The 81,934-nt window shown below is 67.9% G+C and carries 80 protein-coding genes, 1 rRNA gene and 2 pseudogenes (1 of these 83 cut by a window edge); 28 read left to right on the top strand and 55 right to left on the bottom strand.

The genetic code is table 11. The annotated features are described in order from the left end of the window. Nucleotides 1-358, bottom strand: a 16S ribosomal RNA gene (locus tag AW272_RS33370); the annotation flags it as partial. A gap of 369 nt (nt 359-727) precedes the next feature. Here AW272_RS33370 and AW272_RS33365 point away from each other — a divergent pair. Continuing rightward, nucleotides 728-1,777 carry an AI-2E family transporter gene (locus AW272_RS33365; RefSeq protein WP_066373593.1) on the top strand — a complete coding sequence of 350 codons (1,050 nt, stop codon included), beginning with the start codon at nt 728-730 and terminating at the stop codon, nt 1,775-1,777. 246 nt (nt 1,778-2,023) lie between these two features. On the opposite strand, the gene AW272_RS33355 is transcribed toward AW272_RS33365, so the two are convergent. The 5 genes from AW272_RS33355 to AW272_RS33335 form a co-directional block, all read right to left on the bottom strand. Beyond that, a complete protein-coding gene (locus tag AW272_RS33355; protein ID WP_066373590.1) occupies nt 2,024-3,463 on the bottom strand; it encodes a putative hexosyltransferase in 1,440 nt (479 codons plus the stop codon). A gap of 591 nt (nt 3,464-4,054) precedes the next feature. Then, nucleotides 4,055-5,602: a cellulose binding domain-containing protein gene (locus AW272_RS33350; RefSeq protein WP_066373589.1), complete on the bottom strand. Its 1,548-nt coding sequence runs from the start codon at nt 5,600-5,602 to the stop codon at nt 4,055-4,057. A gap of 11 nt (nt 5,603-5,613) precedes the next feature. After that, on the bottom strand, nt 5,614-7,380 hold the full coding sequence (locus tag AW272_RS33345) for a chitinase (protein ID WP_066373588.1): 1,767 nt from the start codon (nt 7,378-7,380) through the stop codon (nt 5,614-5,616). Continuing rightward, a complete protein-coding gene (locus AW272_RS33340; RefSeq protein ID WP_066373587.1) occupies nt 7,380-9,002 on the bottom strand; it encodes a chitinase in 1,623 nt (540 codons plus the stop codon). The genes AW272_RS33345 and AW272_RS33340 overlap by 1 nt, the downstream gene beginning before the upstream one ends. Nucleotides 9,003-9,221: 219 nt before the next feature. Next, a complete protein-coding gene (locus tag AW272_RS33335; protein ID WP_066373586.1) occupies nt 9,222-9,695 on the bottom strand; it encodes a GbsR/MarR family transcriptional regulator in 474 nt (157 codons plus the stop codon). A gap of 83 nt (nt 9,696-9,778) precedes the next feature. Between AW272_RS33335 and AW272_RS33330 the strand changes: the two genes are divergently transcribed. Beyond that, nucleotides 9,779-10,660, top strand: a complete 882-nt coding sequence (locus AW272_RS33330; protein ID WP_066373584.1) for an ABC transporter ATP-binding protein — start codon at nt 9,779-9,781, stop codon at nt 10,658-10,660. Continuing rightward, entirely contained in the window at nt 10,657-12,216 is a 1,560-nt protein-coding gene (locus tag AW272_RS33325; RefSeq protein ID WP_066373583.1) for an ABC transporter permease, read from the top strand. The genes AW272_RS33330 and AW272_RS33325 overlap by 4 nt, the downstream gene beginning before the upstream one ends. A 98-nt stretch (nt 12,217-12,314) precedes the next feature. Here AW272_RS33325 and AW272_RS33320 read toward each other — a convergent pair whose 3' ends face one another. Both AW272_RS33320 and AW272_RS45770 read right to left on the bottom strand, forming a co-directional pair. Continuing rightward, nucleotides 12,315-13,403 carry a YeiH family protein gene (locus tag AW272_RS33320; protein ID WP_066373581.1) on the bottom strand — a complete coding sequence of 363 codons (1,089 nt, stop codon included), beginning with the start codon at nt 13,401-13,403 and terminating at the stop codon, nt 12,315-12,317. After that, a complete protein-coding gene (locus AW272_RS45770) occupies nt 13,400-13,528 on the bottom strand; it encodes a hypothetical protein (protein ID WP_275527335.1) in 129 nt (42 codons plus the stop codon). Before AW272_RS45770 ends, AW272_RS33320 begins: the two co-directional genes overlap by 4 nt. 59 nt (nt 13,529-13,587) lie before the next feature. Here AW272_RS45770 and leuE point away from each other — a divergent pair, with 59 nt between their 5' ends. The 3 genes from leuE (at nt 13,588) to AW272_RS33305 (ending at nt 15,875) form a co-directional block, all read left to right on the top strand. Next, entirely contained in the window at nt 13,588-14,226 is a 639-nt protein-coding gene (leuE, locus tag AW272_RS33315) for a leucine efflux protein LeuE (protein ID WP_066373579.1), read from the top strand. Nucleotides 14,227-14,745: 519 nt separating this feature from the next. Further along, nucleotides 14,746-15,375, top strand: a complete 630-nt coding sequence (locus tag AW272_RS33310; protein ID WP_066373577.1) for a VC0807 family protein — start codon at nt 14,746-14,748, stop codon at nt 15,373-15,375. Between the two features lie 29 nt (nt 15,376-15,404). Then, entirely contained in the window at nt 15,405-15,875 is a 471-nt protein-coding gene (locus AW272_RS33305; RefSeq protein ID WP_083958968.1) for a TspO/MBR family protein, read from the top strand. On the opposite strand, the gene AW272_RS33300 is transcribed toward AW272_RS33305, so the two are convergent. After that, entirely contained in the window at nt 15,872-16,819 is a 948-nt protein-coding gene (locus AW272_RS33300) for an ROK family transcriptional regulator (protein WP_218011150.1), read from the bottom strand. The genes AW272_RS33305 and AW272_RS33300 overlap by 4 nt on opposite strands. A gap of 54 nt (nt 16,820-16,873) precedes the next feature. Here AW272_RS33300 and AW272_RS33295 point away from each other — a divergent pair, with 54 nt between their 5' ends. From AW272_RS33295 to AW272_RS33270, 6 genes are all read left to right on the top strand, one after another. Beyond that, nucleotides 16,874-18,010, top strand: a complete 1,137-nt coding sequence (locus AW272_RS33295; RefSeq protein ID WP_066373575.1) for an MFS transporter — start codon at nt 16,874-16,876, stop codon at nt 18,008-18,010. 11 nt (nt 18,011-18,021) lie between these two features. Further along, on the top strand, nt 18,022-18,765 hold the full coding sequence (locus AW272_RS33290) for an SDR family oxidoreductase (protein WP_066373574.1): 744 nt from the start codon (nt 18,022-18,024) through the stop codon (nt 18,763-18,765). Between the two features lie 202 nt (nt 18,766-18,967). Further along, nucleotides 18,968-19,783: a DMT family transporter gene (locus tag AW272_RS33285; RefSeq protein ID WP_245657856.1), complete on the top strand. Its 816-nt coding sequence runs from the start codon at nt 18,968-18,970 to the stop codon at nt 19,781-19,783. Between the two features lie 11 nt (nt 19,784-19,794). Further along, a complete protein-coding gene (locus tag AW272_RS33280; protein ID WP_066373572.1) occupies nt 19,795-21,018 on the top strand; it encodes a glycosyltransferase in 1,224 nt (407 codons plus the stop codon). Between the two features lie 12 nt (nt 21,019-21,030). Next, entirely contained in the window at nt 21,031-21,666 is a 636-nt protein-coding gene (locus AW272_RS33275) for a DUF998 domain-containing protein (protein ID WP_066373570.1), read from the top strand. Nucleotides 21,667-21,749: 83 nt separating this feature from the next. Then, nucleotides 21,750-22,388 (top strand): hypothetical protein, encoded by a 639-nt coding sequence (locus AW272_RS33270; protein ID WP_157518979.1) that lies wholly within the window; start codon nt 21,750-21,752, stop codon nt 22,386-22,388. Between the two features lie 42 nt (nt 22,389-22,430). On the opposite strand, the gene AW272_RS42700 is transcribed toward AW272_RS33270, so the two are convergent. Together AW272_RS42700 and AW272_RS42695 are read right to left on the bottom strand one after the other, a co-directional pair. Beyond that, nucleotides 22,431-24,518: a hypothetical protein gene (locus AW272_RS42700; RefSeq protein WP_157518977.1), complete on the bottom strand. Its 2,088-nt coding sequence runs from the start codon at nt 24,516-24,518 to the stop codon at nt 22,431-22,433. A gap of 1 nt (nt 24,519) precedes the next feature. Then, nucleotides 24,520-24,918, bottom strand: coding sequence for a hypothetical protein (locus AW272_RS42695; protein WP_157518975.1), 399 nt, complete (start codon nt 24,916-24,918; stop codon nt 24,520-24,522). A gap of 298 nt (nt 24,919-25,216) precedes the next feature. Here AW272_RS42695 and AW272_RS33260 point away from each other — a divergent pair, with 298 nt between their 5' ends. Together AW272_RS33260 and AW272_RS33255 are read left to right on the top strand one after the other, a co-directional pair. Next, nucleotides 25,217-25,363: a hypothetical protein gene (locus AW272_RS33260; RefSeq protein WP_157518973.1), complete on the top strand. Its 147-nt coding sequence runs from the start codon at nt 25,217-25,219 to the stop codon at nt 25,361-25,363. A gap of 52 nt (nt 25,364-25,415) precedes the next feature. Next, on the top strand, nt 25,416-26,252 hold the full coding sequence (locus AW272_RS33255; protein ID WP_066373562.1) for a phosphotriesterase family protein: 837 nt from the start codon (nt 25,416-25,418) through the stop codon (nt 26,250-26,252). Here the strand turns inward: AW272_RS33255 and AW272_RS33250 are convergent. From AW272_RS33250 to AW272_RS33220, 7 genes are all read right to left on the bottom strand, one after another. Beyond that, nucleotides 26,209-27,105 carry an alpha/beta hydrolase gene (locus AW272_RS33250; protein ID WP_066373561.1) on the bottom strand — a complete coding sequence of 299 codons (897 nt, stop codon included), beginning with the start codon at nt 27,103-27,105 and terminating at the stop codon, nt 26,209-26,211. The genes AW272_RS33255 and AW272_RS33250 overlap by 44 nt on opposite strands. A 24-nt stretch (nt 27,106-27,129) precedes the next feature. After that, nucleotides 27,130-28,527: an NAD(P)/FAD-dependent oxidoreductase gene (locus AW272_RS33245; RefSeq protein ID WP_066373650.1), complete on the bottom strand. Its 1,398-nt coding sequence runs from the start codon at nt 28,525-28,527 to the stop codon at nt 27,130-27,132. Between the two features lie 290 nt (nt 28,528-28,817). After that, the gene (locus AW272_RS33240) at nt 28,818-29,606 is read right to left on the bottom strand and encodes an ABC transporter permease (RefSeq protein WP_066373560.1); all 789 of its coding nucleotides are present in this window, start codon (nt 29,604-29,606) and stop codon (nt 28,818-28,820) included. Then, entirely contained in the window at nt 29,603-30,454 is an 852-nt protein-coding gene (locus tag AW272_RS33235) for an ABC transporter permease (RefSeq protein WP_066373558.1), read from the bottom strand. The genes AW272_RS33240 and AW272_RS33235 overlap by 4 nt, the downstream gene beginning before the upstream one ends. A 4-nt stretch (nt 30,455-30,458) precedes the next feature. Next, entirely contained in the window at nt 30,459-31,670 is a 1,212-nt protein-coding gene (locus AW272_RS33230) for an ABC transporter substrate-binding protein (protein WP_066373556.1), read from the bottom strand. Between the two features lie 72 nt (nt 31,671-31,742). Then, nucleotides 31,743-32,837, bottom strand: a complete 1,095-nt coding sequence (locus tag AW272_RS33225; protein ID WP_066373554.1) for an ABC transporter ATP-binding protein — start codon at nt 32,835-32,837, stop codon at nt 31,743-31,745. Between the two features lie 29 nt (nt 32,838-32,866). After that, the gene (locus tag AW272_RS33220; protein ID WP_066373553.1) at nt 32,867-34,294 is read right to left on the bottom strand and encodes a gamma-aminobutyraldehyde dehydrogenase; all 1,428 of its coding nucleotides are present in this window, start codon (nt 34,292-34,294) and stop codon (nt 32,867-32,869) included. Nucleotides 34,295-34,476: 182 nt separating this feature from the next. Here AW272_RS33220 and AW272_RS33215 point away from each other — a divergent pair, with 182 nt between their 5' ends. The 3 genes from AW272_RS33215 (at nt 34,477) to AW272_RS33205 (ending at nt 36,924) form a co-directional block, all read left to right on the top strand. Further along, nucleotides 34,477-34,959 carry an Lrp/AsnC family transcriptional regulator gene (locus tag AW272_RS33215; RefSeq protein WP_061296984.1) on the top strand — a complete coding sequence of 161 codons (483 nt, stop codon included), beginning with the start codon at nt 34,477-34,479 and terminating at the stop codon, nt 34,957-34,959. 103 nt (nt 34,960-35,062) lie between these two features. Then, entirely contained in the window at nt 35,063-35,494 is a 432-nt protein-coding gene (locus AW272_RS33210; RefSeq protein WP_157518971.1) for a hypothetical protein, read from the top strand. Between the two features lie 41 nt (nt 35,495-35,535). Further along, nucleotides 35,536-36,924: an Nramp family divalent metal transporter gene (locus tag AW272_RS33205; RefSeq protein ID WP_157518969.1), complete on the top strand. Its 1,389-nt coding sequence runs from the start codon at nt 35,536-35,538 to the stop codon at nt 36,922-36,924. Between the two features lie 33 nt (nt 36,925-36,957). Here AW272_RS33205 and AW272_RS33200 read toward each other — a convergent pair whose 3' ends face one another. After that, entirely contained in the window at nt 36,958-38,343 is a 1,386-nt protein-coding gene (locus AW272_RS33200) for a M1 family metallopeptidase (RefSeq protein WP_066373546.1), read from the bottom strand. 56 nt (nt 38,344-38,399) lie between these two features. Here AW272_RS33200 and AW272_RS33195 point away from each other — a divergent pair, with 56 nt between their 5' ends. Further along, nucleotides 38,400-39,101, top strand: coding sequence for an ABC transporter ATP-binding protein (locus AW272_RS33195; RefSeq protein WP_066373545.1), 702 nt, complete (start codon nt 38,400-38,402; stop codon nt 39,099-39,101). Next, nucleotides 39,098-39,763: a hypothetical protein gene (locus AW272_RS33190; RefSeq protein ID WP_066373544.1), complete on the top strand. Its 666-nt coding sequence runs from the start codon at nt 39,098-39,100 to the stop codon at nt 39,761-39,763. The genes AW272_RS33195 and AW272_RS33190 overlap by 4 nt, the downstream gene beginning before the upstream one ends. Nucleotides 39,764-39,807: 44 nt before the next feature. Here AW272_RS33190 and rlmN read toward each other — a convergent pair whose 3' ends face one another. Next, a complete protein-coding gene (rlmN, locus tag AW272_RS33185) occupies nt 39,808-40,920 on the bottom strand; it encodes a dual-specificity RNA methyltransferase RlmN (RefSeq protein WP_066373543.1) in 1,113 nt (370 codons plus the stop codon). Nucleotides 40,921-40,997: 77 nt separating this feature from the next. On the opposite strand from rlmN, the gene AW272_RS33180 reads away from it, so the two are divergent. Beyond that, nucleotides 40,998-42,035: a suppressor of fused domain protein gene (locus AW272_RS33180; protein ID WP_066373541.1), complete on the top strand. Its 1,038-nt coding sequence runs from the start codon at nt 40,998-41,000 to the stop codon at nt 42,033-42,035. Between the two features lie 121 nt (nt 42,036-42,156). Continuing rightward, nucleotides 42,157-43,248 (top strand): IS630 family transposase, encoded by a 1,092-nt coding sequence (locus AW272_RS33175; RefSeq protein ID WP_066373539.1) that lies wholly within the window; start codon nt 42,157-42,159, stop codon nt 43,246-43,248. A 34-nt stretch (nt 43,249-43,282) separates the two neighbouring features. Here the strand turns inward: AW272_RS33175 and AW272_RS33170 are convergent, their stop codons facing one another. The 6 genes from AW272_RS33170 to AW272_RS33145 form a co-directional block, all read right to left on the bottom strand. After that, a complete protein-coding gene (locus tag AW272_RS33170; RefSeq protein WP_245657855.1) occupies nt 43,283-44,116 on the bottom strand; it encodes a phosphatidate cytidylyltransferase in 834 nt (277 codons plus the stop codon). 64 nt (nt 44,117-44,180) lie between these two features. Further along, nucleotides 44,181-44,738: a ribosome recycling factor gene (gene frr, locus AW272_RS33165; RefSeq protein WP_083958965.1), complete on the bottom strand. Its 558-nt coding sequence runs from the start codon at nt 44,736-44,738 to the stop codon at nt 44,181-44,183. Nucleotides 44,739-44,748: 10 nt separating this feature from the next. Further along, nucleotides 44,749-45,516 carry a UMP kinase gene (pyrH, locus tag AW272_RS33160; RefSeq protein ID WP_066373535.1) on the bottom strand — a complete coding sequence of 256 codons (768 nt, stop codon included), beginning with the start codon at nt 45,514-45,516 and terminating at the stop codon, nt 44,749-44,751. Between the two features lie 81 nt (nt 45,517-45,597). Next, on the bottom strand, nt 45,598-46,434 hold the full coding sequence (tsf, locus tag AW272_RS33155) for a translation elongation factor Ts (protein WP_066373533.1): 837 nt from the start codon (nt 46,432-46,434) through the stop codon (nt 45,598-45,600). An 85-nt stretch (nt 46,435-46,519) separates the two neighbouring features. Further along, nucleotides 46,520-47,500, bottom strand: coding sequence for a 30S ribosomal protein S2 (gene rpsB / locus AW272_RS33150; protein WP_066373528.1), 981 nt, complete (start codon nt 47,498-47,500; stop codon nt 46,520-46,522). A 325-nt stretch (nt 47,501-47,825) separates the two neighbouring features. Next, entirely contained in the window at nt 47,826-48,419 is a 594-nt protein-coding gene (locus AW272_RS33145; protein ID WP_083958964.1) for a helix-turn-helix domain-containing protein, read from the bottom strand. Nucleotides 48,420-48,491: 72 nt separating this feature from the next. Between AW272_RS33145 and AW272_RS33140 the strand changes: the two genes are divergently transcribed. Next, on the top strand, nt 48,492-49,757 hold the full coding sequence (locus tag AW272_RS33140; protein ID WP_066373526.1) for an MFS transporter: 1,266 nt from the start codon (nt 48,492-48,494) through the stop codon (nt 49,755-49,757). Between the two features lie 58 nt (nt 49,758-49,815). On the opposite strand, the gene AW272_RS33135 is transcribed toward AW272_RS33140, so the two are convergent. Next, nucleotides 49,816-51,102 carry a CoA transferase gene (locus AW272_RS33135; protein WP_245657854.1) on the bottom strand — a complete coding sequence of 429 codons (1,287 nt, stop codon included), beginning with the start codon at nt 51,100-51,102 and terminating at the stop codon, nt 49,816-49,818. A gap of 128 nt (nt 51,103-51,230) precedes the next feature. Here AW272_RS33135 and AW272_RS33130 point away from each other — a divergent pair, with 128 nt between their 5' ends. Next, a complete protein-coding gene (locus AW272_RS33130) occupies nt 51,231-51,680 on the top strand; it encodes a M23 family metallopeptidase (protein WP_066373525.1) in 450 nt (149 codons plus the stop codon). A 283-nt stretch (nt 51,681-51,963) separates the two neighbouring features. Here AW272_RS33130 and AW272_RS45380 read toward each other — a convergent pair. From AW272_RS45380 to AW272_RS33040, 19 genes and pseudogenes are all read right to left on the bottom strand, one after another. Beyond that, nucleotides 51,964-52,461: pseudogene (locus AW272_RS45380) on the bottom strand (tyrosine-type recombinase/integrase); the annotation flags it as partial. Nucleotides 52,462-53,160: 699 nt separating this feature from the next. Next, a pseudogene (locus AW272_RS45375) lies at nt 53,161-53,373 on the bottom strand (site-specific integrase); the annotation flags it as partial. Nucleotides 53,374-53,379: 6 nt separating this feature from the next. Then, nucleotides 53,380-54,486: a DNA-processing protein DprA gene (gene dprA, locus AW272_RS33120; RefSeq protein WP_066373524.1), complete on the bottom strand. Its 1,107-nt coding sequence runs from the start codon at nt 54,484-54,486 to the stop codon at nt 53,380-53,382. Then, nucleotides 54,483-56,018, bottom strand: a complete 1,536-nt coding sequence (locus tag AW272_RS33115; RefSeq protein ID WP_066373523.1) for a YifB family Mg chelatase-like AAA ATPase — start codon at nt 56,016-56,018, stop codon at nt 54,483-54,485. Before AW272_RS33115 ends, dprA begins: the two co-directional genes overlap by 4 nt. A gap of 515 nt (nt 56,019-56,533) precedes the next feature. Continuing rightward, entirely contained in the window at nt 56,534-56,887 is a 354-nt protein-coding gene (locus AW272_RS33110) for a YraN family protein (protein ID WP_066373520.1), read from the bottom strand. A 107-nt stretch (nt 56,888-56,994) separates the two neighbouring features. Next, nucleotides 56,995-57,318, bottom strand: coding sequence for a DUF2469 domain-containing protein (locus AW272_RS33105; RefSeq protein WP_030455669.1), 324 nt, complete (start codon nt 57,316-57,318; stop codon nt 56,995-56,997). Further along, the gene (locus AW272_RS33100; RefSeq protein ID WP_066373518.1) at nt 57,315-58,022 is read right to left on the bottom strand and encodes a ribonuclease HII; all 708 of its coding nucleotides are present in this window, start codon (nt 58,020-58,022) and stop codon (nt 57,315-57,317) included. Before AW272_RS33100 ends, AW272_RS33105 begins: the two co-directional genes overlap by 4 nt. A gap of 22 nt (nt 58,023-58,044) precedes the next feature. Then, nucleotides 58,045-58,662, bottom strand: coding sequence for a signal peptidase I (lepB, locus tag AW272_RS33095; protein ID WP_066373516.1), 618 nt, complete (start codon nt 58,660-58,662; stop codon nt 58,045-58,047). A gap of 11 nt (nt 58,663-58,673) precedes the next feature. After that, nucleotides 58,674-59,483 carry a signal peptidase I gene (gene lepB / locus AW272_RS33090; protein WP_066373514.1) on the bottom strand — a complete coding sequence of 270 codons (810 nt, stop codon included), beginning with the start codon at nt 59,481-59,483 and terminating at the stop codon, nt 58,674-58,676. A 160-nt stretch (nt 59,484-59,643) separates the two neighbouring features. Next, nucleotides 59,644-60,006, bottom strand: a complete 363-nt coding sequence (rplS, locus tag AW272_RS33085) for a 50S ribosomal protein L19 (RefSeq protein WP_066373513.1) — start codon at nt 60,004-60,006, stop codon at nt 59,644-59,646. 119 nt (nt 60,007-60,125) lie between these two features. Beyond that, complete coding sequence (gene trmD / locus AW272_RS33080; RefSeq protein ID WP_066373511.1) at nt 60,126-60,896, bottom strand: tRNA (guanosine(37)-N1)-methyltransferase TrmD; 771 nt, start codon at nt 60,894-60,896, stop codon at nt 60,126-60,128. Between the two features lies 1 nt (nt 60,897). Next, complete coding sequence (gene rimM / locus AW272_RS33075; protein WP_066373509.1) at nt 60,898-61,410, bottom strand: ribosome maturation factor RimM; 513 nt, start codon at nt 61,408-61,410, stop codon at nt 60,898-60,900. A 138-nt stretch (nt 61,411-61,548) separates the two neighbouring features. Further along, on the bottom strand, nt 61,549-61,791 hold the full coding sequence (locus AW272_RS33070) for an RNA-binding protein (RefSeq protein ID WP_066373507.1): 243 nt from the start codon (nt 61,789-61,791) through the stop codon (nt 61,549-61,551). A gap of 1 nt (nt 61,792) precedes the next feature. Further along, entirely contained in the window at nt 61,793-62,296 is a 504-nt protein-coding gene (gene rpsP, locus AW272_RS33065) for a 30S ribosomal protein S16 (RefSeq protein ID WP_066373505.1), read from the bottom strand. Between the two features lie 157 nt (nt 62,297-62,453). Further along, nucleotides 62,454-63,995, bottom strand: a complete 1,542-nt coding sequence (ffh, locus tag AW272_RS33060; RefSeq protein WP_066373504.1) for a signal recognition particle protein — start codon at nt 63,993-63,995, stop codon at nt 62,454-62,456. Nucleotides 63,996-64,065: 70 nt separating this feature from the next. After that, nucleotides 64,066-64,620: a GTP-binding protein gene (locus AW272_RS33055; RefSeq protein ID WP_066373643.1), complete on the bottom strand. Its 555-nt coding sequence runs from the start codon at nt 64,618-64,620 to the stop codon at nt 64,066-64,068. Nucleotides 64,621-64,645: 25 nt separating this feature from the next. Then, the gene (locus AW272_RS33050; protein WP_066373503.1) at nt 64,646-65,038 is read right to left on the bottom strand and encodes a DUF742 domain-containing protein; all 393 of its coding nucleotides are present in this window, start codon (nt 65,036-65,038) and stop codon (nt 64,646-64,648) included. Nucleotides 65,039-65,040: 2 nt separating this feature from the next. Further along, a complete protein-coding gene (locus tag AW272_RS33045) occupies nt 65,041-65,475 on the bottom strand; it encodes a roadblock/LC7 domain-containing protein (protein ID WP_066373501.1) in 435 nt (144 codons plus the stop codon). Then, the gene (locus AW272_RS33040; RefSeq protein ID WP_245657860.1) at nt 65,472-68,213 is read right to left on the bottom strand and encodes a sensor histidine kinase; all 2,742 of its coding nucleotides are present in this window, start codon (nt 68,211-68,213) and stop codon (nt 65,472-65,474) included. Before AW272_RS33040 ends, AW272_RS33045 begins: the two co-directional genes overlap by 4 nt. Nucleotides 68,214-68,800: 587 nt before the next feature. Between AW272_RS33040 and AW272_RS33035 the strand changes: the two genes are divergently transcribed. Genes AW272_RS33035 through AW272_RS33015 form a run of 5 tightly spaced genes read left to right on the top strand, consistent with a single transcriptional unit; the run spans nt 68,801 to nt 73,173 of the window. Next, nucleotides 68,801-69,796: an ABC transporter substrate-binding protein gene (locus tag AW272_RS33035; RefSeq protein ID WP_066373496.1), complete on the top strand. Its 996-nt coding sequence runs from the start codon at nt 68,801-68,803 to the stop codon at nt 69,794-69,796. A gap of 13 nt (nt 69,797-69,809) precedes the next feature. Then, nucleotides 69,810-70,583 (top strand): ABC transporter permease, encoded by a 774-nt coding sequence (locus AW272_RS33030; protein ID WP_083958962.1) that lies wholly within the window; start codon nt 69,810-69,812, stop codon nt 70,581-70,583. Further along, the gene (locus tag AW272_RS33025) at nt 70,580-71,371 is read left to right on the top strand and encodes an ABC transporter permease (RefSeq protein WP_245657852.1); all 792 of its coding nucleotides are present in this window, start codon (nt 70,580-70,582) and stop codon (nt 71,369-71,371) included. Before AW272_RS33030 ends, AW272_RS33025 begins: the two co-directional genes overlap by 4 nt. Nucleotides 71,372-71,380: 9 nt before the next feature. Then, entirely contained in the window at nt 71,381-72,169 is a 789-nt protein-coding gene (locus AW272_RS33020; protein WP_066373493.1) for an ABC transporter ATP-binding protein, read from the top strand. After that, entirely contained in the window at nt 72,166-73,173 is a 1,008-nt protein-coding gene (locus AW272_RS33015; RefSeq protein ID WP_245657851.1) for a methyltransferase, read from the top strand. The genes AW272_RS33020 and AW272_RS33015 overlap by 4 nt, the downstream gene beginning before the upstream one ends. Nucleotides 73,174-73,195: 22 nt before the next feature. Here the strand turns inward: AW272_RS33015 and AW272_RS33010 are convergent, their stop codons facing one another. The 9 genes from AW272_RS33010 to AW272_RS32970 all read right to left on the bottom strand — a co-directional run. After that, nucleotides 73,196-73,756, bottom strand: a complete 561-nt coding sequence (locus AW272_RS33010; RefSeq protein ID WP_066373640.1) for a GTP-binding protein — start codon at nt 73,754-73,756, stop codon at nt 73,196-73,198. A gap of 7 nt (nt 73,757-73,763) precedes the next feature. Further along, nucleotides 73,764-74,135, bottom strand: a complete 372-nt coding sequence (locus AW272_RS33005; RefSeq protein WP_066373489.1) for a DUF742 domain-containing protein — start codon at nt 74,133-74,135, stop codon at nt 73,764-73,766. Nucleotides 74,136-74,154: 19 nt separating this feature from the next. Then, nucleotides 74,155-74,577 (bottom strand): roadblock/LC7 domain-containing protein, encoded by a 423-nt coding sequence (locus AW272_RS33000; RefSeq protein WP_066373484.1) that lies wholly within the window; start codon nt 74,575-74,577, stop codon nt 74,155-74,157. Further along, complete coding sequence (locus tag AW272_RS32995; RefSeq protein ID WP_157518967.1) at nt 74,574-77,891, bottom strand: nitrate- and nitrite sensing domain-containing protein; 3,318 nt, start codon at nt 77,889-77,891, stop codon at nt 74,574-74,576. Before AW272_RS32995 ends, AW272_RS33000 begins: the two co-directional genes overlap by 4 nt. Before the next feature lie 126 nt (nt 77,892-78,017). Beyond that, the gene (locus AW272_RS32990) at nt 78,018-79,298 is read right to left on the bottom strand and encodes a glycosyltransferase (RefSeq protein ID WP_066373481.1); all 1,281 of its coding nucleotides are present in this window, start codon (nt 79,296-79,298) and stop codon (nt 78,018-78,020) included. Between the two features lie 94 nt (nt 79,299-79,392). Beyond that, nucleotides 79,393-80,529: a polyamine ABC transporter substrate-binding protein gene (locus AW272_RS32985; RefSeq protein ID WP_066373479.1), complete on the bottom strand. Its 1,137-nt coding sequence runs from the start codon at nt 80,527-80,529 to the stop codon at nt 79,393-79,395. A 273-nt stretch (nt 80,530-80,802) separates the two neighbouring features. Next, nucleotides 80,803-81,360, bottom strand: a complete 558-nt coding sequence (locus AW272_RS32980) for a GTP-binding protein (RefSeq protein WP_066373639.1) — start codon at nt 81,358-81,360, stop codon at nt 80,803-80,805. A 7-nt stretch (nt 81,361-81,367) separates the two neighbouring features. Continuing rightward, on the bottom strand, nt 81,368-81,730 hold the full coding sequence (locus tag AW272_RS32975) for a DUF742 domain-containing protein (RefSeq protein WP_066373473.1): 363 nt from the start codon (nt 81,728-81,730) through the stop codon (nt 81,368-81,370). A gap of 6 nt (nt 81,731-81,736) precedes the next feature. Continuing rightward, a protein-coding gene (locus AW272_RS32970; protein WP_066373472.1) for a roadblock/LC7 domain-containing protein crosses the window boundary here: on the bottom strand, nt 81,737-81,934 show its final stretch. Its footprint extends 222 nt past the window's final position; the window shows 198 of its 420 coding nt (coding positions 223-420); the start codon falls outside the window, past its right edge; the stop codon is at nt 81,737-81,739.

Below are 81,934 nucleotides of genomic sequence, written 5' to 3'. Positions count from 1 at the left end.
TATTCCCCACTGCTGCCTCCCGTAGGAGTCTGGGCCGTGTCTCAGTCCCAGTGTGGCCGGTCGCCCTCTCAGGCCGGCTACCCGTCGTCGCCTTGGTAGGCCACTACCCCACCAACAAGCTGATAGGCCGCGAGTCCATCCCTGACCGAAAAACTTTCCACATCCATCTCATGCGAGAAGACGTCATATCCGGTATTAGACCCAGTTTCCCAGGCTTATCCCAGAGTCAGGGGCAGGTTACTCACGTGTTACTCACCCGTTCGCCGCTCGAGTACCCCGAAGGGCCTTTCCGCTCGACTTGCATGTGTTAAGCACGCCGCCAGCGTTCGTCCTGAGCCAGGATCAAACTCTCCAAAAGATGTCTTCAGAGAATTTTCCCGGCTGACATAATGTCAACCAAAGGAATCCGTCATAAATGACGGGGTTTGTGCATCATGCACTGGCTTTTAGCACACTGTTGAGTTCTCAAGAAACGGACCTGCATTTAGTTCTTTTAAGCTTTTGTTTTTCTGTCTGCCGTTCCGGGCTGACTTCTCTAATCTACCATCCGCTCACCAGTGCTTCGTACCGGTGTGTTTCTGGTGGAGAAGAAGAGGTTTGCCGAACCAGGCCGACGGATTAAAGATTAACAGCTCCCCGGAGTGCTTCCGAACGGTCGCCGGGTCACGGCTCGGTCAGTTGATCTCCAACAGTGGATCTCCGCCGGTCAGACGGGTAGATACGGCCCATGATCGAGCTGCCGCGCGCGCTGGTCGTCCTGCTGACCACGGCGGCGGCGGTCATCACACTGGCCGGGATACGCGCCGTCGGTGACACCGTCGGCCCATTGGTGCTGGCGCTCGTGCTCATCGTGGCCGTCGCGCCGGTGCGGGCGGCGCTGGAACGCCGGGGCGCCGCGGTCTGGATTCAGGTGGCGGTGCCGTTGCTGATCGTGCTGGTGGTTCTGCTCGGCATGGTGGCGGCCGTCGTGGTGGCGGCGGCCCAGCTCGGGCAACTGGCCGCGCAGTACTCGGACACCTTCCAGAAGCTGGCGGCGCAGGTGCGGTCGTTCGCGGCGGAGCTGGGGTTCGGTGCGGCCCAGATCGACAAGGCCGTGAAGTCGTTCGATCCGCAGTCGTTGCTGCCGCTGGCCCAAGGAGTGCTGTCGGGGCTGACCGGACTGCTGACGGCGTTCTTCCTGGTGCTGGTGTTCCTGTGGCTGATGAGCCTGGACGCGGGCAACTTCACCAAGATCGTGCGGTCGGCGCGGGCGCAGCGGCCGCATCTCGTCGCGGCCCTGGGCGAGTTCGCGGTACGGACCCGGCAATATCTGCTGGTGTCCACGGTGTTCGGGGCCATCGTCGCCGTGCTCGACGTCATCGCGCTCGTCGTGCTGAGCGTGCCCCTGCCGATCTTGTGGGGCATCCTCTCGCTGATCACCAACTACGTGCCCAACATCGGATTCGTGCTCGGGCTGGTGCCGCCGGCGCTGCTCGGGCTGCTGGACGGGGGGTTCTCGACGATGGTCCTGGTGATCCTCGCGTACATCGTGATCAACATGGTGGTGCAGTCGTTCGTGCAGCCGAAGTTCCTCGGCGACGCGGTCGGGCTGTCGACCACGATGACGTTGATCTCGCTGATCGTGTGGGCCTTCGTGATCGGGCCGCTGGGGGCGCTGCTGGCGATTCCGCTGTCGTTGCTCGTGCGGGCGCTGCTCATCGACAGTGATCCGTCGGCCCGTTTCGCCCGTGCGTTGGTTTCGGGGGAACCTCCTCCGCAGGGGCGTAAGGCGGCATAGGGTCACCGGATGCGTAGATGGGACATCGACGAGCGGCAGACCGGGATCACCGACGGCACGGCGATGGATCCCCAGGTGGAGAGCCTGCTGGCGGCCATGCGCCGGGACGGTTGGGTGACCGAGGAGCCGGAGGTCCACCTGCTGCCGCACCTGAAGAAGGCGTGTGGCCAGACCTGGCGGATCGTGCGCGACCGGCTCATCGACGACGGGGTCTACGAGGTGACGCTGGCCATCGACGACGACCTGTCAGGTGTCGCGCTGCACCGTGCCGCTGTCGGTCTTCTCGCGGCGATCGCCGAGCAGGTCTTCTTCGTGCGGCAGAGCGAGCCCCGCGTCTTCGACTGTGTCACCGGGATGCTCGACGGCGACCCGCCCGTGTTCAAGAGTCACGGGCACCTGGTTCGCCTCGTTGTCGAGTGACCCCGTGTCGAATGACCGGCGGGCCCACGGCATCGCGGCGATGAGCAGCGGGAACAGGATGACCGAGCTGATCGCCCACGGCGCGTGCAGCGCGCCCCAGTCGGCGCCGCGGAACTGGGTGAGCACCAGATAGCCGGTCGCGGCCCACAGCGAGCTGCCGATGACGACCGGCCACGCCCACCTCGTGGGGCGGGCGATCAGGAACGGCATGAACCAGAGCAGATACTGCGCGCCCAGGCGGGGCGTGACGACCATGAAGCCCAGCAGGATGGCGATCGACACGTCGATCGGGTCGGCCTTGCGCCACCACCACAGGCAGAACGCGGCCACGGCGTAGATCAGATATTGGCCGACGACGAGCTTCCACGGCGTCAGGTCCCAGTTGCCGCCGTTGATCACGGCGGTCCAGCCCCAGTCGCCGGTGATCGGCCGCACGGCACTGGGCGCCAGGCTGATCTCTTTCAGGACGTCGACGAGCTGGTCCCAGCGCACCCAGCCGCCCAGCGGCATGGTCAGCAGGACCAGAATCGGCGGGATGGCCACCGACAGCCCCGCCACGATCCGCGCGCGCACCCCGGGCAGGAACATCAACATGCCCGGCACCAGGATCACCGGCCAGCTCTTCGCGCAGAGCGCCAGCCCCATCAGCATGCCGGCGTAGACGGCGCGTTTCGTGACCCCTGCGGCGTCGCGGGTGAGCAGACTGCGCACCATCCGGTCGGGCCGGTCGAGCAGTGGCTCACTCCCCCGGAACTCGCCCGGCCCCCGCGCCACCACATAGGCGGCCACCGCGAAGACGAGCGAGACGGGCTCGACCTGCCCGTGCACCGACGCGACCAGGATCGCGAGGGGGTTGCACGCGTATTGGAAAGCGCGGAGCCGTTGCTGCCCCCCACCGGCCAGTTTGCCGACGAGAGGAATGAGCGCCAGGTCGGCGACGACGGTGACGAGCCGCCCCGCGACCTCCCACGGAATGCCCAGCCACATCAGCGACCCGTAGACATAGGGGATCGCCGGGAGGAAGTGCCATCCGCTGTTGACCGGGTTGCGCCCTTCGAGGATCGCCTCACCGGCCGGGCGGAAGCTGTTGACGAAGTCGATCGGCTGCCACGAGTCGGCGGCCGAGAACGCCATGATCAGCACCCGGACCGCGATGCCGACCCCGAGGATCGCCCAGATCGAGGGTCGCCACCCCCTCCGCTGGGCGAGGACGGCGAGCACGACACCGGTGACGAGAAGAATTCCCGTGGGGATTGCGTAATCCATGACGCGCCAACCTTAGCCACTCCGCCCGACACAGGAGGGCGTCAGACAAGGGCGGCAGCGAGGATTGGACAAGTCCCGGACATTGCGCAAGCAAGGAGGTCCGGCGCTGGACAAAGCGCACCGCTCCGTTCGTGGTCTTTTCTTCCGTTACGGCTCCGCCTGGCCGGCCCCGCCCGCCGTCTCCGGATCTCCCCGTAGCCGGCGCCGACCACCCGCTCCCGCCGCACTCCGCGACGACAGAGCGTTGATCACCACCCCGGGTTGGCGGGAGCAGGCGGGGCCGGGTGGCTGTTGCGGCCGTTGTGGTGCCGGGAATGCGCGGCCGGTTGGCGCCGGGTGCGGTGAGGTCAGGCGGCAGCGGCGGGCGGTGCCGGGGTAGGCGGAGCCGTAACGGAGAAATGGCTTGTGAAACCCCGTCGGCGTGAAGGGAACGGGGTGAATGCGGAAGAGGGCGGTGCGACCCCGGCGTCCCGGCGTGGGTGCGCACCGCCCTCGGCTTTCGGTGCTTCCAGGAGTCCTTGGCAAGGCTCCCCGGAAACTCCGGAGTGCCGCCGAGGAGCCTGTGTCAGCGCTCCTCGGCGGTCATGCGGATCAGAAGCCTCCGGTGATCCGGGTGAACTCCCAGTTCTGCTGGCTGATGCCGGAGCAGTTCGACACCACGCCGCCGCCGGGGCAGGGGCGGTCGCGGTTGACGGACCAGGTCGCGAAGCGCGTCAGGCCCCGCTGGAGGGCCCAGTCACGGATGGCGGTCCAGGCAGCGGGGCTGGTGAGTTCCTGCTGGTCGGACAGGCCGACCATGCCCGAGATGCCCATCTTCGCGTAGGCCTGCGCGTCGGTGTAGCCGTACGCCGACTTGAGGACGTTCTTCAGGCCCTCGGACGCGTTGATCGTGTCCTGCTGGATGTTCGAGCTGCCGAAGTCGAACGTCATGATCGTGAAGTTGTCGATCGGCACCGCCAGGGCGCGTGCCTGGTTGATCAGGCGGACACCCGCGGCGGTCGGGCCCGAGGTGGACGTCCCGAACGTCACGGCGATCTTGATGTTCGGGTTGTTCTGCTTGACGATCTTGAGGCCGTTCAGGATGCGGTCCTGGACGGTGTAGTTCTCGAACTCGTCGGTGTTCTCGATGTCGAAGTCGACCACGGCCGGTCCGGTGGCGTTGATCACCGTCTGGACCGCCTGCGCGTAGGCCTGCGGCGTCGAGCAGTTCGGGCCGAGCTTGTTGCCCGACCAGCCGCCGAACGAGATCTGCACCGAGCCGCCGGCGCCCTTGATGGCGTTGATGGCGTTGATGTCGGCCGCGTTGTTCAGCGGGCGGTTGCCGTCCCACGCCGGGTTGCAGCCGCCGCTGGACAGGATGAAGGCCATCGTGAACGACTTCACGCCGCTCGCCGCCATCACGGTCGCGGGGTTGGGCGGGTCGCCCCAGCCCATGTAGAGGTAGGGCGCGCCGGGCATCCGCGCGCCGCCGGTCGGGCAGCCCGTGGTGGAGCCGGTGACGGAACCGGAGGACGACGACTCACCCACGTTGTTGTAGGCCCTCACGGTGTAGGTCTTCGAGGTGCAGGCCGCCAGCCCGGAGATGGTCGCCGAGGTGCCGGTGACCTGCGCGCGCTGGGTGCTGCCCTCGTACACGCGATAGCCCACGACGGTGCCCGAGGACGCGCCCCACGAAAGCGAGATCGAGGAGCCGGTGGAGCCGGTGACCGACGGGTTTCCCGGGGTGCCCGGAGTGCCGGGCGGGTTGGTGGTGCCGCCGCCGCAGGGCTGGCCGTTCAGGGTGCAGTTGGCGGGGACGGCCGAGCCGGGCGAACCGATGAAGCCGAAGCTCGCGGTGGCGCCGGGCGCGAGCGAGCCGTTCCAGCCCACGTTGGTGAACGTGAACCGCTGGCCGCTGCGGGACAGCACCGCGTCCCAGGCGGAGCTGACGTTCCCGCCCGAGGGCAGATCGATGGCCACCGACCAGCCGTTGATCGTCGAGGTGGTGCCGTTGGTGATGACGTATTTGCCTTCGAAACCGGAACCCCACTCGGAGGTCTTGGTGAAGACGGCGGTGGCGGGGGCGGCCTGGGCGGGGGTGGCGACGACGAGGACCCCCGCGAGAGTCCCTAACGCCACCAGAAGTGCACGTAGCTTCATGGAAAGGTCCCTTATCCGAGCGCGTTGAGATACGAGCGGTGGCTGCGGGAGAACTCGAAGTTGTTGAACCTGTCCCAGTTGATGGACCAGGTCATCAGGCCTCGGAGGTTCGGGTAGACACCGCGCGGCCGGTACGAACCGCAGTTGGTGCCCTTGGCCAGGCAGTCGAAGGCCTTCTGAACCTCGGCGACGCTGGTGAAGCCGTTGCCCGCCTGGCCCGACGACGGCAGGCCGATGGCGACCTGGTCCTGGCGCAGGGCCGGGAAGACGTTGGCGGCGTTGCCCTGGATCGGGAACCCGGCGAGCAGCATGTCGGTCATCGCGACGTGGAAGTCGTGGCCGCCCATCGTGTGGTACTGGTTGTCCAGGCCCATGATCGGCCCGGAGTTGTAGTCCTGCACGTGGAGCAGGGTCAGGTCGTTCCGCATCGCGTGGATCACCGGCAGGTACGACGCGGCGCGCGGGTCGGCGCCGCCCCACTGGCCCGAGCCGTAGAACTGGTAGCCGAGCTGCACGAAGAACGTTTCCGGAGCCATGGTCAGGATGAAACGGCTCCCGTAACGGGCCTTCAGTGAGCGCAGCGCCGCGATCAGGTTGACGATCACGGGGGTGGTCGGGTTGCGGAAGTCGGTGTCACCGGCGTTCAGCGACAGGCTGTGGCCCTCGAAGTCGATGTCCAGACCGTCCAGGCCGTACTTGTCGATGATGGCGCCGACCGACTGCACGAACTTGTCGCGGGCGGCCGTGGTGCTGAGCTGGACCTGGCCGTTCTGGCCGCCGATCGAGATCAGCACCTTCTTGCCGGCCTGCTGCTTGGCCCGGATGGCCGCGATGAACTGGGCCTCGGTCTCCACGTTGGCGCACTCGGCGACCGGGCACTGGGTGAAGCGGATGTCGCCCGAGGTGACCGAGGTCGGTTCGCCGAACGACAGGTTGATGACGTCCCACTCGTTCGGCACGTCGGCCATCCGCATGTAACCGGAGCCGTTGGCGAACGAGGCGTGCAGGTAGCCGACCATGACGCGTTTCGGCAGGCCGGTGGGGGGCGGCGGCACGCTGCCGACGATCGCGGTGACGGTGTTCGAACGGCCGGACTCCCCGGCCGCGTTGACCGCGCCCACCTGGTAGGTGTGGGTCCCGGAGGCGGGCCGGTCGGTGTAGGTCGTCCCCGTCGGGGAGGCGATCAGGGACCCCCCGCGGTAGACGCGATATCCCGTGGCGCCCGAGACGGCGGGCCACGACAGGTTGACGTCGGTGGTCGTCTGGCTGAGCGAGAGAACCGGCGCCGCCGGGGGCTGCGGGCCTGGCGGGTTCCCGCCGGGGCCGTCGAGCACGACGTCGTCGGCGTAGTAGGTGCCCTGGCCGTACCAGCCGTTCAGATAGATCGTCACGGAGGTCTGGGACGCGGCGGTGGTGAAGGTGCGGGTGAGCTGGGCCCAGTTCGCCCCGGGCGCGGCCCAGGTCTCGGAGAACCCGATGGCGCCGAGGAAGACGTAGGGGCCGCGCACCCACGCCGAGAGCGTGTAGGCGGTGTTCGGCTGGACGGTCACGGTCTGGGAGCACCGCGCGAAGTCGCTGCCGGCCGGGGTGGCGGCCAGCGCGCGGGTGCCGGAACGGACGGGGGTGGTGACGGCCTGGCTGCCCGAGGCGCAGTTCCAGCCGGTCAGGCCCGACTCGAAGCCGGGATTGGTGGTGATGTTGGCGGCCTGGGCGGGCGACGGGGCGATGGCGAAGCCCAGCACGAGGGCCGCAGCGAGGATCAGGCTGCGGATCTTCATTACGGCAGCGTGTTCAGGTGGGGGCGGATGGTCCGGGAGAAGTTCCAGTTGTTGCTGGCGTCCCAGTTGATCGACCAGGTCATCGCGCCCCGGATGCCCGGGTAGGCGCGCGGCGGCACGAAGCTGCCGCAGTTGGTCCGGGTCGCCAGGCAGGTCAGGGCCTGGTTGACCATCGACGGGGCGACCACGCCACCGCCGGCGGCGCCGGGTCCGGCCGGGAGGCCGAGGGCCACCTGATCGTCGCGCAGGCCGTTCTCGAGCTGGATGCAGGCGAGGGCGGTCATGAAGTTGACCGAGCCCTGGCCGTAGGCGAACGCCTGGTCGCAGCCGAGCATCGAGCCGGAGTTGTAGTACTGCATGTGGACGACCGTGAGGATGTCCTTGATGGCCAGGGCCAGCTTGAAGTACTCCATGCCGGTCGACTGCATGTCGATCGTCTGCGGCGCCATCGTGATGATGAGCGAGGAGCCGACGCGGCTGCGGAGCTGGCGCAGCGCGTCACCCATCCACTGGGCGTTGAGGCCGTTCTCCAGGTCGATGTCGACGCCGTCGAAACCGTAGGTCTGGATCAGCGAGTAGACGGAGTTGGAGAACTGGGTCGCGGCGGCCGAGCTGGCGACCTGCACCCGGCCGGCCTCGCCGCCGACGGAGATGATGACCTTCTTGCCGCGCGCCTTCAGCGCCTGGATGTCGGCCCTGAACTGGGCGTCGGTGTAACCGCCGACGGCGGCCGCGAGGCCGGGGTCGAGGGTGAAGGTGACCTGGCCGGGGGTGGCGGTGGCGTCGGCGAACGCGATGGCGATCAGGTCGTACTCGTTCGGCACCGCCGACAGCTTCAGCTCGGTGGCCGGGTTGACGAAGTTGTGCCAGTAGCCGGTGAGGAAGTGCTTGGGCAGCGGCCCGATCGGGCAGCCGGTCGTGGAGCCGCTCACCGCGTCGCTGGCGACCGACTCGCCCTGCGCGTTGTAGGCCTTGATCGTGTACGTCTTCCCGGTGCAGGCCGCCAGCCCGGAGATGGTCGCCGAGGTGCCGGTGACCTGCGCGCGCTGGGTGCTGCCCTCGTACACGCGATAGCCGGAGACCGTGCCCGAGGACGCGCCCCACGAAAGCGAGATCGAGGAACCGGTCGTCCCCGTCACGGAGGGAGTGCCGGGCTTACCCGGGACGCCGGGCTGAGGAGACGGGCTGGGCGACGGCGAGGGGGACGGGTTCGTGCCGCCGCCGCAGGCCACGCCGTTGATCGTGCAGTTGGCCGGGGTCGCGCCGCCGGGGCTGGCGATGAAGCCGAAGCTCACCGTGCCGCCGTTGGCGATGGCGCCGTTCCAGCCGACGTTGGTGAAGGTGAAGCGCTGGCCGCTGCGGGACATGGTGGCGTCCCAGCTGCTGCTCACGGCGCCGCCGGACGGCAGGTCGAAGGCGAGGGACCAGCCGTTGATCGTGCCGGGACCGGTGTTGGTGATGACGTACTTGCCCTCGAACGCCGACCCCCAGGAGGAGGTCTTGGTGAAGGCGGCTGTGGGACCGGCGGCGTTCGCCGGTCCGGCCACGAAGGGGATCACGACGAAGGCGAGCGCGAGCGATAAGACCGCCGTCAGCGTTCGCCAGAGGTACCTGCGTTGCATGTCACAACCTCTGTGGGAGTGGGGGATGACAGGCCGAGGACGCGTCCGGTGACTTGACGCAGCGGGTCGGGAGTTCTTTTAGTAAAGTTTCCTAAGAGTTGTGGGGATCGTAGCCCGCCGATTCCCCCGTCACAAGGCCCATCCCGTTCTCCGGTGAAACATGACGAAACCGCCCCGGAACCCGAGGCGGTCTATGTCAACAAGTGTCAGGCCACTCTGTCAGTCAAGCCCGTGTTCCACCTTGTACTTGCGCCACAGGTCCAGCAGGATCGGCATGTTCTCCTGGACGAACCGGAAATATTCGTTCATCGTCCTGACCCTGCGGGCGGCCGGAGTCCCCTCGCCGAGCGCGTTGGCGGTCTCGTCGGTCAGGGCCACCAGAACGGCGAACAGATCGCTCTTCAGCGCCGACGCCTCGTACCACGGGTTGTCCGGCAGCCGGTAGACGTCGCTGCGGGAGCCGACCAGGGGCTCCTTGGTCAGCAGGCCCACGTGGATCAGATAGCGCACCGCCCCCGATACCGCCGCCGGGCTCACGCCGAGACGCTCGCCGATCTGCGTGGCGGTCAGCGCGTCTTCGTCTGCGGTCATCACCGTCATCAGCACACGTGAGGCCATCCGGGGGAACCCCCAGTCGTTGAAGACCATCGCCATGCGCTCGGTCCCCAGGCGTACCGCGTCCTCGTCTCGCATCCAACCTCCTCTCCTGAATATATATGTGATTCATACGCGTTACTCATTTCACAACTTCATGAAACAAGCGTACGGTCCGAAACATGGAAAACGCCATCGAGGTGTCCGGCCTCCACAAGGCCTTCGGCCGGACGCAAGCACTGAACGGACTGGACCTCACGGTCAGGACCGGGGAGGTGCACGGTTTTCTGGGCCCGAACGGATCGGGTAAGTCGACCACGATCCGTGTCCTCCTCGGGCTGCTCCGGGCCGACTCCGGCTCGGCCCGCCTCATGGGCGGCGACCCGTGGAAAGACGCCACCGCGCTCCACCGCCGCCTCGCCTACGTCCCGGGCGACGTCACCCTGTGGCCCAACCTGTCGGGCGGCGAGGTCATCGACCTGCTCGGCAGGCTCCGCGGCGGGCTCAACCCCAAGCGCCGCACCGAACTGCTGGAGCGCTTCGACCTCGACCCGCGCAAGAAGGGCCGCGCCTACTCCAAGGGCAACCGGCAGAAGGTCGCCCTGGTCGCCGCGCTCGCCTCCGACGTCGAACTGCTCATCCTGGACGAGCCCACCTCCGGCCTGGACCCCCTCATGGAGGAGGTCTTCCGCGAGTGCATCGTCGAGGAGAAGAAGTCGGGCCGCACCGTGCTGCTGTCGAGCCACATCCTGGCCGAGGTCGAGCAGCTCTGTGACCGGGTGAGCATCATCAGGAACGGCCAGACCGTCGAGACCGGCACCCTCACCGACCTGCGCCACCTGACCCGCACGTCGATCAGCGCCGACCTGGCCACTCCCCTGACCTCCATTCCGGGCGTGTACGACCTGGTCGTCGACGGCACCCGGGTCCGCTTCGAGGTCGACACCGACAAGCTCGACGAGACCCTCAAGCACCTGACGTCCGCCGGAGTCCGCAGCCTCACCTCCCAGCCCCCCACCCTCGAAGAGCTCTTCATGCGCCACTACCAGGGTGCGGCGTCATGACCGGAACCCGTCACCTGATCCGCCTGATCCTCCGGCGCGACCGGGTTCTGCTCCCCCTCTGGGTCGTGATCCTGGCCGCCCTCCCGGCCGTTTACGCCGCCAGCTTCGCCGAGCTCACGCCCACCGAGGAGTCCCGGATCCTCTACGCGCGGACCACGGCGGCCGTCCCCTCGATCGAGGCGATGATGGGCCCGGTCTACGGCCACAGCGTCGAGGCGCTGGCCACCCAGCGGGCCGGGCTGACTCTGCTGATCCTCGCGCTGATCAACGTGCTGGTGGTGATCCGGCACACCCGTACGGAAGAAGACGCCGGGCGGCGTGAACTGGTCGCCGCGACCGTCGTCGGACGGCACGCCCCGCTCGGCGCCGCGCTGATCGTCGTGGCCGGCGCCGACCTGGTGCTGGGCCTGCTGACCGCGGCCTTCCTGGGTTTCACGGGCGGCGCGCTGCTGCTCGGCATGTCGCTGGCCCTCGCCGGGATCGTGTTCGCCGCCGTCGGCGCGGTGGCCGCGCAGCTCACCGAGAACGCCGGACCGGCGCGCGGGCTGGCCCTGGGCGCGCTCGGCGTGGCCTATCTGATCAGGGCGGCCGGCGACGCGACCGGCTCGAACCTGTCGTGGGCCTCGCCGCTGGCCTGGAGCCAGTACACCCAGCCGTTCGCGGACGAGACCTGGCTGCCGCTCCTGGCCTCCCTCGGTCTGTCGGCGCTGCTGGCCGGGCTGGCCGGATGGTTGTCGGTGCGCCGCGACGTGGGCGGCGGGATGCTGCCGACCCGGCTAGGCCCCGCCGGCTCGACCTCGCTGACCGGCCCGTTCGCGCTGGCGTGGCGGCTCCAGAAGGGGCTGCTGATCAGCTGGAGCGTTGGCTTCCTGATCTTCGGGCTGGCCTTCGGCGGCGCGGTGTCCGGCGCGACCGAGGCGTTCAACGGCAACCCCGAGCTCGCCGAGCTGTTCGCCCGCCTGGGCGGCGGGGTGTCGCTCACCGACACCTTCATCGCCACCCTGCTGGGCATCGCGGCCATCGCCGCCGCCGCATACGGGATCCAGGCGGCCCTGAGGATGCGCGCGGAGGAGACCGCGATGCGGGCGGAGCCGGTGCTGTCCACCGCGACCGCGCGGGTGCCGTGGGCGCTGGGCCATGTGGTCTTCGCGGTGGTCGGCCCGATCGTGGCACTGCTCATGATCGGCGCCGGTCTCGGTCTCACCTACGGTGCCGACGTCGGCGACATGGGCCAGGTTCCCCGCCTGATCGGCGCCTCGCTCGCGCAGGCTCCGGCGGCGGCGACGCTGACGGGCCTGACGGTCGCCCTGTTCGGGCTGCTGCCGCGCCTGACGGCGGTGGCGTGGGGGATCCTGGCGATCTGCCTGCTGCTGGGACAGATCGGCGCACTGCTCCAGCTCAGCGAGGTCGTCCTCGACCTGTCGCCGTTCACCCACACGCCCCACCTCCCCGGCGGCGAGGCGACCGCGCTTCCGCTGCTCACCCTCACCGTGGTTGCCGTGGCACTCCTCGCGGCAGGTCTTTGGGGCTTCCGCCGCCGCGACGTCGGGGTGTGAAGCTACCGGCCGGGTGACGCCCCGAACAAGGGGCGTCACCCTTAAGCAGGGGTTATGCCGCAGCAGGGCACGGTCCAGCCCCGAGAATGTGATTTACGTCACACGGGGAAGCCGCTGAAAAGCAGCAGCGCGAGGCCGAGCGCGAGGACCAGGTTGAGCACGGCGGCGGCGCCGAAGACCGCGACCGGCCGCCATCCCGCCTCACGCAACGAACTGACCTTGAACTCCAGCCCGATGCTCACGAAGGCCAGGATCAGGAACCACACCCGCAGGTCGTTGGCGACCGCGATGGTGGCCTTGCCCTCATCGGAGGAGACCGTGCCGAGATACCAGGTGGCGATCACCGACGCGGCCACGAACCCGAGCACGAACTTCGGGAACCGCGCCCAGAACTCCCCGATCCCCGGCGCCTTGGCGCCCGGCGTCCGCTCGATCTTGAACGCGAACCACGCCGTCAGCGCGATCACCACGATCCCGATCAGCGCGTTCTGGGTGACCTTCACGATGGACGCGACCGCGAGCGCGTCCTCGCTGACCAGCGCGCCGGCCGCGGTGACGGCGGCCGTGGTGTCGATGTTGCCGCCGATCCAGGCCCCCGCGACCTCGTCGGTCAGCCCGAACACCGAGGCGAGCCACGGCACCAGGAAGATCGACGGCAGCGCGAACGCGATCACCAGGCTGGCCGTGTAGGCCAACTGCTCCTTCTTCGCCTGTACGGCTCCCGCCGCCGCGATGGCCGCGCTCACCCCGCAGATCGACACGGCCGACGCCAGCAGCGCGCGCAGCTTGTCGTCGATCCCGAGCCGCCCCGCGAGCCACCAGGTGAACAGGAACACGCTGGTGATGAGCAGGATGCCCTGGATGATGGCCGGACCGGCGGCCGTGACGATCACCTTGAGGTTGATCGAGGCCCCGAGCAGCACGAGTCCGGTCTTGATGAAGAACTCGGTCCTGAAGCCGCCTTCGAGCCGCTCCCGCCACCCGGTGGCGGTCAGGATCGCGTTGCCGAGGAGCCCGAGGACGATGGCGTAGACGGGGTATTCGATGGCCTTGGCGAAGTCGCCCTCGAACCAGGTCGGGACGTTCTTCTCCAGGAACCGGGTGGCCGCGCCGAGGAGCAGCACGACGAGGACGCCGAGTGCGACGTACAACCCGGTGCTCCGGGTCTGGGTCTGCGTCTCGGTCATGGGATCAGCCCCGTCGGGATGACGCCGATGATGATGAGCACGAGCAGGACGAGCCCGATGATCGTGGCGGCCCAGTCTTCGTTGAACTGGGTCCGGCTCTCCTGCCGAGTGGGGGGTTCGGTCATGCATTTCATACTAAACAAATAGGAATTGTGGGTAAAGGTGCGAGCGGTATCGTGACGTCGTGTTCTTCGGCATCACCGACATATGGACCTATGTCATAGGCGCGTTTCTGATCGTCCTCCTCCCCGGCCCGAACTCCCTGTTCGTGCTCTCCACCGCCGCCCAGCGCGGCGTCCGCGACGCCTACCGCGCGTCGGCCGGCGTCTTCATCGGCGACTCGGTCCTGATGGTCGCCTCGGCGGCCGGGGCCGCCTCGCTGCTCATGTCCAACGAACTGGTCTTCACGATCGTCAAGTACGCCGGGGCGGCGTATCTGGCGTACATCGGGATCACCATGATCTGGGGGGCGTGGCGCACCAAGACCATGACCGGCGGCGTCGAGACTCCGGCGCCCTCGCCCGATCCGTTCCGCAAGGCGCTGGTCATCAGCCTGCTGAACCCGAAGGCGATCCTGTTCTTCGTGTCGTTCTTCATCCAGTTCGTGAACCCCGGATACGCGGCGCCCGCGCTGTCGTTCCTGATCCTGGGGGCGATCCTGCAGGTGTTCTCGGTGCTCTACCTGTCGGCGCTGATCTTTGGCGGGACGTTCCTGGCCGGGCAGTTCAGGCGGCGGAAGGCGCTGACGGCGGGGCTCACCACCGGTGTGGGGGCGGTGTTCCTCGGGTTCGGCGCGAAGCTGGCGACGACGAGCCTGGGTTAGCCGCCCGGCCCGTCTCGGCGCTCGAACCGGTCTCGTGGTGCAGGCGGGAAATGCTCTCCCGCAGGTCGGTGACCTTCATCGTGGCGACGATCGACTGTGTGACGGTGACCGCGAACAGTAGGAAGACGAGCGGGAATACCCGGCGCGGGATCATTCAGACCGCTCCGCCGCACGGATGTCCGCTTTCTCGCCCTCGGCCGTCACGTCACCCCTCCTGGAACGATCTGCACAAACGGACTGTAGCTACACCAACCGAGTGCTAACAGGGGTTTCCATGACATTGCGGGCAAACTTGGAATGACTTCGGTAAAGCTGACTAAAGGAGCCGGGATCCCCTTCAGCCAAGAGGGTTACATCCCTCTAACTCAGTACATGTCCCCTAGGGGTTAACCCCGGGCACCCCTGAGGGTGGGGTAATGTAACGGATCGGCCACGGCCTCCCCAACGGGTTTTCACACACCACCCCATGGGTAGGCGCTGAAGCTTTAGCGTCGGTGCTCCGACGCCCAAAGGAGCAGCATGAACCACCCTCAATTCGCCCTGCCCCGGCTGACCGCCCTGCTCCGTACGGCGGTTCCCCGGCTGCTCGAAGGGGTGGTCGCTCCGCTGGTCGTGTTCTACACGGCCTTCGCGCTGCTCGGGCTCGACGGCGGGCTCATCGCTGCGGTGACCTGGGTCTACTTCGGGGTCGCCTATCGGCTGGTCCGGCGGCGGCCGGTGCCGGGGACCATGGTGCTCGCGGCCATCGCGATCACCGTGCGGGCGCTGCTGGGGTGGTGGAGCGGGGATGCGGTGGTCTACTTCATCCAGCCCGAGCTCGGCACGATCTGTATCGCGATCGCCTTCCTGGCCTCCGTGCGGCTGAACAAGCCGCTGGTCCAGCGGCTGACGCTCGACTACATCCATCTTCCGCAGTTCGTGCTGAAGCACGCGCGGATGCGGCAGTTCTTCGCGCGGATCACGTTGCTGTGGGCGTTCGTGCTCCTGTGCAACTCCGCTGTGAGCATCTGGCTGCTGCTGCACAACAACGTCTCGACCTATCTGCTGGTGCGCACCTCGGCGGTGGCCCTGATCACCGGGGTGGCGTTCGCGGGGTCGATCTGGGCGTTCCGGCGGGTGCTGAACCGGATGCACGCCGAGCCCGCTTGACCTGATCCGCCGCGGGCAGGGGTTGCCCCATGAGCACCCTGACCCGTCATCGCTGGCCTGGCCTCGTCGTGTTCGCGCTGGTCGTGGCGCTGGTCGCGGTGGTCGGCGGGCTCGCCGCCTCCAACGCCGGAGCTGTCTACAGCCGGCTTGAGCTGCCCTCGTGGGCGCCGCCGCAGTGGCTGTTCGGGCCCGCCTGGACGGTGCTCTACATCCTGATCGCGATCTCCGGGTGGCTGGTCTGGGAGGCTCGCGGGTTCGACCGTTCCTTCGTTCCCTACGCCGTCCAACTCGTCCTCAACGCCCTGTGGACGCCGTTGTTCTTCGGCGCCGGGCTCTACGGGTGGGCGTTCGCCGACATCTCGCTGCTGTGGGTGGCGATCCTGGTCAACCTGGTGATGTTCTTCCGGCGGCGGCAGGCCGCGGGGTGGCTGCTGGTGCCCTATCTGCTCTGGGTGACCTACGCCGGGGCGCTCAACCTGTCGATCTGGACGTCGAACTAGCCGAAGGTCTCGTCCCTGGCCGCATCGAGGGCCAGCAGGGTCGCGCCGAGCAGGACCGGGTTGTCGGTGACCTGGCTCGCCCTGACCTCCACGGGCACCGGGCAGATCGCCTCGACGGCGCGCTGAACCCGTACGGACAGATCCTCACCGCCCGCGTGGCCGATGCCGCCGCCCAGCACGACGAGGCCCGGGTCGACGACCTCCACGATCGTGGCCACGCCCAGCGCCACCCGGTCGGCCAGCTCGTCGAGGGAACCGGGAACCGCGGAGACGAGTTCGTGCAGGTCACCGCCGCGTAGCGGGAGGAAGCCGACCTCGCCGGCCGCGCCGGACATGCCCCGGCGGAGCTTGTGGTCGAGGACCAGCGCGCCGCCCGTGCCGGCGTCGAGCCAGAGCAGGGCGAAATCGGCGCGGCCGACGGCCGCTCCGGCGCGGTGTTCCGCGATGGCGGCCAGGTTGACCTCGTTCTCTATCACCACGCGGGCGCCCAGTTGCTCCTGTTCGGCCAGGGCGTGGCGGGAGCCGTGGCCGGGAGCGCCGACGATGACGGTGTGCAGCGGGTTTCCGCGGCAGGCCACCGCGCGGACGGCCGCCACGATGCCGGGCTGACCGGGCAGAACGGCTTCTTCGACCGTCTGGCCCGCGAGATCGGCGCAGACCGCGCTCACGTGGTCGGGGCGCACGTCGACGCCCACCACATGGGCGCGAGCCGCCGCCACGCGCCAGAGGCGGGCATTCGGGCCGCGCCGGTCGGCGCCCGTCTCCCCGGCCGGTTCGATGAGCGCCGAGTCGTGGAGGCGGTCGATCAGGTCGGAGACCGACGGGCGGGACAGACCGGTCAGTTCGCGCAGCTGCGGGGCGGTCAGCGGGCCCTGCTCGACCAGGAGGTCGAGGGCCATGCGGTCATTGATCGCCCGCGCGGTGCGGGGGGTCGCCTTAATCATCAGGAAGCCTAACTGTTAATTTGATCGTACCCCTCTGATCTACAGGAGTATGAAATGCGTCGCGCGATCTCGCTGGTCTTCCTGAGCCACGGGTTGGTGGCCGGAAGCTGGTCCACGCGCATCCCCTGGATCCAGGAACACCTGGGTCTGTCGGCCACCACCCTCGGTCTCGTCCTCCTGGCCACGGCGGGCGGGTCCGTCGTCGGTCTGCTCGCCGCCGGGCCCCTGTTAGCCCGCTTCGGGGCGCGGAACGCCACCGCGATCTTCGTCCCGGTGTACTGCCTCGCCCTCGGGCTGCCCGCCCTCTCCCCCAGTCTTCCCGTCCTCTGCCTGGCCCTCGCCTGTTACGGCGCCGCCGCCGGGATCTCCAATGTCGCGGTCAACGCGGAGGCGTCCGGCATCGAGAAGGCCGCCGGACAGCCGATCATGACCCGCCTGCACGGCATGTGGTCGGTCGGCATGCTGATCGGCGCCGGGGTCGGCGCCCTGGCCGCCTCTCTGGAGATCGCCGCGCCGCTCCATCTCGGCGCCGTCGCGGTCCTGTCCGCGAGCGGCGCCGCGCTGGCCGCCCGGTCCCTTCCGGTACGTCCTCACACCGCCGTCCAGGAACGACGGCTCGGCCTGCCGTCCCGGCCGGTGCTCGCGATCGGGCTGGTGGCCTTCTGCTCGTCCTTCGCCGAGAGCTCCGTGGTCAACTGGTCGGGCATCTACGTGCGCGACGTGACCGGGGCGGACGCCGTGGCGATGGCGCTGGCCTATGTCGCCTTCGCCTGCACGTCGGCGCTGTCGCGGCTGGGGTCGGTCGCGGTGATCGTCCGGCTCGGGATCGTGAAGACCGTCCGGGCCGGGGCGCTGACCGGGCTCGCCGGGGGCGCGCTGGTCGTGTTCGCGCCGGTGACCTGGGTGGCGGCGCTCGGGTTCGGGCTGATCGGGCTCGGGCTGGCCACCGTCGTGCCGCAGGCGTTCAGCGCCGCCGCCGACGCCGCGCCCACCCCCGGGGAAGGCGTGTCGGGGGTCGCCATGTTGACACTGTTCGCCGGGCTCGGCGGCCCCACGCTCTTCGGTGTGATCGCCGACGCCTTCTCACCCCGAGTTTCGTTCCTGCTGGTCACCGGGGCGGTGGCGGCGATCGCCCTGGCGGCGCCGGTGCTGCGTCCACGAGTATCGGCACCTGTCCCCGTGCGTGTGTGAAAGGACTTCCCTTGTCTGTTGAAAGGTCTGTCGGAAAAGCTCTCGTCACCGGTGCCAGCCGCGGGCTGGGCGCCGTCATCGCCGAACGTCTCGCCGCCGACGGTTGGCACGTCCTGCTCAACTACGCCCACGACACCGCCGGGGCCTCCGCGGTCGCCGGGCGGGTGCGGGCTCAGGGTCATTCGATCGAGATCGTGAAGTTCGACGTGACCTCCGAGGAGGAGGTCGCCGCCGCGCTCGCCGCCGCCGGGCCGATCGCGGTCGTGGTCAACAACGCCACCGGCCCGCAGCCGGAGATCCCCGTCGAGGACCAGACCTGGGACGACCACCTCGACCAGCTGAAGTTCTTCGTCAAGGCGCCGCTGCTGATCCTCCAGGCGGTGCTGCCCGGCATGAAGGAGGCCGGCACCGGCCGGATCATCAACATCGGCAGCGAGGTCGCCGACCTGGGCAATCCCGAGTTCGCCCAGTACGTCGCCGCCAAGATGGCCATGCACGGCCTGACCCGATCGTGGGCCCGCGCCCTGGGGCCCTTCGGCATCACGGTCAACACCGTCGAGCCCGGCTGGATCCCCGTCGAACGCCACGCGGACGTGGCGGCGGACAGCTACGAGTCGTACACGAAGACCCTCGCCCTGAGCCACATGGGCACGCCCGCCGACGTCGCCGACACGGTCGCGTTCTTCGCCGCAGACGGCTCCCGCTTCGTCACCGGGCAGCGGATCGCCGTCAACGGCGGCAAGACCATGAGCTGAAAAGCCCCCCGGGGTCGCGCCAGGGATGACCGGCCGTCATCTCAGGGGCGATCCCGGATGGATCTCTCTCCCGTTTGAACCAGGCTGCGGTTAGCAGTCAGGCACGAAGCGGAAATCTCCCACGAGTTCCCGAACCGGACGCCAATTCGCGGCGTTCCGGCCACTGTGCCATGGCTTCATCCAGGGGAGAGGAGTCCGCACCATGAGCATGCTCGCGGCAGCGCCATCGGCGGCCGTAGCCCTAGTCGGTTCGCTCTTCTTCGCCCTCGGCGCCGCCCTCCAGCAGCACGTGGCGGCGACCGCGAACGAGCCCCGCGTGCTGGTGCTGCTGCGCCGGCCGCGCTGGCTGCTCGGCGGAGCGGTGATCGCCGCGGGCGGACTCCTGCACATCTACGCGCTGAGCATCGGTCCGCTGACGATCGTGCAACCCATGGGTGTGGCCAGCCTGCTGTTCGCGCTCCCCATCGCCGCCGCCCTGCACGGACGCAAGACGTCCAGGCACGAGCTGGCCGCAGGAGCGATGGTCGCGATCGGCCTGATCGCGCTGGTCCTGATGGTTCCGGTCTCCTCGCAACCCCCGAGGATGACCGGCGCCGAGCTCACCCTGATGCTGGGTCTCGCGGGCGCCGCCGCCCTCGTCTGCCTGGCCGCCGCCGCCCGGATCAGGCCACCGGGGCGCACCGCCCTGCTGGCCGTCTCCGCCGGGATCATGTACGGCGCCGCGTCCACCCTGATGCGGGTCATCGCCGACGGCTGGCCATCGCAGCTGTGGTTCGCCCTCGCCCTGCCGATCCCGCTGATCGGGGCACTGATGCTGCTCCAGAAGGCGTACGCGATCGGGCACTTCGGCGTGGCGTTCGCGGCGTTACAGGTCACCGACCCGGTGACCGCGGTGTCCTTCGGCGCGCTGCTGCTCGGTGAGCCCCTCCCCGCCAACGGTCTGGCCGCCGTCGCGGCCGCGGCCCTGGCGGCGGCCGGAACGGTCGCGCTCGCCAGAACCACCCCCCTGTCAAGGTGAACGGAGCCCCCATGAGCCTCACCCTCGCCGAGGCGTCGGTAGCGCAGTCCAGCCCCCGCAGGGTGCTGATCGCGTCCGACACCTACCCGCCTGATGTGAACGGCGCGGCCTATTTCACCCACCGTCTGGCCTCCGGCCTGGCGGCCCGGGGGTCGGAGGTGCACGTCGTGTGCTCCTCCGACGACGGCCCACCGGTCACCGACGTGATGGACGGCGTGCTCGTGCACCGGCTCAGGTCGGCCCGCCTGATGGTCCACCCGACGATGCGGTTCACCGTCCCGGCCGGGCTCGGCCGCACGATGGACCGGCTGGTCCGGCGGATCTCCCCCGATGTCGTGCACACCCAGGGCCACTTCGTGGTCGGCCGTTCCGCCGTGGCCGCCGCCAAGCGGGCCGGGCTGCCCGTGGTGGCCACCAACCACTTCATGCCGGACAACCTCTTCCAGTTCACCGGTGTGCCCACCCGGCTCCGCCGCCGGGTCGGCGAGCTGGCCTGGAAGGACCTCAACCGCATCTTCGAGCGGGCCGACCGCGTCACCACGCCGACCCCGCTGGCCGCCGACCTGCTCTCGGCCAAGGGGCTGCGCAGCGAGGTCGAGCCGGTGTCGTGCGGCATCGACCTGTCGCGGTTCCATCCGCAGCCGCAGGGCTGGGCGCGCCGCCGGTTCGGCGTGCCGGAGCGTCCGACGATCCTGTTCGTCGGCCGCCTCGACGAGGAGAAGCACCTCGAAGAGATCGTGCTGGCCCTGCCGAAGCTGCTCAACGACCTCGACTGCCAGGCCGTCTTCGTCGGCCAGGGCAACCGCCGCGAGACGCTGGAGAAGCTGGCCCACCGGGTCGGCGCCGGGGACAACGTGAAGTTCCTCGGCTTCGTCTCCGACGCGGACCTCCCCCAGGCGTACGCCGTCGCCGACGTGTTCTGCATGCCCGGCACGGCCGAACTCCAGAGCATCGCCACCCTGGAGGCGATGGCGAGCGGCCTGCCGATCGTCGCCGCCAACGCGATGGCGCTGCCGCACCTGATCGAGGGCAACGGCCACCTCTACACGCACGGGGACGTCTCGGAGCTGGCCCGCCACCTCAAGTTCATCCTGACCCACCAGGAGGAACGCGCCGCGATGGCCAGGGCCAGCCTCACCCTGGCCGCGACCCACACCCACGAGCAGTCGCTGGCCCGTTTCGAGGCGATCTACGGGGAACTCGTGCACCGCGCACCCATATCCGCTGTCCACTGATCCGGGGGAACCATGATCCTGCTGGCCACGGCCGGCCCGGCGACGGCCCTGCTCCTGATGCTGGCCCTGCACCTCTTCTTCTTCGACCTCATCGACCCGATGACGGGCCTGCTGAGCGACTACGCCGTCACCAGCACCATGACCGAGACCGTCTTCGCCCTCGGCATGATGGCCCTGGCGGCCGGCTGCGTCGCGACCTCGTGGACCCTGACCCGGTTCGACCCGTCGCGCACCGCCGCGACCCGGGTGCTCCTGATCATCGCGGCGGCGGGCCTGGTGCTGGCCACCGTCTTCCCGACCGACGTGTCCACCACCGTGACGTCGCTCAGCGGTGAGATCCACCGCTGGTCGACGGCGGCGGTGTTCACCTCGCTGCCGGTGGCCGGCTGGATCCTGACGCGGCGGGGGCCGCTCGGGGCGGCGGGCCTGCTGGCGCGGGCGAGCGGGGTCATCCTGGCGTGCTACCTGCTGAGCCACCCGACGTCGCCGGTGTCGGCGCTGATCGGCGGCGAGACCTACTTCGGGCTGCTGGAACGGATCGTGGTCGTCCTGGAGATCTTCCTGGTGATCGCCCTGGCGAATGTGGGCAAGGTCGGCCTGCGCGCGTTCACCCCGGCGAAGCAGCCGGAAATCGCACTGAACGGCTGAACATACACCGCCCCTTTTTCATGAAAGGGGCGGTGAATCAGATTTACTCAAATGATCTGTGGCGGTTCCCCCATACTCCCGTCATGAAGAGTATTGCGGCCGCTGTCACAGGGGTTGCGGTGGCGGTGACCTGGCCATTCGTGGATTCGGATTTGTCCGACAAATACCTCGGACCGGTCAGTCTGTTCGCCGGATTCGCCGCTTTGACCCTTTTAGTGGTCAGCCTTTCCAACAAATCCACCAAGTCCCGACTTACGCCTTTCATCGTCGCCGGATTCTCGTTGATGACCGCCGGACTGGCCGTCTCGCTGCTGCGCCACGCCGGGGTCGCACCTCCGGTCGCCGCCGCGCGGGCGCCGCTCGCGGTCAACTACGGGATGGTGCACATCACCCACCCAGTCGACGGCCGGTTCACCCCGACGTGTTCGACTGTCAGCCTCACTGCCATTCCGCCCGACGCCGGAAAGCTGTGGCTGATCGTCGGCGGATCGGACGAAGTCTCCACCTCCGTACAGGAGGTGCTCCGTCATCAACTGGCCGAAGAGGGACGCTGGCAGGCGCCGGTACACATCGGAACCGAGGACCCTCGCGATGCCGACCATGAATACGACATCCGGGTCTACTGGGTGCCCGACGGCAGCACGCCGCCGACCATACCGGCCGAGGCCCAACTCCTAGACGAGATCGCCGTCATTAAGGACCCTGAAAAGCTGGCATGCTGAGTGTCGGCTCAGCAAGAGCAGTGTTCACCTCTAAGGTCCCACCTATTCTTCTATCTTATTAGCATGAAGGTCTCCGGACATATCATGAGACAACGGCGGTCTCACGTAAGCACGATGACCGTGATCACAGACCGGAAGATTCGCCAGGGCTACCCGGGCATTGATCAGCGCTTGATCATCTTCTTCCGGCATTCCATAGAGGAAATGCGACAGCGCGTCGATCGGAGTATGGGCGTCTCGAATCTCGGATAGCAAGCCGTATGTCACGTCCCGGTCAAGCCATCCAGCCTGAACGCCACTTGCCCAAGTCCGAAGTGTGGTATATGCCTGACGATGCACCTCGGGTTGAGACAAGGCGGTGGCCCATCCCGATACCAGGAAATCATGGATCTTGACGTCTCCAGAGACCAATCTCAACAGAGAGTCGATGACACCAGGCGGCTCCGCCGAATGGACCAAGGAAAGGAATGCCCGGCTAGTTGAGGCCTGCGTGGGGTGTTTCTCCAACCACGACCTAACAGTTGAAATCACCCGCGTTTTATTCTCATCGCTGATCAGAGCATAGGTGATCATCGCCTTGGCAGCCACGCTCGCTGCCGCGTCATCCCGAGAAAGCAGATGGCGAATTCTCACAAGACCGATTCGTGGCCATCGAATGCCATAGCGAAGATTGCAAACTCTTGCGGCCACCAAACGATGCGGAACGCTGTCCCCTTTCGCCCAGACGAGCAAAAGCCTATGGACTTCCCTGCGAAGTTCCTCGACTTCTGCCGCCTTGTTCACTAGATCTGCAATCACAGGTATGCGATCGTCCGTTTCGCTACAAGCCCCGATCCAGGCGGAGAGAACTTCAAAGAATGGCGAGTCTGCCGGTTTCTTCGAGATTTCTAGAAGCCTACGACCGATGCCCTGCAAACATCCAGATGCAACCCCATTGCGCGCAGAGATCCGATTGATCCAGTCAACCGTTGCCACACGTTCGTCTGGCCAGTGATGCCAATCCATCCTAATGACAGAGGCTGCCAATCCCGGCTTTGCCGCAAAGGTCACGGTGTCGACTTCTGAAATCGTGACGCCCATGTCCTCCATCCGACGCCGCGGACTCTTCCCTTCCCGAAAACGGCGTGGGTTAATAGAATCATTCTTGTAAAACTCGGCTGCGGCTCTCAGACACAGCTCGACCGGCTCATTCTCAAGGAATGCCGCCGAAAGGAGCATGAGCCGGTCCCTGCCACGGACCCCCGCTCCAGTAAGTTTTTGCTCGAGGAAATCAGGCCACTGCAATACCTCATCTCTGATCTCATTCAGCCTGGAGAATCCTTGCTCGCGGACCTGTTGGTCGGCGAGGTTGCTGTAGAGCTCGTAGGCGTCATTGATCCGACTGAGCTCGATACGCCTAAAGCGCATCACTGCGTCAACAGCATCGGCGGGGCTCATTCTCGGAGTGATCAGATTCGCAAATATATCAATGCCGTGGCCATCTTCATCGGACGGCCAGAGCCACCTGGCATGTCCCTCTCCATCGTTTTCGGCGACTAGATGCCTTCGTGCCACCTCAATTACATCGGGAGATTCCGCCATCACACAGTAGCGCGAATCGCCCGACCAATCCGTTCTTGTTCCGGTGATGATCACGCCAGCACCGACCTGACGAAGCTCATCAGCCCAAGATGTGAGGCAATCCGCAGCAGTTTTTTTTACAGGGCGAGAAGTTATGTCAATCAGATATCCATATCCTGGTACAGGATCCGGCAGAATATCCTGATCAGGTGCCTCCTCTTCGTCCCAGTCAGCGGCAATCTCAAATAGCTTCTCGCAAGAAGAAGGTCCTAGCCCGACCTCCAAGCCATGGATACCCGATGTCCGCTTTCCCGTGCCGGATGGCCCCTGGATGACCGCTAGCCCGCTTTGGCGCATGATCTCGGCTGCACGAATCGCACTGTTCGTTTCAACCCACAGCGGAAATCTCGCCGCGTTGCGATCGCCTTCAATTATCCTCACGGTCCGGAGCTTTGGGCGTCGAAGAATATTAATGGGCGCGGTATTATTGCCGGCAACCTGTACGACAGGAGCGCGACTATTCATCACCGACTGCACTGCGCCATAAATTTCGTATGGTTCTTCCGTCATGCTACCTACCACCGGCGCTGAGGTCACCACTGTTATCTCTGCCGATCTGGATGACTGGTCCACTATTATGGGACGCACTTTGATTGGTCGAAGCAGCGGGTCTCTCGAGTTGATACGTAGACAATAGTTTCAGATCGGCGAGTGCCTCCGGATGGTCTTCTAGAAGAGTTATGAATCTCCTGCGCCAGCGTTCCCTGATTTCATCTTCACTGAGCGTCTCCAAATTATTGCGGTCTGAATCCAAGCGCTCAAGCTGCCGCTGCTCTTCTACTGCACCTCCGCGCCCGAACAAGCGAACAGCAATCTCTCGAATGGATCCCCAGCTATCCTTTGCCATTTCCGCAACCAATGCGGCGGCCGCCGCTCCAACAATCGCGATCATTTCTGCCTGCTCAGTCATGAAATCCCCCTACTACTGACCGAACGGGGTCACCAACCAGAGTCTGTGTGACCCGAGGAATGTGAGACAACAGCCAAAGATACCTCTGAGCAGCCAGTTCGATCCATCATACAATTTCGACTTGGAATATAAAGCACAAATTGACCAACCCGAAATTCGCTACCTCGGGAATCACTCGAAAGTAACAACCTGAAATGGGATTTGGGACTGCCCGCCGTCCCCACGGCGACTCTGGTGGCATGGACTACTCATGTTCACTGAGAGTGATCCGACCGCAGCGCGCCGGTGTCGGTACTCCATGCGACCCTGCTGGGTCCCCGACGGCAGCGTGCCGCCCGCCGTCCCGGCCGCGGCCCAGCTCCTGGATGAGATCACCGTCGTGAAGGACCCCGCGTACCTGGCCTGCGCGTCCGCCGAGCCGACAAGCACGCACACTCCGGGGTAAAGGAATCCCAAGAATGACCTGATCACGCCTCAAAATCGGCTAATGTCCGGTCATGTTCGAGGCTCGAATCCAGACCGTCGCCGGGACCGTCCCGGTCAGTTCCGTCGAAGGTCCCGTGCTCCCCTGGGAGACCCTCCGGGCCGACACCCGCTGGGGTGTCAAGGTCGAGTCCGATCCGGAACGCTTTCTGGACGAAGAGGGCCACGTCACCGCCGAACTGACCCGCCTCAACAAGACGTTCGGCCTGTCCATCGTGGTCGACCACACCGGCCTCGGCATGGGCCGCGACACCACCGCGCTCACCCGCATGGCGGCGGGCAGCCGGGTCGCGGTCGTCGCGGCGACCGGGTTCGGGTCGGAACCGTTCGCCGGTGAGCTCATCAAGCCCGCCGGCGTCGACGACCTGACCGGTGACCTGCTCAGGGAGATCGGGGTCGGCCTCGACGGCACCTCCGCACGCCCGGGGCTCATCGTCACCGCCTCCTACGACGAGACCCCGACCCCGGCGGAGGAGCGCGCGACGATCGCCGCCGCCCGCGCCTCGCTGCGGACCGACCTGCCCATCGCGACCAGCGGGCTGGCCCTGCTGGAGACGCTGCTGCACCACAAGGTGCCGCCGAAGCGGGTCAACGTCAGGACCGCCGACCCGCTGGCCCAGCGCAAGATCTGCGAGACCGGCGCCTACGTCACGGTCACCTGCCCCGACGACGTGTTCACGCTGCTCGACGCCGGGCACGGCGAACGCGTGCTGTTCAGCGCGGGCATCACCCGTCGCGGCGACCTCGCCCCCTACGGCGGTGAGGGGTACGCGAAGCTGTTCGACGTCGAGGGCGTGCCCGACCTGGTCACCCGTGTGAACCCCGTGCGGTGGCTGGCAGGTGGACGCTGAGGAACTCACCCACGGCGTCCACCGCCTGGGTGACGTAGGGCTCGGCGTCGTACAGATCGATGTGCAGTTTGGCGTCGAGCCAGACCAGTTTCTTCGGCTCCGACAGCCGGGCGTGCACCTCGTGGGCGCCCTCGGGCGCGCAGTAGGCGTCGACCACTCCGTGCACCAGTAGGGCCGCTTTCGGGGACAGGAAGTCGGCGCCCATCATGTTGTCCATCGTGATCAGCTCGCGCATCGACGCCCGGGTCACCTCGTTCACCCAGCCGGACGCCTCGCCGCGTTCGGTTCCGTAGTACTGGAAGGGCTCGTCGCCGCCCATCGCGGCGTCAGGGCCTCCCACCGCCGGTATGTATTCCGGCCGCGCCCCCTGGTCCTGCTTCTCCAGCACCTCGGTGAAGGCCTTGAGAGCGCCGGGCCACCAGTCGCCCGACCTCATCGTGTAGGGGCTGTTGTAGCCCCCCGCGATCCCCACGAACAGCCGCACCCGGGGGTCGAAGGCGGCGAACTTCAGCGCGTAGCCGCCGCCGAGGCAGATGCCGACCGCGCCGATCGCGTCGGACCTGACCTCGGGACGGGCGCGCAGGTAACTCACCGCGGCGCGCAGGTCTTCGAGCTTCCCCTGCGGGTCCTCATGGCGGCGGGGCTGGCCGTCGGACTCACCCCAATTGCGGTGGTCGAAGGCCAGCGTGACGTAGCCGAGGTCGGTGAAACGCTCGGCGTACAGGCCGGTGACCTGCTCTTTGACGCCGGTGAAGGGACCGGTGAAGACGAGCGCCGGGTGGGGCCCCGGGCCCGTGGGCACCCTCAGCTCGCCGACGAGCCGGAGGGTGCCTGCGGTGAACTCGACTCTCATTCCCTCAGTGTTGACGACAAGATCTCACGAGTCGAATCCCAGCCCGAACCGGTCGAGAGTGCGCAGCCACGCGTTGCGCCGGCCACCGTTGGCGTCGGCCTGGGCCAGCGACCAACGGGTCAGCTGGATCACCCCCGACCGCACGGGCTCGGGCGGGAACGGCACCGGCTTCTGGCGCACCATGTGGAGTCTCGTACGTTCGGTGTCACGTCCGTCCAGGAGGTCGAGCATGACGTTGGCGCCGAACCTCGTCGCCGCCACGCCGAGGCCCGTGTAGCCGACGGCGTAGGACAGGCGGGTGCCGTACGCGGTCCCGAAGAACGCCGAGAACCGGCTGCACGTGTCGATGACCCCGCCCCACTTGTGGGAGAACCGCACGTCCTCCAGCTGGGGGAAGGTCTCGTAGAAGTGCTCGGCCAGGGTGTTGAAGGTGGTGTCGCGCTGGTCGTAGTTCTGGCGGACCTGCCCGCCGTTGTAGTAGACCGCGTCGTAGCCGCCCCACAGGATGCTGTTGTCGTCGGTCAGCCGGTAGTAGTGGAACTGGTTCGCCGAGTCGCCCATCCCCTGCCGGTTCTTCCAGCCGATCGAGTCGAGCTGGTCCTGGCTCAGCGGCTCGGTCATCAGGGCGTAGTCGTAGACGGGGACGACGTAGTACTTCAACCGGCGCAGCAGCGGGGAGTAGACCCCGGTGCCCAGGGCGACCCGGCGGGCGCGGACGGTTCCGTACACCGACTTGAGCTGCAACGACGGGCCGAGCGTGGAGATCTCGCGGACCGGGGAGTGCTCGAACATGCGGACCCCGAGCTTCAGGCACACCTGACGCAGTCCCCAGGCGAGCCGGGCCGGGTCGATCATGGCGCACTCGCCGCGTTCCCAGACGCCGGCGATGTAGGTCGGGGAGTTGACCTCCGCCCTGACCTCGTCCTGGTCGAGATACTGGATGTCCATGCCGAGCTCACGGCCGATCGTGTGGACCTCGTGCATCTCCTCGACCTGCCACGGCTCGGTGGCGACGTTCATCTCGCCGGTCCGCTCGAAGGAGCAGTCGATGCCGTAGCGCTTGATCGTCTCTTCGATCTCGTTGAAGTTCTCGATGCCCATGCGGTGCAGGTCGGCGATCTCGTACGGCCACCGCTCCAGCCCGTTGCCCAGGCCGTGGGTCAGGCTCGCGTGACAGAAACCGCCGTTGCGGCCGGTCGCGGCCCAGCCGACCGTCTGTCCTTCGAGGAGGACGACGTCGCGTCTGGGGTCGCGCTCCTTGGCCAGCAGGGCGGTCCACAGACCGGAGAAACCGCCTCCGACGATGGCCAGGTCAGCGGTGGTGTGGCCGAACAGACGGGGCAGGGTCTCGGGCTCGGCCGGGTCTTCGTGGAGCCAGTAGGGCTTGCGCTCGGCGTCGGCGAGCGCGCGTCGCGGATCCATCATCGCCTCAACACGGGTTCGTCGCCGGCGGGGATCGCGACAATTTTTGCGGTACGCGTCATCATTCAAGGTCTCTTTTCTTACGGTACGGAAAATGACGGCGTGACGGAACGTCACACCGGGCCCGGGGAAACACGCATGGCCCCGGAGCATGGCTCAACGGGGCTCGGCAGCGTCAGATCAGGTGGGGGCGGCGGGAACGCCGGCAGGGCGGTTGCCCTGGGTCGTGCGGATCGTGCGGGTGGTGCTAGAGGTGCGGCTGTGCGAGGGGCTCACACATTTCACGTCCCTTAGTGGGTCGTCTTCCTTCGGGCGGACACGGCATTGACCACGGCAAGCAGTACGCCAATACCAAAGATAAGGGTTCCCATCACGTTCACTTGCGGCGGGATGCCGACCTTGACGGCGCCGATGATCCACAGAGGGAACGTCTGGGTGGAGCCGTTGACGAAGCTCGTCACGACGTAGTCGTCGATAGACAGGGCGAAGGCGAGCATGGCGCCCGCCAGCACGCCCGGCATGATCGAGGGCAGCGTGACCAGGCGGAACGTGGTGAACGTCCCGGCGCCGAGGTCACGTGCTGCCTCCTCCAGCGAGGGGTCGAGACCGACCACCCGGGCTCGCACCGTCACCACGACGAACGCGAGGGAGAAGAGGGTGTGCGCGATGATGATCGTGATGTGGCCGCGCGGCGCGTTGCCCGACACGAACAGCGACAGCAGCGAGGCGCCCATGACGAGCTCGGGCGTGCTGATCGCGGCGAAGATCAGGAAGTCGGTGATGCCCTTGCCGCGAAAGCGGTAACGGCCGACCGCGAGTCCCAGGAGAGTGCCGAGAACGGTCGCGAGAACGGTGCTGATCAAAGCGATCATCAGCGAGTTGACCAGCGCGGTGGTCAGACCGTCGATGGCGAACAACTGCTGGTACCACTTGAGCGTAAACCCCTGCCACGAGGTGTTCGACTTCGACTGCTTGTCGTTGAATCCGAAAAGGACCATCACCGCGATGGGCAACGACAACCAGAGAATGATCAGCCACGTGTACAGATAGAGAACGCGGTCTCCGAGCTTGCCTCTCATCTGGCCGCCGCCTCCAGCACGTTCTCGGTGCCGAGCGCACGTGCGTAGATGAAGATGCCGATCAGGAGCACGGCCATCAGGGTGAACGAGATCGCCGACGCGGTCGGGTAGTTGCTGTTGACCAGGTATTCGGTCTGCACGATGTTGCCGATCATCGTGTTGCCCGTGCCGCCCAGGACCTGCGCGTTGATCGGGTCGGCGGTGGCCGGCACGAACGTCATCAGGACTCCGGCGAAGACGCCCGGGAGCGACAGCGGCAGCACCACCCGGCGGAACGTGGCGAACCGGGAGGCGTAGAGGTCGTAGGCGGCCTCGATGACCGTGGGGTTGACCCGCTCCAGCGCGACGTAGATCGGCAGGATCATGAACGGCAGGAAGTTGTAGACCAGGCCGCCGATCACCGCCACCGTCGTGGCCAGCACGTGGAAGCCCTCCGGCAGCAGGCCCCAGCCCTTCAGCGTGCCGAACAGGATGCCGTCGTCGGCCAGCAGGAAGCCCCACGAGATCGTCCGGAGCACGAACGACACGAAGAACGGCAGCAGCAGCAGGAACAGGAACATGGACTTGCGGTGCCCGGCCTTGAAGGCGATCCAGTACGCCACCGGATAGCCGAGCACCAGCATGATCACTGTCGCGATGCCGCCGTACAGCAGCGAGCGCAGGAACTGCGTGCTGTACTTGGCGATCGCGTCCGAATAGTTGGAGACGCTGAACGTCTGCGCGAACCCGTCGATGAGGTTGCCCGTGGTCAGCGACACCGAGGCCATGGCCGCGATGGGGACCACCAGGAAGATGGCGAGCCACAGCCACGCGGGCAGGGCCAGCCAGTAAGGCGTCCAGCGTCTCATTCGGTCAGCCCTGGGTGATGGTCTGGAAGAGCCCGTTGAAGATCGGCTCCTCGGCGTTGGTCAGGGTCCGGTAGCTGCGGAGCTTGGCGTAGTCGGCCTCGGTCGGGAAGATCAGCGGGCTCTCGGCCAGGGCCTTGGAGTCCTTGTCGTCCTTGGCGGCCAGGATCTGCTGCACGCCGTTCACCGGGGTGACGTACTGGATGTAGTCGGTCAGCTCGGCGGCGACCTCGGGCTTGTACAGGAAGTCCATCAACATCAGCGCGTCGACCGGGTTGGCGGCGCCCTTCGGGATGGCCATGTTGTCGATCCAGATCGTGCCGCCCTCCTGGGGCACCACGAACTTGACCGGCTCCCCGGCCAGCTGCCGCTGGAACACGTCGCCCGACCAGGCCTGGCTCAGCCAGATGTCGCCCTTGGCGACGGCGTCGATGTAGTCCTGCGCGTAGTACTTGCGGACGATGCCCTGGTCGCGCTGCTCCTTGAGCTTGGCGGCGGCCTTCTCCCAGTCGGCCTGGGTCGACTTGTCCGGGTCGACACCCGTGGCGAACATGCCGAAGTTGGCCACTTCCTGCGCGTCGGCCATCATGCCGACCTTGCCCTCGTACTTCTTGTCGAACAGGGACGCGATGCTGGTGATGTCCTCGTCGACGTACTTGGTGTTGTACGCGATGCCCGTCACGCCCGCCTGGTAGGGGATCGTGTACGTGTTGTTCGCGTCGTAGGCCGGGTTCTTGTACTTGGCGCCGGCGTTGGCGGCGAAGTTCGGCAGCTGCTTGTGGTCGAGGGCGACCAGGTAGCCGAGCTGGAGCATCTTGCCGAGATGAACCCCGTTGGTCATCACGATGATGTCGTAGCCGAGCGGCTGGCCGGCCCGCAGCTGCGGCTCCGACTTGCCGAAGAACTCGGCGTTCTCCTGGATGACCTCCGAGTACTCGTACGAGATCCCGGTGGCCTGCTGGAACTGCTTCAGCGGGGCCTGGTCCTCGGGCATGTACTCGGGCCAGTTGGCGAACACGACCTTGCCGTTCTTCTTCTGGGTCGACCAGAAGTCGGCGGCGGCGCTCGCGGCCTCGCTCGGCGCGGCGGCGGGGGGCTTCTGACCCGACACGCCACAGGCGGCCAGGGCGAGCCCGGCGGCGGAGAAGCCGGCGACGCGCATGGCGTCACGACGGGAGTATCGGGACTGCGTCAGACCACGCAGGAGGGGATTGTTCATCAAGGCTCCGAGGGGAGAAGAGCGGTCGATCCTAGCTGTACTTTTCTGACGTTATCTGGAGATTTCCCCCGGTTACGACAGTGTGTAAGAGTGCTGCGGACGCCACGACAACCACACCGCGTCCCCGCGTTCGGCGGTGGTCGAGCTGTCGATGGCGTTCTGCTGGAAGACCGTGATCTCGGTGCCGTCGGCCAGCGCGACCGCGTAGCTGTTGTAGGTGCCCAGGTAGGTGAGCTCGCCCACGGTGCCCTTGACCATGCTCAGCCCGGCCTCGGGCTGCTCGGTCGAGATCGTGATCTTCTCCGGCCGTACGGTCAGGTCGACGGTGTCCCCGACCGCCGCCGTGCCCGGCACGAGGATGCGGTCCTGCTCACCGAGGCGGACCACCAGAAGGTCGCCGTCGGCCGCGTCCACCGTGCCGCTGAGCAGGTTGGACGTGCCGATGAACCCGGCCACGAACTTCGACGCGGGCCGCTCGTAGATCTCCCGCGGCGCCGCGAGCTGCTCGACCAGGCCGTCGTTCATGACCGCGATCCGGTCGCTCATCGTGAGCGCCTCGGACTGGTCGTGGGTCACGTAGACGAACGTGATGCCCACCTCGCGCTGGATGCGCTTGAGCTCGGTCTGCATCTGCTGGCGCAGCTTCAGGTCGAGGGCGCCCAGCGGTTCGTCGAGCAGCAGCGCCCGGGGCCGGTTGACCAGCGCACGGGCGAGTGCCACCCGCTGCTGCTGGCCGCCGGACATCTCCCGGGGACGCCGCTTCTCCCGGCCCGTGAGGTCGACGATCTCCAGGATGTCGCCCACCCGCTGCTTGATCTCGGCCTCCGCCACCTTCTTGCGGCGCAGCCCGAACGCGACGTTCTCCCATACGTTCATGTGCGGGAACAGCGCGTACGACTGGAAGACCATGTTGATGTCGCGCTTGTTGGGCGGGACGTCGGTGACGTCCTGCCCGAGGAGTTTGACGAGGCCCTTGGTGGGCTCCTCGAACCCCGCGATCATGCGCATCGTCGTCGTCTTGCCACACCCGGACGGACCGAGGAGGGAGAAGAACTCCCCCTCGCCGATCGTCAGGCTGACACCCTTGACCGCCTGCACCGTCTCGCCATGCGAGAGGTATTCCTTGACGACGCCGTCAAGCTCGATGGCGGGGACATCCTCGGGCATATCACCTCTCGCTTACTCAGTTCGCTTTCTCAGTCGCCGATGAAGTGCATGACGTGCTTCACCCGGGTGTAGTCGTGCAGGCCGAAGACCGACAGGTCCTTGCCGTACCCGGAGTGCTTGAAGCCGCCGTGGGGCATTTCCGACACGAAGGGTATGTGGGTGTTGACCCACACGACCCCGAAGTCGAGCCGCTTGGACACGCGCATCGCGCGCCCGTGGTCGGAGGTCCAGACGGAGCTCGACAGGCCGTACTGCACGCCGTTGGCCTTGGTGACGGCGTCGGCCTCGTCGGTGAAGGTCTGCACGGTGATGACCGGGCCGAAGACCTCGGTCTGGACCATCTCGTCGTCCTGCAGAAGGCCGTCGACGACGGTCGGGGCGAAGAAGTAGCCCGCCTCGCCGACCTGCTCACCGCCGGTCAGCACGGTGGCGTGTGCCGGCAGCCGCTCGAAGAAGCCCTGGACGCGTTCGAGCTGGTTCGGGTTGTTGAGCGGGCCGTAGAAGGCGTCGTCGCCGGTGCCGGTGACGGTCGCGGCGGCCGCCTCCTTCAGCGCCTGCGCGAACTCGGCATGGATCGACTCCTGGACGAGCACCCGGCACGCCGCGGTGCAGTCCTGCCCGGCGTTGTAGAGGCCCGCGCCGGCGATGGCCTCGGCGGCGGCCTTGATGTCCTTGATGTCGTCGAACACCACGACCGGGGCCTTGCCGCCCAGCTCCAGGTGGACGCGCTTGAGGTCGTCGGCCGCGCTCTTGGCGACGGCCATGCCCGCGCCGACCGAGCCGGTGATCGCGACCATGGACGCGGTCGGATGGGCGATGACCAGGGAGCCGGTCTCGCGGTCGCCGGTGACGACGTTGAAGACGCCGGCGGGCAGGACGTCGCCGATGATCTCGGCCAGCTTGACCGTGGAGACCGGGGTGGTGTCCGACGGCTTCAGCACGATCGTGTTGCCGGCGGCCAGCGCCGGGGCGATCTTCCAGACGGCCATCATCATCGGGTAGTTCCAGGGCGTGACCTGGCCGATGACCCCGATCGGCTCGTGCCGGATCACCGAGGTGTGGTCGGCGAGGAACTCACCGGCGGTCGGGCCGGCCAGCGTGCGGGCCGCTCCGGCGAAGAACCGGAAGTGGTCGGCGGCGACGGGCGTCTCGTCCTCGCTCATCCGGGCGTACGGCTTGCCGGTGTTGCGGCACTCGGCCTGGTTGATCTCGTCCGCGCGCGCCTCGATGGCGTCGGCTATCTTCAACAGCAGGTTCGCTCGCTCACCCGGAGTGGTCTGCCCCCAGGTCTCGAACGCCGTGGCGGCGGCCTCATAGGCCGCGTCGACGTCCTCCTGTCCTGACAGGGGCGCCTGCGCGTAGACCTCGCCGGTGCTCGGATCCACCACGTCGGAGAAGCGTCCGCTCCTGGCGTCGACGAACTTCCCGTTGATGTAGTTCTGCAGGCGGGTGGTCACTTCGACCTCCTGTGAAGGTGTTCAAAGTTGTCGCGACTCTGACAGACATATCAGACAACGACAAGGGATTTCGTAGCGAAAGATATCAAATTGCTACGGAATCGCTTGACAAGGGACGCTGAACTGACAACATGTCGCACCTAGATGGCAACCTGTCGGAAACACGAAGGGTTTATGCGGGGATGACCACGTCGAAGGTTCGGACCACCAGGAACGGCCCCGTGGTGCTCGACGAGATCTCCAAACAGATCGTCGAGCAGCTCCAGGCCGACGGCCGTAAACCATACGCCGCCATCGGCAAGGCCGTCGGGCTCTCCGAAGCGGCCGTCCGCCAGCGGGTCCAGCGCCTGCTCGACGCCGGTGTCATGCAGATCGTGGCGGTCACTGACCCTCTCACTCTCGGGTTCCCGCGCCAGGCCATGATCGGCATCAAGTGCGAGGGTGATCTGGAGGCCGTCGCCGACGAGCTCAGCTCGATCGAAGAGGTCGACTACGTCGTCCTGACGGCCGGTTCTCTCGACATCATGGTCGAGGTCGTGTGTGAGGGCGATCAGCACCTCCTGGAAATTCTCGGCAAAATCCGGGCGATCCCCGCGGTACGCGCCACCGAGACCTTCGTCTACCTCAAGCTCCACAAACAAACCTACTCCTGGGGCACACACTGACCAGGTAGTCAACCTCTAAGCTTCCAGGTTCCCGGCACGACGACTCTGTTCGAGCATTCCGGTGGGGCGGCAACGCCCTCCAGCGAACAGAAACGAGGGAACCATGCGATCCAGAACGTTCTCTGTGCTCGGCGTCGCCTTCCTCCTGGCCGGCGGTGTCACGTTGACCGCCTCGCCGGCCTCCGCCTTCGCCTGTACCGCGGCGATCAACCCCAATACGTTGTCCGGTCCGGCCACCCACTCCCAGCGGACTGCGGGCGGCCGCACCAATCAGCTTCGCTACGCCTTCGACGGCTCCGGCAATCGTTTCGCCTGGTCGCGGCTCACCACTTCCCAGACCGGCGACCGGGTCTGGCTCGACGTCTCCACGAACGGAGGCTCCAGCTGGAGTCAGTGCGGCCTGCGGACCCTGTCGGGTGGCCGCAACTATTCCGACGCGTTCTTCAAGGGGCCGGGCACGTGCGTGCGGGCGGGCTACCGTCCGAAGGACTCGTCGACGTCCTACCTCACACCTTCCGTCGGCTGGTGGTGCTGATCGACGCCTGAATGGCGTCCTCCCGGGTAGCGACGGCGGCCATGAGCAGCATGCCGGCGTTCAAGGTCGCCCAGTTACCCGAGCCCCAGCCGTTACGCCGAGTCCTCGGGCCGGGGGTGATCGCGGCAGGGGTCGGGCTCGCCTCGGGTGAGTTCGTGATCTGGCCGTACATCTCCGCGAACGTCGGGCTGGTGTTCCTGTGGGCGGCCGTGGTCGGGGTGGTCGCGCAGTTCTTCCTCAACATGGAGATCGAGCGCTACACCCTGGCCACCGGGGAGACCGCGCTCACGGGGTTCTCGCGGCTGGGGCGTCACTGGGGGATCGTGTTCGCGCTGCTGGCGCTGCTGGCCAACATCTGGCCGGGGTGGGCGACGTCGAGCGCCACCGTGCTGACCTACGCGGTCGGCCAGGGGAGCGTCACGGTCATCGCGGTCATCGAACTGGTCATCATCGGGATCGCGCTCACCCTCTCCCCCGTCGTCTACCGCACGGTCGAGGCCACCCAGTTCGTCAAGGTCGCGGCGGTGCTGGTCTTCCTGGTCGTCGCGCTGTTCGTGGCGATCACGGGAGAGGCCTACCGGGGACTGGGCGAGGCGGTCACGAGCATCGGCACGATACCGAGCCAGCTGGGCACCGCTCTGGTTCTCGGCGCGCTGGCCTTCGCGGGGGCGGGCGGCGGTCAGAACCTCGTACAGAGCAATTGGATCCGGGACAAGAACATGGGCATGGGAGCCAGGATCCCCCGGCTGGTCTCACCGGTGACCGGGGAAGACCAGGCCGCGCCCGCCACCGGCTACACCTTCGAGCCGACCGAGGAGAACCTGTCGCGGTGGCGGGGCTGGTGGAAGGTCGCCAACATCGAGCAGCTCATCTCGTTCGTCGCGATCACCATCTTCACGATCTTCCTGATGTCGATGCTGGCCTACTCGACCGTGTTCGGCGCGGGCTCCACCAACGACATCACCTTCCTGAAGACCGAGGGCGAGGTGCTGAACCAGCGGCTGAGCTGGTTCGGGACGTTCTTCTGGGCCATCGGCGCGATCTCGCTGTTCGCCGCCGCGATGGGCATCTGCGACTACGTCGGGCGGCTGGTCGCCGATGTGGTGAAGACCGTCTACCTGCCGTCGAGCACGCGGTGGACGGAGAGCAGGATCTACACGGCCGTCGTGTGGTTCATCGTGGCGTTCGGGATCGGCATGCTGACAATCGGGTTCGACCAGCCGATCACGCTGCTGGTGATCTCCTCCAGCGTCGGCGGCATCATGATGTTCGTCTACTCGGCGCTGCTGGCGGTGCTGAACCGGAAGATGCTGCCCGAGGCGATCAGGATCCGCGGCTACCGGATGGTCGCGGTGCTGCTGACGTTCGCGTTCTTCGGGTTCTTCTCGGTGGTCGTGCTGATCGACCAGATCGGCAAACTGACCGGCTGAGGGCGAGCCCCCTTTCGGGGACCCGCCCATGAATCACAGCGTCGGCTTCTTGGCGGCGTACAGCCACTTCTTGAACAGCGGGCCGAGGTCCTTGCCGCTGAGCTCCTCGGCGAGGGCGATGAAGTCCTTCGTGTCCGCGGTGGCGTGCTTGTGGCGGGCCGGCCACTCCTTGAGCAGCTCGAAGAAGGTCTCGTCGCCGATCTCGGTGCGCAGGGCGTGGACGGTCATCGCGCCGCGCACGTAGATCGCCTCCCAGTCGAACATGTCCTTCCTGCCGGGGGCGCCGGTCTTGACGTCCCAGAAGGCGCCCTTGCTCTTGTAGTACTTGTCGAAGGTCGACTTGGCCGAGGGACCGTTGTGGGTCTCCTCGTAGAGCCACTCGGCGTAGCTGGCCAGGCCCTCGTTCAGCCAGATGTCGTTCCACGACTCCAGGCCGACGCTGTTGCCGAACCACTGGTGCGCGATCTCGTGGACGATCAGCAGGTCGTCGCTGGCGTCGCCGTCGTAGACCGGGCGGCCCTGCGTCTCCAGGGCGTAGTGGACGTCGAGCTTGTCCGCGATGCCGCCGGTCGAGCCGAACGGGTAGGGGCCGAAGTGCTCGATGCCCCACTTCGTCGCCTCGGCGGTCTCCTTGTGCAGGTGCTTGGCGGTCTTGGCCAGCGCCGGGTCGTAGGCGGTGATGTTGGGCACGCCGCCCGCGGTGCCGTCAGTGACCTTGTACTTGCCGATGGCGATCATGGCCAGGTAGGGGGCCATGGGCTGCTTCATCTTCCAGCGGGAGACGACGTAGCCCTTCTTGACCCGGACGATGCCGCCGTTCTGCGGCTCCCCGTTGGCCAGCACGGTGAGGCCGACGGGGGCGCTGATCTCGTACGAGAACGTGGCCTTGTCACGCGGGGTGTCGTTGGCGGGGAACCAGGTGCGGGCGCCGTCGGGCTGGGAGACGACGACCGCGCCGTCCTTGGTGTGGATGAAGCCGGTGACGCCGAGGACGGCGTCGTCGACCCGCTTGGGCCTGCCGTCATAGTCGACGACGACCTTGAAGTCGGCGTCGTCGGTGATGCCCTTCTTCGGGGTGACCGTCAGCTCCTGGCCCTTGCGGGACCATTTGGCCTTCTTGCCGTTGACCGTGATCGACCGGACGGTCAGACCGGACAGGTCGAGGTTGAAGCGCGACAGGTCCTTGGTGGCCTTCGCGGTGATCGTGGCGGTGGAGTCGATTTCGCCGGACTTGGGGGTGTAACGCAGCTTCAGGTCGTAGTGCTGGACGTCGTACCCTCCGTTCCCGGCGTGCGGGAAGTAGGGGTCGCCCACGCCGGAGGAGCCCGGGGACTGGGCATCGGCCCAGGCCGGGGCTGAGGGGGCGAGTAACGCGGCGACCGCGAGCAACGCCGCGCCGGGGATTCGTGTGCGAAGCATGCCGCTCATTATCGAGATGAATCCGGCAAGAGCCACAATCCACCTAATATCGGTAGGTGCTCGCGACGAACGTGTGCTTCCGTTACAGGCGGGGCGACCCCTGGGTCCTCGACGACGCCTCCCTCGATCTCGCCCCGGGTTCGGTGGCCGAGATCACCGGGCCCAACGGCACCGGCAAGTCGACCCTGCTGCGTCTGCTCGCCGGCCTGCTGCGACCGGTCAAGGGCGTGATCAGGGAACGCCCGCCGATCGTCGGATACGCCCCCGAGCGGTTCCCCTCGTCGCAGCCGTTCACCGTGGCGGCCTATCTGCGGCACATGGGGGCGGTCCGGCGGGCCCCCGTACCGGAGGAACTGACCACCCGGCTCGGCATGGACCACCTGCTGGGCCAGAAGCTGCCCGACCTGTCGAAGGGCAGCGCCCACAAGGTCGGCCTCGCCCAGGCCCTCGCCGGGGAACCCGGCCTGCTCATCCTCGACGAGCCCTTCGCCGGCCTCGACACCCAGGCCCGCGCCGAACTGTCGGTGATCGTCACCGAGATCGCCGCACGCGGCGGCATCGTCGTCGCCAGCGACCACCAGGGCGATCTGCGGGCGGTCCCGGGAGTGACCCGCTATGAGGTCCGTTCCGGCAAGATCACCCAGGTCGCCCAGGTATTCACGGAAGATCCACTGACCACCCTGACGATCAAACTGCCGCAGTCACGGGCGGCGGCACTGGCGGCCCGGCTGCGGGCGGAAGGCCACGAGGTCTCATGATTCCCCTGGTCAGATTCCGGCTGTCCGGTTATGTACGGTCGCATCGGATCTTCCAGCCCCTGCTCGGGCTGCTCGCCGTTCTTTCCGTCCTGTACGCCACGGGGGTCCCCGCCGGAGGCGAACTCCCCAGCTACGCCGACTCGGCGGGCATCCTGATGCTGGTCTTCGCCTGGGCCGCCCGGGGCCTGCTCGACAACGAACCCGACGAACAGCGTCTCATCGCGATCACCGCCCTCGGCCGCCGCCGCGAACTCGCGGCCGGCCTGCTGGCCGCGCTCTTCCTGACGTCGCTACTGGCCCTGACCGCCCTCGTGTTCCCGCTGTTCGCGGGCTTCGCCGAGACCCCGGGCGCGGCCGATTTCGCCTACGGCATCGGCCTGCACCTGCTGGCCGTGCTCGCCGGGACCGCTCTGGGCGCCCTGACGAGCCGCCCGGTGCTGGCCTCCCCCGCCGCCTCGGCCGCCGTGCTGATCGGCGGATACATGGCGATCCTGCTGCTCAGCTCGGCCGGCCCGTGGGCGTCGGTCCCGGTGTTGGACTGGATGAACGCCGCCCACCACAACGACCTGCCGGAACGGCTGGCCGTCATCGTGGCCTCGGCCCTGGCCTGGAGCGCGGCCGGACTGGCGGGATATGCAGCGGTTCGGCGAGTGAGGAGTTAGGACCGCAGGCATGTCGGCCTGCGGCCGGTCTGACGAGGTCGACCTCAGGGGTTGGCCGCCGCGAGCTGGCCGCAGGCGCCGTCGATCTCGCTGCCCCGGGTGTCGCGGACCGTCACCGGCACGCCGTGGAATTCCAGGCGGCGGACGAAGGCCCGCTCGTCTTCCGGCCGGGAGGCCGTCCACTTGGAGCCCGGGGTCGGGTTGAGCGGGATCAGGTTGACGTGGACCAGCTTGCCCTTGAGCAGCTTCCCGAGCAGGTCGGCCCGCCACTCCTGGTCGTTGATGTCCTTGATGAGGGCGTATTCGATCGAGACCCGGCGCTTGGTCTTGGCCGCGTAGTCCCAGGCGGCGGCGAGGACCTCGGCCACCTTCCAGCGGGTGTTGATCGGGACGAGCGTGTCGCGCAGTTCGTCGTCGGGGGCGTGCAGCGAGACGGCCAGCGTCACCGGCAGGCCCTCGTTCGACAGCTTCTCGATCGCCGGGACCAGCCCGACCGTGGAGACGGTCACGCCGCGCGCCGAGATGCCCAGGCCCTCGGGCGACGGGTCGACCATGCGGTGGACCGCGCCGATCACGGCCTTGTAGTTGGCCATCGGCTCGCCCATGCCCATGAAGACGATGTTGTTGACCCGGCCGGGCCCGCCCGGCAGGTCGCCCTTGGCCAGCGCCCGCTGCCCGGCGACGACCTGCTCGACGATCTCGGCGGTCGACATGTTGCGGGTCAGCCCGGCCTGCCCGGTGGCGCAGAACGGGCAGTTCATCCCGCATCCGGCCTGGGAGGAGACGCACATCGTGGTGCGGTCGGGGTAGCGCATCATGACCGACTCGACCAGGGAGCCGTCGAACAGCTTCCAGAGGGTCTTGCGGGTCGTGCCGCCGTCGCAGGTGATCTCGCGGACCGTGGTCAGCAGCGGCGGAAGCAGCTGGCTGAGCTTCTCGCGGGAGGCGGCCGGAAGGTCGGTCATCTCCTCGGGCGACGCGGTCAGCTTGCTGAAGTAGTGGCGCGAGAGCTGGTCGGCCCGGAAGGGCTTCTCGCCGAGTTCGGCGACGGCCGCCCGGCGTTCGGCCATGGTCAGGTCGGCCAGGTGGCGCTGCGGCTTCGCCCGTCGCGGTGCGACGAACGTGAGCTGACCGGCCTTGGGGGCGGCCTCGGACATGGTGAACCTCTCAAAACGACGACTGCACTTACGGCCGGGCGGCACCGGGCTTAGAGTCCTGATCTGGGAGGTGAGGCGTGGACAGCACCACCGTCGTGCTCACCAGCACCAATCCCTATGGGAGCCGCACCCTTACCGTCGAGCGCGATCAGGTGTCCTCGGTAGCTTACCTGCGCGACCCGGCCGGTACCGTCCGCGGAGCGGTCTGGCTGGCCAATCACGTGACCGCCCCGATGTCACTCGACCTCGCCCGTCTCAACAACGGCCGGCCCCCGATCATGCCCCGAGCCGGAACCCGGCGTCCTTTCGGCACCGCCCACCTCGACCCGTCGAGGCTGCGGGTGCTGTGGTTCGAGGAGGGCGATGGCGTGGCCCTCTACGACGACGAGGGCCTGCTGGCCGTCATCCCCGGCTGGGCCGACCTCGACCGCGGCATGCCCGGCTACGCGAGGGAGGCCCTCGGCGAGTGGCCGTTCGCCTGGGCCCTGTCCGAGGCGCTCGAAGGCCTCAGCCCCCGGGTCGCCAAGGCCGAGGCCTACTGGCAGTGGCGGGCCGGCGAGGCGTCCTGGGCGTCGTTCCAGCAGTTCGTGATGGGCCACCTCGACGGCCGCCTGGGCCCCCCGGGCCGCTTCTGGGACGCCGGCGGCGGCCAGCTGCCCGCCATCGGGGTGACCGAACGCCCGCCGTCCTACGGCCGCGACTTCACCGTGCTCTCCACCGTGGGGATGAGCTGCCAGCGCATGCCGTCGGCCGAGCTCTACGACACCCCGACCCGCGTCGAACTCGCCGTCGCCACCCGAGGCGACCCCCGCTCGGCGGCCCGCCTGTTCCTGTGGCTGGGACAATATCCGTGGCGCTCGGTCACCTGGCTCGGCGACGGCCACACGGCCCGCTGGTATCACCAGCCCGGGACATTCCCCATCCCCGGCGGCTACGCAGGCGTGATGATGCTGGCCACACCGGCCGGCATCCCCAATTTGTCGGGGTTCCAGGTAGCCGGAGACGTGGTCCGCTGGCTCTGGCTCGTCCCCGTGACCGACGCCGAACTGAGAGAAGCCGCCGACCGCGGCCACGATGTCATCGCCGCCCGCCTGAGCACCCTCAACCGCATCTAGTGCTGTGACCGGAAACCTTCGCCGGTCTCGCGTGTAGCCGCTGGCGTCGGTTGGATGTGTCGTACACGTCCGGCGGGCGCGAGGAGGCGCGGTGGGAGAACCGGTCAGAGTACGAAGACTGATGGACGCCGAAGGGCAGAAGCTGCAGCAGATCGTCCGCCGGGGCAGCACCAGTTCGGTGCGGTATCGGCGGGCGATGATCGTGCTGGCCTCGGCCGGGGGCAACACCGTCCCGGTGATCGCCCGCTTGGTGGCCGCTGATGAGGACACGGTGCGGGATGTGATTCACCGGTTCAACGAGATCGGGCTGGCCTGCCTGGACCCTCGGTGGGCGGGAGGCCGTCCCCGCCTGCTCAGTGATGACGAGGAAGAGCTCGTCATCCAGATGGCCACCACCCGCCCGGCCAAGCTCGGGCAGCCCTTCACCCGCTGGTCGATCCGCAAACTGGCCGCCCATCTGCAACGCCTTCCCGGCCGACCGCTCCTCATCGGCCGCGAGGCGTTACGCAATCTGCTCGCCCGCCGGGGGATCACCTTTCAGCGCACCAAGACCTGGAAGGAGTCTCCCGATCTGGATTTCGAGGCCAAGCTGGACCGGATCGAGTACGCCCTGACCCAGCGCCCGGAACGGACTTTCGCCTTCGACGAGTTCGGACCTTTGGGCATCCGCCCCACCGCCGGATCCGGGTGGACGCGACAGGGCCGGCCGGACCGGTTGCCGGCCACCTACCACCGCACCCACGGAATCACCTACTTCCACGGCTGCTACTCCGTCGGCGACGACACCTTGTGGGGCGTCAACCGGCGCCGCAAGGGCATCGACCACACCTGGGTCGCGTTGAGGTCGATCCGCGCGGCCCGCCCGGACGGCGCCCCCATCTACGTGATCCTGGACAATCTGTCCGCGCACAAGAACTGGCGCATCCGGGCCTGGGCCAGGCGCAACAAGGTCGAGTTGTGCTTCACCCCGACCTACGCCTCGTGGGCCAACCCGATCGAGGCGCACTTCGGGCCGCTACGCCAGTTCACGATCGCAGGCTCCGACCATCCCAACCACACCGTCCAGACGCGGGCTCTGCACGCCTATCTGCGCTGGCGCAACCGCAACGCCCGCCATCCCGACGTCCTGGCAGCCCAACGCCGTGAACGCGCCCGCGTCCGCAGCGAGAAACGCGTCCGCTGGGGCGGTCGGCCACTGTCAGCTGCCGCCTGACCGCCCAACCCGGCCAACGTTTCCGGTCACAGCACTAGCGGATGAAGGCCGCCAGCAGCAGCCAGCAGGGCACCAGGGTGAACAACAGGGAGTCGATGCGGTCCATCATGCCGCCGTGGCCGGGCAGGACCGAGCCCATGTCCTTGATGCCGAGGTCGCGTTTGATCACCGACTCGATCAGGTCGCCGATCGTGGCGCAGACGACCACCACGGCTCCCAGGAGCGCGCCCTGCCAGATGGCGCCCTTGAGGAGCCAGGTCACCAGCCAGCCGCCGACCGCGATGCAGGCGATGGCCGAACCGGCGAAGCCCTCCCAGGTCTTCTTCGGGCTGATGATCGACATCGGGTGCTTGCCGAAGAGAACTCCGGCGGCATAACCGCCGATGTCCGAGGAGGCCGTCACGGCGACGAAGATGAGCGCCCGGTGGGCGCCGTCGTCGGGGGCCAGCAGCAGGCCGACGAACCCGGCGAACATGGCCGGGTAGACCACCATGAAAACCGTCGCGGTCGCGTCGCGGACGAAGCCGTCGGAGCCCTGGAAGAGCCGCCAGCCCAGAACGCCCATGACGGTGATCGCGAAGATGCCGAGGAAGACGCCCGGCCCGTATTCGTAGGCGCCGGCGACCATCGCCGCCAGGCCCACCAGCACGGGGATCAGCGGTACGCGGATGTCGCGGGTGGCCAGGCCTTTGACCAGCTCGTGAATCCCCACGCCTACGGCGGCGATGACGACCACGAGGAACGCGGGCTTGAAGGTGTAAAGCGAGCCGATGATCAACACTGCCAGACCGACCGCGGAGATGATCGCGGCCGGCAGGTTCCGGCCGGTACGGCTCCCGCCCGCCGGGGGTGACACCGTTCCGTCCAAGATGTCCTACTCCCTACATGCGCGCGATCCCTGCCCCTGCCGGGGCAAGGATCGCGATGGTGCGTCAGACCTCGAGCAGCTCGGCTTCCTTGTGCTTGAGCAGCTCGTCGATCTTGGCGACGTGCTTCTGGGTGAGGTCGTCGAGCTCCTTCACGGCGCGGTGGACCTCGTCTTCGCCGGCCTCGCTGTCCTTGACGAGCTTGTCGAGGACTTCCTTCGCGTGCCGCCGGATGTTCCGGATGGACACGCGGCTGTTCTCGGCCTTGGTCCGGGCGATCTTGATGTATTCCTTGCGGCGCTCACCCGAGAGCTCGGGGAAGACCACGCGGATGACGTTACCGTCGTTACCGGGGTTGACCCCCAGGTCGCTGTCGCGGATCGCCTTCTCGATGGCGGTCATCGAGCCCTTGTCGTAGGGCTGGATCAGCACCATGCGCGCCTCGGGGACGTGGAAGGAGGCGAGCTGCTGGACGGGGGTGAGCGACCCGTAGTAGTCAACATTGATCTTGTTGAACATCGACGGGGTCACCCGGCCGGTGCGAATGGCCGCGAAGTCCTCCTTCGCGACGGTCACCGCCTTCTCCATCTTCTCTTCGGCCTCGAAGAGGGTTTCCTCGATCACAGTTGGCTCCCTATTTCCCTGCCGGACTCACCAGCGTGCCGATCTTCTCTCCGCGGACCGCCCGCAGGATGTTGCCTTCGCCCATCAGCTCGAAGACCACGATGGGCAGGCCGTTGTCCTTGCACAGGCTGATGGCCGTGGCGTCCATCACCGCGAGGTCACGCGTGAGGACCTCGCTGTATTCGAGTCGGTCGAACCGGACCGCGTCGGGGTTCTTCCGGGGGTCGGCGTCGTAGACGCCGTCGACCTGGGTGCCCTTGAGCAGGGCCTCCGCGCCGATCTCCAGCGCACGCTGGGCGGCGCAGGTGTCGGTGGAGAAGAAGGGCGAACCCAGCCCGGCCCCGAAGATGACCACGCGGCCCTTCTCCAGGTGGCGGATCGCCCGGCGGGGCAGGAAAGGCTCGGCGACCTGCTGCATCGTGATGGCGGTCTGCACGCGCGTCTCCACGCCACGCTTCTCCAGGAAGTCCTGAAGGGCGAGACAGTTGATGACCGTGCCCAGCATGCCCATGTAGTCGGCACGGGCCCGGTCCATGCCGCGCTCGGAAAGCGCGGCGCCCCGGAACATGTTGCCGCCGCCGACCACGACCGAGACCTGCACCCCGTCGCGGACCGCTTCCGCGATCGAATCGGCGATCTTGGCGACGACGACCGGGTCGATGCCGAGGGAATCCCCACCGGCGAATGCCTCGCCGGAAAGCTTCAGCATGACCCGCTTCCAGCGCAACGGCCCGTCATACGACGAAGCCGCCGGGGCGGGTTCGGTGTTCTCCTGCACGGCGGCGGCCTCCTCAGTGGATTTCGGGCTGAACAGGTCGTCCCGCTCGATTGCGGGACGACCTCGACGAACAGCCCCAGACTATGCCTGGCCGACCTTGTAGCGGGTGAAGGCCAGGACCTGAACGCCGGCTTCGTCCGCGTACTTCTTGATCGACTTCTTGTTGTCCTTCACGAACGCCTGCTGGAGCAGCGTGAAGTCCTTGTACCAGCCGTTGACGCGACCCTCGACGATCTTGGCGATCGCGGCTTCGGGCTTGCCCTCCTCGCGAGTCATCTCCTCGGCGAGCGCGCGCTCCTTCTCGATGACCTCGGCCGGAACGGACGCGGCGTCGAGGTACTGCGGCGCCATGGCCGCGGCGTGCTGCGCGATGTCCTTGGCGACCTCGGGGTTGGCCGAGTCGAGCTGGACCAGGACACCCACGGCCGGGGGCAGCTGCGGGTCGGTCTTGTGCATGTAGGCGCCGATGTAGCCGCCCTCGAGCACGGAGAACCGGCGGATCTCGATCTTCTCGCCGAGAGCCGCGTTGGTCTCGTCGAGCAGTTCCTTGACGGTCTTGCCGTCGTCGAGCTTGGAGTCGAGCAGCTCGGCCACGTCGGCGGGCTTGGTCTCCAGGATGAAAGCGACGACCTGGGCCGCCACCTCCTGGAACCGCTCACCCTTGGCGACGAAGTCGGTCTCGCAGTTGATCTCGAGAAGCGCGGCGGCGGAGTCGCCGTCCTGCTTCAGGGCGACCAGGCCGTTGGAGGCGGTGCGGGTCTCGCGCTTGCCGACGTCCTTGGCGCCCTTGAGGCGCAGGAGCTCGACCGCGCGGTCGAAGTCGCCCTCGGACTGCTCCAGGGCCTTCTTACAGTCCATCATGCCGGCGGCCGTCAGCTCGCGAAGCCGCTTGACATCGGCCATGTTCACGGAAGCCATTGTCATTTCCTCATGGGTTTCGTCGTGGAGCGGGTGGGCGTGTCATGGTCGCGACACGCCCACCCGGTAGAGCTTCGGAGGAGAACTACGCCTTCGGCTCGTCACCGTCGGCGGCAGCCTCGGGGGTCTCCTCGGCCGGAGCCTCGGCGACGGGGGCCTCAGCGGCAGCTTCCTCGGCGGGCGCCTCGACGGGGGCCTCGGCCTCGGCAGGGGCCTCGACAGGGGCCTCGTCGGCGGCGGCCTCAGCCTCGGCCTCGGCGGGAGCCTCGGCGGCGGCGGGGGTGCCCTCGAGGAGCTCGCGCTCCCACTCGGCCAGCGGCTCGGCGACGGCCACGCCGGCCGGCTTGTCGTCGCCACCGCGCGAGGCGCCGGCGCGGGTCATGAGACCGTCGGCGACGGCGTCGGCGATGACGCGGGTCAGCAGGCTGACGGCGCGGATCGCGTCGTCGTTACCCGGAATCGGGTAGTCGACCTCGTCGGGGTCGCAGTTGGTGTCGAGGATCGCGACGACCGGGATGCCGAGCTTCTTGGCCTCGGAGATCCCGATGTGCTCCTTCTTGGTGTCCACGACCCAGACCGCGCTCGGGACGCGGGCCATGTCCCGGATGCCGCCGAGGGTGCGCTCCAGCTTCTCCTTCTCACGACGGCGGAGCAGCAGCTCCTTCTTCGTGAGACCGGAGGCGGCGACGTTGTCGAAGTCGAGCTCCTCGAGCTCCTTCAGGCGCTGAAGGCGCTTGTGGACGGTCGAGAAGTTGGTCAGCATGCCGCCCAGCCAGCGCTGGTTCACGTAGGGCATGCCCACGCGCGCCGCCTGCTCGGCGATCGACTCCTGCGCCTGCTTCTTGGTGCCGATGAACATGATCGTGCCGCCGTGGGCGACGGTCTCCTTGACGAAGTCGTAGGCCCTGTCAATGAAGGCCAGCGACTTCTGGAGGTCGATGATGTAGATGCCGTTGCGCTCGGTGAAGATGAAGCGCTTCATCTTCGGGTTCCACCGGCGAGTCTGGTGGCCGAAGTGAACGCCGCTCTCCAGCAGCTGTCGCATGGTAACGACGGGGGTGGCCATGAAATGGTCCTCCACGATCTCGGTTGCATGCACGGGCCGGCGGCCCGCGCCCTGACGCCCCGAACCGTTCCAGCCACCTGAACGGCGGACCGAGAGAACGTTTCGTGAATGGGCGTGCGAATTCGGCCTCACGTAAGGAGACCACCGGACAGTCTACCCGGAACCGGTGGAGGACTTGACCTGCCCGCGCACCGGGCGGTGAGGACGCCACACTCCGCCGTCGTCACGGCGCGGCGCGGAGCGGCCGGTCGGCGCCGGAGCAGGCGCGCGCCAGGGGCGGCGGGCGGTGCCGGGGTGGGCGGAGCCGTAACGGAAAAAGAGCCTGTCAGTCCTTTGACGGCCTTTTCGGGGCCCGGGGGAAGAGACGGAGCTGGAACTCGGTCACGCGGGCGCCGTTGGGCGCCGATTCCGGGTCGCGGTCGACGATCCGGTAGGGGGCGACGAGTTCGTCGACGCGCTCGGCCAGGTCGCGGATCTCGTCGGGGTCCACGTAGAGCACCACGTGGGCCAGCCGGGTCGCGTCGCGCCAGTCGGCCGACTCCCTCGACGACTGGGCCAGATACTCCGACAGGCGGCGGGACGCCTCGTCGAGCACGGTCTGGATGACGGCGCCCTGGGCGGCGAGGAGTTCGGGGGTGAGTTCGCCGCTTTCGGGGTCTTTCATCCCCCAGCCCGTCTGGAGCGCCCGCCAGACGCGTTCGCGGCCGTCGCCGCGCGCGGGGGCCGCCTCGATGAGGCCGTGCTTGGCGAGGGTGCGCAGGTGGTAGCTGCACGCGCTCGGCGACAGCCCGGCGGTCTCGGCGCACTCGGTGGCCGTCGCCGGACCCTCCTCCTGGAGCCGGCCGAGGATCGCCAGCCTCGCCGGATGGGCCATGGCCCGCAGCAACCCGACGTCGTCGGTGACCATCCGAGTCTTCATGGATCTCCACGGTAGGGCGTCTTCAGATGTGAAGCATTGCCTTCATAACTCTGAAAGAGTACTTTCATAAATATGATCCCCCTTCGCCGACAGCGCGACTACCGCCTCCTCTGGTCCGCCCGGGCCGTCACCGAAGCCGGCAGCGAGGTGTCCCGCCTCGCGGTTCCGCTGACCGCCGTCACCCTGCTGGCCGCCTCCCCCATCGAGATGGGCGTGCTCACCGCCGCCGCCTCGCTGCCGTTCCTGTTCGTCGGACTGCCGATCGGGGCCTGGGCCGACCGGGCGCGACGACGGCGTCCGGTGCTGGTGATGTGCGAGATCGTTTCCGGTACGGCCGTCCTGACGGTCCCCGTCGCCTGGCTGCTCGGCCTGCTGACGGTGCACTGGCTGATCGGCGTGGCCCTGGTCGTCGGCACCTGCACGGTGACCTTCCGGAATTTCACGATGCCCCACCTGACCAGCGTGGTCGGCGAGTCACAGCGGACCGAGGCCATCGCCGGCATGCAGTCGGTCTTCTCCATCGCCCAGCTCGGCGGCCCCGGCCTGGCCGGTCTGCTGGTGAGCGTGCTGTCAGCGCCGCTGGCGCTGCTGGTCAACGCGGTGACGTTCGTGGTGTCGGCGCTGTGTCTGCGGTCCATCCGTGCCGTCGAACCGGAGCGGCCGCTCGCGCCCAGGCGGGCGCTTCGACGGGAGATCGCCGAGGGGATGTCGGCACTGGTGCGGCACCGGGTGCTGCGGGCGCTGGCGCTGGCCGGGATGACGGTCAACCTGTTCGCGGCGGCCCAGCTCGCCGTCTATGTGCTCTACGCGATCCACGTGCTGGGGCTGCCGGGCGGGCTCGTCGGGATCTCGATGATGGGCTTCGGGGCCGGCGGCCTGGTCGGCGCGTTCGTCGCCCCCACGGTCGCCCGGCGTTACGGCGGCCCTCGCGTGCTGCTCGCCTCGGTGCTGTTCTTCCCGCTCGGGTTCCTGGCGATGGCCGCCGTGAGCGGACCGGTGTGGTGGTGCGTGCTGGTGATCGGGACGGCCGAGGCCGTGGTCGGGGTGGCGGTGGTCTGCTTCAGCGTGTGCTCGGGGGCGGAGTCACTGCGGGAGACGCCGCCGGCTCTGATCGGGCGGGTCAACGCGTCGATCAACTTCCTGACGCAGGGGGCGCTGGGTGTGGGCGGGTTGATCGGTGGCGTGGCCGGGGAGCTGCTGGGGCTGCGACCCGCGATGTGGGTGTGTTTCGCGGGGGCACTGCTGACGATCCCGTGCCTGTGGCTGTCGCCTCTCATCAGGCAGGCGCGCGGCGATGGGGACGCGGCGGAGGCCGAGCTTGAGGCTGCGGCGCGATGAGACCGGCGACCGGTGCGGACGGGGCGCGCCGAGGCCGGAACTCAGCTGTGACCGGCGCTCACCAGGCCGGCGCGTGCTCGCCGGGGTGGGGTGGTGGGGACCACGTCGGAGGCCGTCCGGCGATGAGGCCCGGCGGGCGGACGAAGGTGTATCCGTCGCGGGTTTCCAGGAGGTCGTCGACGGGGGGCTCGTCGCCGGGTGGGGTTCTGCCCAGGTCGTCCAGCCAGTGGGCGGTGGCGGCGAGGGAGAGGACCGCGTGCCAGGAACCACCCTCCCGCCGCCTGCGGAGGAGACCCGCGACCGCCGCGAAGGCGGCGAGGTAGCCGGTGGCGTGGTCGAGGGCCTGGCAGGGCAGCGGCCCCGATTCGGCCACGATCCCGGTCGCCATCTGGACGAGGCTGTCGAACCCCCGCCTCCCGTGCCACGGCCCCGGACCGTAAGCGGAGATGTCGACCACGACGACGCCCGGCCTCAGCCTGACCAGATCGCTCAACGCGAACCCGAGCCGGTCGAGCGCCCCGGGGCGGTAGCCGCGGATGACGACGTCGGCGCCTCTGATGAGGTCTCTGAGCAGGTCCGCCTCGGTGCGCAGATCGATCAGGCACGACCGTTTGCCGGCGGCGGTCTCCAGCACCAGCCCCGGAACCTCCGGGACGCCGGGCCCGCAGACATGCATGACATCGCCCCCGTGAGAGGCCAGAAACCGGCTCGCGACCGGCCCGGCGATGACCCGGGTGAGGTCCACCACGCGCAGCCCCGTCTCCCCCGGCGGCGGCCCCTGAAGGCGGTCGAGCGTGAGGAGCGGGCGGGCGGCCACGGCCTGACCTTGGGGATGGCCGGCCCATTCGGCCCTGCCGCGCATCGCGGCCGCGCATCCGCCCGCCGCGATGATCGCTTCTTCAACCTCCCTGCCTGTACGCCTTTCGCACGCCTCCCCCACCTCCTCCCGCGTGGCGTCCGGGGGAAGACCGAGAGCGGCCAGCGCGGCGTCGCGATGGTGGTCGAAGTTGGCGTGGATCCTGACCCGGCCGTCGGCGGCGGAATAGTCGCCGCTGATCGGCGCCCACAGTGGGATCGGGTCGTCGCCGATCCGGAAGTGGCGCTCACTGCGGAAGGCGACGGCCGCGTGCCTCATGTCGACCGCCGCCTGGCCGTGTTCGCCCCTGAGCGCCGCCATGGCCGCGGTGGCGACGCCCACACTGGCCGCGGCGGCGGTGCCGATGCGGAACGGCGAGGGCAGGACCGGCTCCTGACCGGTGACCTGGACGTGGCCCAGGTCCACCCCGGCGAGCCCTTGCAGTCCCCTGATGACGTCGGCCAGTCCTCTGGGGGCGTCGGCAGTCACTGAATCCCCAAGTTATCCACAAGCTCTTCCACAGGCTGATCTCTCATATCAGGACATAACGCCTGCGGTTTTCCACAGGCAGTTGTTGACGGGTCGCAGCGTGTGTTGAATTCGGCAGGCTGTTCGCCATGTTCTTCCCAGCTTCCGTCCTGCTCGTGATCGCGGCCCAGTGGGGGTGGCCACTGGCAGAGCGACCTCAGCCGGTGCGTCCGTTCACTCCGCCTCCCGAACGCTGGTTGTCCGGGCATCGCGGGGTCGACCTTCCTGCCGAGACGGGGCAGGCGGTGCTGGCGGCCGGAGACGGCGTGGTCACGGTGGCCCGGAAGGTGGCGGGGCGTGGCGTGGTGACGGTGACCCACGCCAACGGGCTGCGGACGACGTACCTCCCGGTCGACGCGGGCGTGACCGAGGGGCAGCGGGTGCGGACGGGAGAGGCGCTCGGAACTGTGAGCGGGCCTGACGGGCACTGTCCGAAGACGTGCCTGCACTGGGGGCTGCTCAGTGGCAACCTCTACCTGGATCCGCTGCACCTGGTGGGCTTGGGCCAGGTCAGACTGCTTCCCACACGTGAAGGCTGACAGCGCTCGGGGGCCGGCAAGGTGGCTCCGAATTGGGCGGGTTCACCGAAGATGCTTACTGCTGCTGTGCTTGGCCAGGTCAGACTGCTTCCCACACGTGAAGACTGACAGCGCTCGGGGGCCGGGAGGGCGGCTCCGAGTTGGGCGGGTCCGCCGAAAATACTCGGTGGAATCTGCCGTACCAGCCCGTGGCTGGTTGACCAAGGCCGAGCAGATGATGATCGGCCCGGATACTTCTACCTTTCCTGCCCACTCGGCAACCGCGAGAGGGCCGACCCGCTGATCAAGCTCGAGGGTGGGCCTGCTCGTAGGCGGCCCTGAGGCGTTCGATCGAGACGTGCGTGTAGATCTGGGTGGTGCCCAGTGACGCGTGCCCGAGCAGTTCCTGGACGCTACGGAGATCGGCGCCGCCCTCCAGCAGGTGAGTGGCGGCCGTATGACGGAGGCCGTGCGGCCCCATGTCCGGCAGCCCCGCTTCGCCCAGCCGGGCATGTACGGTCCGCCGCACCGCGCTCTGGTCGATCCGCCCGCCCTTCACCCCGAGGAACAGCGCAGCCCCGGAGCGCCCGCAAACGAGGATGGGCCGCCCGCGTACACACCAGGCATCGACCGCGTCCAGCGCCGGCACCCCCAGCGGCACGACCCGCTCCCTGCCGCCTTTGCCGAGCACCCTGACAGTCCGGCGCTCCCGATCGACGTCGTCCAGGTCGAGCCCACAGAGTTCACTGACGCGAATTCCTGTGGCGTAGAGAACCTCCAGCAGAGCCTGATCACGAAGCTCCTTCGCCACCACCTGCGGCTCATCGCCGGCCGAGTCTGATTCACCACCAGGATCTGGCACGGAGCCGTCAACTCTCGCAGCCTGAGAGATCGACTCGGAATGAGAGCCGGCACGGTCGGCCTCGGTCGCCGCTCTCCCAGCGGACGGGCTGTCATCCTCCAGCGCCCCGGACCCCGGCCAAGTGCCGGGATACGCACCTTCGGACGCATCGACCCTCGATCCGGAGGACACCTCGTCGACCCCAGAGCGCGAGTCCATGTCCTCAGCGTGAGAATCGCGGAACCCAGCGGGCTCAGCTCGTCGCGCGTCATGCAGGCCAGACAGCTCAGCTCGAAGATCGCGAGGACTACACCGCTCCGGCGGAACATCGCGGGCGCTGGTCAGCTCAGGTCTCCCTGAACCCGAATCGCCCAGGTCAGGCGCATCGACGACCCCGCCGACCCGATCACCGGCTCTGCCCTGCAGGTTGGCCCCGCGTTGCACACCCCCGCCGGCAGCTCCGCCTCCGCCCGCGCGGCCTTCGCCGGGTCGCCGCAGGTCCAGCATGCGGACGGCCTCCGCCTGGTCCAGCACCTTCGGGAGGGTCCGCTTGGCCCTCGCCGTGCCGAGGAGCAGGCCGGGATCGGTGGTCAGCCACCCGGCACGATGGCAGAACGCCGTGAAGGTGCGGATGCAGGCCGTTCGCCGGGCCAGGGTCGCGCGGGACTTGCCGGTCTCGTGTTGCTCGCCCAGCCAGTCCCGCAGTACCCCCACGTCGATCAGCTCGACCCGGTCGACCCCCATGTCGATGAGGTGTTCCGCCAGGGACGACATGTCGCCCATGTAGGCCCGGACCGTGTTGGCCGCCAGGCCGCGTTCGACCCGGAGGTGGCGTTCGAAAGCCCGTATCGCGTCCTCTAGATCTCCCGACATATCCGTTTATCTTCCCCTTCCCTTCGCGCTCAGCCGCCAGCCGTTCCCCTCCCGCTTCAGGTAGCCGCCGGACTCCAGATTGCCCAGGCAGCTCAGCGCCACCGGCAGCGGCAGACCCGCCTTCAGCGCCAGCTCGGCCGGCCCCATCGCTCCCCGGTTCGGCATCGCGTCGAGGACGCGTTTGGACTCCAGGCTGAGCAGGTCCCGGGGTGTGACCTCGCCTCGTGGGATCGGCGCGATGTCGTCTCCGGCCTGGCCGACCTGCTCCAGGATCTCGTCGGCCGACGTCACGCACACCGCCTTCCCGAGCCGGATCAGGTTGTTGCAGCCCGCCGAGACCTCACTCGTCACCGGCCCCGGGATGGCCATCAGCTGACGGTTCAGCTGAAACGCGTGGTGGGCGGTGTTCAACGCGCCGGAGCGAGGCGCCGCCTGGACGACGACGGTCCCCCGCGACAGGGCGGCGATGACCCGGTTACGGACGAGGAAGCGTAACCGGGTCGGGTTCACGCCGGGCGGTGATTCGCTGACGACCAGGCCCTCCTCACGGATGGCCGCGAACAGGTCCTGGTGGGCGGCCGGGTAGGGCACGTCGACCCCGCAGGCCAGGATCGCGAGCGTCGGCGACGGTCCGGCCAGGCAGCCCCGGTGGGCGGCGGCGTCGATGCCGTACGCACCTCCGGAGATCACCGAATAGCCGCGATCCGACAGGCGGCAGGCCAGCTCTGAGGCCACGTTCACCCCGTAGGCGGTGGCCGCCCGTGCTCCCACCACCGCGATCGATCGGGCACAGGCCCGGCGTAGGTCGCCTCCGCCGGCGATCCACAGCCCGATGGGCCGGGCGTCTCGCAGGTCGTCAAGTTGACCCGGCCAGTCGGGGTCACCGGGAATGACGAAGCGGTAGCGGGCGAGGTCGTCTTCGGGTTCGTCCGCCCCGACGGCCCGCGTTCGCCAGGCCGCCGCTCTGCGGTCGTCCACCCCCTCCAGGGTTCCGTCGCGGATCCCGGCCAGGACGGCCTCCGCGCCGTGAGCCGCGATCACGCGGCCCATGGTCTCGTCGCCGGTCTCGGCGATCCGGGTCAAGGTCGCACGAGCGGCCCGGTCACCGGTCACAGTTCTTCTCCCATCCACATCGTGAGTGCCAGTGAGATCTCGTCGGACGTCGGCCGGGGACGCCGGCTGATGTCGGCGATCGTCCAGGCCAGCCGTAACACCCGGTCGACCCCGCGGGCGCTGAGGTTGCCCAGGTCGACGGCCCGGTTCAGCGGGGTCAGGACCCGGTGGTCGAGGCGCCAGCCGCCGTGCAGCAGCGACGACGGGACCTCGGCGTTGAGGCGCCACGGCGTGCCCGCCAGGCGTCTGGCGGCCCGGTCGCGGGCCTCCGCGACCCGGTCGGCGACGGTGACGCTGGATTCGGCGAGCGCGCGGTCGGCGAGGAGTTCGGCCCGCGTGGGTGGCGAGAGCCGTACCTTCACGTCGACCCGATCGAGCAGCGGCCCCGACAGACGCGACAGATATCTCCGGCGGACGGCCGGAGTGCAGGTGCAGAACCGCCCGGCTTCCCCGCTCAGCCCGCACGGGCAGGGGTTGGCCGCGAGGACCAGCATGAACCGCGCCGGGAACGTCACCGAGCCGTTCGCCCGCGAGACCGTGACCTGCCCTGACTCGACCGGCTGGCGGAGCGAGTCGAGGACCCGGGGCGGGAACTCGGGCGCTTCGTCGAGAAAGAGAATTCCGCGATGAGCGAGCGAAACGGCCCCGGGACGGATCTGGCCCGTCCCGCCGCCGATCACCGCCGCGGCGGAGGCCGTGTGGTGCGGGGCCACGAACGGTGGCCGGGCCAACAGCGGGCGGCCGGTGGGGAGGGTGCCGGCGATGGAGTGGATCGCGGTGACCTCGAGGGCCTGTTCCCGGTCGAGCGGCGGAATGATCGTGGTCAGGCGTTCGGCCAGCATGGTCTTGCCCGTGCCCGGCGGCCCGAGGAACCACAGGTTGTGACCCCCGGCGGCGCAGATCTCCAGCGCGCACCGCCCCTGCGCCTGACCTGCGACGTCGGCGAGGTCGAGATCCTTCTCGTCGGCGGGGACGGCGAACTCCATCGGGTCCAGGCAGGCCGCCCGCTCACTCGCCTCGCCCTCCCGCAGCAGGTCCACGAGTTCCCCCAGTGTCGACACCGGCACCACCGCGAGGTCCGGTACGAGCGCCGCCTCGGCGGCGTTCGCCGCGGGCACGACCATCGTGCGCGCCCCGGAGGCGACGGCTGCCAGCGCGGCCGGAAGCACGCCGCGGACGGGCCGCACCCGGCCGTCGAGCCCCAGCTCCCCGAGGAAGAACGGCTCCGCGATCCGCGCGGCCGGAACCAGCCCGGCCGCTCCCAGCACCGCCATCGCGATGGCCAGATCGAAGGACGACCCCTTCTTGGGCAGCGAAGCGGGAAACAGCGAGACGGTCACCCGCGCGTCGGGCCAGTCGAACCTGCTGTTCAACAGCGCCGACCGGACCCGATCTCTGGCCTCACTGATCGCCGTGTCGAGCAACCCGATGAAGTGCGTCCCCACCAACCCCCGGCCGACATCGGCCTCGACCTCGACGGTGTGCCCGGCCACTCCGACCAGCGCGGCACACCGCGTACGTGCAACAGGCATAGAACACCCCTCACGCCTTCCACCGAAGGCACCCCGAAACCTCGATCACCCAGGCGGAGACCGGAAAGCACACTCACCCGCGACAACAAGAAGGCCTCAACCACGCGCCGCCGAACGGACAGCCGGAAGAGGACGCGAACCCCCGAACGCCTCGACTCCGCGCGACGCAGCTCGCGGGACGGATCTCGGTGCACTGCCACAGACCCGGCCCGGCGACCACCGATGACCGCGACAACCCGGCGGTAGAGGACCTTCTCCGCCTCGCAACCGACCGGCGCAGAATCACGAGGCCAATGGCGCAGCCTGGCCCGACGCCGCCAACTCTGCCGACCAGACCACGCCCGCACAGTGACCATCGACGTGGCCGCTCGCCTCACTGAATCCATCGGCACCAGCTGGGTGTCCTGCGGCGGCATCACATCCACTACTCGCACCAACGCGGTCCAGCTGCGGTAAAGGGAAAAACCACTCGTAAGTCAAGCCAAAGCTGCCGCGACGAACCACCCGATCAGCCATCAGAACACCCCCTTCTCCCAGCGGACCGAGAAGGTCCCCGCGAACCCGTCCAGCGCCACCACATCAACCCGCACCGACGCGAACCGCTCGAACCGCCCCGCCCGCCACCGCGCTCCCAGCCGCCGAAGCCGCGCCAGCTTCGCCTCCGTCACCGACGCGAACGCCGACCCTCGCGCATCAGAAGACCGTGTCCGCACCTCGACCACCACGAGCACCGCGCCCTCCCGGGCCACGATGTCGATCTCGCCGTCGCGGCAGCGCCAGTTGCGGTCGAGGATCTCCAGCCCCTTCTCGACCAGATAGGTAGCCGCCATCTGCTCGCCGGCCCGCCCGAGTTCGTCCTTCGCCCCCATGCGCCCCACGCTCGCAGACCCGCCCAGGCCGAAAACGCCCCGAGCCGCGCCCTGTGGAAAACCAAAAGGGCCGGGTCCAATGGACCCGGCCCTTGAAAGCAGGCAGCTCAGCTGGAGAAGCCCTCCTTGGGCATCTCCAGATCAGGCTTGGCGAGCTCTTCGACGTTCACGTCCTTGAACGTCACCACTCGCACGTTCTTCACGAATCGCGCCGGTCGATACATGTCCCACACCCATGCGTCCTGCATCTTCACGTCGAAGAACACTTCGCCGTTCTCCGCGGTGCGCACCTCCATGTCGACCGAGTTCGTCAGGTAGAACCGACGTTCGGTTTCGACGACGTACGTGAACAGACCGACCACATCGCGGTACTCGCGGTAGAGCTGCAGCTCCATCTCGGTCTCGTACTTCTCGAGATCCTCCGCGCTCATTCCGGCCCTCCTGTTCCCAACCCCGTTTCGGCCCCTGGTTCATTCTCCCGCATCCTCATACCCGGCATCGTCCGAGCCACTGTCACGAACGAGAACCTATGGTGCTGGGTTGGCCCGTGGTGAGCGAGGGCCGCCCGGTGGTCTCTGGTCACGTAACCCTTGTGCCCGGCGAAACCGTATTGGGGGAATGTTTCGTGCAGGGTTGTCATCATGCGGTCCCGGGTCACCTTCGCAACGATCGACGCGGCCGCTATGCAGGCGGCCACCTGGTCACCCTTCCAGACGGCCAGTGACGGCGCGGGGAGGCCGGGGACCGGGAATCCGTCGGTCAGGATGTATCCGGGCGTGAGACCCAACCCGGCGACCGCCCGGCGCATTCCCGCCACGTTGCACTTGTGGAGGCCGCGCTGGTCGATCTCGGTGGGCGGGATGACGACGACGCTGACGGCCTTCGCGGTCGCCATGATCTTGGCGTGATATTCCTCGCGGCGGGCCTGGGTCAGCAGTTTGGAGTCGTTGATGCCGTCGATCTCGCGCCCGAGGACCACCGCGGCGACGACCAGCGGGCCCGCGCAGGCGCCACGGCCTGCCTCGTCGACGCCGGCGACGGGCTGAAGGCCCCGGCGGGCCAGGGCGCGCTCATAGCCGTAGAGGCCAGAGTCACGGCGGACCACGCTCGGGCGTGGACGATAGGCAACTGTCATGACAGAAGCAGCGTACGCCCCATCACCGGACGTTGGAGAAGGTCTCCGGCTGCGATATGAGACTGAGCCGGTCAAGTGGCCAATAACGAGCGAAGGCGAAGCCGATGACGTCGTCTTCGGAGATCGTGCCCTTGAACTCGTCGTCCATGTAAGCGCGGGAGTCCATCGAGTTGGAACGGTGGTCTCCCATCAGCCACAGGCGTCCCGCCGGCACCTTCACCTCGAAGGTTCGGCCGGGGTAGTCGCCGGGGTAGAGGTATTTGCCCTCTTCGTCGATCGGCGTGCCGTTGACGGTGATGTGGCGCTGGGCGTCGCAGCATTTCACGGTGTCGCCGCCCTTGCCGATCACGCGCTTGATCGTGTCCTCGCCGTCCCAGCCCTTGAAGACCACGATGTCGCCCCGGTCGATCGAGCCGAACTGGAGGACCACCACGCGGTCGTTGACCAGCAGGGTGTTCTCCATCGACTCCGATGGGATCCAGAACGACCGCATCACGAAGAAGTGGACCAGGAGGGCGACGATCACGCCACCGATCGTGAACGTGATCGTTTCCCGGAGGGCTGACTTCTTCTTTTTCTCCGGCTTACCGGAATCCTCCGGCGTGCCGGAGGAATTGGTCTCTTCTTCTGCGACGGCCACGGGCGGAAAGACTACCGCTTGACGCGTATGCGGCGCCTAAGCGCCCAGAGCGGGAACACCCCGGCGAAGCCCAGCAGCAGCGGGACGGCGTCGGAGGACGCCGCGGCGGCGACCAGGCCCTTCTGGCCGAACGTTTCGGGGATCGGCAGGATCCCGGCCCGGTCGAACGGCCAGACCTTCACGAACGCACGGCCGATGACCTGGTCGATCGGGATGGCGCCGCCACCCGGGTCGCCGCCGTGGGCGCGCGAGTCGAGCGAGACGGAGCGGTGGTCGCCCATGACCCACAGGCGGCCGGGGGCCACGTCGATCTCGAAGTTGCCCAGCGACGGGACGTCGCCCGGATAGAGATAACTCTCCTCGTCGAGAGGGACGCCGTTGACGGTGATGCGGCCCTTGGCGTCGCAGCACTTGACCTTGTCGCCGGGGACGCCGATGACGCGCTTGATGTAGTCCTTCTCGCCGGGGACCACGCCGAACGCGGTGCCGACCCAGCGGAAGAACCCGGCGATCGGGTTGGCGGGCGGCGCGAACTCGGCCTCGCCGGCCCAGGAGTCGACGCCGGAGAAGACCACGACGTCGCCGCGCTCGATGTCGCGGACGCGGTAGACGAGCTTGTTGACCAGGACCCGGTCGTTCTTCAGGAGGGTGTTCTCCATCGACTCCGACGGGATGTAGAACGCCTGGACCACGAATGACTTGATGAGCAGGGCCAACACCAGCGCCACCACGATCAGGACTGGCAGCTCACGCCAGAACGAGCCCTTCTTGTCCTTGCCGGGCTTGGCGTTCTGATGGGTGTCTTCGGCGACCACGTCCACCCCGTCCTGGTCTGGGAAGTCAAGTGATGCGGCGCGCCTACGCGCGCCTAGACGAGCCTAAATCATGGTCACAGTACGCGACGTCGCCGACTCGGCTTCCACTCCCCAAAACTGCGAAAGCCCGTGCCTGGCAGGCACGGGCTTCAACGCTTTTGACCGCTTACTTCGCGGGCAGGGCGTCGCGGCGCTCGCGGATGCGGGCGGCCTTACCGCGCAGGTCGCGCATGTAGTAGAGCTTGGCGCGGCGGACGTCGCCACGGGTCACCAACGCGATCTTCTCGATCACCGGGCTGTGAACCGGGAAAGTACGCTCGACTCCGACGCCGTAGCTGATCTTGCGAACGGTGAACGTCTCACGGAGACCACCGTTCTGGCGGCGCAGCACGAAGCCCTTGAAGACCTGGATACGAGAGCGGTTGCCCTCGATGACGCGGACGTGCACTTCGAGCGTGTCGCCCGGACGGAACGCGGGGATGTCGCTGCGGAGGGCAGCCTTCTCAAGCGCCTGGATCTGCGTGTGCATGACTGAGGTTCCTCATCAGTTGGAGAAAGAACACCCGGAGGTCCGTCCGTCCCCTGCGAGATGGGGCGTCGAGAAGGACGCGGGCACGACTAACCTGCGAACGGCAGGCATTCGGCGCTTCAGTCTGCCACAGGATCGCCATCGGCGCGAAACGTGTCAAGGGTCTTGAGGTCGGCGGCCGACAGGTCGCCGCGCTCGATCAGCTCGGGCCGCTTCTGCAGGGTCCGGCGCAGCGCCTGGTCCCGGCGCCAGCGCGCGATCTTCCCGTGGTGGCCGGAGAGCAGGATCTCGGGCACCTCGTGGTCGCGCCACACCGGCGGCTTGGTGAACACCGGCCCTTCGAGCAGGTTCTCCATCGCGCCGGGCGCGAAGGAGTCGTCGGTGGCCGAGACCGCGTTGCCGAGCACGCCGGGCAGCAGCCGGGCGACGGCCTCGATCATGACCAGCACGGCCGCCTCGCCCCCCGCCAGCACGTAGTCACCGATGGACACCTCGTCGAGGCGCAGGTGGGTGCCATATTCGATCATGACCCGACTGTCGATGCCCTCGTAGCGGGCCGGCGCGAACAGCAGCCACGGCTCGGCGGCGTATTCGAGCGCCACGGCCTGTGTGAACGGCCGGCCGCTCGGAGTGGGCACGATCATCCGCGGCAGTGCCTCTTCGGAGGCGATCACGTCGTCGATCGCCGCGCCCCAGATCTCCGGCTTCATGACCATGCCGGGACCGCCGCCATAGGGGGTGTCGTCGACGGTCTTGTGTACGTCGTGCGCCCACTCCCGCAACTGGTGGAGGCGCACGTCGAGGATGCCCTTGTCGCGCGCCTTGCCCATCAGGGAGACGTCGAGGGGCGCGAAGTACTCGGGGAAGATCGAGATGACGTCGATGCGCATGTCAGGCGTCGAGGTCGAAGAGACCCGGCGGCGCGGCGACGACCAGCCGACCTGCCGCGAGGTCGACGTCGGGCACCAGCGACTTCACGAACGGCACGTAGGCGTCGTCGCGACCGGGACGCTTGACCACCAGCAGGTCCTGCCCGTGGTGCAGCACGTCGGACACCTCGCCCAGCGGCTCGCCCTCGACGGAGACGACGACCAGCCCGATGAGCTGGTGGTCGTGGAACTCGTCGGGATCGTCGGAGGGCGTGACGTCGGCCGAGTCGATGACGATCAGCGTGTCGCGCAGCTCCTCGGCGGCCTCACGGCCACGGACCCCTTCGAGCGCGAGCATCAGGATGCCCTTGTGCCAGCGGGCGTTCTCGACGACGAGCGGCCCCCGGGAGGCCGGGTCGGTGGTCAGCCGGGTGCCGGGAGCGAAGCGCTCCCCCGGCTCGTCGGTGCGGACTTCGACGGTCACCTCACCGCGGATGCCGTGGGGGCGGCCGATTCGGCCGACGACGAGCTGCATAAGAGGTTCTCCAGAAAAACGACGATCCCGGGAGACCGGTGACGGTCTCCCGGGATGACGGGATGCTCTGCTTTGAGGCAGATTCACAGCGCGAACCACGACCGAACCTGTTTTCTAGGCAGGTTCGCAGCGTCTCGCTTAGCGGGCCTCGGTGAGGTCGACCAGGTCGACCCGCACGTATTTGCCGTCGGACAGGGCGTTGACGACGGTGCGCAACGCCTTGGCCGTGCGGCCCCCGCGACCGATGACCTTACCGAGGTCTTCGGGGTGGACCCGGACCTCCAGGACACGCCCGGTGCGGATCTTCCGCGCGCGAACGCGGACCTCGTCAGGATGCTCGACGATGCCCTTAACCAGGTGCTCGAGGGCCTCCTCGAGCATGTCAGGCCTCGGTTTCCGATGCGGACTCGGCGGGCGCCTCGGCGGGTGCCTCGGCGACGGGCTCGGCCTTGGCCTCGGGCTTGGCCTCAGCCTTGGGCTCGGCCTCAGCCTTGGGCTCAGCCTTCTTCTTCCGCTGCGTGGTGGCGGCGGAAGCGGGCTCGCTCGACAGGGCCTCCCTGGCGGCGGCCTCGTAGATGGCGTGGCGGTCGGCCGGAGGCTCGGCGACGAGCAGCGGAGCCGGAGCGGCCTCGCCCTTGTACTTCTGCCAGTCACCGGTGAGCTTGAGGAGCTTCATGACCGGCTCGGTCGGCTGCGCGCCGACGCTCAGCCAGTACTGTGCCCGCTCGGAGTTGACCTCGATGCGCGAGGGGTGCTCCTTCGGGTGGTACAGGCCGATCTCCTCGATCGCACGGCCGTCACGCTTGGTGCGGCTGTCGGCGATGACGATGCGGTACTGCGGGTTGCGGATCATGCCGAGCCGCTTGAGCTTGATCTTGACTGCCACGGGTGTGGTCTCTCCTGCTTCAAAAATGGATGAGCGGCGTCACATCGAGTGGGGCACGAAGTGGCGGCCACTCCAGGGACAGGCGTGGAACGCGGGGGTTAGAGGGCGCCCGCCGGACCACGATGTTCCAACATGACATTCTGCCAGATCGAAGCGGCTACTTCTGCCCGGGCAGCTTGAACTTCGACGGGTCGAACCCCGGCGGCAGCTCCAGCCCCTTGGGCAGGCTGCCGGGAGTGAGGTTGCCCAGCATGCCGCCCGACGGCTTGGCCGGAGTGTCGGCGGCGGGTTCCTTCGGCAGACCGGCCTTGCGGGGATCGCCGCTCACGCGCCGGCCCTTCTTCGGCTTCTGCTGCTTCTGCTTCCCGCGCCCGCCCGGCATGCCGGGGATGCCGATGCCCTGCGACATGCGCTTCATCATCTTCTGCGCCTCGAAGAAGCGGGTCACCAGGCCGTTGACCTCGGTGACGCTCACGCCGGAGCCGCGCGCGATGCGGGCCCGCCGGGAACCGTTGATCATCTTCGGCTCGGCGCGCTCACCCGGGGTCATCGACCGGATGATGGCGGCGACCCGGTCGAGGTCCCTGTCGTCGACCTGGTTGATCTGGTCGCGCATCTGCCCCATGCCGGGCATCATGCCGAGCAGGTTCTTGATGGGGCCCATCTTGCGGACCATCATCATCTGCTCGAGGAAGTCGTCGAGGGTGAAGTCGTCGCCCGAGGCCAGCTTGTCGGCCATCTTGGTGGCTTCGGCCTCGTCGAACGTGCGCTGCGCCTGCTCGATCAGGGTGAGGATGTCACCCATGTCGAGGATCCGGCCCGCCATGCGGTCGGGGTGGAAGGCGTCGAAGTCTTCGAGTTTCTCGCCCGTGGAGGCGAACATGATCGGGCGACCGGTGATGTGCCGCACCGACAGGGCGGCGCCGCCGCGGGCGTCGCCGTCGAGCTTGGTCAGCACGACCCCGTCGAAGCCGACCCCGTCCATGAAGGCCTGCGCCGTGGTCACGGCGTCTTGGCCGATCATGGCGTCGACCACGAACAGCACCTCGTCGGGGCTGACCGCGTCGCGGATGTGGGCGGCCTGGGCCATCAGCTCCTGGTCGATGCCCAGGCGGCCGGCGGTGTCGATGATGACGACGTCGTGCTGCTGACGACGGGCGTGGTCGATCGACTGGCGGGCCACCTCGACCGGGTCGCCGACGCCGTTGCCCGGTTCGGGCGCGTAGACGGCGACCCCGGCGCGCTCGGCCATGACCGAGAGCTGCTGGACCGCGTTGGGACGCTGGAGGTCACAGGCCACCAGGAGCGGCACGTGGTTCTGGTCGCGCAGCCAGCGGGCCAGCTTGCCGGCCAGGGTGGTCTTACCGGCACCCTGGAGACCGGCCAGCATGATGACCGTCGGCGGGGTCTTGGCCAGGCGCAGGCGGCGGGTCTCCCCGCCGAGGATCTCGATCAGCTCGTCGTTGACGATCTTCACGACCTGCTGCGCCGGGTTCAGCGCCTGCGAGACCTCGACACCCCTGGCCCGTTCCTTGACGTGGGCCACGAAGTCCTTGACCACCGGCAGCGCGACGTCTGCCTCAAGCAGGGCGATGCGGATTTCACGGCAGGTCGCGTCGATGTCGGCGTCGGAAAGCCTGCCCTTGGACCGGAGCGAGGAGAAGACCGAAGTCAGCCGGTCGGAAAGCGTCTCGAACACGTGATTGGCCAGCCTCGAAGGGAATCGTGGTGGATCAGGGGACTACCCCCGGCCGCCCAAGCCTATCCGCTCACCAGCGAGGGCCGCCCACACGCGAGGTGAGCGCGTGCTCCACCAGCGTGATGAGGGCGGTCTTCACCGAATCGCGGGAACGGGCGTCGGTACGGACGATCGGGACGTGGGCGGAGAGGGTCAGCGCCTCTCTGATCTCGTCCTCGGCATGGGGGTACATGCCGTTCCAGCCGTTGATGCCCACAATGAACGGGAGGCGGGCCTCCTCGAAATAGTCGACCGCGGGGAAGCTGTCGGCCAGCCGCCGGGTGTCCACCAAGACGATGGCGCCGATCGCACCACGTACAAGATCATCCCACATGAACCAGAAACGGTGCTGACCAGGGGTGCCGAACAGGTAGAGGATCAGATCCTCGTCCAGGGACACCCGGCCGAAGTCCATGGCCACCGTCGTCGTGGTCTTGTTGGGCGTCAGTGCCACGTCGTCGATGTCCTTGGAGGCGTCGGTCATCACCGCCTCGGTCGTCAGCGGGACGATCTCGGAGACCGCCCCGACGAAGGTGGTCTTGCCCACCCCGAAGCCACCCGCCACGACGATCTTCGTCGAGGTCAGGCCGCGGCTCGGGCCGCCGCCGTGGCTATAGACGTCGAAGTCCACTGAGAACCCTTTCCAACAAACCCAAATCTGGCATCCCGGCGTCCAACTGCGGCTGGTGTACGTGCACCAGGCCCTCGGCGACCATGTCCGCGATCACCACGCGGATCACCCCGAGCGGGATGTGCAGCAGCGCCGACACCTCCGCCACCGAGCGGACCTGACGGCACAGGGAGCTGATCGCCCGGTACTCCGGCGGCCGCTGCGACAGGTCGTGCTGCAGCGAGGTGGCCGACGACACCAGCGCCTCCAGCGCGAGCTGCATGCGCGGCGTCGTGCGGCCGCCGGTGACGGTGAACGGACGGACCGGCGACGCAGGCTCCGGTCGCGGTGGCGGCTGGCCGCCCCCGTAGGGAGGCGGCCCCCACGAGTCCATGGTCATCTCCTCGGGTTGGAGGCCTGGAGTTCGGCCCTGACCGCAGGAGTGAGCACCTGACCCGCGCGCTCGACGAACAGTGTCATCTGGTAGGCCACCAGGCCCAGGTCGCTGTCGGCCGCCGCGAGCACCGACAGGCACGAGCCGTCGCTGATCGACATGATCAGCAGCAGCCCGCGCTGCATCTCCACGACGGTCTGGGTGACCGCGCCGCCCTCGAACACCCGGGAGGCTCCCTGGGTCAGCGAGATCAGCCCGGCCGCGACCGCGGCGAGCTGGTCGGCGCGGTCCTTCGGAAAGCCGTCCGAGTAGGCCAGCGGCAACCCGTCGGCCGAGACGACGACGGTATGGGCGACGCCCGGCACCGACAGGACGAAGTCGTTGATCAGCCAGTTGATGCCTCGGGCGGCCTGGCTCATCTCTCTCACGCTGGTCATTCCCCTCTTCCTGAGTAACCCTCGTCCTCGCTGATCTCGCCCCGGGTCACGGCACGGCCCTGACGCACTCCGTATTGGAGGCTGGAGAGCCTGCTTCGCGCACGGTCGGGGGAGAGGGACGGCGGGGGTGACACGGCCGCCTGCCGGTTCGGCTCAGCGGAGCCGGGGACCAGGTTGGCCTTGGGTACGCGTTTTGGCAGGCCGGCGGAGGTGCTGGCCTCGTACTGGGGCTGCTGTGCGGCGACGCCCCACGCGGTGTCGGCCGCGGTTTCCTTCCAGGTCTCCTCGACCTTGGTCTCGTCCTCGGGCTTCTTGAACCAGGCGGACTCGACCGAGGCGAAGATCGGCAGGAACTCCTCGGGGCGATCGGGCCCGGACGGCTCCCGGACCGCGGGCAGCGGTCCGGTGACGTCGGCGTCCCTTTCGCTGAGACCCGAGAGGCCACCCAGCGCCGAGTCGAACCTGCGCCGGGGCAGCGGTCCACCGGACTGCTGCTGCGGCATCGGCGGGGGCGGCCCGAACATCGTGGGCTGTGCCCCCGGCGCGCCGTTCGGCGGCGCCTGCGCGGGCGCCTGCTGCCGGGGCGGCGGCCCGAAGAGCGACTGCTGGGGACCCGTGTGCTGCGAGTTGTACTGCGGACCCGTGTGCTGAGGGCCCGTGTGTTGCGGACCCGTGTGCTGCGGGGCCGGCGGTGCGGGCTGGGTGTTGTACGGACCCGTCGACGGCCCCAGCGGACCGGGTGACGGCAGCGCGGGCCGGCCGCCCTGCCCGCCGCCGAGCTGCGGCGTGCCCCAGCCCCCGGTGGTGTCCTGCGGAGCCTGTGACACCTGGGGCGCCTGGCTCTTGGGAGACCACGTGGGGGCGTACCCGCCGGTGTTGTAGTGCTGCTGCACCGCGGCGGCCGGGACAGCGATCAGCGACTCGGGCAGCAGCACCATCGCGGTGAGGCCACCGCCGTCGTGATTCCTTATCTGCACCCGGATGCCGTTGCGCAGCGCGAGCCGGCCGACCACGAACAGGCCCATCCGGCGGGACACCGACACGTCGACGACCGGCGGATTGGCCAGCCGCCAGTTCGTGGCGCCGATCTCGTCGGGGTTCATGCCGATGCCGGAGTCGGTCACCGACACCATCACTCCCCCGCCGTCTATCCGGTTGCCGGAGACGATGACGCGGGTGTCACGTGCGGAGAACGAAATGGCGTTCTCCACCAGCTCGGCGAGCAGGTGGATGACGTCGTTGACGGCCTGGCCGGCCAGGGAGACCTCGCCGGGCACGTTGATGACGACGCGCTCGTACCCTTCGACCTCCGACAGCGAGGCGCGCACGACGTCGGTGACCTCCACCGGCTGACTCCACCGGCGGGCGGGTTCCTGACCGGCGAGAACCAGCAGGTTCTCGGAGTTACGGCGCATGCGCGTGGCGAGGTGGTCGAGTTTGAACAGGTTGCCCAGCCGGGCCTCGTCCTGCTCGCCCTGCTCCAGGCCGTCGATCAGCGCGATCTGCCGTTCCACCAGCGTCTGGGTGCGGCGGGACAGGTTGACGAACATCGCGCTGATGTTGCTGCGCAGACGCGACTCGTCGCCCGCCAGCCGGACCGCCTCGCGGTGGACCTCGTCGAAGGCCCGCGCCACTTCACCGATCTCGTCGGCGCCGCTGACGCCGATGGGGGCGACCTGCGAGACCGTCTCGTGCGAGGCGTCGTTCTCCCGCAGCCGCTGGACGAGGTCGGGCAACCGGTGCCCGGCGATCTCCAGCGCCTCCGACCGCAGCCGGCGCAGCGGCGTGGTCAGCGAGCGGGCCATTCCGGTGGTGATGAGCAGCACCAGCGCCAGGATGACCACGACGACCAGGATGTTGATGAGGGCGCCGCGCTGGTCGGAGTCGGCCAGGGCGTCGGCCTGCTCGATGATCGATTTGTCCAGCCCCTTCTCGACCTCGTACATGCGGTCGATGCCGAAGCTGCTGGCCTCGAACCACACCTCCGAGTCGTCTCCGGGGGTGCCGTCGAGGTTGACGATCTGCCGGTCGAGGCGGATGCGCTCCATCGCCGATCCGCGCAGGAACTCGGCCTGGTCGATGCGGGAGCCGGTCACGGTGTCGGCGTAGAACTGCCGCTCGGCCGGGGTGGCCGCGAGCCGGAACGCGCTGATCTCACTCTCGAACCGCTTACGTGCGGCGGTCAGGGCGTCGAGCTCGTTGGGAGTGAAGTTGCGCTTCTGGATGCCGACGTCGAGCAGGCTTCGCATGGTCGACTGCTCGTGCTTGGCCCGGCCCAGCGCGGTCATCGCGATGCTGGTCCCGTCGATGGCCTCGTCCGTGCCGCCCTGGCCGACCTCTTCGTAGAAGCGCAGGAGGTCGCCGATGACGAGGGAGTACTTCTCGATCGTCGGCAGCGCGAGCAGGTCGGACTCGACGGTGATCTCGCGGAGGTTGGGCAGCTCGCTGAGGCGGCCGTCGACGCGCGTCAGTTTCTCTTTGCCGAGTTCACCGAGAGATTCTGCGATCTCTGGTACGCGCGCCCGGACTTTCTCCGCAGCCAAGTCCACTTTGGCCTGTTGTGCGTCGATCAGGTTAAGTTCAGACTCATTGGTGCGATTGCCGGATGCGTACCGGCTAGTCAAACTTTGTTCCAGTTCGAGCTCATGGACGAGCTCCCCCAGCGTTCCGGTGAACGCTGCGATTTCACTCACTCGCTGATATTCCGCGGCACTGGTAACCGCGCTGATGACGCGCATGGCGCCGAGAACGACCGCGGCGACGGTCGGAATCATGATCAGTGCGATGAGGCGGTTACGTACCCGCCAGTTGTGCAACGCCATCCGATTGGAGGTCGTGTCCCGATGTCCGGCCGGTTCCCTCGGGGGTTCCGGCGGAGCCTCAGGCGCGGTGCGGTGATCACGCTCGATCGTTGCCGTCCTCACAGGCCGCACCCTTCCGATAAAAGAAATTTCAATTTTCTTCGGGATACCTCCCATAAGCCAGGGGCAATTGGAGCATATGACTCGTAGCTCTACCAATAGCCACATTGGTTTTGGCCCGTTCCAAAGATGACCATTCATCGCATTGTTACCTCACCGCTGGTCACAGCATGACCGAATCCATGTTTCCGGTTCGCGGATTCGATGGATCGGTCCAAACGCCCAAAAGCACCCCGAGCGACACAAAAGTCACACCAGCAGATTTATTTACAAGTTTGGTGACATAGTGCTCTTATTCCTGTTGATGGTGATTTTGAAGCGCTACAGTCTTCGCCGTCGCCCGCCCGGCCCCGCGATCTTCGGCCAGGGCGGGTGCGACCCCCCCTTCTAAGGAGACTCCACCTATGAGGCGCCTTTTTGCGGGCCGTACGCTCATCGTGGGCGTACTGGCTGCGTTGACTCTTTCCGCCTGTGGCGGTGGCGAGACCGAGGCCACCGGCGGTACCGGTTCCGGCGGGCTTGAGAAGTCCGCCATCACCATCGGCGTCGTGGCCGTGCCCGACGCCGCACCGATCCAGATCGCTCTGGACAAGGGCTTCTTCAAGGAAGAGGGCCTCGACGTCAAGATCTCCGTCGAGGTCGGCGGCGCCGCTGCCACGCCCAAGCTCGTCGCGGGCCAGCTCGACGCCATGCTCGGCAACTACGTCGCGCTGTTCCTCGCGCAGCAGGCCGGCGCGGGCAAGTTCAAGGTCGTGGCCGACAGCTACCAGGCCGCCCCTGACAACTTCGTCATCATGACCAAGGGCGACAACGCCTCGATCAACACCGCGGCCGACCTGGCCGGCAAGAAGATCGCCGTCAACACCCTCAACGCGATCGGCACCCTCGCGGTGACCGCGACCGCCAAGGTCGCCGGCGTCACCATCAACGAGAAGGAACAGTACGTCGCCATGCCGCTGCCCGAGATGGGCGCGGCGCTGGAGACCGGCACCGTCGACGCGATCTGGGTCGCCGAACCGTTCATCTCGGCCAACGCCAAGGCCGGCGCCAAGAAGGTCGCCGACAGCATGGCCGGCCCGCTGGAGAACTTCCCGATCGCCGGCTGGGTGATGACCGACAAGTTCACCACCGAGAACCCCAAGACGGTCGCCGCCTTCCAGCGCGCCCTGGCCAAGGCGCAGAACCTGGCCGCCTCCGACCGCAAGGTCGTGGAGGAGGCGCTGCCCAAGTACACCAAGATCGACGCCGCCACCGCGGCCGTCATCGCGCTGGGCACCTACTCCACCTCGCTGAGCGAGGCCCGCCTCCAGCGGGTCGCCGACACGCTGACGGAGTACGGCATGATCCCGTCCGGCTTCGACGTGAAGGCGCTGATGGCGCCGCCCGCCGCCGCGCAGTGACGACGTGCCGAAAGTGAACGGGGCGAGTCTGCTCCGCGGTCTCATCGGGACCGCGGGGCTGCTCGTCGTTCTGGAGGCGGCCGGACGGCTGGGCGCGTGGGACACCGAAAGACTGCCCCTCGTCTCGACCGTCCTGCTGCGGGCCGGCGAACTGCTCGCCGACCCCGAGTTCCTGGTGAGCGCCCGGTCGAGCCTGACCACGTGGGCGTTCGCCCTGGCACTGACCATCGCGATCGCCGTGCCGGCCGGGCTGCTGCTCGGCATGGTCCGGCCCGCCGAGGTGGCGGTGCGACCGCTGATCGAGTTCCTCCGGCCGATCCCGTCGGTCGCGCTGATCCCGCTGGTCATCCTGATGTTCTCCGAGACCACGCACATGCGGATCACGGTCGCGGTGTACGCCGCCCTGTGGCCGGTGCTGGTCAACACCATCTACGGCGTCCGCGACGTCGACCCGCTGGCCAAGGAGACGCTGCGCAGCTTCGGCTTCGGGCCCGCCTCGGTCGCCTACCGGGTGGTGCTGCCGGGCGCGGCGCCCTTCATCGCCACCGGCATCCGGCTCGCCGCCTCGGTCGCGATCGTGCTGGTCGTGACGTCGGAACTGATCGCGGGCGGCATCGAGGGCGTCGGGGTCTACATCACCATCGCGGCGAGCGGCAACCGGCTCGACCTGATGATCGGCGCGACCATCCTGGTCGGGCTGTTCGGCATTCTGGTCAACGCGGTGCTCGTGGCCGGAGAGAACCGGCTGTTCCGGTGGCACCGGGCCCGGACGGAGGGCGTCACGTGAGACGAGCGACTTTCGGCGTGCTCCGGCTCTGGATCGTGCCCGTGGCGCTGGTGCTGTGGGAACTGGTCACGAGGATGGCCGGTTCGCCGTACTTCCCGCCGCCCACGCAGATCGCGGGCCAGCTCTACGACATGTGGCTGAGCGGCCCGCTCTCCCAGCTGCTGCTGACCGACGACGCGCTGAACACCTTCGGGCCCAGCCTCGGCCGGCTGCTCGCGGCATGGATCATCGCCGGCGTGCTCGGCGTCGCCTTCGGAGTGGCCCTCGGGCGGATCCGCGGCCTGGCCGACTACGCCGACCCGGTGCTGCAGTTCCTGCGGGCGCTGCCGCCACCGCTGCTGGTGCCCATCTTCTTCGTCCTGTTCAAGATCGGCACCCCCACGCAGCTCGCGGTCATCGTCTTCGGCGTGATCTGGCCGGTGCTGGTCAACACGACCGACGGGTGCCGGGCGGTGGACAAGGGCTTTCTGGAGACCGCACGGGTCTTCCAGTTCAGCCGGTACGACGTCCTGCGCCGCGTCATCCTGCCCGCCGCCATGCCGAAGATCTTCGCGGGTCTGCGGCTGAGCCTCTCGCTGGCGCTGATCCTCATGGTGGTGTCGGAACTGGTCGGCAGCAACAGCGGCATCGGCTACAGCCTGCTCTACGCGCAGCAGTCCTACGACTACGCCGGGGTCTGGGCGCACATCGTCCTGCTCGGTGTGCTCGGCCTGCTGTTCAACGCCCTGTTCCTCGTCGCCGAGGGCCGCGTCCTGTCCTGGCATGCCAACGCCAGGCGAACCGTTTAGGAAGATCCGGTGCTTGAGTTAGTCGATCTGGGCCACAATTACGGCTCCTACCGCGCCATCGACCGCGTCAACCTGAAGGTCGCCCAAGGTGAGGTGGTCTGCATCGTCGGGCCATCGGGCTGCGGCAAGTCGACCCTGCTGCGGTCGATCGCGGGGCTGATCAAACCCACCGGCGGGACGGTCCTGCTCGACGGCAAGCCCGTCGACGGCAGCCCCGAGAACCTGGCCGTGGTGTTCCAGGACTACAGCCGCTCGCTCTACCCGTGGATGTCCGCGCTGGCCAACGTCAGCCTGCCGCTGCGCCGCCGGGGCCTGGACAAGAAGAAGCGGGAAGCCGCCGCCATGAACGCGCTCGACCAGGTCGGGCTGTCCGGGGCCGCGGCGAAGTATCCCTGGGAGATGTCCGGCGGCATGCAGCAGCGGGTGTCCATCGCCCGCGCGCTGGCCTACCAGCCGAAGCTGCTGCTGATGGACGAGCCGTTCGGCTCGGTCGACGCGCAGACCCGCGAGGAGCTGGAGGACCTGACCCTCCGCGTCTGCGCGCACCACGGCATGACCATCCTGCTGATCACCCACGACGTCGACGAGAGCGTCTACGTCGGCGACCGCGTCGTGGTGCTCAGCAAGGCCCCGGGCACGGTGGTGGGCGACCTGCCCGTCCAGCTGCCGGGGCCGCGTGACCAGATCCACACCCGCGAACTCGAGGCCTTCGTACGGCTCCGCGCCGAAGTCGGCCGTCTCGTACGCGGCATCACACCGTACAGAAACACCCACGGATATGGAGTGGAGACCAGGTGACCCAGAACGATCCGGCCGCCCCGGTATGGGATGCGATCTACGGGATCTCCCGCTTCGCGGCCCTCGCCACCATGGCGGAGCTGGGCTGCGCCGACCATCTCGCGGCCGGCCCGCTGACGGCCGACGCGCTGGCCGAGCGGTGCGGCGCCGACCCGCTGTCGCTGCGCCGGACGCTACGCGAGGTGGCGTCGATGGGGTTCCTGCGTACCGTCGCTGACGGGTATGAACTCACCGAATCCGGCCACATCCTGCGCGACGACGTACCGGGCTCGGTGCGTTCGGCCGTGCGCATGGTCGGTCAGGAGGCCTTCTGGTACGCCATGGGCCAGCTCCCCGAGACGGTCCGCACCGGCCGGAGCGTCTTCAAGGAGAAGTTCGGCCACGTCTACGAGTACGTCGGCGCGCACCCCGAGATCGCCACGTTGTTCGATCACTACATGACCGTCCGCGCCGAGCCCTTCGCGGCGGGCCTGGCGAACAACTACGACCTGAGCGGCGCCCGCAAGGTCGTCGACCTCGGCGGCGGACGCGGGCACATCCTGAGCGCGTTGCTCCAGGCCAACCCGCACCTCGACGGCATGCTGTTCGACCTGGAGAGGGTGCTGGAGAACGGCCGGACCGCGCTCACCGAGGCCGGCCTGGCCGACCGCTGTGAGTTCGTCGTCGGCGACTTCTTCGCCCACATCCCGAGCGGGCCGGACGTGTTCCTGCTGGCCAACGTCATCCACAACTGGAGCGACGAGGACTGTGTGCGGATTCTGCGCAACGTCCGGGCGGCGATGCCGGCAGACGGACGGGTGCTGATCCTGGAGATCGTCCTGAGCGACGACGACGCGCCCCACGTGGGCAAGGACGGCGACATCCGGATGCTGTCGCTCTCCGGCGGCGGCATGGAGCGCACTCCCGCCGAATATCAGACTCTGCTGGAGAAGAGCGGCCTCACCACGGCGCGGATCCTGCCCCTTCCGGGGTGGGCCAGCGTCATCGAGGCCGTACCGAACTAGAAAAGGGACCGAGGTCCCCGGCTCAGCGCTGCCAGCCGGGGACCGCGACCCGCATCGTCAGTGCGTGTTCCACCAAGGTGATCAGCGCGTTCTTCACCGAGTCACGGGACCGCGCGTCGGTGCGCACGATCGGGGTGTGCGGCGACAGCGACAGCGCCTCGCGCACCTCGTTCTCCCCGTGGGGGAAGGTGCCGTCGAACCCGTTGACGCCGACCACGAAGGGGAGCTGCGCCTCCTCGAAATAGTCGACAGCGGGGAAGCTGTCGGCCAGGCGGCGCGTGTCGACCAGGACGACGGCGCCGATGGCGCCGCGTACGAGGTCGTCCCACATGAACCAGAAGCGGTGCTGACCGGGGGTGCCGAACAGGTAGAGGATCAGATCCTGATCGAGCGACACCCGGCCGAAGTCCATCGCCACGGTCGTCGTGGTCTTGTGGGGGGTCAGACCGAGGTCGTCGATTCCCTCCGACGCGTCGGTCATCACCGCCTCCGTCGTGAGCGGCACGATCTCCGACACCGCCCCGACGAATGTCGTCTTGCCGACGCCGAACCCACCCGCCACGACGATCTTCGTCGAGGTCAGGCCCCGGCTAGAGCCTGCGAAGTCCACTGAGCACCCTTTCCAACAAACCCAGATCCGGCTTACCCGCGTCGAGCTGCGGCTGGTGCACCTGCACCAGGCCTTCCGCCGCCATGTCGGCGATGACCACCCGCGTCACACCCAAGGGCATGCGCAGCATGGCCGAGATCTCCGCGACCGACCTGACCTGGCGGCAGAGCGACGTGATCGCCTGCCGTTCAGGAGGCATGGTCGAGACATCCACGTGCGCCGCAATGACAGAGGAGACGAGTGCCTCCATGGCGAGCTGAACTCGCGGGGCCGTGCGCCCACCGGTCACCGCATAGGGGCGCACCAGCGAACTTTGCTCCGCTGGGGGCTCACCTGTCCAGCCGCCTGCCACGGCGACCTCCTCATCTCGATCAACGGGGCTGGGAAGCCTGGAGTTCGGCGCGGACAGCAGGGGTCAGAACCTGGCCCGCCCTCTCGACCAGCAGCGTCATCTGGTACGCCACCAAGCCCATGTCACAGTCGGCCGCGGCCAGCACGGCCAGACAGGAACCATCGCTGATCGACATGATCAAAAGCAGTCCACGCTGCATCTCGACCACGGTCTGCGTTACGGCTCCACCCTCGAAGACCCTCGAGGCTCCCTGCGTCAACGAGATCAACCCGGCGGCGACCGCGGCGAGCTGGTCGGCGCGGTCCTTCGGGAATCCCTCCGAGTACGCCAGGGGCAACCCGTCAGCGGAGACCACAACCGTGTGCGCCACACCGGGCACGTTGTTCACGAAATCTGTGATCAGCCAATTGACGCCGCGAGCGGCCTGGCTCATTTCCCTCATGCTTCATCCTTATCGGTCTCTTGACCCTGGCCCTGGGCGGGGTTTGCCCCGGGCCAACCCTGCTCCTCGCTGATGTCTCCCCTCGCCACCGCGCGGCCCTGCCGTACGCCGGCTTGGAAGCTGGCCAGGCGGTTGCGCACGCGATCGGGCGACACCGACGGAACGGGAGCCATCGGCACGGGAGCCGAGGGCGCGGCCAGTTCGGCCGAGCCGGGCACCAGGTTGGCCTTGGGCACCCGCTTCGGGAGGCCGGACGAGGTGATTCCGCCGAGTGAGGGCTCGGCCGCCGCCTGGGCGGCCTGCCAGCCGGCGTCCACCGCGGGGGACGACCACGCGGTGCGCTCACCGGGGCTCTCGTCGTCGCCGGGCACCTCCTGATCCGGCACACGCCGGAACCAGTCGGACTCCACAGCGGCGAAGATCGGCAGGAACTCGTCGATCTCGTCGAGGGGCGAGTTGCGGACTGCGGGCAGCGGTCCGGTGTTGTCGACATCAGCTTCGAAGGGCCCGCGAGAAGAAGCGGGCGTACCCGGCCAGGAACCGTTCTCGGCCGGTCCGCCGGGCCATCCAGGGGTGCCGGATGCGGGCGTCTGCCCCGGCCACGGCGTGCTGTTCGCACCCGGCGACGGATAGCCGCCCGAGGGGAACCCGCCTGTGTTGTGACCACCCGTGTTGTGACCACCCGTGTTGTGACCACCGGTGCCGTGACCGCCGGTGTTCAGGCCGCCGGTGCTGTGGCCACCCGTGTCGAAGGAGTTCCGCTGCTCGTAGGGCGGCTCGAAGGCGCCGCTGTCGAGCGGGCCGCGCGCGAACGCGGTGCGGTCGAACGGGCCGGTGTCGGTCGGGCTCGGCCCTCCGCCGAACATCCGCTGACCCTGCGGCCCGGTGTCGAACGATCCCCGCTCAGGCGCGGGTGCGGCGAAGGGGTCGCGCTCCGGCTGGTCGAAGGGGTTGCGCTGCGTGGCGGGCGGCCCCGCGGGAGCCAGGGGGTTGTTCGGCGCCGGGTTCTCGAACGGGTTGCGCTGGGGCAGCTGACCGAACGTGGTGTCGAACGGGGTGCCGCCGGTGGTGCTCGCCCAGGGGTCGGGCGGTCCGTCGCTGCCGAAGGGGCGCGGCATCGTCTCGAACGGGGTCGGGCTGGCCAGGGCGGGCTGCTGTTGTCCGAACGAGCCGGCGCCGGGGGCGCCGAACGAGCCCGACGGGCCGGGCAGCGCGGGCTGTCCGCCCGTGGTGTTCAGGCCCTGCTGCGAGCCGCCGCCGGGGAAGGCCGCCGCGGCCTGGGCGAGCAGGGTCTCGGGCAGCAGCACCATCGCGGTGAGGCCGCCGACGTCCTGCTGGCGGAGCTGGACGCGGATGCCGTGGCGCAGGGCCAGCCGGCCGACCACGAACAGGCCCATCCGGCGGGACACCGACACGTCGACGACCGGCGGGTTGGCCAGGCGCCAGTTGGCGGCGCCGAGCTCCTCGCTGGTCATGCCGATGCCGATGTCGCTCACGGAGATCATCAGACCGCCGCCGTCGATGCGGTTGCTCGACACGGTGACGCGGGTCTCGCGGGGCGAGAAGGAGATGGCGTTCTCGACCAGCTCGGCGATCAGGTGGACGACGTCGTTGACCGACTGGCCGACGACGGCCGCGCCCGACTGGACCTGGATGGCGACGCGTTCGTAGTTCTCGACCTCGGAGAGGGAGGCGCGGACGACGTCGACGATCGGGACCGGCTGGCCCCAGCGGCGGGCGGGTTCCTGACCGGCGAGGACCAGGAGGTTCTCGGAGTTACGGCGCATGCGGGTCGCGAGGTGGTCGAGCTTGAACAGGTTGCCCAGCCGGGTCTCGTCCTGCTCGCCCTGCTCCAGGCCGTCGATGAGGGACAGCTGGCGTTCCACCAGCGTCTGGGTGCGGCGGGAGAGGTTGACGAACATCGAGTTGACGTTGCTTCGCAGGCGGGCCTCGTCGCCGGCCAGCCGGATCGCCTCGCGGTGGACCTCGTCGAAGGCGCGCGCCACTTCACCGATCTCGTCGGAGGTGGTGACACCGATGGGGGCGACCTCGGGCAGGTCGGCGGCCTCACCGGACTCACGCAGCTTCTGGACGGTGTCGGGCAGTCGCGAACCGGCGATCTCGAGGGCCTCGCGGCGCAGGCGGCGCAGCGGCCGGGTGAGCGAACCGGCGACCAGGGTGGTGATGACGAGGACGACGAGCAGCAGGACCAGGATCAGCACACCGGAGATGACGGCGCTGCGCTGCTCGGAGTCCTGGAGCGTGACCGACTGGTTGACGACCGAGTCGCCGACGCGCTTCTCCACCTCACGCATGAGGTCGACGGTCGCGGTCGTGGAGTCGAACCACCGCTGGAGGTCGTCACGGCGGGTGCGGTCGAGGTCGATGATGGCGCCGTTGGACTCACGGAGCTGGGCGAGGGCGGCGGCGCGCATCGAGTGGGCGCGCTCGGCCATCTCGCCGCGGACCGTCTGGCGGTAGAACGCCACGTCGGCCGGGGCGGCCTCGCTCTGGAAGATGGCGAGCTGGGTGTCCTGGGAGCGGCCCGCGCTCAGGAAGTCGGACAGGTCGTCGTAGTCGAACCTGGCGTTGATCTGCCTGGGCGTGCTGGCGAGGGTGATGGTCAGCAGACCGCGGCTCTTGGAGACGTCTTCCTTGGCCCGGGTGAGTGCGGCCAGCGCGGTGGTGTCGGCGAACAGGCGCTCGTCGGAGCCGGCGGAGCGGATCAGGTCTTCGTGGAGCGAGGTGAGCTCGGAGATCATCGACGTGTACATGACGACGGCCGCTCGCGCGGGCACGCTGTCGTTGTCACGGACGCCCTTGCGCAGACCGTCGAGACCGCGGAGCCATCCGGCGATCTTGGCGGCCCGGTTGAGCACACGGGCCGAGTGGGCCGAGTCGAGAGACTGGAGCGTGGCAAGTGCTTCGCCCGAAAGGTCGTCGACCTTCCTCGAGACCTCTTGGACCTCGTCGAACCGGTTGTTCCGGCGACCCTCCTGGATGAACCAGGCCGTGTAGTCGCGCTCCTTGGCCAGCTCGTGGTTCAGCCCGTCGAGCTGGACCACGAGCCGCGAAACCTCGGTCAGTCTCCGGTATTCGGTGGAGGTGTTGATCGCGGAGGTGAGCTGCACCGCCGCGAAGATGACGCCCACCACCGTCGGGAGCAGGATCAGGGCGACGAGACGGGAGCGCACCCGCCAGTTTCCCAGCCGCATGAACGCGGCCCCTGGAGCTTTGGCGGCGGGGGCGGGCGCCGCCTTCTCCTGCACGCCTGCCTCGATGCCGAGGCCACCTCGCGGGTCGTGCGTTGTCACTGGCTTTTACAACCTCTCGCCTGTCACTCCTGTTGCCCTCTATGGCACCAGAAATTGGAACACACTGTTACCAGATCAGCGAATTACTCTCGGATCGCCGAATCGGACATCAAGTGCGATTGGTGCTTATTCCTTGACCGCGACCTTCTCAATGACGTCCGCGGCCACGCGGAGGCCGTCTCGGCGGCGGAGCTCCTCGCCCTTCGCGGCCAGGTCGGCGCGCAGGGCTGAGTCGCCGATCAGGCGGTCGATGGCGGCGATGAGCTCGTCGTCGGAGAACTTGTAGGTGTCCAGGCGGACGCCGTAGCCCTTCTCGTCGACGCGCTGGGCGTTGTCGTACTGGTCCCAGAACAGGGGCAGCACGATCATCGGTTTGCCGAAGTGGAGCGCCTCGACGGTGGTGTTGTTGCCACCGTGGGTGATGACGAGGTCCACCAGCGGGATGATCTTCGTCTGCGGTACGAACTCGGCGCCCCACATGTTGGAGGCCAATTCGATCTCCTCGTGGAGGGGGCCCTTGGAGACGATGTACTGATGCGGAGTGCGCGACAGCACGTCGACCACCCGGCGCATCAGCTCCACATCGGCCGAGCCGAGCGAACCGAGCGAGAAGTAGATCAGCGCGTTGTCACCGCGCTCGAACGGCAACGTGAAGTCCCCGTCCGTTTCGCGAACCGACGAGTCCAACCGGGTCCACGTAGGCCCGAGCGGGCGCTCGACAGTGTAGTCGAGGAATTCGGGATAAACGTAGAGGTTCGCGTCACCTTCGTGAATGAAGTCCAGGTCCGGGAGCGGCGGCGCACCCTGTTCCACGACCCACTCGTTGAACGCCGTCCAGACCTCGCGGTGCGTGCGCTCGTACTCCTCGGAGAACTCCTTCCACCCCTCACCGGTGGCCGGGAGACCCGAGAAGACCGGGGCCACGCCGTCGCCGCGCACTTCCAGCGGGTTGCACGACACGATGCGCACGAACGGCACGCCCGCGCTGAGCAGCGCCGGGAACGTGATGACGTTGTCCTCGACGATGACGTCGGGCTTGACCCGCTCGATGATGGCCTTGAGCTGCGGCTCGCAGTACTTCGCACCGTCGACGAGCGCGTCCCAGATCGGCTTGGTGACCGTCTCGAGCTGCTCCTTGGTCGACTTGCGGTACTCCGGCGCGGTGTCGCGGATGAAGTCCTTCCAGAACTGGCCCGCGTCCTGCTCCTCGTCGGTCGGCGGAGCGAGGTCGACCAGGTCCTCTTCGAACCCGAGGGCGGTGAGCTTGCCCTTCCAGGACGCCTCGGCCGCGAACACCACACGGTGACCGCGGTTACGCAGGACGTCTCCGATGCCGATGCAGTTGTTGGTGGGCCCGTAGGCGCTCTCCGGCATGAACAGGACGGTCAGCGGCTTGTCAGCAGACATTGGGGTTCTCTTCTCGCGGTAAACGATCGTTCCAACGCGTGACGGCGAAAAGCGGCGAAGCCCCCGGGGACTCCGCCGCGGTGTCGTCACAGCGTCACTGCGCGGCAGTGACCTCGGTCGACAGGGTCGTGTACTTCACCGAGTCGGCGCCCAGGTCGATGATCGACTCGCCCTGCAGCAGATCGGCCGGGGTGTACTTCAGCGGCTCGTTCGAGGCGAGGACCGCGGCCGGGATCTTCTCCATGGCGGCCTTGTTGGGCACCTTGTAGAGGATGTTCGTCGCCGCCCAGCCGTGCTGCTCCGGGTCGAGGATGAAGTTGATGAAGGCGTGCGCCGCTTCCTTGTTCTTGGACGCCTTCAGGATCACCATCGTGTCCACCCAGAGGTCACTGCCCTCCTTGGGAACCATGAACTTCACGTTGGGCTCGCCGGTGGGGCACCAGCCGTCCCAGGCCTCGGCCATGACGGCCTCGCCCTTGGCGACCTTGGCGCCGAACTCGGTGTCGTCGAAGGCGAGCAGCTTGGGCTTGGCGGCCTCAAGGAGCTTCTTGGCCTCGGCGATGTCGGCGTCGTCGGTGGTGTTGATCGACTTGCCGAGAGCCTTGAGCGCGGGCAGCGCGAGCCAGCGCTCCGTGGTCATCAGGGTGATCTTCTTCTCGTATTCCGGCTTCGGCTGGAGAAGATCGTTCCAGCTCGTGGGAGCCGGGTTGACGAGGTCGCTCCGGTAGCAGATACCGGTGGTGCCCCAGGTGTAGGGGACCGAGTAGTTGTTGCCCTTGTCGTAGGACAGGTTCGACGCCTCGGGGTAGAGGTTCGCCAGGTTCGGGATGAGCTCCTTGTGCAGGGGCTCCAGCAGGCCGGCCTCGTTGAGGGCCTGGGCGTACTGGCCCGACACGAACGCCACGTCGAAGCCTTCGCCACCGGAGGCGGTGATCTTGGCCATCGCCGTCTCGTTGGTGTCGTGGATGGCCTTCTCGATGGTGAAGCCGAGCTTCTCCTTGACGCGCTGCGGCAGGTCCTCGGGGCTGTAGCCGTCCCAGATGGTGAAGGTGAGGCTCTGCTTGGTGAGGTCGGCGTTCGGGTCGAGCTGCGCGGCCGTCGCGCTGGGCGCGGCGGCGTTACCCTCGGTCGCGCTCGTGGATGGGCCACTGTTGCACGCGGCCAGGGCGAGGACAAGGCCGGCGGCGGTGACTACAGCCGGCAGATGACGGGTGTGCCGGGTTCGGGACACGACCGCTACTCCTTCTGATTTTGCCGAGGGGTCTGCTGGGGGGCAGACCAAAGGGGGAGTGTTGCAGCACGTATCAACACAGATCAAGACTTTTCAGGACATTGTTAGCTGGACGTTCACACTTTGATTTGAAGGATGCTTCAGCATCCTGTCAAACTTTGAAATGGGACTCCAACCACCAAACTCCACAAAATACCGCAATTCAGACAAAAACATGGGCCACCTGCCGGGGACAGATGGCCCTCGATGCTCTGAGGTGCGGAATGTTCCCGATCAGTATTGCCGACCGTAAGCGGAGCGTACGGTCAGTACGTACTCAACTAGGGTGATCAGGGTGGACTTGACCGCCTCGCGGGACCGCGCGTCCGTCCGCACGATGGGCACGTGCGGCTGCAGCGACAGAGCCTCGCGAATCTGGTCTTCGACGTGCATGAACACGCCGTCCCACCCATTCAGCGCTACGACGAACGGAAGCTGGGCCTCCTCGAAGTAGTCGATCGCCGGGAAGCTGTCGGCAAGCCTACGGCTGTCGACAAGCACCACCGCGCCGATCGCGCCGCGGACCAGATCGTCCCACATGAACCAGAACCTGTGCTGCCCGGGTGTTCCGAACAGGTAAAGGATCAAATCCTGATCGAGGGAAAGACGACCGAAGTCCATCGCGACGGTGGTGGTCGTCTTGTTCGGTGTGAGCCCGAGGTCGTCGATCCCCGCGCTCGCGTCGGTCATGACGGCCTCGGTCGTCAGCGGAAGGATCTCCGAGACGGCGCCGACGAACGTCGTCTTGCCCACGCCGAAACCGCCCGCCACGACGATCTTCGTCGAGGTCAGGCCGCGACTAGAGCCTGCGAAGTCCACTGAGCACCCTTTCGAGCAAGTTGAAGTCCGGCTGGCCGGTGCTGATGAGCTGTGGCATGTGCAGTCGCACCAGCCCTTCGTCGGCCATGTCGGCGATCAGGACCCGTGCCACCCCGAGGGGCACCCGGAGCAGCGCGGAGATCTCCGCGACCGATCGGACGGATCGGCAGAGCGTCATGATCGCCTCCTGCTCGGGGCCGAGCAGGGAGTAGTCATCGCCCATCATGGCCGCCGTGGAGACCAGCGTCTCCATCGCCAGATGGTAACGCGGCTCGGCACGTCCTCCGGTGACGGCGTAGGGACGGAATAGAGGTTCGTCCTCGGTCCCCTCACCCGCGCGCACCGGCCATCACCGCCGCGCCGAGTGCAGCTCGGCGCGGAGAGCCGGGGTCAGCGCCTGTCCCGCGCGCTCCACCAGAAGGGTCATCTGGTACGCGACAAGTCCCAGATCACAATCGTGTGACGCCAGCACCGCGAGGGCCGAACCGTCGCTGATCGCCATCACCAGGAGCAGCCCGCGCTGCATCTCCACGACGGTCTGCCGGAC

Source organism: Herbidospora mongoliensis, from assembly GCF_001570545.1.
Lineage (GTDB): Bacteria > Actinomycetota > Actinomycetes > Streptosporangiales > Streptosporangiaceae > Herbidospora > Herbidospora mongoliensis.
Note: the sequence above shows the minus strand (reverse complement) of the source record. Positions and strands in the feature narration are given on the sequence as shown.

Bases quoted from the DNA above. Each gene is read 5' to 3' on its own strand.
- AW272_RS33365 (WP_066373593.1), top strand. From the start codon at position 728: ATGATCGAGCTGCCGCGCGCGCTGGTCGTCCTGCTGACCACGGCGGCG.
- AW272_RS33355 (WP_066373590.1), bottom strand. From the start codon at position 3,463: ATGGATTACGCAATCCCCACGGGAATTCTTCTCGTCACCGGTGTCGTG.
- AW272_RS33350 (WP_066373589.1), bottom strand. From the start codon at position 5,602: ATGAAGCTACGTGCACTTCTGGTGGCGTTAGGGACTCTCGCGGGGGTC.
- AW272_RS33345 (WP_066373588.1), bottom strand. From the start codon at position 7,380: ATGAAGATCCGCAGCCTGATCCTCGCTGCGGCCCTCGTGCTGGGCTTC.
- AW272_RS33340 (WP_066373587.1), bottom strand. From the start codon at position 9,002: ATGCAACGCAGGTACCTCTGGCGAACGCTGACGGCGGTCTTATCGCTC.
- AW272_RS33335 (WP_066373586.1), bottom strand. From the start codon at position 9,695: ATGCGAGACGAGGACGCGGTACGCCTGGGGACCGAGCGCATGGCGATG.
- AW272_RS33330 (WP_066373584.1), top strand. From the start codon at position 9,779: ATGGAAAACGCCATCGAGGTGTCCGGCCTCCACAAGGCCTTCGGCCGG.
- AW272_RS33325 (WP_066373583.1), top strand. From the start codon at position 10,657: ATGACCGGAACCCGTCACCTGATCCGCCTGATCCTCCGGCGCGACCGG.
- AW272_RS33320 (WP_066373581.1), bottom strand. From the start codon at position 13,403: ATGACCGAGACGCAGACCCAGACCCGGAGCACCGGGTTGTACGTCGCA.
- AW272_RS45770 (WP_275527335.1), bottom strand. From the start codon at position 13,528: ATGACCGAACCCCCCACTCGGCAGGAGAGCCGGACCCAGTTCAACGAA.
- AW272_RS33310 (WP_066373577.1), top strand. From the start codon at position 14,746: ATGAACCACCCTCAATTCGCCCTGCCCCGGCTGACCGCCCTGCTCCGT.
- AW272_RS33305 (WP_083958968.1), top strand. From the start codon at position 15,405: ATGAGCACCCTGACCCGTCATCGCTGGCCTGGCCTCGTCGTGTTCGCG.
- AW272_RS33300 (WP_218011150.1), bottom strand. From the start codon at position 16,819: ATGATTAAGGCGACCCCCCGCACCGCGCGGGCGATCAATGACCGCATG.
- AW272_RS33295 (WP_066373575.1), top strand. From the start codon at position 16,874: ATGCGTCGCGCGATCTCGCTGGTCTTCCTGAGCCACGGGTTGGTGGCC.
- AW272_RS33285 (WP_245657856.1), top strand. From the start codon at position 18,968: ATGAGCATGCTCGCGGCAGCGCCATCGGCGGCCGTAGCCCTAGTCGGT.
- AW272_RS33280 (WP_066373572.1), top strand. From the start codon at position 19,795: ATGAGCCTCACCCTCGCCGAGGCGTCGGTAGCGCAGTCCAGCCCCCGC.
- AW272_RS33275 (WP_066373570.1), top strand. From the start codon at position 21,031: ATGATCCTGCTGGCCACGGCCGGCCCGGCGACGGCCCTGCTCCTGATG.
- AW272_RS33270 (WP_157518979.1), top strand. From the start codon at position 21,750: ATGAAGAGTATTGCGGCCGCTGTCACAGGGGTTGCGGTGGCGGTGACC.
- AW272_RS42700 (WP_157518977.1), bottom strand. From the start codon at position 24,518: ATGACGGAAGAACCATACGAAATTTATGGCGCAGTGCAGTCGGTGATG.
- AW272_RS42695 (WP_157518975.1), bottom strand. From the start codon at position 24,918: ATGACTGAGCAGGCAGAAATGATCGCGATTGTTGGAGCGGCGGCCGCC.
- AW272_RS33260 (WP_157518973.1), top strand. From the start codon at position 25,217: ATGCGACCCTGCTGGGTCCCCGACGGCAGCGTGCCGCCCGCCGTCCCG.
- AW272_RS33255 (WP_066373562.1), top strand. From the start codon at position 25,416: ATGTTCGAGGCTCGAATCCAGACCGTCGCCGGGACCGTCCCGGTCAGT.
- AW272_RS33250 (WP_066373561.1), bottom strand. From the start codon at position 27,105: ATGAGAGTCGAGTTCACCGCAGGCACCCTCCGGCTCGTCGGCGAGCTG.
- AW272_RS33245 (WP_066373650.1), bottom strand. From the start codon at position 28,527: ATGGATCCGCGACGCGCGCTCGCCGACGCCGAGCGCAAGCCCTACTGG.
- AW272_RS33240 (WP_066373560.1), bottom strand. From the start codon at position 29,606: ATGAGAGGCAAGCTCGGAGACCGCGTTCTCTATCTGTACACGTGGCTG.
- AW272_RS33235 (WP_066373558.1), bottom strand. From the start codon at position 30,454: ATGAGACGCTGGACGCCTTACTGGCTGGCCCTGCCCGCGTGGCTGTGG.
- AW272_RS33230 (WP_066373556.1), bottom strand. From the start codon at position 31,670: ATGAACAATCCCCTCCTGCGTGGTCTGACGCAGTCCCGATACTCCCGT.
- AW272_RS33225 (WP_066373554.1), bottom strand. From the start codon at position 32,837: ATGCCCGAGGATGTCCCCGCCATCGAGCTTGACGGCGTCGTCAAGGAA.
- AW272_RS33215 (WP_061296984.1), top strand. From the start codon at position 34,477: ATGACCACGTCGAAGGTTCGGACCACCAGGAACGGCCCCGTGGTGCTC.
- AW272_RS33210 (WP_157518971.1), top strand. From the start codon at position 35,063: ATGCGATCCAGAACGTTCTCTGTGCTCGGCGTCGCCTTCCTCCTGGCC.
- AW272_RS33205 (WP_157518969.1), top strand. From the start codon at position 35,536: ATGAGCAGCATGCCGGCGTTCAAGGTCGCCCAGTTACCCGAGCCCCAG.
- AW272_RS33200 (WP_066373546.1), bottom strand. From the start codon at position 38,343: ATGCTTCGCACACGAATCCCCGGCGCGGCGTTGCTCGCGGTCGCCGCG.
- AW272_RS33190 (WP_066373544.1), top strand. From the start codon at position 39,098: ATGATTCCCCTGGTCAGATTCCGGCTGTCCGGTTATGTACGGTCGCAT.
- rlmN (WP_066373543.1), bottom strand. From the start codon at position 40,920: ATGTCCGAGGCCGCCCCCAAGGCCGGTCAGCTCACGTTCGTCGCACCG.
- AW272_RS33175 (WP_066373539.1), top strand. From the start codon at position 42,157: ATGGACGCCGAAGGGCAGAAGCTGCAGCAGATCGTCCGCCGGGGCAGC.
- tsf (WP_066373533.1), bottom strand. From the start codon at position 46,434: ATGGCTTCCGTGAACATGGCCGATGTCAAGCGGCTTCGCGAGCTGACG.
- rpsB (WP_066373528.1), bottom strand. From the start codon at position 47,500: ATGGCCACCCCCGTCGTTACCATGCGACAGCTGCTGGAGAGCGGCGTT.
- AW272_RS33145 (WP_083958964.1), bottom strand. From the start codon at position 48,419: ATGAAGACTCGGATGGTCACCGACGACGTCGGGTTGCTGCGGGCCATG.
- AW272_RS33140 (WP_066373526.1), top strand. From the start codon at position 48,492: ATGATCCCCCTTCGCCGACAGCGCGACTACCGCCTCCTCTGGTCCGCC.
- AW272_RS33130 (WP_066373525.1), top strand. From the start codon at position 51,231: ATGTTCTTCCCAGCTTCCGTCCTGCTCGTGATCGCGGCCCAGTGGGGG.
- AW272_RS33115 (WP_066373523.1), bottom strand. From the start codon at position 56,018: ATGCCTGTTGCACGTACGCGGTGTGCCGCGCTGGTCGGAGTGGCCGGG.
- AW272_RS33110 (WP_066373520.1), bottom strand. From the start codon at position 56,887: ATGGGGGCGAAGGACGAACTCGGGCGGGCCGGCGAGCAGATGGCGGCT.
- AW272_RS33105 (WP_030455669.1), bottom strand. From the start codon at position 57,318: ATGAGCGCGGAGGATCTCGAGAAGTACGAGACCGAGATGGAGCTGCAG.
- AW272_RS33100 (WP_066373518.1), bottom strand. From the start codon at position 58,022: ATGACAGTTGCCTATCGTCCACGCCCGAGCGTGGTCCGCCGTGACTCT.
- rplS (WP_066373513.1), bottom strand. From the start codon at position 60,006: ATGCACACGCAGATCCAGGCGCTTGAGAAGGCTGCCCTCCGCAGCGAC.
- trmD (WP_066373511.1), bottom strand. From the start codon at position 60,896: ATGCGCATCGACGTCATCTCGATCTTCCCCGAGTACTTCGCGCCCCTC.
- rimM (WP_066373509.1), bottom strand. From the start codon at position 61,410: ATGCAGCTCGTCGTCGGCCGAATCGGCCGCCCCCACGGCATCCGCGGT.
- AW272_RS33070 (WP_066373507.1), bottom strand. From the start codon at position 61,791: ATGCTCGAGGAGGCCCTCGAGCACCTGGTTAAGGGCATCGTCGAGCAT.
- AW272_RS33050 (WP_066373503.1), bottom strand. From the start codon at position 65,038: ATGGACTCGTGGGGGCCGCCTCCCTACGGGGGCGGCCAGCCGCCACCG.
- AW272_RS33045 (WP_066373501.1), bottom strand. From the start codon at position 65,475: ATGACCAGCGTGAGAGAGATGAGCCAGGCCGCCCGAGGCATCAACTGG.
- AW272_RS33040 (WP_245657860.1), bottom strand. From the start codon at position 68,213: ATGCGCGTCATCAGCGCGGTTACCAGTGCCGCGGAATATCAGCGAGTG.
- AW272_RS33035 (WP_066373496.1), top strand. From the start codon at position 68,801: ATGAGGCGCCTTTTTGCGGGCCGTACGCTCATCGTGGGCGTACTGGCT.
- AW272_RS33000 (WP_066373484.1), bottom strand. From the start codon at position 74,577: ATGAGGGAAATGAGCCAGGCCGCTCGCGGCGTCAATTGGCTGATCACA.
- AW272_RS32990 (WP_066373481.1), bottom strand. From the start codon at position 79,298: ATGTCTGCTGACAAGCCGCTGACCGTCCTGTTCATGCCGGAGAGCGCC.